Below are 112,002 nucleotides of genomic sequence, written 5' to 3'. Positions count from 1 at the left end.
GGTCGTAGAGCACGCCGATGCACAGGAACATGGCGGCCGAGACGAAGCCGTGGGCAATCATCTGGATGATGGCACCGGAGACGCCGAGGTCGCTGAAGATGAAGAAACCCAGGGTGACGAAGCCCATGTGCGCCACCGAGGAGTACGCCACGAGCTTCTTCATGTCCTGCTGAACCAGGGCCACGAGGCCGACGTAGATCACCGCGACGAGAGACAGCGTGATCATCAGCCAGGCCCACTGGTGGGAGGCGTCGGGCACGATGGGCAGCGAGAAGCGCAGGAAGCCGTAGGCACCCAGCTTGAGCATGATGGCCGCCAGCACGGCGGAGCCGCCGGTGGGGGCCTCGACGTGCACGTCGGGCAGCCAGGTGTGCACCGGCCACATCGGCACCTTCACGGCGAAGGCGGCGAAGAAGGCGAAGAAGAGCAGCGTCTGCGCGGTGCCGCTCAACGGCAGCTTGTACCAGTCGGCCAGCGCGAAGCTGCCTCCGGACTGGGTGTAGAGGTAGATCAGCGCCACCAGCATGAGCAGCGAGCCCATGAGCGTGTACAGAAAGAACTTGAACGCAGCGTAGATCTTGTTCGGCCCGCCCCAGATGCCGATGATGAGGTACATCGGGATCAGCGTGGCTTCGAAGAACACGTAGAACAGCATCGCGTCCTGAGCGGAGAAGACACCGATCATCAGGCCGGAGAGGATCAGGAACGCGCCCATGTACTGGTTGACGCGCGAGGTGATGGACTCCCAGCTTGCCACGACCACCACCACGTTGGTGAACGCGGTCAGCAGCACCAGCCAGAGCGAGATGCCGTCCACGCCGAGGTGGTAGTAGACGTTGAAGGTGTCGATCCAGGCGCCGCGCTCGACGAACTGCATGGCCGCCGTGCCCAGCTCGAAGCCGGTGTAGAGCGGCACCGTCACGGCCAGTCCGGCCAGCGCGCCCACCAGGGCGATCCAGCGCACCATGGGCGCGTGTTCGTCGCGGCCCAGGGCGAGCAGCACGACACCGAAGAAGATCGGCGTCCAGATTGCAAGGCTCAGCAAACCCATCTTGTTGTTCCTCTTATTTGGCGAGCCACACGAAGTACGTCATGAACAGCAGCACGCCCACGATCATCATGAGCGCGTAGTGGTAGAGGTAGCCGGTCTGCGCGCGGCGCACCACCGAGGACACCGCGCCCACGATCTTCCAGCTCGCGTTGACGACGCCCGCCTCGATCACGCCGCGGTCGCCACCTTTCCAGAAACCGATGCCCAGGCCACGGGCAGCGCGCGCGAGCACGTTCTCGTTGAACCAGTCCAGGTAGTACTTGTTCTCCAGCACCACCACGATCGGGCGCAGAGCGCGGCCAATGGCGGCCGGCACCGCCGGATTGATCAGGTACATGTACCAGGCGGTCACGGCGCCCGCCAGCGCCAGGTAGAACGGCGCCGTGGAGAAGGCGTGCAGCGCCATGGCCAGCGGGCCGTGGAACATCTCGGCGAACTTGGCCAGCGCCGGGTGGGCGGCGCTGTCGATGAAGATGGCGTCCTTGAGGAAGTCGCCGAACAGCATGGGCTGGATCGTCATGTAGCCGATGACCACCGACGGGATGGCCAGCAGCAGCAGCGGCACGGTGACGACCCAGGGAGTTTCGTGCGGCTTGCCGTCGCCATGATGGCCATGGTCGTCGTGGTGGTCGTCGCCGTGGTGGTGCGCGTCCGGGTTCTGGTCGTAGCGCTCCTTGCCGTGGAACACCAGGAAGTAGAGGCGGAACGAATAGAAGGACGTGACGAACACACCGGCGAGGACGGCGAAGTGCGCGAAACCGGCGGCCGGCAGGTGGCTGAAGTGCACCGCTTCGATGATGCTGTCCTTGGAGTAGAAGCCCGAGAACAGCGGGGTGCCGATGAGTGCCAGCGTGCCCAGCAGCGAGGTGATCCAGGTGATGGGCATGTACTTGCGCACGCCGCCCATCCAGCGGATGTCCTGGTTGTGGTGCAGGCCCATGATGACCGAGCCCGCCGCGAGGAACAGCAGCGCCTTGAAGAAGGCGTGCGTCATGAGGTGGAACACGGCGACGGAGTAGGCCGAGGCGCCGAGCGCAACGGTCATGTAGCCGAGCTGGGAGAGCGTGGAGTAGGCCACCACGCGCTTGATGTCGTTCTGGATGATGCCCAGGAAGCCCATGAACAGCGCGGTGATGGCACCGATGACCATGATGAAGTTGAGCGCCGTGTCCGAGAGTTCGAACAGCGGCGACATGCGCGCGACCATGAAGATGCCGGCCGTGACCATGGTAGCCGCATGGATCAGCGCGGAGATGGGTGTCGGGCCTTCCATCGAGTCGGGTAGCCAGACGTGCAGGGGGAACTGCGCGCTCTTGCCCATGGCGCCGATGAAGAGACAGATGCAGATCACGGTGATGAGCATCCAGTCGGTGCCCGGGAAGCCCAGCTTGCCGAGTTCGCCCGACTTGGCGAACACCTCGGTGTAGTTCATGGTGCCGGCATAGGCGACGATGAGGCCGATGCCGAGGATGAAGCCGAAGTCGCCCACACGGTTGACCAGGAAGGCCTTCATGTTGGCGAAGATCGCCGTGGGTTTCTTGAACCAGAAACCGATCAGCAGGTAGGACACCAGACCCACGGCCTCCCAGCCGAAGAAGAGCTGCAGCAGGTTGTTGCTCATGACCAGCATGAGCATGGAGAAGGTGAACAGCGAGATGTAGGCGAAGAAGCGGTTGTAGCCTTCGTCTTCTTCCATGTAGCCGATGGTGTAGAGGTGCACCATGAGCGAGACGAAGGTGACGACCACCATCATCATGGCCGTCAGGCCGTCGACCAGGAAGCCGACCTCCATCTTGAGACCACCCACCACCATCCAGGTGTAGATGGTTTCGTTGAAGCGGGCGCCGTCCAGCGCCACGCTCTTGAGTGTGGACGCGGACAGGATGAAGGCGACCAGCACGCCCAGGATGGTGAGGGTGTGCGAGGCACGGCGGCCGATGAGGTTGCCGCCGAAGGTGGTGCCCAGGATGCCGGCCAGCGCGGACCCGACCAGCGGGGCCAGCGGTACGGCGAGCAGGGTGCTTGCGGAGAGGGTGGTGCTCATGGGTTCGTTCTTGCCTGAGTTCGCTTGTGGTGGGCCCTGGCCTCGGTCAACCCTTGAGGGCGTTGAGGTCCTCGACACTGATCGAGGAGCGGTTGCGGAACAACAGCACGAGGATGGCCAGGCCAATGGCCGACTCGGCGGCGGCCACGGTCAGGATGAAGAAGACGAACACCTGGCCATGCATGTCGCCCAGGTAGTGCGAGAAGGCCACGAAGTTCATGTTCACCGCCAGCAGCATGAGCTCGATGGCCATGAGCAGAACGATGAGGTTCTTGCGGTTGAGGAAGATGCCGACCACCGAGAGCGCGAACAGGATCGCGCCGACGGAGAGGAAGTGACCCAGTGAGAGACTCATCATGCCTTGCCCTCCTCGGCGGCGTTGGCCGCGGCAGCGGCGGGGGGAGCCTTCTGCGTGGCGGCCATGGGCACCACCACCAGGCGGTCCTTGGCACGCACGTGGACCTGCAGGCCGGGGTTGATGGCCTTGCTGTCCTTGCGCTGGCGCAGCGTCAGCGCGATGGCGGCGATCATCGCCACCAGCAGGATCACGGCGGCGATTTCGATCGGGTAGAGGTATTCGGTGTAAAGCAGGACGCCCAGCTCGTGCGTGTTGGAGCGCGATGCCGTGTCGGCGGCAGCGACCGCGCCGCCGGAGATCGCGGGAAAGCCCACCCACAGCACGGCGATCAGTTCGGCGGCGACCAGTCCGCCCAGCACGGCGGCCAGGGGAAAGTGGCGCCAGAAGCCCTTGCGCACCGAGTCGATGTTGATGTCGAGCATCATCACCACGAACAGGAACAGCACCATCACCGCGCCCAGGTAGACCAGCACCAGGGTGATGCCCAGGAACTCGGCCTTGAGCAGCAGCCACAGCGCGGCCGCCTGCGAGAACGCCAGCATGAGATGGAGCACCGCGTGCACCGGGTTGCGCGCGGTGACCACGCGGTAGGCCGCGTACAGCAGCACCGCCGCGAACAGGTAGAAGAAGCCGGTCTGGTAGTCCATGTCTTGGTTCGGCGTTGAGCGTTGAACGTTGAGCGGGAAGAAGTGGGGTCACGATGAACGCCGAACGCTCAACGCCAGACCTCCATCAGCGGTAGGGGGCGTCGGCCGCGCGCGCGGCTGCGATCTCGGGTTCGTAGCGGTCGCCCACGGCCAGCAGCATTTCCTTGGTGAAGTACAGATCCCCACGTTTCTCGCCGTGGTACTCGAAGATGTGCGTCTCGACGATGGAGTCCACCGGGCAGCTTTCTTCGCAGAAGCCGCAGAAGATGCACTTGGTCAGGTCGATGTCGTAGCGCGTGGTGCGGCGGGTGCCGTCGTCGCGCACATCGGATTCGATGGTGATGGCCATGGCCGGGCAGACGGCCTCGCAGAGCTTGCAGGCGATGCAGCGCTCTTCGCCGTTTTCGTAGCGGCGCAGCGCATGCAGACCACGGAAGCGCGGCGACAGCGGTGTCTTTTCCTCGGGGAACTGCACAGTGACCTTGCGCTTGAACGCGTAGCGGCCGGTCAGGGCCATGCCCTTGAGCAGTTCGACCAGCAGGAAACTGTTGAGGAAGTCGCGGAACGAGAACGGCGCGACGACGGAGGGGTTGGCCGTGGTGGATGACATGGTCGTTCGCCCTGCTTATTTCCAGAGGTTCCACGAGGTCTGCATCAGAGCGCCGACGAGCAGCAGCCAGATGAGCGTCACGGGAATGAAGATCTTCCAGCCCAGACGCATGATCTGGTCGTAGCGGAAGCGCGGGAAGGTGGCGCGGATCCAGATGAACATGGACACCACGACGCAGGTCTTGATGCCCAGCCAGATCCAGCCGGGGATGAAGTCCAGCGCGGCGATGGGTGAGAGCCAGCCGCCGAGGAACATCAGCGCGGCCAGCGCGGACACCAGCCACATGCTGGCGTACTCGGCCAGGAAGAAGATGGCGAAGCCCATGCCGGAGTACTCGACCATGTGGCCGGCCACGATTTCGGCCTCGCCTTCCACGACGTCGAACGGATGCCGGTTGGTCTCGGCGACGCCGGAGATCAGGTAGACCACGAAGATGGGCAGCAGGGGCAGCCAGTTCCAGGACAGGAAGCCCAGACCCATGTCGGCCCCCATGCCCCGCGCCTGGGAGGCAACGATTTCACCCAGGTGCAGGCTGCCGGCGGTCATGACGACCACCAGGAAGCAGAAGCCGATGGCGATCTCGTAGCTCACCATCTGGGCCGACGCCCGCAGGGCACCGAGGAAGGCGTACTTGGAGTTCGAAGCCCAGCCGGCAATGATGACGCCGTACACCTCGATGGAGGTGATCGCCAGGATGACCAGCAGCCCGGCGTTGACGTTGGCGATGATGGCTTCCGGACCGAAGGGAATGGCCACCCAGGCGGCCAGAGCCGGCATGATGGCCATGACCGGGCCGAGGCGGAACAGGCCGTTGCTCGCTGCGCTGGGGCGGATCAGTTCCTTGGTCAGCAGCTTGAGCGCATCGGCGATCGGCTGCAGCAGGCCAAAGGGGCCCACGCGGTTGGGGCCATGGCGCACCTGCATCCAGCCCAGCAGCTTGCGCTCCCAGAGCGTGAGGTAGGCCACGGCGCCCATCAGCGGAGCGAGCACGGCCACGATCTTGATCAGGGCCCAGATCACGGGCCAGGCGGCGCCGGTCCACCAGGGGGCGGCGATCAGGCCGAGGCCGCCGTTGTACATCGCATCGATCATGCGGTGGCTCCTTCCGCGGCGCTGGCGTTGCTGCGCGCATCGGCGGTCAATTGCAGCGAGGTGGCGCGACGCACCAGGCCGTCCAGCTGGTAGATGCTGGCCACGCAGGGGGTTGCACCGGTGGCGGGGGCCAGATCGATGGCGGCCGTGCTGGCGTTGTTCAGGCGCGCGGCATCGACCAGCGCGCCGGAGGCCACACCTGGCAGCGCGGCGGCGAGCACGGCCTGCGAGGAGTCGGCGTCGAAGCCCGGCAGTTCCAGCAGGTTGCCCAGCACGCGCAGCACCTTCCAGGCCGGTCGCGTCTCGCCCAGGGGGCGAACCACGGCGTGGAAGCTCTGCAGGCGGCCTTCAGCGTTGACGAAGGAGCCGGAGGTTTCGGTGAACGGCGCCACGGGCAGCAGCACGTCGCTCACGTCCAGGTTGGCCTTGAAGGCGCTGAGCGTGACGACCATGCCGGCCTTGTCCAGGCCGGCAGCGCCCGCAGCGGAGTCCTGCGCGGGCTCGGTGTGCAGCAGGATCGCGGCCTTGAGGGCGCCACCCAGCATGCGACCGGCGTCGAGCCCGCCCGGCCCTGGCAGCGCGCCAACGAGTTGCGCGCCCACGGTGTTGGCGGCCTCACCGAGGTAGCCAACGCTGGCACCGGTCTGCTCCGCGATCCAGTTGGCCAGTGCGAGCAGGCTGGACGCCTTGGCGTGGTGGGCCGCGGCATTGCCCAGCAGGATGGCCTTCTGCTCACCACCCAGCAGCGACTTGGCCACCGCGCGGTGAGCGTCGCTGACTTCAGCATTCGCGGGTGCGGCAACGCCCTTCTCGGCCGCCACGGCGGCGGCGATGCCGGCCAGCGCGGACACCCAGACGGCACTGTCGGCCAGCACGACGTTCTTCAGCGGCATGGCCCAGTCCTGCGCCACGGCGTTGAGCACATGGACCTGCGCGCCCTTGCGCTGCGCCTGGCGGATGCGCTGCGCGAACAGCGGATGGTCCTTGCGCAGGTTGGAGCCCACCACCAGCACGCGCTGCAGCGTGGAGAGCGCGGCGACAGGCAGGCCGAGCCAGCGCGCCGAGCCGGCGGGCGCGGTGTTGGCGAAGTCGGCCTGGCGCAGACGGGCATCGATGTTCTGGCTGCCCAGTCCGCGCACCAGGGCGCCGGCCAGGGCCAGTTCTTCCAGCGTGCTGTGCGGGCTGGCCAGCACGCCAATGGCGTTGGCGCCATGTTCGGCCTTGACCTGGCGCAGGCCATTGGCCACGTACTCCAGTGCGGTCTGCCAGTCCACGGTCTTCCATTCACCGCCCTGCTTCAGCATGGGCGCAGTGAGGCGGTCGTCACTGGACAGGGCTTCGTAGGAGAAGCGGTCGCGGTCGGCGATCCAGCATTCGTTGACGGCCTCGTTCTCCAGCGGCAGCACGCGCATGACGCTGTTGTTCTTGACCTGCACGATCAGGTTGGCGCCGGTGGAGTCGTGCGGGCTCACGCTCTTGCGGCGCGAGAGTTCCCAGGTGCGCGCGCTGTAGCGGAAGGGCTTGCTGGTGAGCGCGCCGACCGGGCAGATGTCGATCATGTTGCCCGAGAGTTCGGAGTCCACGGTGTCACCGACGACGGTGGTGATTTCCGAATGCTCACCACGGTGGATCATGCCCAGTTCCATCACGCCGGCCACTTCCTGGCCGAAGCGCACGCAACGGGTGCAGTGGATGCAGCGGCTCATTTCCTCCATGGAGATGAGCGGGCCGACGTTCTTGTGGAAGACGACGCGCTTCTCTTCTTCATAGCGCGAGCCGGAACCACCGTAGCCCACGGCCAGATCCTGCAACTGGCACTCGCCGCCCTGGTCGCAGATCGGGCAGTCCAGCGGGTGGTTGATCAGCAGGAACTCCATGACCGACTTCTGGGCCTTGACGGCCTTGTCGCTCTGGGTGCGCACGATCATGCCCTGCGTGACTGGCGTGGCACAGGCCGGCATGGGCTTGGGCGCCTTCTCCACGTCAACCAGGCACATGCGGCAATTGGCCGCGATGGAGAGCTTCTTGTGGTAGCAGAAATGCGGGATGTAGGTGCCCGCCTTCTCGGCCGCATGCATGACCATGCTGCCCGGGGGCACTTCCACCTTCTTGCCGTCGAGTTCGATTTCAACCATGGTGTTGCTGCTGCTTCTTGTGTTCAGGCTGCCTTGGCCGTCGAGCTGGCGGCGGCGATCTTGGCCTCGAACTCGTGGCGGAAGTGCTTGATCATGGCGCGCACCGGCATGGCGGCGGCGTCGCCCAGGGCGCAGATGGTGCGACCCATGATGTTCTCGGCCACGTTGTCGAGCAACGCCATGTCGCTGGCCTTGCCCTGGCCGTTGTCGATGCGGTCCACCATGCGCCAGAGCCAGCCCGTGCCTTCACGGCAGGGCGTGCACTGGCCGCAGGACTCGTGCATGTAGAAATAGGAGAGGCGCTTGAGCGACTCCACCATGTCGCGCGAATCGTCCATCACGATGACGGCGCCCGAGCCCAGCATGGAGCCGGCCTTGGCGATGGAGTCGTAGTCCATCGTGCACTCCATCATGATGTGCGCGGGCAGCACCGGCGCCGACGAGCCGCCGGGAATCACCGCCTTGAGCGTGCGGCCCTTGCGCACGCCGCCCGCGAGTTCCAGCAGTTTGGAGAAGGGCGTGCCCAGCGGAATCTCGTAGTTGCCAGGCAACTCGACGTCGCCGCTGACCGAGAAGATCTTGGTGCCGCCGTTGTTGGGCTTGCCGCACTCCAGGTAGGCCTGGCCGCCGTTGCGGATGATCCAAGGCACCGCCGCGAAAGTCTCGGTGTTGTTGATGGTGGTGGGCTTGCCGTAGAGGCCGAAGCTGGCCGGGAACGGTGGCTTGAAGCGCGGCTGGCCCTTCTTGCCTTCCAGCGATTCGAGCAGCGCGGTTTCCTCGCCGCAGATGTAGGCACCAAAACCGTGGTGGCCGTGGAGCTGGAAGGAGAAATCCGAACCCAGGATGCGGTCGCCCAGGTAACCGGCCGCCCTCGCCTCTTCCAGCGCGGCCTCGAAGCGCTCATAGACCTCGAAGATCTCGCCGTGGATGTAGTTGTACCCCACCGTGATGCCCATGGCGTACGCCGCGATCGCCATGCCTTCGATGACGATGTGCGGGTTGAACATGAGGATGTCGCGGTCCTTGCAGGTGCCCGGCTCGCCTTCGTCCGAATTGCAGACCAGGTACTTCTGACCCGGGAACTGACGGGGCATGAAGCTCCACTTCAGGCCGCTGGGAAAACCCGCGCCGCCGCGCCCGCGCAGCGCGGACTCCTTGACGGTGGCGATCACCTGGTCCTGCGTCAGCCCTTCCGCGCCATCGCCGGTCTTGCCGAGGATCTTGCGCAGCGCCTGGTAGCCGCCGCGCGCTTCGTAGTCCTTGATCGACCAGTTGCGGCCGTCCAGGCCGGCGTAGATCTGGGGATCGATGTGCCTGCCATGGAAGCAGGTCTGCACGCCGGTGGCGGCGAACTGGCTGATGATCTGCTGGGCGTTCATGCCTGACCCTCCGCGGCACGCAGGCCGTCGACGAGCTGATCGAGCTTTTCGTTGCTCATGAAGCTGCACATGTGGCGGTCGTTCACCAGCATCACCGGCGAATCGGCGCAGGCACCCAGGCATTCGCTCTGCTGCAGGGTGAACAGGCCATCGGCCGTGGTCTCGCCCATGCCGATGCCCAGCTTCTTCTCCAGGTGGTGCAGTGCCTTCTGCCCGTCCCGCAACTGGCAAGGCAGGTTGGTGCACACGTTGAGCTTGTACTTGCCCACCGGCTGCTGGTTGTACATGTTGTAGAACGTGGTGACCTCGTGCACCGCGATCGGCTCCATGCGCAGGTACTCGGCCAGCGCGGCTTCCGCGGCCGTGCTCACATGGCCCTGCTCCTGCTGGATGATCGACAGGCAGGCCATCACGGCCGACTGGCGCTGCTCGTCGGGGTACTTGGCGACCTCGCGGTCGAACCGGCGGATGGTGGCTTCGGAAAAGCTCACGGGCGTGGCGGTGGTGCTCATCGATCGATCTCCCCGAAAACGATGTCCATGGTGCCGATGATGGCCACCGCGTCGGCCAGCATGTGGCCTCGCGCCATCTCGTCCATGGTGGCGAGGTGAGCAAATCCCGGGGCGCGGATCTTCAGGCGGTACGGCTTGTTCGCACCGTCACTCACCAGGTAGATGCCGAACTCGCCCTTGGGGTGTTCGACGGCCGCGTAGGCCTCGCCCTCGGGCACGTGGAAACCTTCGGTGAAGAGCTTGAAGTGGTGGATCAGCTCTTCCATGTTGGCCTTCATGGCCTCACGCGCGGGTGGCGCGACCTTGTGGTTCTCGGTGATGACCGGACCAGGGTTGGCACGCAGCCACTGCACGCACTGGGCAATGATGCGGTTGGACTGCTTCATCTCTTCCATGCGAACGAGATAGCGGTCGTAGCAGTCGCCCGTCTTGCCAACGGGGATGTCGAAGTCCATCTGGCTGTAGACGTCGTAGGGCTGCTTCTTGCGCAGGTCCCAGGCGATGCCGGAGCCGCGCAGCATCGGGCCGGTCAACCCCAGGTTGAGCGCACGCTCGGGCGTGACCACGCCAATGCCCACGGTGCGCTGCTTCCAGATGCGGTTGTCAGTCAACAGCGTATGGTATTCGTCGAGATAAACCGGGAAGCGCTGGGTGAAGTCCTCGATGAAATCCAGCAGCGAGCCCTGGCGGTTCTCGTTGAGCTGCGCCACGCCGCGCGCGTTGCGCACCTTGCTCGCACGGTACTGCGGCATGCTGGCCGGCAGGTCGCGGTACACGCCCCCCGGGCGGAAGTAGGCGGCGTGCATGCGGGCACCAGACACCGCCTCGTACATGTCGAACAGGTCCTCGCGCTCGCGGAACGCGTAGATCAAGATGGTGGAGCTGCCACAGTCGTTGCCGTGCGAGCCCAGCCACATGAGGTGGTTGAGCAGGCGGGTGATCTCCGAGAACATCACACGGATGTACTGCGCACGCACCGGCACATCGATGCCCAGCAGCTTCTCGATGGCCAGGCAGTAGGCGTGCTCGTTGCACATCATGGAGACGTAGTCCAGGCGGTCCATGTAGGGCAGCGACTGGATGAACGTCTTGTGCTCGGCCAGTTTTTCTGTGGCGCGGTGCAGCAGGCCGATGTGCGGGTCCGCGCGCTGCACGACCTCACCATCGAGCTCCAGCACCAGACGCAGCACGCCATGCGCGGCAGGGTGCTGCGGACCGAAGTTCAGGGTGTAGTTCTTGATTTCAGCCATATCAGTGTTCCACGGCACGGAGGCCAAGCCGCATGCCACGGTCCGGCACAGGGATGCCTACGGAGCGGCTTTGCCGGAAGGCTGGCATCGCCCCCTTGAGGGAGTGGCGCGAAGCGCTGCGAGGGTGGTTCATTTCAGCCCGCCGTAGTTGTCTTCGCGGATGATGCGCGGGGTGATCTCGCGCGGCTCGATGGTCACCGGCTCGTAGATCACGCGCTGGCGCTCGGCGTCGTAGCGCATTTCCACGTGCCCCGAGAGCGGGAAGTCCTTGCGGAACGGGTGACCGATGAAGCCGTAGTCGGTCAGGATGCGGCGCAGGTCATCGTGGCCATCGAAGACGATGCCGTACAGATCGAAGGCTTCGCGCTCGTACCAGTTGGCAGAGGCCCAGAGCGGTGTGACGGAGTCGAGCACCGGGAAATCGTCCTCGGGGCAGAACGCGCGCACGCGCAGGCGGTGGTTGTGGGTGACCGACAGCAGGTGCACCACGGCGGCAAAGCGCGCGCCTTCCCAACGGCCATCGCCATAGGCCTGGTAGTCCATGCCACAGAGGTCGATGAGCTGTTCGAAACGCGACTGCGGCGCATCGCGCAGCGTCTGCATGACGGCGTAGTAGTCGGCCGCACGCACGGTGAGCGTGACCTCGCCGCGCACGACGGTGATGGACTGGGCGCGCTCGCCCAACAGCGCGGCGAGCGTGCTCTGCAGCGCGTCCGGCTCGACGGCGTGGGGAGTCTGGGCGGTGTCGGTCATGAGCGTTCTTTCAGGGCCGTTGACGTGCAGCGGGTGCTGGTGGCCAAGGCGCTCAGGCCCGGGCAATGGTGTGGGTGCGGCGGATCTTCTGCTGCAGCTGGATGATCCCGTACAGCAGGGCCTCGGCGGTGGGCGGGCAGCCGGGCACGTACACGTCCACCGGCACGATGCGGTCGCACCCCCGCACCACGGAGTAGCTGTAGTGGTAGTAGCCGCCGCCATTGGCGCACGAGCCCATGGACAGCACCCAGCGCGGCTCGGCCATCTGGTCGTAGACCTTGCGCAAGGCCGGCGCCATCTTGTTGCACAGCGTGCCGGCCACGATCATCAGGTCGGACTGGCGGGGGCTGGCGCGGAACACCTCGGAACCGAAGCGGCCGATGTCGTAGCGCGCCGCGGCCGCGTGCATCATTTCCACGGCGCAACACGCCAGGCCGAAGGTCATGGGCCACAGCGAGCCCGTTTTGGCCCAGTTCACCACCGAGTCGTAGCTGGTGGTGACGAAACCTTCCTTGAATACGCCTTCAATCATGAACCGCTCCAGTGCGTTCTGCCGCTTGCTGCCTGACCTGCGTCGACAAACTCATTCCCAGTCCAACGCGCCCTTTTTCCACTCGTAGGCGAAGCCCACCGTGAGGATGGCGAGGAAGACCACGCCCGCGATGAAGCCGGTGGCGCCGATATCGGAGAAGGCCACGGCCCAGGGAATGAGGAAAGCGATTTCAAGGTCGAAGAGGATGAAGAGAATGGCCACGAGGTAGTAGCGCACATCGAACTTCATGCGGGCGTCTTCAAAGGCCTCGAAGCCGCATTCGTAAGGGGAGTTCTTTTCGGCGTCGGGCAGGTTCGGGCCGAGGATGTAGCCGAGCACCTGCGGGATGATCCCGACCGCAATGCCGACCAGGATGAAGAGGAATACTGGAAGGTATTGGTCGAGGCTCATCTTGGTCGATTCCGCTGACACGGCGTGGGACCGTGTTCCAAATATTGGTGCCGACGGCGAGACTCGAACTCGCACAGCTTTCGCCACTACCCCCTCAAGATAGCGTGTCTACCAATTTCACCACGTCGGCTTGGGTCTGCATTGCCGGGCCCGCGAGGAAAGGTGCGAGCCTTGCTGACAACCCATAGAGTTTACCCTGAAACAAGAGCGCTTTCTGCAGCGCAGCAGGGGATTTTCGGCATCGCGTGTCACCTGCGGTGAGCACGCGCATGCTCAGGCATCGCTCACTTGCCCGGGATCTGCGCCGCGCCTTCGGCGGCCGGCTGCGCGGCCGCACCAGAGGCGGGCGCCTGGCCTGGCGTGGTGCCGGGAATCTGCTGCGCGGGGGCGGCGGGCAGGCCTTCGAGCACGCTGCCCGAACTGGGTGCGGTGCGCAGGTTGCCGAAATAGGCCAGACCCAGCGTGCAGGCCAGGAAGACCGCCGCCAGCACCGCGGTGGTACGGGAGAGGAAGTTGGCGCCACCGGTGGCACCGAAGAGGCTGGCCGAGCCCGCACCGCCGCCGCCGAAGGCCGCGCCCGCGTCGGCGCCTTTGCCATGCTGCATGAGGATGAGACCGATCATGGCCAGTGCCGAGAGGATCTGGATCACAAGCAGAAGGTTCAGGAAGATGTTCATGTTGGCTCCGGGGAAATCTGTGACTGACGCGCCGCTGGGCGCGCGCGGAATGTTCAGCGTGCCGCGCTCACGATCTGCAGGAAATCGGCCGCCTTCAGGGAGGCACCGCCGATGAGCCCGCCGTCGATGTCGGGTTGCGCCAGCAGGCTTGCGGCATTGGCCGCATTCATGCTGCCGCCATATAGGATGTGCACACGCTCGGGGTGCTGCGTGGCGGCAGCGATCTGCGCGCGCAGCACCGCATGCACCTGCTGCGCCTGCTCGGGCGTGGCGGTCTTGCCGGTGCCGATGGCCCAGACCGGCTCGTAGGCCACCACGATCTCGCTGGTGCAGTGGGCCACGGCATGGATCACCGCGGCGAGCTGACGCTTGACGACCAGTTCGGTCTGGCCAGCTTCGCGTTCGGCCAGGGTTTCGCCCACGCAGACGATGGGCGTGATGCCCAGCGCCAGCGCGCGCTGGGCCTTGGTGGCCACGAGCTCGTCGCTTTCGCCGTGGTACTGGCGGCGCTCGGAGTGACCGACGATCACGTAGCGGCAACCGAAGTCGCGCAACATGGCGGCGGACACCTCGCCGGTGTAGGCCCCCTGCTCGTGGCTGGACACGTCCTGCGCTCCCCAGGCGATGGGCGAGCCTTGCAACAGGGCCTGCAACTGCGGCAGGTAGGGCGCGCTCGCGCACAGCGCCACGTCGGCGGCCGGCGCGGTGGCGCCCAGGCCCTCGAGCATGGCCTTAACCAATGCCTCGTTGCCGGCGAGCGAGCCGTTCATCTTCCAGTTGCCTGCGATCAGTTTTTTCATGCCGAGTCGTCTCTCCGTGCTCTGTGTGTTCAGGACCAGGTCAGCACCAGCTTGCCAATGTGCTGATTCGATTCCATCAGGGTGTGCGCGGCGGCGGCATCACCGGCATTGAACACCTGGTGGATCACCGGCTGGATCCGGCCCTGGGCCAGCAGCGGCCATACGTGCTGATGCAAGGACCGCGCGATCGCCGCCTTGAAAGCCACCGGGCGTGGCCGCAGCGTGGACCCCGTCACCGTGAGGCGCCGGCGCAGCACCAGGCCGGCATTGAACTCGGCCTTGACGCCGCCCTGCACCGCGATGATCACGAGCCGGCCGTCTTCGGCCAGCGACTCGACCTCGCGGCTCACATAGGCGCCAGCCACCATGTCCAGAATGACGTCCACGCCCTTGCGCTCCGTCAGGCGCGCCACTTCGGCGGCGAAGTCGTGCGTGCGGTAGTTGATGGCATGGTCTGCCCCCAGGCGCAGGCAGGCGGCGCATTTGTCGTCGCTGCCGGCCGTGGCGATCACCTGTGCGCCCAAGGCCTTGGCCATCTGGATCGCGGTCACGCCGATGCCACTGGTGCCGCCCTGCACCAGCAGGGTCTCGCCCGGCTGCAGGCGACCACGGTCGAACACATTGCTCCAGACCGTGAAGAAGGTTTCAGGCAGGGCCGCCGCCGCCACATCGTCCAGGCCTTGCGGCACCGGCAGGCACTGACCCACGGGCGCCACGCACCACTGCGCGTAGCCGCCACCGGCCACCAGGGCACAGACGCGGTCACCCACCCGCAGGCCCGCCTCGGCCAGAGCGGCGGCGTCACCGGACTCGATGACGCCAGCGACCTCCAGACCGGGGATGTCCGAGGCACCCGGCGGGACCGGGTAATTGCCGGTGCGCTGCAGCACGTCGGGACGGTTCACGCCCGACGCACTGACGCGGATCAGCAGCTCACCCGCGCCCGCGACCGGCACCGGCCGTTCGGCCAGGCGCAGGACCTCGGGTGCACCATAGGCGCTGATCTCAACGGCTTGCATGCCCGGCATCCCAGCGGTCTCAGGCTTGCGGCTGCTGCGACGGCTCGGGGCGCTCGGCCAGGGCCTTCATGGACAGCTTCACGCGACCTTTTTCGTCGGTTTCGAGCACCTTGACGCGCACCACCTGGCCTTCGCTCAGGTAATCGGAGACCTTTTCCACGCGCTCGTGCGCGATCTGGCTGATGTGCAGCAGGCCATCCTTGCCGGGCAGCAGGTTCACCAGGGCGCCGAAGTCCAGGATCTTGGTGACCGGGCCTTCATAGACCTTGCCCACTTCCACTTCGGCGGTGATCTGCTCGATGCGGCGCTTGGCCTCGTCGGCCTTGGCCGAGTCGGTGGATGCGATGGTGATGGTGCCGTCTTCGTCGATGTTGATCTGCGTGCCGGTCTCTTCGGTCAGCGCGCGAATGACCGCGCCACCCTTGCCGATCACGTCACGGATCTTCTCGGGGTTGATCTTCATGGTGAAGAGCTTGGGCGCGAAGTTGGAGACCTCGGTGCGGGCCTCGCCCATCGCGTCCTGCATCTTGCCCAGGATGTGCATGCGCGCTTCCTTGGCCTGCGCCAGAGCGACCTGCATGATTTCCTTGGTGATGCCCTGGATCTTGATGTCCATCTGCAGCGCGGTCACGCCGTTGGTGGTGCCGGCCACCTTGAAGTCCATGTCGCCCAGGTGGTCCTCGTCGCCCAGGATGTCGGTCAGCACCGCGAAGCGGTTGCCTTCCTTGATCAATCCCATGGCGATACCGGCCACATGGGCCTTCATCGGCACGCCGGCGTCCATCAGCGCCAGGCAGCCACCGCAGACGGAGGCCATGGACGAGGAACCGTTGGACTCGGTGATCTCGGACACCACGCGAATGGTGTAGGGGAAGTCTTCCTTGCTCGGCAGCGCGGCCACCAGGGCACGCTTGGCCAGGCGGCCATGACCGATCTCGCGGCGCTTGGGACTGCCCACGCGGCCGGTTTCACCGGTGGCGAAGGGCGGCATGTTGTAGTGGAGCATGAAGCGGTCGTCGTACTCGCCGGCCAGCGCGTCGATCTTCTGCGCGTCGCGGTCGGTGCCCAGCGTGGCCACCACCAACGCCTGCGTTTCGCCGCGGGTGAACAGGGCAGAGCCGTGGGTGCGCGGCAGCACGCTGTTGCGGATCTCGATGGGGCGCACGGTGCGGGTGTCGCGGCCGTCGATGCGAGGTTCGCCGGCCAGGATCTGGCCGCGCACGATGGCGGCCTCGATGTTGAACAGCAGGCCTTCCACCGCCACGCCGTCGAACGCCACGCCTTCGGCCTTCAGGCCGTCCATCACGGCGGCATAGGCCTCGCGGCAGGCCTGGGTGCGGGCCTGCTTGTTGCGGATCTGGTAGGCGGCTTCGAGCTTGGCCTTGCCCAGGGCTTCGACCTTGGCGATCAGCGGCTCGTCCTTGGCCGGCGGCTGCCAGTCCCACTCGGGCTTGCCGGCTTCACGCACGAGGTCGTTGATGGCGGCGATGGCGATGGCACCCTGTTCGTGGCCGAACACCACGGCACCCAGCATGACGTCTTCGGACAACTGCTCGGCTTCGGACTCCACCATCAGCACGGCCGATTGCGTGCCGGCGACGACGAGGTCCATCTGGCTGTTCTTGCGGTCGGTCTGGCCCGGGTTGAGCACGTACTGGCCGTTGATGTAGCCCACGCGCGCGGCGCCGATGGGGCCGTTGAACGGGATGCCCGAGACCGACAGCGCGGCCGAGGTAGCGATCAAGGCGGCGATGTCGGCGTCCACTTCGGGGTTGAGCGACACGGTGTGGATGACCACCTGCACTTCGTTGAAGAAGCCGTCCGGGAACAGCGGGCGGATCGGGCGGTCGATCAGGCGGCTGGTGAGGGTCTCGTACTCGCTGGGGCGGCCTTCGCGCTTGAAGAAGCTGCCGGGGATCTTGCCGGCGGCGTAGGTCTTCTCGAGGTAATCGACGGTCAGGGGGAAGAAGTCCTGGCCGGCCTTGGCTTCCTTGCGGGCCACGACGGTGGCCAGCACCACGGTGCCGTCCATGTCGAGCAGCACGGCGCCGCTGGACTGGCGGGCGATCTCGCCGGTTTCCATGGTGACCGTGTGGGAGCCCCACTGGAAGGTCTTGGTGACTTTGTTGAACATGCTCATGGTTTTTCTCCTTTAAGAGCGTCCGCCTCCTGGCGGATTCAGGGGCGTGCAGGTCTCTCTGCACAGAATCCGGAGAAACAACCCAGAACACGATGCCATTCCAGCAGGACTGGGCGTTGGCCGCTTTTCGGCGCACAGCCCGGTTGGAATGACACAGCTTCGCTCTGTGATCGAGGCTCCGGTATCAAAAAAACGAACCCACGGGACCTGCAAGCAAAAAACGCCCGAGCCAGCGAACCAACTCAGGCGTCTTGCATGCCGGTTCCAGGCCGTTTACTTGCGCAGGCCCAGCTTCTGGATCAGGGCAAGGTAGCGGTCGGCGTCCTTGGACTTGAGGTAGTCGAGCAGCTTGCGACGGCGGCTCACCATGCGCAGAAGGCCACGGCGGCCGTGGTGGTCCTTGGCATGGGTCTTGAAATGGGGGGTCAGCTCGTTGATGCGGGCGGTCAGCAGCGCGACCTGCACTTCGGGGCTGCCGGTGTCGTTGGCGGCACGGGCGTTGGCCGCGACGACCTCGGCCTTGACGGATTGGGCGATCATGATGGTTCCTTGGTTGGACAGGCGTCCCGCCGCAGTCAACAGGCCACCGGATGTCTCCGGACCCCGAGCCGCAGCGGGCGTGAAAGCCGGCCTTTCGGACGGCAACCGGGGATTATAGACCAGCCAGCCAGTGGCGCAGCCGGTCCACGCCCTGCGCCAGCCGGTCGCGGTCGCGGCTGGCAAAACACCAGCGCAGCCAGCCCGCCGCCTCGGGGCCGAAGGCGCTGCCCGGGGCCAGGCCCAGGCCGGCCTCGCGCACCAGGCGCTTGGCGGTATCCAGGCAGTCGCCCTGCCCGGCCAGGCGGAAAAAAGCGTACATGCCACCCTGCGGCTCGGCCAGCGTCACGCCGGGCAGTGCCCGCAGCAGCGGCACCAGGGTGTCGCGGCAGGCCTTGAGGTGCGCCACCAGCGCGGGCGTCACTTCGGCGCCGCGCCGCAGCGCCTGCACCGCCGCGCGCTGCACGAACACCGGGGCGCACGAGGTGTTGTATTCGATCAGCTTGCCCACGGCAGGCGTCAGTGCGGGCGGCAGCACCAGCCAGCCCAGGCGCCAGCCGGTCATGAGGAAGCTCTTGGAGAAACTGTGGGCGACGATGAGGCGGTCGTCCGGCTCGGCGACGTCCAGGAAGCTGCTGGCCGCACCGTTGGCCGTGTCGCCAGCGAAGTACAGCCGCTCGTAGACCTCGTCGGCCAGGATCCAGGTGCCGGTGCGCCGGCAGTGCGCCAGGATGGCGCGCTGCTCGGCCGCGCTCAAGGTCCAGCCGGTCGGGTTGTTCGGGGCGTTGACGATCAGCACGCGCGTGGCCGGGGTGACGGCGGCCAGCAACGCGTCCATGTCCAGCGCCCAGGCCCCGGCGCGCGGGCCGTCTTCGAGCACACGCAGTGGCAGCGGGCGGATGCGGGCGCCCAGTATCTGCGGCTGCGCCACCAGGTTGGGCCAGGCCGGCGTGACCACCACCACCTCGTCGCCCGCCTCCACCAGGGTCTGGGACGCCAGCATGAGCCCATTGACCCCGCCCGAGGTGACCGCCAGGCGGCCCTGCCAGTGCGCGGTGCCCCGCCCCGGGTGCAGGCCATCGGTGTAGATGGCCAGGGCCTCGCGCAATTCGGGCAGGCCCAGGTTGTGGGCGTAGAAGGTTTCGCCGGCCTGCAGCGAGGCGATCGCCGCCTCGCGGATGAAGGCCGGCGTGGTCTCGTCGCTCTCGCCGAACCAGAAAGCCAGCACATCGTCGCGGCCGATGCCCTCGTTGGCCACCTCGCGGATGCGCGAGGCCTCCAGGTTGGCGACGGCGGGGCGGATCGGCAGGGGCGAGGAGAAAGATGTCATCCGGGTCTGACCATGTTGCAACGGTGGGGCTGTTCGGCCTGCTGCGCGGTGAGGTTGCGGATCACGCGGAAGCCGTAGCCCGATCCCTCGACGTCGAATTTGACGCCGGGGGAGCCTTGTCTGTCCATCACCGCGACGGCCAGCCGCTGCTGGAACTGGTGGTCGGCCGCGCGCATGCGCGCGGTCTGCCCCGCCAGCGTGACCTCGGCCTTCTCCAGCTGGGCCGCGATGCTGGCCGCGTTGACCTCTGCGGCGCGCTCGATCGCCTGCGCCAGGGCCTCGATCATGAGCTGCATGCGCATGTGCACGTAGTCGTCGGCCGGGTTGGGGTAGCGCTGGCGGAAGGCCTGGTAGAAGGCCTCGGACTCGGGTGTCGGCACGTTGGGGAACCAGTCGGCCACCGCGATCACCTTGCCGATGCCGGCGTCGCCCATGGCGGCAGGCGCGCCCAGCGCGTTGCCGTAGAAGGTGTAGAAGCTGCCCTCGAAGCCCACCTCGCGCGCGGCCTTCACCAGCAGCGTGAGGTCGTTGCCCCAGTTACCGGTGAGCACGGCCTGCGCGCCGCTGGCCTTGATCTTGGAGGCGTAGGGCAGGAAGTCCTTCACGCGCGCCATGGGGTGCAATTCGTCGCCGACGATCTTCACGTCCGGCCGCTGCGCGGCGAGCTGGTTGCGCGCCTCGCGCAGCACCGCCTGGCCAAAGCTGTAGTCCTGTCCGATCAGGTAGACGCTCTTGAGCTGGCGGTCTTCGCGCAGCACGCTCATGAGTGCGCTCATGCGCATGTCGGCGTGGGCGTCGAAGCGGAAATGCCAGAAGCTGCATTTCTCGTTGGTGAGCGCCGGGTCCACCGCCGAATAGTTCAGGAACAGCATCTGGCGCGCGGCATCGCGCTCGTTGTGCTTGCCAATGGCCTCGATCAGCGCGCTGGCCGCCGCCGACGAATTGCCCTGCGTGACGATGGAGATGCCCCGGTCGGTGGCCGCGCGCAGCGCCGACAGCGCCTCCTCGGCCTGGCCCTTGCTGTCGAAGCGCTCGATCAGCAGCGGCCGGTTGCCGCCGGGCAGTTTCACGCCGCCGCGCGCGTTGACACGCTCGGTGGCCCAGACGAGGTTGCGAAACACCGCCTCGCCGGTGTTGGCGATCGGGCCGCTGAGGCCTTCGATCAGGGCGATGCGGATCGGGGCGCCGGTGGCCGGCGCAGGGGTCTGGGCCTGGGCGCCCGTGCCCAGGGCACCGATGCACAGCGCGGCGGCAAGAACGGCGCGACGGCCGCGTAGGGATGTCAATGTCATGAGAGCTGCTCTCCGTGTGTTGGAACTGCTGATCGGCGTGACCCCGGATCGGAGTCGCCTTGGTGACAGCAGCACGGAGTCTAATTCATAATTACAGAAGCTTCCCCGCCCCGGTATCCGAACGGTCCACAGCCATGGACGAACCCGCCGCCAGCTCGGCCAGGGGCCAGCGGGGCTTGACGTCGAAGTGGTACGCCGAGGGAACGTCGGTGAGCAGCCCGGCCTGCACGCGCATGCCGGCCGCCAGCGCGATCATGGCGCCGTTGTCGGTGCACAGGTGCAATTCGGGGTAGTGCACGCGCACGCCGGCGCGCTCGCAGGCGGTACCGAGCTGCGCGCGCAGCCACGCGTTGGCGCCTACGCCACCGGCCACCACCAGGCGCCGCAGGCCGGTCTGTTGCACCGCGGCCATGGATTTCTTCACCAGCACCTCGACGATGGCCGCCTGCACGCTGGCGGCCACATCGGCCTTCTGCTTCTCGCTCAAGGTGTCCGCCAGATGCGAAGTGGCCGGTCCCTCCAGGCGGGCATTCGCCAGGCGCTTGACCTGGGTCAGCACGGCCGTCTTGAGGCCGGCAAAGGAGAAGTCGAGGTCACCGCTGTGCAGCAGCGGCCTGGGAAAGCGGTAGGCCTGCGGGTCGCCCTGCTGCGCCAGGCGCGAGAGCGCGGGCCCGCCAGGGTAGCCCAGGCCCAGCAGCTTGGCCGACTTGTCGAAGGCTTCGCCGGCCGCGTCGTCGATGGTTTCGCCCAGCAGCGCGTAGCGGCCCACGCCGTCCACCCGCATGAGCTGGCTGTGCCCGCCGGAGACCAGCAGCGCCACGAAAGGGAATACCGGCGGATCGGCACTGAGAAAAGGCGACAGCAGGTGGCCTTCCAGGTGGTGCACGCCGATCACCGGTTTGCCCAGCGCGAAGCCCAGCGCGCAGGCCACGCCGGAGCCAACCAGCAGCGCGCCCGCCAGCCCCGGCCCGCGCGTGTGGGCCACCAGATCCACCGCCGGCAGCGACAGGCCGGCCTGGGCCAGCGCCGCATCGGTGAGCGGCAGCACGCGGCGGATGTGGTCGCGGCTGGCCAGTTCGGGCACCACGCCACCGTAGGCCTGGTGCATGTCGATCTGGCTGTGCAAGGCGTGGCCCAGCAGGCGCGGCGTGCCACTGCCGCTGGCGTCGACCAGGGCGACGCCGGTTTCGTCGCAGGACGACTCGATTCCCAGAATGATCATCGGAGAAGTGTACGGGCACGCTTGTTGCTGGGGTTCCCGCGTGACCCGTCTGCCCCCCCTCCCCACGTCCATGAAATCGGGCCTGACCTTTCTTGTCGCGGCCAAGCGCTGCGAGATCGCCGAACTGCGCCAGCTCGCACTGACCAGCGCGCTGGTGAATGTGACCGGCCGCCTGGTCCATGGCCTGCAGCGCGAGCGCGGGCTCTCCAATCTGTACCTGGGCTCCCAGGGCACGCAGTTCGCCGACATGCTGGCGCAGCAGGTGCGGACCTGCCAACAGACCGAGGCCGAACTGCGCGCCTGTTTCGACAGCCTGGACACCGACACCGTCCGCCAGGGCCAGGGCGCGCGCCTGTTCAGCCGCATCGCTTACGTGCTGCAGGGTCTGGACGCACTGGGCGGCCTGCGCGAGCGCATCGCTGCGCTGGCCTGGTCCACCGGCCAGGCGACGGACGCTTACGTGCGCCTGATCGCGGGGCTGCTGGCGGTGGTGTTCGAGGCGGCGGACAGCGCCAGCGACCCGGAGATCTCACGCCTGCTGGTGGCGCTGTTCAATTTCATGCAGGGCAAGGAGTTCGCCGGTCAGGAGCGCGCCCTGGGCTCCGCGCTGTTCGCCTCGGGCCGCGCCGATGCGGCCGGGCAGCAACGCCTGCTGCACCTGATCGATTCGCAGGAGCGTTGCCTGCAGGTGTTCAGCGAGTTCGGCCACCCGCCGGTGGCCGAACTCTGGGCCGCCAGCCAGGCCGGCGCCACCCTGGCCGAACTGGAGCGGCTGCGGCGCGTGCTGTGCACCGCCGCCCATGGCTCGCCGCTCAACGCCCAACTCAGCCAGACCTGGTTCGACTGCTGCAGCCGCCGCATGGACCGCATGAAGGGCGTGGAAGACCGGCTGGCGCTGGACCTGCTGCGCGCCTGCGAGGACAAGATCGCCGCCGCCACCCGGGAGCTGGAGAGCTTCCACGCGCTGGCTCCGAGACCGGGCCGCGACGCGGACGCCCTCTCCTTCTTCAACGCCACAGGCGCACCGGACACCCCCGCGCAGGGCTATGGCCATCAGTTGGAGCGCTCCATCCTGGAGCTGGTGCAGGAACAGGCGCGCCGGCTGCAGACCATGGGCGAAGAACTGGACACGGTGCGCGCCAGCCTCAACGAGCGCAAGGTGATCGAACGCGCCAAGGGCCTGCTGATGGCGCACCGCCAGCTCTCCGAAGAAGCGGCGCACAAGACCATGCGCCAGATGGCCATGAACCAGAACCGCCGCCTGATCGAGGTGGCCGAAGCGGTGCTGGCCATGGCCGACGTGCTGCCACACAGCCCGCCCTGACCGCCGGCATCGCGCACGGATTTCGTGCCACGGTTCCGCGCCGCACCATTTTGAGGCCGGCCGCGCCATCGATGCCTTGCGTGGGCATCGGCCATGGCGGCCGTTTCTGCAGGGAAATCAAGGACTTCCTGTTCTTACAGGGAAAACCCGAACACCTGGCACGTTAACTGCTTTGATGCTGGCAACGAAGAAGGCGGCCAACGGCGGCTGGTTTCTTCCCCGTCTTCCCAGACACGGACAACGGCGTCCATTGCGCTCCCGGCCTTGCGGCCAGGACCGCAATGGGCGCCGTTTTCGTTTTGGGGTTCCGAAGTGCCTCGTCCCTCTCATCGCCGCTTTTCAAGGAGTTGATCATGCAGAACCCGTCGAACGCCACGCCCCTGTCGCGCCGCGCCGTCATCCAGAAAGCCACCGCACTGGGCGGGGCCGCGTTGGCCGGCAGCCTGTTGAGCACCCGCGCCCGCGCGTCGGGCGCACTGGAGACCAAGGCCGCCAAGCTGGGGTTCATTGCGCTGACCGATGCCGCGCCGCTGTTCGTCGCCGACGAGAAGGGTTTCTTCAAGAAGCACGGCATGACCGAGGTGGAAGTGCTCAAGCAATCGTCCTGGGGCACCACGCGCGACAACCTCGTGCTGGGCTCGGGCAAGGGCGGCATCGACGGTGCGCACATCCTCACGCCCATGCCCTACCTCATCAGCACGGGCGCGGTCACCGCCAACAACGTGCCGGTGCCGATCCAGATCCTGGCGCGCCTGAACCTGGGCGGGCAATGCATCTCGGTGGGTGACGAGTACAAGGACCTCAAGGTCGGCCTGGACACCAAGGAGTTCGCCAAGGCACTGCTCGCCAAGCGCGTGAAGACCGGCAAACCGGTGAATGCGGCGATGACCTTCCCCGGTGGCACGCACGACATGTGGATCCGCTACTGGATGGCCGCCGGTGGCGTGGACCCCAACAAAGACATCACCACCATCGTGGTGCCTCCCGCGCAGATGGTCGCCAACATGAAGGTGGGCAGCATGGACACCTTCTGCGTGTGCGAGCCCTGGAACCGCCAGTTGATCAACCAGAAGATCGGCTACACGGCCCTCACCACCAGCGAGCTCTGGATGAACCACCCGGAGAAAGCCTTCGCCATGCGCGCCGACTACGTGAGCGCCAACCCCAATGCCACCAAGGCCCTGCTGAAAGCGGTCATGGAAGCGCAGATGTGGTGCGAAGACCCGGCCAACCGCGCCGAGGTGGCCGAGATCTGCTCTCGCCGACGCTGGATCAACGCGCCGGTGGCCGACGTGATCGACCGCGTCAAGGGCGACTTCGACTACGGCACCGGCCGGGTGGAGATGAACAGCAAGTTCCAGATGCGCTTCTGGAAAGACCATGCCAGCTACCCCTTCCAGAGCCACGACCTGTGGTTCCTCACGGAGAACATCCGCTGGGGCTATCTGCCGGCCAATCTGGACACGAAGGCGCTGATCGCCAAGGTCAACCGCGAGGACCTCTGGCGCGAAGCCGCCAAGGAACTGGGCGTGGCCGCCAAGGACATCCCGACCTCCACCTCGCGCGGCGTGGAGAAGTTCTTCGATGGCAAGGTGTTCGATCCGGCCAACCCGAAGAAGTACCTCGACAGCCTGAGCCTCAAGACCATCAAGAGCGCCTGAGGCGTCTTCCCCGCACGCCCCTTACCGGAGCCGCCCCATGAGCACCACCGACACCGTTGAACCCATCCGCCTGGCCGCGCCCGCCGCACCGGCGGCCTTGCCCGCCTGGCTCAGGTCAGCAGGCCGCGTTTTCATGAACCATGTGCTGCCGCCGCTGCTGGTCATCGGCCTGCTGGTGGTGCTGTGGGAGATGCTGGGCACGCGCCCCGGCGCGGCGCTGCCACCACCCAGCAAGGTGGTGGAAGACACCTGGGAGCTGATCGTGCATCCGTTCTACGACAACGGCGGCAACGACGTCGGCATTGCCTGGCAGTTGCTGGCCAGCCTCAAGCGCGTGGCCTATGGCTACTCGCTGGCTGTGCTGGCCGGTGTGAGCCTGGGTGTTCTGGTGGGCCAGTCCACCTGGGCGCTGCGCGGCCTGGACCCGCTGTTCCAGGTGCTGCGCACCGTGCCGCCCCTGGCCTGGCTGCCGATCTCGCTGGCCGGCTTTCGCGACGGCCATCCGTCGGCCATCTTCGTGATCTTCATCACCTCGATCTGGCCCATCATCATCAACACCTCGATCGGCATCCGCAACATCCCGGAGGACTACCGCAACGTCGCGCGCGTGATCCGGCTCAATGGCATCGAGTACTTCATCAAGATCATGCTGCCGGCGGCCGCGCCCTTCATCTTCTCCGGGCTGCGGATCGGCGTGGGCCTGTCCTGGCTGGCCATCATCGCGGCGGAGATGCTCATCGGCGGCGTGGGCATCGGCTTCTTCATCTGGGATGCGTGGAACTCCTCTCGCATCAGCGACATCATCCTCGCGCTCGTCTACGTCGGCCTGATCGGCTTCCTGCTGGACCGCATCGTCGCCTGGATTGGGCGCGCCGTCACACGCGGCACATCGGCTGCCTGACCCCACCCAACGGAAGCACGCACATGAGCAACGCATACCTCAGCATCTCCCAGGTCGACATGACCTTCCGCGGCAACGGCGGCGCGGTCAACCCGGTGCTCAAGGGCATCAACCTGGACGTTCGGCGCGGTGAGTTCATCTCGCTCATCGGTCACTCGGGCTGCGGCAAGTCCACCGTGCTCAACATCGTGGCAGGCCTGCTCAAGGCCACGAACGGGGGCGTGATCGTGGACGGCCGCGAAGTCAACGCGCCCGGCCCGGACCGTGCCGTGGTGTTCCAGAACCACTCCCTGCTGCCCTGGCTCACGGTCTACCAGAACGTCGAGATCGCGGTGGACAAGATCTTTCGCGACAGCAAGTCCGCGGCCGAGCGCAAGGCCTGGATCCTGCACAACCTGGACATGGTCAACATGTCGCACGCGCTGAACCGGCTGCCTTCCGAAATTTCCGGCGGCATGAAGCAGCGCGTGGGCATTGCGCGCGCGCTGGCCATGGAACCCAAGGTGCTGCTGCTGGACGAACCCTTCGGCGCGCTGGATGCGCTCACGCGTGCCCACCTGCAGGACGAGGTGATCCGCATCCAGGGCGAACTGGGCAACACGGTGATGATGATCACCCACGACGTGGACGAGGCGGTGCTGCTGTCGGACCGCGTGGTGATGATGACCAACGGCCCCGCCGCGACCGTCGGCCAGATCCTGGAGGTGCCCCTGGAGCGCCCGCGCAACCGCATCGCGCTGGCCGAGAACCCGGCCTACAACCACTGCCGGCAGGAGATCCTGACCTTCCTGTACGAGAAACAGCGCAAGGTCGAACCCATCGCCACCGCGCGCCAGGGAGCGGCGGGCGCTGCCGCTGCGATGAAAGCCTGACATGGACATGAGCCAACCGCCGCGTCCGCGGCAGAAACTGGTGATGGTGGGCAACGGCATGGCCGGGGTGCGCGCGCTGGAGGAACTCATCCGGCTGGCGCCGGACCTCTACGAGGTCACGGTGTTCGGCGCCGAGCCGCATCCCAACTACAACCGCATCCTGCTCTCGCCGGTGCTGGCCGGCGAGCAGACGCTGGAGGAGATCGTCCTCAACGACTGGGCCTGGTACCGCGACAACGGCATCACCCTGCATGCGGGCTGCACCGTGCACACCGTGGACCGCGTTCGCCGGGTGGTGCATGGCACCACCACCGCGGGCGACGCGGTGAGCGTGCCCTACGACCGGCTGATCCTGGCCACCGGCTCCCACCCCTTCATCCTGCCCATCCCGGGCAAGGACCTGCAGGGCGTGCTGGCCTACCGCGACATCGCCGACACGCAGGCCATGATCGACGCGGCCACGCAGTACCGCCATGCCGTGGTGATCGGCGGCGGCCTGCTGGGCCTGGAGGCCGCCAATGGCCTGATGAAGCGCGGCATGCAGGTCAGCGTGGTGCACGTGGGCCCATGGCTGATGGAGCGCCAGCTCGACGACGTGGCCGGCCAGTTGCTGCGCCAGTCCCTGGAGGCGCGCGGCATGCGCTTTCTCATGAACGCGCAGACGCAGGAACTGCTGGCCAGCGAAGACGGCCGCGTGCGCGCCGTTCGCTTCAAGGACGGCAGCGAAGTGCCCGCCGATCTGGTGGTGATGGCGGTGGGGATTCGCCCCAACACGGCACTGGCCGAGTCCATGCGCCTGCACGTGAACCGCGGCATCGTGGTCAGCGACACGCTGCAGACCACCACCGACCCACGCATCTACGCGGTGGGCGAATGCGCCGCGCACCGCGGCACCGCGTACGGCCTGGTGGCACCGCTGTTCGAGCAGGGCAAGGTGCTGGCCACGCACCTGGCGGAGTTCGGCATCGGCCGCTACGTGGGTTCACTGACCTCCACCAAGCTCAAGGTCACGGGCATCGACCTGTTCTCCGCCGGCCGCTTCATGGGCGGCGAAGGCACCGAGGAGATCGTGATGAGCGATCCCTCGGGCGGCATCTACAAGAAGCTGGTGATCCAGGACGACAAGCTGGTGGGCGCCTGCCTGTATGGCGACACGGTGGACGGAAGCTGGTACTTCAAGCTGCTGCGCGAAGGTCGCAGCGTGGCCGACATCCGCGACCGACTGATGTTCGGTGAGTCCAACATCGGCGACGTGGGCCACGAAGGACACAGCAAGGCGGCCGCCATGGCCGACACGGACGAGGTGTGCGGCTGCAATGGCGTCACCAAGGGCAGCATCTGCAAGGCCATCAAGGACAAGGGGCTGTTCACACTGGAGGAGGTGCGCAAGCACACCAAGGCCAGCGCCTCCTGCGGCTCCTGCACCGGGCTGGTGGAGCAGATCCTGATGTTCACCGCCGGCGGCGACTACTCGGCCACACCCAAGCTCAAGGCCATGTGCGGCTGCACCGAACACGGCCACCAGGCGGTGCGGGACGCGATCCGGACGCAGAAGTACCTCAGCATCGCCGAGGTGTTCTCGGGCATGGGCTGGCGCACGCCCAATGGCTGCGCGACCTGCCGGCCGGCCGTCAACTACTACCTCATCAGCACCTGGCCCAAGGAAGCCAGGGACGACCCGCAGAGCCGCTTCATCAACGAACGCGCCCACGCCAACATCCAGAAAGACGGCACCTACAGTGTGATTCCGCGCATGTGGGGTGGCGAGACCACGGCGGCCGAGCTGCGCCGCATCGCCGATGTGGTGGACAAGTACCGGATCCCCACGGTCAAGGTCACCGGCGGCCAGCGCATCGACCTGCTGGGCGTGAAGAAGGAGGACCTGCAGGCCGTGTGGAACGACATTGGCATGCCCAGCGGACACGCCTATGCCAAGGCCCTGCGCACGGTAAAGACCTGCGTGGGCAGCGAGTGGTGCCGCATGGGCACGCAGGACAGCACCCAGATGGGCAAGGACCTGGAGCGCGCGATGTGGCGCATGTACGCGCCGCACAAGGTCAAGTTCGCGGTGAGCGGCTGCCCGCGCAACTGCGCCGAAGCCGGCATCAAGGACGTGGGCATCATCGGCGTGGACTCGGGCTGGGAAATGGTCATCGCCGGCAATGGCGGCATCAAGACCGAGGTCGCGCACTTCTTCACCAAGCTCAAGACGGCCGAAGAGGTGCTGGAGTACACCGGCGCCTTCATGCAGCTCTACCGGCTGGAAGGCTGGTACCTGGAGCGCACGGTGCATTACGTCAACCGCGTCGGGCTGGACTACGTCAAGAAGCGCATCCTGGAAGATGCCGAGGGCCGCAAGGCGCTGTGGGCGCAGTTGCAGTTCGCGCTGGACGGCGAGCCCGACCCCTGGTTCGAGCACCAGAAGGCCGCGGTCGATACCCGTCAGTTCATCCCCATCCACGCGGCCTCCGTCGCGACCGAAGGGAGTCCCGCATGAACGGGTGGATTCCCATCGTCCGGGTGGACGAGATTCCGGTGCTGGGCTCGCGCTGCGTGCGGCGGGAGCGTGGCCTGGACGTGGCGGTGTTCCGCAACGACCGTGACGAGGTTTTCGCCCTGCTCGACCGCTGCCCGCACAAGGGCGGCCCGCTGAGCCAGGGCATCGTCTTCGGCACGCAGGTGGCCTGTCCGCTGCACAACTGGACCATAGGACTGGACAGCGGCTGCGCCCGCGAGCCCGACGAGGGTTGCACGCCGCGCTTCGCGGTCAAGGTCGAGGATGGCGTGGTGCATCTGGATGCGGCCGAGCTGGCCACGCACGCCACCGAGCCGACACGCCCCGTGGCGGGCCCGGCGCGCAGAACCGCCACGGCATGACACCCACCACCACCCGCTCGACCTGCCCCTACTGCGGTGTGGGCTGCGGGGTGCTGATCGAGAGCCAGGGCAGTCAGATCACCGGCGTGCGCGGCGACCCCCAGCACCCGGCGAACTTCGGCCGCCTGTGCACCAAGGGGCAGACGCTGCACCTCACGGCATTGCCCGCCGTCGCGCGGCAAACCCGGCTGCTGCAACCGCAGCAACGCCCGCAGCGAGGCGCCGAACCCCAGCCTCTGGCGTGGGACATGGCGCTGGACCTGGCGGCGGACCGCTTCGCCGACGTCATCGACCGCCACGGCCCCGATGCGGTCGGCTTCTATGTCAGCGGCCAGTTGCTGACGGAGGACTACTACGCCTTCAACAAGCTGGCCAAGGGCCTCGTCGGCACCAACAACATCGACACCAATTCGCGCCTGTGCATGAGCAGCGCCGTGGCTGGCTACAAGCTCACCCTGGGCGCGGACGCACCGCCGGCCTGCTACGACGACGTGAACCATGCCAGTTGCCTGTTCATCGTCGGCAGCAACACCGCCTTCGCGCACCCGGTGCTGTTCCGCCGCATCGAGGACGCGAAACAGAAGAACCCGGCCATGAAGGTGATCGTGGCCGACCCGCGCCGCACCGACACCGCCAGCCTGGCCGACCTGTTCCTGCCGCTGCAGCCCGGCACCGACGTGATGCTGTTCCATGGCCTGCTGCACATCATGCTGTGGGAGGGCTGGACCGATGCCGTCTACATCGCGGCGCACACCAGCGGTTTCGACGAACTGCGCGCGCTGGTGCGCGAGTGCACGCCGGCCCAGGTGGCTCAGGTCTGCGGCCTGCCAAAGGAAGACCTGTACACCGCCGCGCGCTGGTTCGCGCAGTCGCCCGCCACGCTCAGCCTGTATTGCCAGGGACTGAACCAGAGCAGCAGCGGCACGGCGAAGAATGCCACGCTGATCAACCTGCACTTGGCCACGGGCCAGATCGGCAAACCCGGCGCCGGACCGTTCAGCCTGACCGGCCAGCCCAACGCCATGGGTGGGCGCGAAGTGGGCGGCCTGGCCAACCTGCTGTCGGCCCACCGCGACATGGCCAACCCGGAGCACCGCGCCGAAGTGGCCGCCCTGTGGGGCGTGCCGTCGGTACCGGCGCATCCCGGCAAAACGGCGGTGGAGATGTTCCAGGCCGCGGCCGACGGCGAGATCCGCGCCCTCTGGATCGCCTGCACCAACCCGGCCCAGTCCCTGCCCGATCAGGCCACGGTGCGCCGCGCGCTGCAGCGTGCCGAGTTCGTGGTGGTGCAGGAGGCCTACGCGGGCGCCGCCACCTGCGATTACGCCGACCTGCTGCTGCCCGCCACCACCTGGGGAGAGAAAGACGGCACCGTCACCAACAGCGAGCGGCGCATCAGCCGCGTGCGCGCGGCGGTGCCCGCGCCCGGCCAGGCGCGGCACGACTGGCGCATCGCGGTGGACTTCGCGCAGCGGCTGGAGGCACGGCTGCGGCCCGGCCTGCCCACGCTGTTTCCCTACCCGGACGCCGAGAGCCTCTGGCTTGAGCACCGCGAGTCCACGCGCGGCCGCGACCTGGACATCACCGGCCTGTCCTACGCCATGCTGCAGCAGCAGGGCCCTCAGCAATGGCCGCTGCGCGCCGGGGACAGCCAGGGCCGGGCGCGCCTGTACGAGGATGGTGTGTTTCCCACACCGGATGGCAGGGCGCGCTTTGCCGCCCTGCCCTATGCGCCGCTGGCCGAACCGCGCGAGGCGCGCTACCCCTTCTCGCTGATCACCGGCCGCCTGCGCGACCAGTGGCATGGCATGACCCGCACGGGCACGCTGGGGCGCCTCTTCGGCCACGTGCCCGAACCCGTGGTGGCACTGCACCCTCAGGACATGGCTCGCCAGGGCATCCGTTCGGGCGATCTGGTGTACGTGACGAGCCGGCGTGGCGCCATCCTGGTGCCGGCGCAGCCCAGCGATGAACTCGGCCCGTCCCAGGCCTTCATCGCCATGCATTGGGGCGGCGAGTACCTGGGCGGCCAGGCCAGCAATGGCGAGGTGCTGGCCGGCGTCAACGCGCTCACCAGCCCCGCTTTTTGCCCGACCTCGCGCCAGCCCGAGCTCAAGCACACGGCGGTGAAGGTGCTCAAGGCCGACCTGCCGTGGACCCTGCTGGGCCTGGCCTGGTTGCCGGACGCACAGGCCCTGGGCGCGCACGCGGCCCTGCGTGCGCTGATGGCCCGCTTTCCGTTCGCGGCCTGTGTCCCGTTTGCCAACGGTGTGCCGCTGGCGCAGGCCGACACCTTGGGCCGCACCGGCGTGCTGTTCCGCGCCGCCGGGCATGTGGCTCCGGCGCCAGAGGTGCTGGAGCAGATCGAGGCCTTGCTGGGGCTGGATACGCGCGATGCCCTGCGCTACGCCGACCAGCAGCGCGGCCAGCGGCGCACCGTCAGGCGGGTTCAAGAAGGCGGTCACACGCGCCTGGAAGGTGTCCTGCTGGCGGGCGATACGCAGGCCGAAGCCTGGATCCGGCCCGTGCTGCAGGAGGAACTGCCGGCCGAGACCTATGGCCGTTCGCTGCTCATGCCCGGGGCCAGGGCGCCGGTGAACGTGGGCCCGCGCGCACGGACGGTCTGCACCTGCTTCCAGGTGACCGACGCGGCCATCGCAGACGAGCTGGCGCGTTGCGAGGGCGACGCCAGCCAGCGCCTGGCGGCCCTGCAGAACCGGCTTCAGTGCGGCACGCAATGTGGCTCCTGCGTGCCCGAGCTGCGCCGGCTGGTGCAGGCCCACCCGGCGCGCACGGCGTCTCTGGCGGCCTGAAGCAGCCGGCCAGAGGCCATGTCTGCATATAACGACAAGTCATCAAACTTGCCGGACAATCCGCCGCACACCATGGGCATCAGCCAATACATCAAGGAAATCGGCCGCGGCAAGGACGGCGCGCGTGCGCTCGACCGAGCGCAGGCCGCCGACCTGCTGGGCCAGGTACTGGACGGCACGGTAAGCGACCTGGAGGTTGGCGGCTTCTGCCTGGCCATGCGCATCAAGGGCGAGACCCCCGAAGAGATGGCCGGCTTCCTGGACGCCACACACGCACGTTTGCAGCGCCTGCCGGACGCAGGCCACCCCACCGTGGTGCTGCCCAGCTACAACGGCGCGCGCAAGCTGCCGGTGCTCACGCCGCTGCTGGCCTTGCTGCTGGCGCGCCGGGGCGCGGCGGTGCTGCTGCACGGCACGCCCACCGAAGACCGGCGCGTGACCTCCGCCGACGTGCTGGCTGCGCTGGACGTGGCGCCACGGGAACCCGGGCGGGCGCCCGCCCCCGGTGAACTGGCCTTCGTACCGACCGAGCGGCTGCTGCCAAGCCTCAAGCGCCTGCTCGACGTGCGCCGCGCGGTGGGCCTGCGCAATCCCGCGCACAGCCTGGTCAAGCTCATGAATCCCTGCCGGGGTGCGGCCTTCATCGTCGGCAGCTACACCCACCCCGAATACGCCGGCGCCATGGCCGCCACCTGGACGCTGACCGGCGCGCACGCCCTGCTGCTGCGCGGCACCGAGGGCGAGCCCGTGGCCGATGCACGCCGCACACCGCGCATGGAAGTGTTCCGCGACGGCCTGCGCACAGAAGTGCAGGCCGCACAGGACGGGCCGCTGGCGCAACTGCCCTCGCTGCCTGCGGTGGACGCGGCTGCAACGGCTGCTTACATCCGTGCCGTGCTTGCCGGCGAACAACCAGTACCCACCCCCATCGCCTCGCAGGTGGAACACATCTTGCGAGAGCTGTCCCACCATGAACCCGCAGCCCGCCATGCCCACGCCCTCTGAATTCCTGCCCGGTACCGTGGCCCTGGTCGGGGCCGGCCCGGGAGACCCGGAACTGCTCACGCTCAAGGCGGTCAAGGCCATCGCCTCGGCCACGGTGCTGCTGGTCGACGACCTGGTGAGCGATGGCGTGCTGGCCCATGCGCGTCCTGGCGCGCGCATCGTGCACGTGGGCAAGCGCGGTGGCTGCAAGAGCACGCCGCAGGCCTTCATCGAGAAGCTCATGGTCATGGCCGCGCGCGAAGGCGAGATGGTGGTTCGCCTCAAGGGCGGCGACCCGTTCATCTTCGGGCGCGGCGGCGAAGAGGTGGAACACCTGCGCGCCGCTGGCATCGAGGTGCAGGTGGTCAACGGCATCACCGCCGGCCTGGCCGGGCTCACGACCCTGGGCGTGCCGCTGACGCACCGCGAGCATGCGCACGGCGTGGTCTTCGTCACCGGCCATGCCAAGCCCGGGGACAGCGGCACCGACTGGCAGGCCCTGGCGCGCACCGCGCACCAGGCACGGCTCACGCTGGTGATCTACATGGGCGTCTCCAGCGCCGCGCAGATCCAGCGGGACCTGCTTACAGGCCTGCCGGCGCACACGCCCCTGGCCATCGTGCAGAACGCCACGTTGCCGTCGCAGCGCCACGCGGTGTCCACGCTCGGCGAGTTGCGCGCCACGCTGGACCATGAAGGCCTGGGCAGCCCGGCGGTCATCGTGGTGGGCGACGTGGTCGGTGGCCTGGCCGCGCTGCAGGCACCCGACGCGCTGGCGCGCACGGCCTGAGCCACACGCCCCGCCGCCACCGCTACACTGCCCACAGGAAACGCGCCCTTCGGCGCGTGGGAGGAGCAGACACATGCTCAAGCAACTGCGTGCATTCATCGGCAGCGACGGCGCCCTGCGCCCCGGCAGGGGCCTGGTTTCCGGCGTCATCGCCTTCACACTGGCCATCCTGTGCTTCCTGGGCGTGATGGCCTTTCACTTCCCCGAGTACCTGACCACGCCCGAACTGCGCCGCCAGTACGACGTGGCGCTGATGCGCCAGATCCTGTTCGGTGCCCTGGTGGTGGCCGGCGCGCTCAGCCTGGTCAACGTGCTGTTCAACCGCGCGCGCTGGCTCTCGGCAGCCGCCTTCGCCGTGGTCACGCTCAGCACGCTGCTGGGCGGCCACAAGGTGGAGGTGGACCCGAACTTCCCCGACGGCACGCCCTACATCGGCCTGGACTGGTTCATCCTGGACCTGCTGGGCTCCGCGCTGATCTTCATCTTCATTGAAAAACTGTTCGCGCTGCGCAAGGACCAGCCCATCTTCCGGCCGGAATGGCAGACCGAACTGAACCACTTCATCGTCAACCACATGGTCATCGGCTTCATGCTGCTGGCCACCAACCTGCTGGTGCACAACATCTTCGGCTGGGTGCCGACCGAAGGGGTGCGCGGCTGGATCGCGCAACTGCCGTTCTGGGCCGCGCTGCCGCTCATCATCCTGGTGGCCGACCTCATGCAGTACTGGACCCACCGCGCCTACCACGAGGTGCCGCTGCTCTGGCGCCTGCACGCGGTGCACCACAGCACCGAGCACATGGACTGGATGGCCGGCTCGCGCCAGCACATCCTGGAGACGCTGATCACCCGCACACTGGTGCTCGGCCCCATCTTCCTGCTGGGCTTTTCCAAGGAAGTGATCGATGCCTACATCATCGTTGTCGGCTTCCAGGCGGTGTTCAACCACGCCAACGTCAGCGTGCGCCTGGGCCCACTGCGCTACCTGATCGTCACGCCCAACTTCCACCACTGGCACCACAGCCAAGACCAGGAAGCCCTGGACAAGAACTACGCGGCGCACTACGCCTTCCTGGACCACCTGTTCGGCACCGCCGTCAACAGCCCCCGGGTCTGGCCCGAGCGCTACGGCGTGCTCGGCGGCTACGTGCCCAAGGGCTTTCTCCGGCAACTGGCCTTTCCCTTCACCTGGAAAGGCTGAGCGGGTTCAAACCAGCTTCGCGATCGGCCGGCGCCGCCAGATGCGGTGGTAGTAGCCGGCCTGGAGCAGCAGGGCGCAGGCGTAGGTCAGTGGGTAGGCCAGCCAGACAAAGGGCAGTCCGAACGCCCCTCCCAGCAGCCGGCCCAACGGGTACAGCAGCAGCGCCAGACAGCCCAGCGAAATAGCGGTGGGCACACGCACCGTGCCTGCCGCGCGCATGACACCACTGAATACGCTTGCCAGGCCGAAGAGGATGGAACCCCAGACGCTCAGGCGCAGGACCTGCGCGGCCAGGTCGATGACGGCAGCGTCTTTCACGAAGAGCGACACCACGAAAGGTGCCAGCAGGGCCACGAGCAGTGCCAGGCTGCCCGTCAGTGCCAGGTTCATCAGCAGCCCCACGCGGGCCACGCGCCCCACGTCTTCCCGCCGTCCCGCGCCGATGGCCTGCGCCGCGAACACGGAGGCCGCGATGGCGATGGACATGGCGGGAAACAGCACGTAGGCAATGACCTGGTTCACCGCGCCCCAGGCGGCGGTGGCGTGCACCCCGTGGCGATTCACCAGCGACAGCAAGGCCATGTCCGCCAGAGAGCCGGTGACGAAGAACAGGCCGGTCGGGATGCCCAGGCGGACCACATTGCGCAGCACCGGCGCATGCGGCCGCAGGTGGGCCCTGAGAAGGTGCAGGGCCAGCCCGTGCCCACTGCGCCGCAGATGCCAGGTCAGCCAGGCCAGGGCCAACAGAGTGGCCGCCAGCTGGGCCCAGGCCGCGCTGGACACACCCAGCTTGGGCAAGCCCAGCCATCCCCGTATCAGCGCGGGCGTCAGGGCCGCCGACACCAGGCAGGACACCACCAGCATGCGCAGGGGCGTCACCGTGTCGCCCATGCCACGCAGCACTGCAGCCGCCAGCATGCTGGTAAAGAAGATGGGGAGTCCCGCCATCAGGACGCTCGCGTAGCGCACCGCGTCGCCCTCGATCTCGGCTGGCGTGCCCAGCCAGCGCACCAGCCACGCCGCCGTCACCCCACCGATGGCGGCCACGGCGATGCCCAGCAGCAGGCCACCCCAGATCACCGCACCCGCCACCTGCCTGGCCTTGTCCAGGTCCCCCGCGCCACGCGCCTGGCCCACCAGGATCGAGGCCCCCGTGCCCAGGCCGATGACGAAAGCAAGCAGGAACATGTGGACGGGGAAGAAACTCACCGCCGCGGCCATGGCCCGCGCACCCAGCATCTGCCCGAGGTAGACGTTGTTCAAGGTGCCGCCCAGGGCCTGCAGGACATTGCTCAGGATCAGAGGCCCCAGAAACCACAGAAAGCGCATCGGCAGGGGGCGATCGGCGGGTGTCGTCACGGAGAGTCCCATGGTCCTCGAAGCGGCCGGCAAAAGTGAGCCGCTCCACTGGGATTGCATTCTGCGGCATGCCTGCCGGCGCTTCCCGCCTGCAGGACCGCGCATACACTGCGCGCCATGCATGAATTCGATGCCGTGGTGATCGGCGCCGGCGCTGCCGGACTTTTCTGTGCCGGCATCGCCGGCCAGCGCGGGCTGCGCGTGCTGGTGCTGGACCACAGCGAGAAGGTGGCGGAGAAGGTCCGCATTTCCGGCGGCGGGCGCGCCAATTTCACCAACCGCGACCTGGACGCCCAGTCACCGCACAAGCACTTCCTGAGCGCCAACCCGCACTTCTGCCGTTCCGCGCTCTCGCGCTACACACCGGCCGATTTCATCGCCCTGGTGCAGCGGCACGGCATCGCCTTCCATGAAAAACACAAGGGCCAGCTCTTCTGCGACCGCTCGGCCGAAGACCTGATCCAGATGCTGCTGCGCGAGTGCGAAGCCGGCGGCGTGCAGCGCTGGCAGCCCTGCGGGGTGCAGGCCGTGCGCCAGGGCGGCGACGGTGCCTACGAGGTGGACACCCACCAGGGCACGGTACGCGGCCGCGCACTGGTGGTGGCCACCGGCGGCCTTTCCATTCCCAAGATAGGCGCGAGCGACTTCGGCTACCGCATCGCCACCCAATTCGGCTTGCGCCTGGTGGAGACGCGTCCCGGCCTGGTGCCCCTGACTTTCGACGGCGAAGGCTGGGCACCGTATGCCGGGCTGGCAGGGCTCGCACTGCCCGTGCACATCGAGACCGGAGACAAGAAAACCCGCATGGGTTTCCTCGAAGACCTGCTGTTCACCCACCGGGGCCTCTCGGGGCCTGCGGTGCTGCAGATATCGAGCTACTGGCGCGACCACGCACCGATCCGGCTGAACCTGGCGCCCGACATCCGGCTGCCCGAGGCCCTGTCGCAGGCCAAGGCCCGCTCGCGCAAGCTGCTGGTCAACGAACTCGCCCACCTGGTGCCCGGCCGGCTGGCCGAAGCCTGGGTGCAACAGGACAGCGACTGGCAGCGCCCCGTGGCCGAGGTGGCGGACAAGGCGCTGGCGCGGCTGGCCGAGCGGCTTTCACGCTGGGAGCTCACGCCCACCGGCACCGAGGGCTACCGCAAGGCCGAGGTGACGCTGGGCGGGGTGGACACGCGCGACCTGTCGTCCCAGACCCTGGAGTCCCGGCAGCCCGGGCTGTACTTCATCGGCGAGGTGGTGGACGTCACCGGCTGGCTGGGCGGCTACAACTTCCAGTGGGCCTGGTCCAGCGCACACGCCTGCGCACAGGCCCTGCCCACGCCCTGAAGGCCCCTGGCTTGCCTGACCCCGCGAAGTGGCTATAATTGCGGGCTTTGCTGGCATATCCCGTCGGCCAATACTAGTTAATGACGGGACACTTTGCAGCGACGTCGCCCGGGCCCGATCTTCCCGTTCGACCTCTCTCTGCGCAATCTGGATACCTATCGCCAATGACGACCATCCGTGTGAAAGACAACGAGCCCTTCGACGTGGCTCTGCGCCGCTTCAAGCGCACCATCGAAAAGCTCGGCCTGCTGACCGACCTGCGCGCCCGCGAGTTCTACGAAAAGCCCACCGCCGAGCGCAAGCGCAAGAAGGCCGCTGCCGTGAAGCGCCACTACAAGCGCGTGCGTTCGATGCAACTGCCCAAAAAGCTGTACTGATCGCATCGAGAGCCGCCGGCCACGCCGGTTGCGCCCGAAAGCCCGCTGGAGGACGCTCAGGCGGGCTTTTTTCATGGCCCCCTGCCCCGCCACCCCCCGTTTGACGGTCTCCCTCCCTCCTTTTCCCCCTTGCATTCCGGAGCCCCCATGAGCCTCAAAGACCAGATCACCGAAGACATGAAAGCCGCCATGCGTGCCAAGGACAGCGAACGCCTGGGCACCATCCGCCTGCTCACCGCGGCCATGAAGCAGAAGGAAGTGGACGAGCGCGTGGAGCTGGACGACGCCATGGTGGTGGCCATCGTGGACAAGCTGGTGAAGCAGCGCAAGGACAGCATTGAGGCCTTCACCAAAGCCAGCCGCCAGGACCTGGTGGACAAGGAAACCGCGGAAATGGCCGTCTTGCAGACCTACCTGCCAGCGCGCCTGTCGGCCGATGAGATCGCCGCCGAAGTCCGCGCCATCGTTGCCGAACTCGGCGCCAAAGGCCCTGGGGACATGGGAAAGGTCATGGGTGCCGTGAAGAGCCGGCTGGCCGGCAAGGCCGACATGGGCCAGGTCTCGGCCGCCGTGAAGGCCGCTCTCGCGGGCTGACGCCCGGCCTCGGCGGGGCGCCCCGCTACCGCAGCAGGATGAACGCGGTGCCGGTCACCGCCAGCGCGGCCCCGAGCCAGGCCCCTGCCGCCGGCCGGCGGCGGTAGACCAGCCAGAGCACCGGCAGGATAAGGATGGGCGTCACCGAGGACAGCACCGCGACCAGGCCGGCCTGACCGTGTTTCATGGCCTGGAGGATCAGCGTCATGCCCAGCGCCATGGCCACCGCCGCACTGCCGAAGATGAGCCCGGCATCGCGCAGGCGCATCGGCGCCAGCGGCCGCGCCCCTCTCCAGCCCGTGGACAGCAGCAGGCCGTGTGCCAGCAGGGCCATGCTCATGCGCAGGGCCGAGCCCGCCACCGCATCGATGCCAGAGGCCATGAGCGGCTTGAGCATCAGCGTGGCGACCGACTGGCACAGCGCCGCCAGAAGCCCCAGCGCCACGCCCACCGCGAGACGGCCACGGGTCTGCTCCCAACCGTGCTGTTCGTCGCCCCTGCGGCCCCAGACGATGGCCAGCATCACGCCCGCGACCAGCAGGCCGCTGCCCACCAGCGCCCAGCCCCAGAGACGCTCGCCCAGGAAAAACCAGGCGAACACCGCGGAGAACAGCGCATGGGTGGCGAACAACACACCTGAGCGCCGGGGCCCCAGGCGGTTCATGCAGGCAAACAGCGCGGTATCCCCAATGAAGATGCCTATCACGCCCGAGAGCGCGAGCAGGCCAAAGGCCGAAGCGTCCAGGCTGCGCCAACCGCCGCTGGCCAGCGCGATCCCCCAGAGGATGAGACTGGCGAACAGCATGCGCCAGCGGCTGAAGGCAATGGCCCCCAGGCGTTGCGAAGCCGGCGCCGAAAACAGCGCCGCCACCGCCCAGCAGGCCGCAGCAAGCAAGGCCAGCGCTTCAGGCCGCATGCCCCGCTCCTGGCCAGCCACACAGCACAAGCGCCACCACCCTCGGGAGGCAGCGACACAGCGTGAGGGCCACCGACCCCGCCGCCGAGCCGCCCCAAGGCGGGGTCAGCCCCCTTGGGGGGCAGCGACCCGCGTAGCGGCGGAGCGTGGGGGCCACATCAGCTACCAGCGACCTTCATGCGGTTGACCAGGATCGAACCCGTGGTCTTGGCGCCGTAGTTGTAGGCGTCGGCGCCCACCGCTTCGATGCCCTGGAACATGTCCTTGAGGTTGCCGGCGATGGTGATTTCGTGCACCGGGTAGGCGATCTCGCCGTTCTCCACCCAGTAACCCGAAGCACCGCGCGAGTAATCGCCCGTCACGTAGTTGACGCCCTGGCCCATGAGCTCGGTGACAAACAGACCGCGCCCGAGCTTGCGGAACATCTCGCGCAAATCGTCACCGGGCTGGGTCAGGCGGCTGGTCAATGTGAGGTTGTGCGAGCCGCCGGCATTACCGGTGGTGCGCATGCCCAGCTTGCGGGCGGAATAGGTCGAGAGGAAATAGCCTTGCACGCGCCCGGCGCTCACCACCTTGCGCCGGGCGGTGCGCACGCCTTCGTCGTCGAACGGCGAGCTGCCCTTGCCGTTGCGCACGTGCGGGTCTTCCAGGATGTCGATGTGGCGGGCCAGCACGCGCTTGCCCAGGCTGTCGGGCAGAAAGGTGGTGTTGCGGTAGAGCGCGCCACCGCTGGTGGCCTGCACGTAGCTGCCCAGCAGGCCGGCAGCCAGCGGCGACTCGAACAGCACCGGGCATTCGGTGGTGGCGATCTTGCGGCCGTTCAGGCGCGCCAGCGTGCGTTCGGCGGCGTAGCGGCCCACGGCCTCTGGCGAAGCCAGGTCCTGCGGCGCGCGGGTGGAGCTGTACCAGTAGTCGCGCTGCATGTTGGCGCCCTTGCCGGCGATGGGCGCCACGGACAGGCTGTGGCGCGAGCTGGCGTAGCCACCGCTGAAGATGCCAGGGCGACCACGCTCGCCGCCCCGCAGGTGGGCGGCAAAGAAATGCGACTGCTGCGCGGACACGCCCGCGCCTTCGCTGTTGCTGATGCGCCGGCTGGTGGCGAAGGCCGCAGCCTCGCAGGCCAGCGCGATGCGCGCGGCTTCCTCGGACGTGAGCGCCCAGGGATGGAACAGGTCCAGGTCGAGATGGTGGTCGGCCACGTCGGCCTCATCCGGCAACCCCGCCACCGGGTCTTCGGCGGTGAAGCGCGCAATGTCATAGGCCGCCTGCACCGTCTGGCGGATGGCGGATGGCGAGAAATCGGAGGTGGACGCATTGCCTCGCTGCTTGCCCAGGTAGACCGTGACGCCGAGCGACTTGTCGCGGTTGCGCTCCACATTCTCCAGTTCGCCCTTGCGCACCGACACGCTCAGGCCGGCGCCTTCGGACACCTCGGCGGCGGCGTCGGCGGCGCCAAGATGTTTCGCGTGCGAGAGCGCCAGATCGACCAGTTCCTCGAACTGGGCGCGGGCGTACTGGAATCCGGGGAGTGGCTGGCGGGCGTCATCGGTGGCCGCGGCACGGTTCTGGGGGGCTTGGTTCATGGCGGCAGCTATGATACTTGCCGCCCTCCCTGGCCGCCGTCGAGCGCGCCGATGCCCACACCGCCACCGCATGTCCCGCAAACCCACCAAAGGTTATTTCGTCCGCGGCCAATTCGTCGCCCATGGCAGCGAACTGGACCTGGAGCTCCGGCGCGAGCTCAAAGGCTCCGTGGACATGAGCAAGACCGACCTGAAGAAAGAAAGCGACCGCCTGCAGGCCCTGGGCGAGCAGTTGCTGACGCTGCGCGCCGACCTGATGAGCCGACTGGACCTGCCGGAGAAGCTGCAGGACGCGCTGGCCGAGGCGCGGCGCATCACCAACTTTGAGGGCCGGCGCCGGCAGATGCAGTTCATCGGCAAGCTCATGCGCGCACTCGATGCGGAAACGGTGAGCGCCGTGGAGACCGTGATAGAGGAACAGCACACGGGCTCCGCCCGCGAGACGCTGAGCCTGCACCAGGCCGAACAATGGCGCGACCGCCTGATCACCGAAGACGACGCGCTGACGCAATGGCTGCAGCTCGACGCCGATGCCGACGTGCAGCATCTGCGCGCACTGATCCGCCAGGCCCGCAAGGATGCCCAGGCCGCCCATCAGGCGCAAGCCCACGCGGGCGCGCCCCTTCGCCACGGCAAGGCCTACCGGGACATCTTCCAGATCGTCAAGGCGACGCTGGGGCGCGGCAGCGACAGCGATAGCGACGACACCGGGACCGGCGCCGACACGGAAGAACCCGCATGAGCACCGCCGACACCACCGCCACCCCGGATGCCGTGCGCATCGGCATCGTTTCCATCAGCGACCGCGCCAGCAGCGGTGTCTACGAGGACAAAGGTCTGCCGGCGCTGCAGGACTGGCTCTCACGCGCCCTGAAGAACCCGTTGCACTTCGAGCCACGCCTCATCCCCGATGAGGCCGAGCGCATCAGCGCGACCCTGATCGAACTGGCGGACACGGCCGGCTGCTCGCTGGTGCTCACCACCGGTGGCACCGGCCCGGCGCCGCGCGATGTGACGCCCGAGGCCACGCTGGCCGTGGCGCACAAGGAGATGCCCGGCTTTGGCGAACAGATGCGCCAGATCAGCCTGGCCTTCGTACCCACGGCCATTCTTTCGCGCCAGGTGGCGGTGGTACGCGGCCGTTGCCTGATCATCAACCTACCCGGCCAGCCCAAGGCCATTGCCGAGACGCTGGAAGGTCTCAAGGGACCCGACGGCGTGCAGAAAGTCCATGGCATCTTCGCCGCCGTGCCGTACTGCATCGACCTGATCGGCGGCCCCTACCTCGAAACGCACGACGGTGTCTGCCAGGCTTTCCGCCCCAAGTCCGCCGTGCGCCCCTCCCGCTGAACGAAAGACCGCTCCATGAAGATCACCAAGGACACCGTCGTCACCCTCACCTTCCGCGCCACCGACGCCAAGGGCAAGGTGCTGGAAGACGGCAAGACCCCACGCGCCTACCTGCACGGCGGGTATGGCAACACGCTGCCCGGCATCGAGATGGCCCTGGAAGGCCAGGAGCCCGGCTTCGAAACCACCATCACCCTGCAACCCTCGCTGGCGTTCGGCGAGCGCGACGAAAGCCTGGTGACCACCATCCCCAAGAAGGAATTCCCCCCCGGCGTGAAGGTGGGCGGACAGCTCGAAGGCAGCGACGACAAGGGACAGCGCCACCTCTTCACCGTCACCAAGATCAAGGGCGACACCGTCCACCTCGACGGCAACCACCCCCTGGCCGGCGAGGACCTCACCTTCGCCCTCAAGGTGGTCGATGTGAAAGCCGCCTCAGCCGAAGAGATCGCCCACGGCCACGCCCACGGCGCACACGGGCATCATCACTGATCCGTCCCCCCCCGCGCCGCGCCTGCGGCGCGTCACCCCCCCAGGGGGGCGATGCCTGTGGCCCGGCAAAGCCGGTTCCACGGCATCCCCGGATGAAAGACCCATCGCGCCGGAGAGGTGGCGCTTCCCAACCCAGGGCATCGCGGAACCGGCTTTGCCGGGCCGCAGATGCCGCCCCCCTGGGGGGGGTGACGCGCCGCAGGCGCGGCGCGGGGGGGAGAAATCACTTCCCCACGAGTTGGTTGAGCTTCTCGGCTTCGAAGCATTCCTTGCGCGCAGCGTCTTCGGGGACGCAGTCGCGTTCGCGGGTCTCGGCGAGTTTTTCGATCGCCTGCCACAACAGCGCGATCTGATGTTCCTGGCTGGCGGTGGTGTCGATCAGGCCGCGCATGGCCTGGGACAGCGGGTCGTCTTCCTGGGTGATGCCGTAGGCCTGGAACTTGGGCGCTGCCTCGGTCACGTCGGCGCTTTCCCCGGACTTGCTCGGGATGATGCGGGCGGGAATGCCCACCGCCGTGGCGCCTGCGGGCACCGGCTTGATGACCACGGCATTGCTGCCGATCTTGGCGCCATCGCCGACCACGAAGCCTCCCAGCACCTTGGCGCCCGCGCTGACGACGACGTTCTTGCCCAGCGTGGGATGCCGCTTGGTGCCCTTGTAGAGCGATGTTCCTCCCAGGGTCACGCCCTGGTAGATGGTGCAGCCATCGCCGATTTCGGCGGTCTCGCCCACCACGACGCCCATGGCGTGATCGAAGAACACGCGTTCACCCAGCTTGGCGCCAGGGTGGATCTCGATGCCGGTGAACCACCGGGAGATGTGCGAGATGAAGCGCCCTGCCCATTTCAGGCCGTGGTTCCAGCACCAGTGCGCGGGCCGATGCAACCAGACGGCGTGCAGCCCGGGGTAGCAGGTGACGACTTCCCAGGTGCTGCGCGCGGCGGGGTCGCGCTCAAGGATGCACTGGATGTCGGAGCGGATACGGTCGAACATGGGCCGCAGTCTAGCCTTTGGCGCGCGCGGCGGTTTGCAGCATGGCCTTGGCGACACCTCGGAGAATGTGGATTTCTTCCTCGCTGGGTGCGGCGCGGTTGAACATCTGCTGCAGCCGGGGCATGAGTTTCTTGGGTGCCTGGGGATCGAGGAAATCCACGGCCACCAGGGCCCGCTCCAGGTGCTCGAGCATGCCGGACACGGCTCGCGCGTCGGCGGGAATGTGAACGGGCGCTGCCGCCACCGGCGCGCCGAATCCCCCCAGCGCCTGGCGCCATTCGTAGGCGATGAGTTGCACGGCGGCCGCCAGGTTGAGAGAGCCGAAGCCCGGCGCGGTCGGGATGCTCAGCGCCACATGGCAGCGGTAGACGTCTTCGTTGCGCATGCCGAAGCGCTCGCTGCCGAACAGAAAAGCCACGCCGGTGGGGAGATCGGCCTGCGGGGCGAACAGCCCCTGGAAATGCTCACGCGGCGCCCGGGTCGGCGGACCGAAGTCGCGCGGCGTCATGGCCGTGGCGCACAAGTGGCTGATGCCCTCCAGAGCCTCGTCCAGGGTATCGACGATGCGCGCCCTGGCCAGCACGTCGTTGGCGCCACTGGCGCGCTGGATGGTTTCCTCGCGGCGCAGCACATTCGCCCAGCGCGGCTGCACCAGCACCAGGTCGTCAAACCCCATGACCTTCATGGCGCGTGCGGCCCCACCGACATTGCCGGCGTGGCTGGTCTGGATGAGGACAAATCGGGTGCGCATGAAGGGCCGGGCCGGCAAAGGTAAAATCCCGCCTATTGTCGCCGCTCGCATCGCCAGCACGCGCACGCCCCGCTCATCCCCTGCCGCGCCCTCTTCCAGGGCACCGAGGAACACAATTCATGTCGTCCACACTCCACCCCATGCTCAACGTGGCCATCAAGGCCGCCCGTACCGCCGGCAACCTGATCAACCGCGCGGCGCTGGATGTGGAGGCGGTCCGCGTCTCGGTCAAGCAGACCAACGACTTCGTGACCGAGGTCGACCAGGCCGCCGAAGCGGCCATCATCGAGACCCTGCTCACCGCCTACCCCGACCACGCCATCTGGGCCGAGGAGTCGGGCCGCCGCCCTGGCAAGCACGGCGGCGCGGACCATGTCTGGATCATCGATCCGCTGGACGGCACCACCAATTTCATCCACGGCTTTCCGGTCTACTGCGTGAGCATCGCGCTCATGGTGGGCAACCGGCTGGAACAGGCCGTGATCTACGACCCCACCCGCAACGACCTTTTCTGCGCCACGCGGGGGCGCGGCGCTTTTCTCAATGACCGGCGCATCCGCGTGGCCAAGCGCACCGTGCTGCGCGACTGCCTGCTCTCCACCGGTTTTCCGTTCCGCCCAGGCGACTCGTTTCAGACCTACCTGCAGATGTTCGGCGACGTGATGCCGCGCGTGGCGGGCGTGCGCCGCCCCGGCTCGGCCGCGCTGGATCTGGCCTACGTGGCCGCGGGCTTCACGGACGGCTTCTTCGAAATGGGCCTCTCCCCCTGGGATGTGGCCGCCGGGGCATTGCTGGTCACCGAGGCCGGCGGCCTCATCGGCAACTTCACGGGCGAGTCGGATTTCCTGGAGCAGAAGGAATGCCTGGCCGCCAACCCCAAGATCTACGGGCAGTTGGTGGGGCTGACCGGCAAGTACAGCAAGTTCGCCAGCGCGGGCGACAAGGCCGCGGTGCGCCAGGCGCGCCGCAAGCCGGCACCAGAGGCGGAGCCCGGCGACGACGCCGATGAGGGTCAGGCCTGAGGCAGCTGGAAGTAGAACGCCGCGCCCGCACCTGGCGCTGACTCGGCCCACACGCGGCCGCCATGGCGCTCGATGATGCGCGCCACGATGGCCAGCCCCACGCCCATGCCCGGCACGTTCGAGCCGGGGTGCAAACGCTGAAAAAGCCCGAACAGCTTGGCGGCGTGGGCCATGTCGAAACCCATGCCGTTGTCGCGCACGTAGTAGGCGCGGCGCGCCTGCTCGAAGCCCACCAGCACCTCGGGCTCGGCCTGGTGGCGCGAGTACTTGAGGGCGTTGTCCATCAGGTTGGAGAACACCTGGCGCAACAGCGTGGCGTCGCCCAGCGCATGGGGCAGGCGCGCCACGCCAATGCGGGCATGCTCCATCTGCGGCGCTACCGTCTCGGCCACCGAGTGGGCCAGCTCGTGCATGTCCACCGGGACCGGGGCCAGATCCACCCGCACCACGCGCAGCACCTCCAGCATGTCGGTGAGCATCTGGCCCATGTGGCGCGATGAGCGCACGATGCGCTCGAACATGTCCCGCCCCACGGGGCTGAGGCGATCGGCCTCTTCCTCCAGCACGATGGCGGCGAAGCCATTGACCGAGCGCAGAGGGGCGCGCAGGTCGTGCGCGATCGAATAGGAAATAGCCTCCATGTCGCGCATGGAGCGTTCGAGCTCGGCGGTGCGTGCACTCACCCGCTGCTCCAGGCTGGCATTGAGCGCGCGCACCTGTTCCTGCGCCGCCACGCGCTCGCTGATGTCCATGTGCGTACCGGACATGAAGAGCGCGCGGTCCTGGTCGTCGCGCTGGTGCACGCGTCCGCGGGTGTTGATCCACACCCAGTGGCCGTCCTTGTGCCGCATGCGGATGTCGCATTCGTAGTACGGCGCACGCCCTTCCAGATGGTCGTCGCGGATCTTGTCGGCGCGCCGCAAGTCCTCGGGGTGAACCAAGGCCTCCCAGGTCTCGTACCGGATCGGCTGCAGTTCGCCCAGCGTGTAGCCCAGCATGCTGGCCCAGCGTTCGTTGACGGTCAGCGTGTGCGACTCCAGGTTGGTCTCCCAGATGCCCGGCCGGGTGGCTTCGAGCACCCAGGCCAGGCGCTGGCGCTGCTCGCGCAATGCCTCTTGCGCTTCGATGTAGGACGTGACATCGGTGAAGGTGCGCACCAGGCCACCATCGGGCAAGCGCCGGGACCGCACGTCCAGCGTGCGGCCGTCGCGCGTCCTGCGCCAGTAGCTGGGAGGGGTTGCCGTGTCCCCGTCCTGGCTGATGTAGTCCCGCGCATCGGGCTCCACCAACCCCAGGTCTTCGCCGAAATCGCCGCGCTCACGCTGGAACCTCACGATTTCCGCGTTGGTCGGCTGGCCACGCAGCACCGCCTCAGGCAGGTCCAGCAGCTCCAGCACGCGCTGGTTGTAGATCTGGATGCGGCCCTGCGCATCGATCTTGGTCAAACCCTGGCTGATGCTGTCGAGCGTGGCTTGCAGCAGCGCGCTCTTCTCGGCAAGGAGCTGGCTGGTGACTTCCAGGTCATGGCGGGTGCGGCGGCGCTCCGCATGGCCGCGCCACGCCAGAACCAGTTGCCGCACGGCGCCCAGCAGGGGCTGAAGAAACTCCACGTCTTCGCCGCCGTAGCCGCCAGGCTGGTTGGCCAGGCCCACCATGGCCACCAGCCGCCCCCCCACCGCGAGCGGCACACCCAGGAAGGCCGACAGCGCCGGGTGTCCCTCGGGCATCCCGCCCGAACGCAGGTCAGCGGCCGGGTCGTTGGCGATCACTGGCTCGCCGGTCCGCAGGGCATGCCCGAAAAGGGTATCCAGGTTGCGGAACGCCATGCCCTCGCTGGACTGGGCCTCGTACATCTGCCGCGATGCGGCGTCCCAGGCGATGTTGGTGATGGCGTGGGTGCGCAGGTAAGGCTGCTCGCGCTCGTCGTACAGCACCTCGCCGACGAAGCCGTAGGTGCTGCCGGTCACGCTCAAGAACGCGGCCAGCAGTCCTTCAAAGGCGCGGCGCTTGTCGTCGGCTTCGATGTAGACCGCCTGCGCCAGGCGCACAGCCTCCAGCATGCGGTGCTGGCGTTCCAGCTTCTGCGCTGCCAGGCGGCTCTGTGTCACCTCGGTGGTGAAGCCATGCCAGATGACCGTGCCGTCCGGCTCGCACTGAGGAACCGCCTCCACGCTGTACCAGTGGATGCCGCCGCGCGGCAGGCAAACGCGGTAGGTCTGGCGCCACGAAGTGAGGTGCCGGGCCGATACCGCCAGCGACTGGATCACCGCCGACCGGTCCTCCGGGTGCACGCGGTCGAACAGGATGCGCGCATCGCGCTGCAAGTCCTGCGGCTCGACCTCCAGCATCTCGCGCGCCGCGTCGTTGACGTAGGAAATCACGCTGCGCCCGTCGGGCAGCAGGCGGGCCTGGTACATCATGCCGGGCACGCGCGCGGTGATGTTCTGCAGCAGCTTGAGCTGCTCGGCCAGGCGTGCCTGCGCCTCGACTTCACCCGTGATGTCCTGCACCACGCCGAAATCGGTCTGCGGCTGCCCGGCCACCGTGGTCTGGCTGATGCGCGTGCGAAACCAGCGCTGCTGGCCATCGGGACGCTGCCAGCGGAACCTCACCTCACGGCCATCGAGCGCGGCGCGTGCGGCCAGCCAGGCCGGCCGATCATCGGGATGGATGCCGCCACGCCCCTCGCTGCGGCCGATGCGCTCCTGCGGTTGCAGCCCGGCGATCTCGTACAGGCCCAGCGACCAGGCCACCTCGTCTTCGTTCTCGACGTTGGTCCAGTGCCCCACCTGGGCCAGCTTCTCGATGGCCGCGTGCAAGGCCACCTGCTGCTGCAGCTCCGCATTGGCCGAGCGCAGCGCGTTCACGGCCTCGAACTCGCGCGTGGCCTCGGTCAGGTAGACCAGCATCAGCGGCTCCGGCCCTGCATCCAGCACACGGGTGTGCAGGCGCACCCGGTGGGCCACGCCATCACGCAGGCACAGGTACTGCAGGTCGTCGCCGGCCCCGTTTTCCAGGCGGGCCAGGAAACGCTTGCGTTCATCGTGGTCCTTCCAGTGGCCGAGTTCGACCGTGGTCCGGCCCAAGGCCGCCTCGCGGCCCAGCCCTGTCAGCGCCAGCCAGGCGTCGTTGACGGCCAGCAGCATGCCGTCGCTCACGCGCGAAATGCTGGCCGCCAAGGGCGACGCCATGAAGAACATCTCGAACGGCAGGCCTGTCGTCGCGTCGAAGGCGGGCGGACGGCCCGGGTCGGGGGCGGAGGAATGGGAAGTGGCGGCGGCCATGCGTGCGGTGGTTGGGGGCCCGGGAAGAACACCGGATCACGCACAAATTGTGCCGGATGATCGGCACCCCACCTGTCTCCGGCGCCCGGCGGCAAACGGATGCGGCGGTCAGCCCAGGCGCAGCGCCATCACGCCAGCGACGACGACCCCGGTGCCGATGGCCCTTTGCAGGCCGAACTTCTCTTTCAGCAGCACCGTGCCCAATATGGCGGCAAACAGCACCGAGGTCTCGCGCAGGGCCGCCACGCTGGCCACCGGCGCGCGGGTCATGGCCCACAGCGCAATGGCATACGAACCCAGGGAGGCTGCGCCGCCCAGCAGCGCCCAAGGCCAGCGGCCGCGCGCATAGGCCATCGCCTGCACCCGGCCGGCCGGCCCGCGCTGCCACCACAGGAGCGCAGGGTAGGCCAGGCTGTTGGCGACGAACAGCGCCAGCACATAGCGCAAGGCGTGGCCTCCGGCGCTGGCCTCGGTACGCACTCCCAGGCCGTCAACCACGGTATAGGCCGCGATGATGACGGCATTGGCGACCGCATACAGCAAGGCCTTGCGGTGGTGCAGCGCCTCCCCGGGCCGGGCCAGCCCGACCAGGGCAACGCCACAGGTGATGCCAACCACGCCGATCCAGGCCATCGCGCTGGGCGACTCACCGATCAGGCTGCCGCTGCCCAGGGCCACCAGCAGCGGCGCGAGGCCGCGCATGATGGGATACGTCAGGCCCAGTTCGCCATGCTGGTAGGCGCCCACCAGCGCGATGTAGTAGCCCACATGGATGAGTGCCGAGGCGGCGATGAAGGGCAGGCTGGCCGCACCGGGCAGGCCCACCACCGCGAGCAGCGGCAAGGCCACCACGGCGCCCAGCAAGTGCAGCAGCGCGGTGTCCAGAGCCTTGTCGCCACCGCTCTTGATGAGCGCGTTCCAGCCCGCGTGCATCAGGGCACCGGCCAGCACGGCGGCCACGACGGGCCAGGTCAGCGACATCATCGGGAGAGGTCAGGGCGTCAAGGGGAAAGAGGCCTATTGTGTGGCACGTCGGCCTGGCCAGCCGGCAGCCATCCCATAAGATGTCGGGCTGCGCTGGCGCCCCCCGCCCGCCGCCGCCTCCGCGAACGCCGCCCCGATGAGCCCACACGCCTCCGAACTCTCCAAGCACACGCCGATGATGCAGCAGTACCTCAGCCTCAAGGCAGGGTACCCGGACACGCTGCTGTTCTACCGCATGGGCGATTTCTACGAGCTGTTCTATGCCGATGCGGAAAAGGCCGCGCGGCTGCTGGACATCACACTCACGCAGCGCGGCCAGTCGGCGGGCGTGCCGGTGGTCATGGCCGGCGTGCCTTTCCACTCGGTCGATACCTACCTTGCCCGGCTGATCAAGCTGGGCGAATCGGTGGCGATCTGCGAGCAGGTCGGCGATGTGTCGACCGCCAAGGGACCGGTCGAACGCAAGGTGGTGCGTGTGGTCACGCCCGGTACCCTGACCGACAGCGAACTCCTCTCCGACAAGGCCGAGGCGCTGCTGATGGCGGTGCACCCTGGCGCGCGCACCGGCTGTGGCCTGGCCTGGATGTCGGTCACGCAGGGCATCGTGTTCCTGGCCCAGTGCGCCAGCGACGAACTCGGCGACTGGGTGGCGCGCGTGGCACCGGGCGAACTGCTCTACAGCGCCGACGCCACCCCCGCATTCGAAAAAAGCGTGCTGTCGCTGTCCGGCCAGAGCGGTGCGCAAGGCAACCGGCTGGTCGCCGTGGTGCGCCCGGCGTGGGCTTTCGACGCCGGGCTGGGCCAGCGCAAGCTGCTGGAGCAGCTGGAGGCCGCGAGCCTGGCCGCCTGGGACGCCCAGGACCTGCCCGACGCGCACGCTGCCGCCGCCGCGCTGCTGCAGTACGCCGAGCACACCCAGGGCCGGGCGCTCACCCATGTGCGCAGCCTGCAGGTGGCGCGCAGCGACGAGCGCATCGACCTGCCGGCCAACACGCGCCGCAACCTGGAGCTCACCCAGACCCTGCGTGGCGAACCCAGCCCCACGCTGTTCTCGCTGCTGGACACCTGCTGCACCGGCATGGGCAGCCGCATGCTGCGCCACTGGCTGCTCGAACCCCGGCGAGATCGCAGCGAAGCACGCGCACGGCTCGCCGCCATCGCCAGCTTGCGCGGCGGACTGTGGCAGACCCTGCGGCAGTCGCTCAAGGGCGCCAGCGACGTGGAGCGCATCACCGCCCGCACGGCGCTGCGCCAGGTCAAGCCGCGCGAACTGGTGGGCCTGGGTCAGACGCTGGAACGCGCCCGCCACCTGGCGCGCCAGTTGGGTCCGCAGGATGCCGGCGGCCTGTTGCAGGACATCGCTGGCCGGTTGACGCCACCGGACGGCTGCGCCGAGCTGCTGCGAGCGGCGCTGCTGCCCGAGCCCGCCGCCCTGGTGCGCGACGGTGGTGTGATCGCCGATGGCTTCGATGCCGAACTCGATGAACTGCGCGGCATCCAGAACAATTGCGATGGTTTCCTGGTGGACCTGGAGCAGCGCGAGCGCGCGCGCACCGGCATTGCCAATCTGCGCGTGCAGTTCAACAAGGTGCACGGCTTCTACATCGAGGTCACGCAAGGCCAGGCCGCCAAGGTGCCCGACGACTACCGCCGCCGCCAGACGCTGAAGAATGCGGAGCGTTTCATCACCCCCGAACTCAAGGCGTTCGAGGACAAGGCCCTGTCCGCGCAGGACCGCGCCCTGGCGCGCGAAAAATGGCTCTACGACCAGTTGCTGGACCAGTTGCAGGACCAGGTGCCCGCGCTGACCAGGCTGGCCCGAGCGATGGCGGCGCTGGACGCGCTCTGCGCCCTGACCGAGCGCGCGCTCACCCTGAACTGGTGCGAGCCTCAGTTCGTGCCCGAGCCGTGCATCGACATACGCGGCGGACGCCACCCGGTGGTGGAGGCTCGCCTGAATGAAACCAGCGGCGGCAGCTTCATCGCCAACGACACCGTGCTGGGTCCCAGGCAGCGCATGCAGGTGATCACCGGCCCCAACATGGGCGGCAAGAGCACCTACATGCGGCAGGTCGCGGTCATCGTGCTGCTGGCCAGCATGGGCAGTTGCGTGCCCGCGCGCAGTTGCCGCCTGGGGCCGATCGATGCGATCCACACCCGCATTGGCGCGGCCGACGATCTGGCCAACGCGCAGTCCACCTTCATGGTGGAGATGACGGAGGCCGCGCAGATCCTGCACGCGGCCACCCCCGAGAGCCTGGTGCTCATGGACGAAATCGGCCGAGGCACCTCCACCTTCGACGGCCTGGCCCTGGCCGGCGGCATTGCCACCCACCTGCACGACAAATCACGCGCTTTCACGCTGTTCGCCACGCACTACTTCGAACTCACCGAATTCCCCGCCGGCCACCACGCAGCGGTGAACGTGCACGTGAGCGCCACGGAGGCCGGCGGCAAGTCCGGGGGCATCGTGTTCCTGCACCAGATCGAACCGGGACCGGCCAGCCGCAGCTATGGCATCCAGGTTGCACGGCTGGCCGGCGTGCCCGGCGGCGTGGTGCAGCATGCGCGCCACGCGCTGGCGGCCCTCGAAGCGCAAAGCGAGGAAAGCCGCAGCCAGGTCGACCTGTTCGCGCCACCGCCTGCCACACTGGAACCTGAAGTACATCCGCTGGAGACGGCGCTGGCCGCGATAGACCCCGACACCCTGAGTCCACGCGAAGCGCTGGAACAGCTCTACACCCTCAAGAAACTCGCCACTTCATCATGACTTACTGCGTCGCCGTCAAACTCAACGCGGGCATGGTCTTCCTTTCGGACTCGCGCACCAACGCGGGCCTGGACCAGATCAGCACCTTCCGCAAGATGATCGTCTATGAAAAACCGGGCGATCGCTTCATGTGCCTGCTCTCGGCGGGCAACCTGAGCATCTCGCAATCGGTGCGCGAAATTCTGCAGATCGAACAGATAGAGGATGCCGATGGCGGCGAGCCCATCACCATCTGGAATGCCAAAAGCATGTTCGATGCCGCACGCGTGCTGGGCTCGGCGGTGCGGCACGTGTACGAACGCGACGGCGAGGCCTTGCAGCGCGCCGGCGTGGAGTTCAACGTCTCCATGATCTTCGGCGGCCAGGTCCACGGCGAGGGCATGCGCCTGTTCCAGGTCTATTCGGCGGGCAACTTCATCGAAGCCACGTCCGAAACCCCTTTCTTCCAGATCGGCGAATCCAAGTACGGCAAACCTGTGCTGGACCGCGTCATCACGCCCGAGACGCCGCTGGACGAAGCCGCCAAGTGTGTGCTGGTCTCCATGGACTCCACGCTCAAATCCAACCTCTCCGTGGGCCTGCCGCTGGATCTGGCGGTGTACGAAGTGAACCGCCTGCAGTCGGACAAGATCACCTGCATCGACGACAACAACCCCTATTTCCGCATGGTGCACAACACCTGGGGACAGAAGCTGCGCGAGGTGTTTGACAGCATCGAGCACCCGACCTGGGACGGTGCGCACACCGAGGTGCCTCTGCTGTGCAGCGGCCCACGCAGCAAGCCCCTCAAGAAGATCACCAACCCGAAAGAAAAACTCATCTGAGGTTCGGCGTTGAGCGTTCGGCGTTGAGTGAAGCGGAGTCCCCGCCCAACGCCCAACGCCCAACGCTCAACGCTCAACACCCATGTCCCTCATCATCTTCTCGCACGCCAACAGCTTTCCGGCCAGCACCTACGCGGTGCTGTTCAAGTCGCTGCGCGGGCGCGGCCATGCGGTGCGTGCGGTGGATCGCTTCGGCCATGATCCGCGCTACCCCGTCACCAGCAACTGGCCACATCTGGTCCAACAACTGGCCGACTTCGCGGCTCCGGAGATTCAGCGCCATGGGCGCGGTGCCTGGCTGGTCGGGCATTCGCTGGGCGGCTTCCTCAGCCTCATGTGCGCGGCGCGCCATCCCCGGCTCGGCGGCCATGCCGTGCGCGGCGTGGTGCTGATCGACTCCCCCGTGCTGGGAGGCTGGCGCGCTCGCACGCTGGAGCTCATCAAGCGCACACAGCTCGTGGGCTCGGTCTCGCCCGGCAAGATCAGCCGGCGGCGCCGGCACCAATGGCCCGACACCGAGGCGGTGCGCGCGCACTTTGCCTCCAAGAAGGCCTTCGCGGCCTGGGACCCGCAGGTGCTGCACGACTATGTGGAACACGGCACGCTGGCGCACATCGATGCACAGGGCCGGCCTCAGCGCGTGCTCGCCTTCGAGCGGGATGTCGAGACGGCCATCTACAACACCTTGCCCCACAACCTGGACCGCCTGTTGCGCCGCCATCCGCTGCAGTGCCCCGTAGGCTTCATCGGCGGCACCCGCTCGCTGGAGATGAAACAGGTGGGCATGGGCATGACGCACAGGCTCGTGGGTCGACAGCACCCAGAGCGCCTCGTCATGGTGGAGGGGAGCCACCTCTTTCCGATGGAAAGGCCGCAAGAAACCGCCACCGCCATCGACACCCTGCTCCAGAAGCTCGCACGATCCCGAGGCGATCCGGTATAACGCGGTCAGCGTCCAGCCACCGCCCACCCCAGCCGCACCACCCCCTCTCTTCCCGCCGATGACCACCACCACGCCACAGGGGACGTCCCGGACCCAGCGGCTCTGGCAGAAACTGGCAGAGTGGGACCCCGAGCGGCAAAACCAGTGGAAACGTTATGCGTTGGCCCTGGCGGTCACGCTGCTGGCGGCGTGGCTGCGCACCGTGCTGGCGCCCGCGGAAGCGGGTGGGCGGTTCATTTCGCTTTCGCTGGCCGCGGCCATCGCCGCGCTCTACGGCGGTTTTCGCGCCGGCATGTTCAGCACCCTGGTGGGCATGGTGCTGGTCAACTTCCTCATGGTGCGGCCGTACTTCAGCTTTTCCTTCGAGGACCCGACGGACGCCTTCTGGCTCAACCTCTGGCACCTGGTCACGCAGTTCGTGGTGGTGGGCTCGATCTCTTTCATGCAGAGACAGAACCGCGCCCTGCGCGAGACCTCGGCGCTGCTCAAGGAAAGCCACCGCAAGCTTTCCGACACCTTCGAACAAGGCGCCACCGGCATGGCGCACAGCCACATCGACGGCCGCTGGATACGGTTCAACCAGACCTACTGCGACATCGTGGGCTACACCAAGGAGGAGATGGCGCGCCTGCATTTCCGCGACTTCACCCACCCGCAGGATCTGGCGCTGGACATGCACCAGCTCCAGCGCACGCTCGATGGCGAAATCACGCACTACAGCTTCGAGAAACGCTACATCCACAAGCAAGGCCACACGATCTGGGTGAACCTGACCCTCTCCCTGGTGCGCACCGAGTCCGGCGAGCCGGACTACCTGATCGCGGTGGTGCAGGACATCACGGCGCGCAAGATGACGGAAGAGGCGCTGCGCACCAACGAACAGCTGCTGCGCCAGGCCCACCGCATGGCCGGCCTGTCGAGCTGGCAGGCCGACGTCGCAACGCGCCGCTTCACCACGCTGGCCGGCTCGCACGAGATGCTGAACCTGCCCAACGCCGAGTTCAGCGACGAGGAACTGCTGGCGATGACACACCCCGACGACCGCGCCATGGTCATGCAGCGCTGGGCACAGGCGGTCAAGGGAGAACGCAAGTACGACATCATCTACCGGCTGCTGTTTGGCGGCGAGGAGCGCTGGTTCTGGGTGCAGGCCGAGTTCGAGCGCAATGCCAAGGGGCGCGCGGTGCGTGCGCTGGGCGTGACGCAGGACGTGACCCACCGCAAACGCCATGAGATGGAGATCCAGCGGCTCAATGCCACGCTGGAGCAGCGCATAGGCCAGCGCACGCAAGCCCTGGCCGACGCCTACGAAGAGCTGGAGAGCTACTCCTATGCGGTGGCGCACGACCTGCGATCGCCGCTGCGCATCATCAACGGCTTCGCCCAGGCGCTGCGCGAAGACAACCCGGCCATGGACACACAGAGCCAGTCCCACCTGGACCGCATCATGGGTGCGAGCAAGAAGATGGGCGAACTGATCGACGGGCTGCTCTCGCTTTCGCAGTTCGCGCGCGGAGAACTGCGGCGCGAACCGCTGGACCTCAGCGCCATCGCCACCCGGCTGCTGGAAGAGTTCGCCGCCACCGAGCCGCAACGCCAGGTGCAATGGCAAGTGGAGCCTGGCCTGCTGGCGTCGGGCGACCCGCCGCTGGTGGAAGCGCTGTTGCAGAACCTGCTGCACAACGCCTGGAAGTACACCGCGCAGACACCGCAGGCCCTGGTGCGCGTTTACCGCGAACAGCGCGGAGCTTCCGGGTACTTCTGCGTCAGCGACAACGGCGCGGGTTTCGACATGGCGCGCGCGGCCAAACTGTTCCAGCCTTTCCAGCGCCTGCACATGCCGCACGAGTTCAGTGGGCTGGGCATCGGTCTGGCCACGGCCCGCCGCATCGTGCAGCGCCACGGAGGCGACATGCAGGCCGAAGCGGCGCCAGGCCAGGGCGCGACCTTCCGCTTCACGCTGGGCTGACACCCGCCACGAGGTGTCAGCCCTCGCTCACTCGTGCCGCAAGGCCTGGATGGGCAGCAGCATCGATGCGCGCCGGGCGGGGTAGAAGCCGAAGAACACCCCCACGAAAGCGGAGAAGCCCGCGGCCAGCACGATGGAGTTCAGCGTCATGCTCACCTGCCAGCCGGCGAACTGTCCGACCGCCCAGGTGGCCACGGCCCCCAGCACCACGCCGATGGCGCCACCCAACAGGCTGAGCGTGACCGCCTCGATCAGGAACTGCGTGAGGATGTCGCGCGCTCTGGCGCCGACCGCCATGCGCAGGCCGATCTCGCGCGTGCGCTCGGTCACGCTCACCAGCATGATGTTCATGATGCCGATGCCGCCCACCACCAGGCTCACGCCCGCCACCGCCGACAGCAGCAACGTCATCACCTGGCTGGACGCCTCCTGCGCCTGCAGGATCTCGGTGAGGTTGCGCACGGTGAAGGGATCGTCCGCACCGGGTTGCACGCGCTTGCGCTGGCGCAGCAGTTCCTTGATGGCGTCCTCGGCCACCTGCATGCTCTGGCCTTCGTACACCTTGACGTTGATGGAGCCCACGCGCTTGAGGCGTCCGCCGCCACTGCCCTGTATGCGGTTGCGGTAGGTCGCGATGGGCACCACGATGACGTCGTCCTGGTCCTGGCCCATCGAGTTCTGGCCCTTGCGCTCCAGCAAGCCGATCACGGTGACCGGCACCCCTTTGATGCGAATCACCTGGTCGATGGGATCCTGGTCACCAAAGAGCTCACGGGCCACGGTCTGGCCGACGATGGCCACCTTGGCGGCACCCTGCATCTCGGCCGCCTCGAACAGCCGGCCATTGGCCAGCGGCCAGTCGCGCGCCTCCAGGTAGTCGTTGGTGGTGCCGAACACCGATGTCGCCCAGTTGGTGTTGCCTGCCACCACCTGGGCACTGGTGCGCGAGCTCGGCGCGGCCACCTGCACCTCTGGCACTTCCAGGGCAATCGCCTGCGCATCGTCCTCGGTGAGGCTCTGGCTGGTCTGCGCGCCCAGGCGCACGCCGCCGGAGGTCACGCCTCCCGGGATGACCAGCATGATGTTCGAACCCAGGCCCTTCATCTGCTCCTGCACGCGGGCCGTGGCACCGGCACCGACCGCGATCATGGTGATCACCGCCGCCACGCCGATGATGATGCCCAGCATGGTGAGGATGGAGCGCAGCGCGTTGGAGGCCAGCGCGCGCCAGGCACTGCGCAGGGCGGCAAGAAAGTTCATGGCGCGGCCTCCTCGGTGGCATGGCGCACCGGGGTCTGCGCCACATCCTCGACGATGCGACCGTCGCGGAACACCAGGCGGCGGCGCGCCCAGGCAGCGATGTCGGGTTCGTGCGTCACCAGCACCACCGTGATGCCCTGGTCGTTGAGGTCGGCCAGCAGCCGCATGATGTCTTCGCTGGTGCGCGTGTCCAGCGCGCCGGTGGGTTCGTCGGCCAGGATGAGCTGTGGCTCGTTGACCAGGGCGCGCGCGATCGCCACGCGCTGCTGCTGGCCTCCGGAGAGTTCGGCCGGCGTGTGGCCGGCTCGCGCGCCCAGGCCCACGCGGTCCAGCGCCAGCAGGGCACGCCGGTGACGCTCGGCCGTGGACACCCCGGCGTAGACCATGGGCAGTTCCACGTTCTCCTGGGCGCTGGTGCGCGGCAGCAGGTTGAACTGCTGGAACACGAAGCCGATGCGCCGGTTGCGCACCCGGGCCAGAGCGTCGCCGTCGAGCGATTCCACCGCTTCACCGGCCAGGCTGTAGTGGCCACTGGTGGGGCGGTCCAGGCAACCCAGGATGTTCATCAGCGTGGACTTGCCCGATCCCGACGCACCCATGATGGCCACGAAGCCACCTTTCTCGATCTGCAGGGAAACGCCGTCCAGGGCATGCACTTCCTGGTCGCCCATGGCATAGGTCTTGACGAGGTCCCGCGCATCGATGAGAGGGGCGCTGCTGCTGTTCATGGCCATCCTCAGAACGGCATGCGAGGACCGGTCGCTCCCCGGGCGGGTGTGCTGCCGCTGGCACTGGCCGCGCCGCCGATGACGCCAGTAACCACCGTGGCACCTTCGACCAGCGACGCGGCATCCGGCGAATCAGGAGACACCAGCAATTCGGTGCTGGTGCCGTCGCTCACGCCCAGGCGCACGTCGTAGGCCACGGGCTTGCCATCGGCCTCCAGCAGGAAAAGGCGCCCGCGCGAGCTGGCCCCGCGTCCGAAGCCGCCACCAGCGGCCGTGGCGCGCTGCGGCGCACCACTGCCCGCCCGGGCCGGCGCGCCACCGTTCGCGTTGCCGCCTGGCGCCGACGCGGCCGCCTGCGGCGCATCCGCCGGACCTGCGGGCGCCGCCCGCGTGGCGGGCTCCACACCAGGCAAGCGCACGCGCAGGGCGGCGTTGGGCACCTTGAGCACGCTCTCGCGCGAGGCGGTGACCACGCGCACATTCGCCGTCATGCCCGGCAGCAGCCGGCCACTGTGGTTGGCAAAACTCACCACGGCGACATACGTCACCACGTTGGACACGTTGGTGGCCGCCTTGCGGACCTGGCTCACCTCGCCCTCGAAGTGCTGACCGGGAAACGCGTCCACCGTGAAACTGGCTTTCTGCCCCGGTCGGATGCGCCCGACATCCGCCTCGTCGATGCTGGCATCGACCTGCATGTCGGAGAGGTTCTGGGCAATCACGAACAGCTCCGGCGCCTGCAGGCTGGCGGCCACGGTCTGCCCCTGCTCTACCGTGCGCTTGATGACGATGCCATCGACCGGCGAGGTGATGCGGGTGCGCGAGAGGTCCACCCGCGCCTGCGCCAGCGCCGCTTCGCGCTGCGCCACGTTGGCCTGCGCACTCTGGATCTGCGCCTGGCTCACGCCCAGCAGGGCCTGCGAGGCCTTGAGCGCCTCCTGCGCCGAGTTGAGCGCCGCGCGGGTGCGGTCGGCCTCGCTCTGCGCGATGAAGCCCTGCGCCACCAGGCTGACATTGCGTTCGTGCGCACGCCGCGCCTCGGCCAGGTCGGTCTCCGCACGCGACACATTGGCCCGGCTGGAAGCGGTATTGGCCATCGCGATCTGCACCGCCGCACGCGCCGCGTCAACATCGGCCTGGGCGGAGCGAACCCGGTACTCGAAAGTCTGGGGATCGATTTCAGCGATGAGCTGGCCGGCCTTGACCTCGGTGTTGAAGTCCACGTGCACCGCGCGAATCTGGCCCGAAACCTGGGTGCCCACCGACACCTGCGTGACCGGGTTGACCGTGCCGCTGGCCGACACCGACGCTTGCAAAGGCCCCTTCTCGATCACGGCCGTGCGGTACTGCACGGCCGGCTGCGCATGGCGCTGAGCCCACCACCAGCCACCACCCGCGAGCAGCGCCAGCACCACGAGGCTCGATATCCAGGTCTTCGTTTTCTTCATGGTTCCCATTGTAGGAACCGCCCCGCGCCCCACGTCTCCAGCGGGTTTCCAGAGGGTATCGCTTGTGTAAAGCCGCACGCCGTCGCCTGCATTTCACGCCCGCCGGCGGCATCTGGCGCCACGACTCCGCGCCTCCGTCGCATGCCGCTGGCGGGCGGTCCGGGTGCCGGTCACAGTGCGGACCCAGCCCCTCACGGAGACCCGAGCGATGACCCTCACACCCCTTGTTGCCGTCCACATGACCGCCGCCCTGGCGGCCCTGGCCATCGGCCCGGTCGCCCTCTGGGCACGGCGCCAGGCGTCCGGGCCGCGCCCGAGGCTGCACCGGGCCGCCGGCTACGCCTGGGCCACGCTGATGCTGGTCACCGCCATCTCGGCCATTTTCATCCGCGACTTCTCGCTGCCAAACATCGCCGGCTACACCCCCATCCACCTGCTGGTGCCGGTGTCCCTGGGCGGGCTGTTCCTGGCCTTCAGGTACCTGCTGCGCGGCAACATCCGCGGCCACCGTGCCGCCATGATCGGGCTCTACCTCGGGGCGTGTGTCGTGGCGGGAGCCTTCACCCTGCTGCCCAACCGCTACCTCGGCCAACTGGTGTGGGGCCAGTGGCTGGGCCTGCTCTGACCCCCTTTTCCATCCAACCACGGAGATCACCATGCGCCACGCCATCACACACCTGTCCGATGAGGAACTTGAACGCCACGCCCGCCGCCGGGCTGGTGCCCGCATGGGCTGGTACATCCACGCCCTGGTGTTCCTGGTCGTCAACGCCATGCTCGCCGCACTCTCCTTCAGCAGCGGCCGCCAATGGGCGATCTACCCGGCGCTGGGCTGGGGCCTGGGCCTGCTGCTGCATGGCGTGGGCGTGTGGTTCGCCTTGGGCGGTGGTGGTCTGCAGGAACGGCTGGTGGCCGAGGAACGCGAACGCCTGCAGCGCCAGCGCCAGGGCGGTCGCTGACCGCAGCACCGACATGCGGGATACTGGAACCATGCCGCCCATCTCCCGTGCCACCGTTGTTCGCCACGCGCTGCGCGCCGCGGTGTTCAACACCGTCATCGCGCTGGCGATCACCGCCGTGCTCGGAGACCGATTCGCCTACAACCTCCTGTACGCCCAGTGCATTGGCCTGTCGATCTGGCTGCTGATCGACGGTGGGCGCTACCTCCTCCACCCCAGCGGCTGGCCCGGCGTCGTCCCCATGGCGATGCTGGTGTTCGGCGCGGTGCTGGTCGCCTACCCGGCGGGCGCCATCGTCGCCAACCTGCTGCTGCAACGCGACTGGATGCACGGGCTGAACAACTTCCCGCGCGCCACCGTGGGCCTGCTTCTGATGTCGCTGAGCGCAGCCGCCTTCGGCGCCTACTACTTCACCAGCCGGGCCATGCTGGCCGGCGCACGCCTGGCCCAGGAAGAGGCCCAGCGCCAGGCAAGCGAAGCCCGGCTGCGCCTGCTGGAGAGCCAGCTCGAACCCCACATGCTGTTCAACACCCTGGCCAACCTGAGGGCCTTGATCGGCACCGATCCCGCGCGCGCCACGGCGATGCTGGACCGCCTCAACGACTTCCTGCGCGCCACGCTGACCGCCTCGCGCAGCGAAGCCACCGCTGGCCGCCACACCCTGGCCAACGAGTTCGCCCGACTGCGGGACTATCTGGAACTCATGGCCGTGCGCATGGGCCCGCGCCTGCGCTACCAACTGGACCTGCCCGAGGAACTGGCTGGCCTGCCCATGCCACCCCTGCTGCTGCAGCCGCTGGTGGAGAACTGCATACGCCACGGTCTGGAGCCCAGCCGGACCGGCGGCGAAGTGCATGTGGGTGCGCGGCGCGAGGGTGGCGGATTGGTACTGGAGGTCAGCGACACCGGCGTCGGCTGCGAAGCGTCACCGGCTCCCGGCTTTGGCCATGCGCAGGTGCGCGAACGTCTCGCCAATGCCTACGGCGGCCGCGCGAACCTTGCCTGGCACAGTGGTCCGGGCGCAGGCACCCGGGCCGTGCTGACACTGCCCTGGCCCAACGACAACCCGCTTACCGCTGCCCCATGAACGCCACCGCCCTGATCGCCGAAGACGAGCCCTTGCTGGCGCAAGCCCTTCAGGCCGAACTGGCCCGCGCGTGGCCGGCGCTGCAGGTCGTGGCCATGGTGGGCGATGGAAGCAGCGCCGTGGCGCAGGCCCTGTCCCTGCAGCCCGACGTGCTGTTCCTGGACATTCGCATGCCAGGCCAGAGCGGCCTGCAGGCCGCCGCCGACCTGGCCGACGAATGGCCGTCACAGGGAGGTCGCCCGTTTCCCGCGCTGGTGTTCGTCACCGCCTACGACGACTACGCGGTACAGGCCTTCGAGACCCAGGCGGTGGACTACGTGCTCAAACCGGTGCAATCACAGCGGCTGGAACGCACCGTGCGGCGTGTGCAGCAGGTGCTGGCCCAGCGGCGCTCGTCCCCGGTCGACGCGCTGCTGGACGAGCGCACGCTGTCGCGCCTGCGCACCCTGCTGGCCGCAGGCGACGCCGCCACGGCAGCGCCTGCGGTGGTCGCCGCGCCGCGCCTGCAGATGATCGCGGCCAGCGTCGGGCAAAGCATCCGCATGGTGCCGCTCGCCGACGTGCTGGTCTTCGAGGCAGCCGACAAGTACGTTCGCGTACTCACAGCGGGTGGCGAGGTGCTGATCCGCACGCCGCTCAAGGAATTGCTGCCACAGCTGGACCCGGCCGAGTTCTGGCAGATCCACCGTGGCACCGTGGTGCGCGCCGACGCCATCGACAGCGTGACACGCAACGAAGCGGGACGCCTGAGCCTGCGCGTGCGCGGCAGGCCCGAGGCACTGGCCGTGAGCCGGCTCTATGCCGAGCGCTTCAAGGCGATGTGATCAACCCACCGCCCGCGCGCTGCTCAGCGGTGGCCATGGCGATGGCGGTGACCACGGCGGTCATCCCAGCGCGGCCCGTAACCCCAGCCGGGGCCGTACACGGGACGCGGCGCCACCACCACCGGGCGCGGCGCGTAGTACACCGGCGGCGGTGCGTAGTAGACCGGTGGCGGCGCGTAATAGACGGGACGGGGTGCGACATACACCGGACGCGGCGCCACATACACGGGTGGCGGCGCATAGTAGACCGGCGGTGCGTTGGACACGCCCACGGCCACGCCCGGAGAGTTCACGCCGATGGACCAGTACACGTCGCTGCGGGCATGGGCCTGGGAGCCCACGGTGGACAAGGCCCAGGCACCAGCGGCCAGCGCCGCGATGCTCAAGCCACGGGCCCAGGCGGACGTCCGGCTCCAGGGGGTTTGGAAGGTCTGGGTGTTCATGAGGGGACTCCTTGGTCAGGGCGGCTGGGCGCCCCGTGGGTGTATTACAGGCAATCCCGCGTTAACCTGTTCCATATGCACAGTCAAAGTCGTTGCCAGACGTAACTCGCCCTCTTGAACTTGGGAGCCCAATGACGAACACCCACCCTTCTGACCCGACCGGCGCCCAGGCCGTGCTGGACTTCTGGCTGGGTGATGGCCTGCGGCGCGGCTGGTGCTCCGACCAGCGCGACGATCTCTGGTTCGGCGGCGGGGCCGAACTCGACGCCCGCATCCGCGAGCGCTTCGGCGACCTGGTGGCACAGGCCGTCGACGGCGGCCTGCGAGGTTGGGAAGCCCGTATAGACACCCGCCTGGCGCTGGTGCTGCTGCTGGACCAGTTCACCCGCAACGCCTTCCGAGGCCAGGCCCGCGCGTTTGCCGGCGACCCCCGGGCGCAGGCGCTGGTGCGCCAGGCCCTGGCAGAAGGACAGGACGAGCACCTGGCTACCGTGGGGCGCGTATTTCTCTACATGCCGCTGGTGCATGCCGAAGACCTGGCCCTGCAAGACCAGAGCGTGGGCCACTTCGCCCGCCTGTGCGAGACCTGCGCGCCCGAGTTGCGCGAGACGCTGCAACGCCATCTGCACTTCGCGCGGCTGCACCGGGACATCGTGCTGCGGTTCGGCCGATTTCCGCACCGCAACGCGGCGCTGGGCCGGCACAGCACCGCCGAGGAAATCGCCTTTCTCAAGGACGGGCCGCGCTTCGGCCAGTAGCGCCCCAGCGTCATCGGAACGACCTGCACGGGTCACGACAACGTCACATCGGGCTCATACAACCGGGGGTTTCCATTCTCCCCCGACCGTCGAACCCCATGAGACCACCCATCCGACTGCGCCTGTTCTCCGCCTCCCTTGTCATGCTTGCCGTGCTCGCCGCCTGCGGCGGTGGCAGCGACAGCGCGCCCACACCCACCCCCGACCCCACCACGCCGGCCCCGACCCCGGAGGCCACGCCCGTTGGCCTCACGCTGGAAAAGATCGGCGGCTTCAGCACCGGCCAGTTCGGCGTGAGCGCGGCTGAAATCCCCGCCTACGACGCCGCGAGCAAGCGGCTCTTCGTGGTGAATGCCCAACTGGGCGCGGTCGACGTGCTCGACCTCTCCAACCCCGCCCACCCGGTGAAGGTCAGCGTGCTCGATGCCACCGCGGTGCTCGCCGGCGCGGAGATCAACAGCGTGGCGGTGCACGATGGCATCGTGGCCGTGGCCATCCAGGCACCGGTCAAGACCGATCCGGGGCGCATGGCGCTGTACCGCGCCAGCGACCTGTCCTTCATCAGCGCCGTGACCGTCGGCGCGCTGCCCGACATGGTGACCTTCACGCCTGACGGCAAGACGGTGCTGGTGGCCAACGAGGGAGAACCCAGCGACGACTACCAGATCGACCCCGAGGGCAGCGTGAGCGTGATCGACGTGCGCAACCTCGCCGCGCCGGTGGTGCGCACCGCCGGCTTTGCCGCATTCAATGGGCAGGCGGCTGCCTTGCGCGCCGCAGGCGTGCGCATCTATGGCCCCGGCGCCAGCGTGGCGCAAGACCTTGAACCCGAATACATCACCGTCTCCGCCGACGGCGCCACCGCCTGGGTGACCCTGCAGGAGAACAACGCACTCGCCAAGGTCGATATCGCCAGCGCCACGGTCACCGACATCCTGCCGCTGGGCACCAAGGACCATGGCGTGGCGGGCAACGAACTCGACGCCTCGGACACCGATGGCAAGACCATCAACATCCGGACCTGGCCTGGCGTGCGGGGCATGTACCAGCCCGATGCCATGGCCTCCTACACCGTGGGCGGCCAGACCTACCTGGTCACGGCCAACGAAGGCGACGCCCGTGCCTGGGGCGAAGACAACGCGGCCTACTGGGGCGGCGATGCCACCAAGGGTTTCGTGGAAGAGTTCCGCGTCAAGCACCTGGTCAACAAGAACGGCTGGGCCTCCCGTGCGGGCGACGATCTGCCACCCCAGCTCAATGCCATGGCCGCCGGTGGCCTGCTCGATCCGGCCACCTTCGGCTACTGCGGCGCCATCGCCGGCGACCCCGCGGGATGCCGCGCCGACGCCGCGCTGGGCCGCCTGAACATCAGCTGGACCATGGGCTACCGCACCAACCCCGACGGCTCACCCATGATGTTCAATGCCGCCGGTGCGCAGGATCCCGCCGGCAACCGGCTCATGTACGACCAGCTCTACGCCTACGGCGCGCGCTCCTTCAGCATCTGGAATGCCAGCGGTGCGCTGGTGTGGGACTCGGGAGCCGCTATCGAGAAGTTCCTGGCCAGCGCGGACTGCAAGCTGGGCCGGGACCGCAGCATTCCCTGCGCCGACTTCTTCAACTCCGGACACGACGAGGGCAACGCCAAGGACAGCCGCAGCGACGCCAAAGGCCCCGAACCCGAAGGCCTGGCACTCGGCAAGATCGGAGACAAGACCTTTGCCTTCATCGGCCTGGAGCGCATGGGCGGCGTGCTGGTGTACGACATCAGCAACCCCGCGTCACCCGTGTTCATGGACTACCTGAACACCCGCGACGAGTGGCTGACCAACCCGCCCGACCTGGCCACCGCGGGTGATCTCGGCCCCGAGGGCCTGGTGTTCATCCCGGCCAAGGATTCGCCCAACGGCAAGCCCCTGCTGGTCGTGGGCAACGAGGTCAGCGGCACCACGGCGGTGCTGCAACTGAACCTGCGGTACTGAACCCACCGTTCGCCCTGGTCCGTTCGCCCCGGTCCGTTCGCCCCGGTCCGTTCGCCCTGGTCCGTTCGCCCTGGTCCGTTCGCCCTGGTCCGTTCGCCCTGGTCCGTTCGCCCTGGTCCGTTCGCCCTGGTCCGTTCGCCCTGAGCCTGTCGAAGGGCCCGCCAATGCGCGGGCAAGGCTTCGACAGGCTCAGCCCGAACGGAAGTTAGCTCTGCCCAAACGGAAGCTGGCTCTGCCCGGGCGGAAGTTAGCTCTGCCCAAACGGAAGCTGGCTATGCCCAAACGGAAGCTCGCTCAGCCCGATGCGAGAGGTTTGAGCGCGGCGGGCAGCCAGTTCACGAGCCGGGCGTGGATGGCCGTTTCGTTGCGCTGCCACCAGATGCCCAGCGCCACCACGCCCAGGCCCAGCAGGCTCAGCGCGAAGGGAAACAGCAGACTGTCTTCGAACACGCGGTAGGCCAGGTACCCCAAGTAGCCGGCCACGCCCAGGGCGCCGAGCACGGTGAAGATGCGCCGGCCTATGGCCGCGCCGAGGAAGACCAGGCCCACGTTGAGCAAGGCGTAGAGCAACTTGTTGAGTTCGGAGTTGCTGTTGCTCAGGCTCAGCCCTCCCCAGAACATGATGGCGCCGAAGATGTAGAGCCAGAAGGCAAAGTCCTGCCGGTCCTCGGCCTCGGTGGCGCGGCGGGTGCGCAGATCCACCCACATCGCCACGGCGCAGGTGGCCAGGCCGAACACCAGCGATACCTTGCGGGTGAAAGGCCAGTCGTAGCCGTCCTTCTGCATCAGCATGTGCGCCAGGTCCATGTTCAGGTACCACAGCGTGACCGCGACCGGCATCACCATGAAGGGCAGCTTGTAGCGCCACAGCATCACGACGGCCGCGGCCAGGGTGGCCAGTTCGAGGGTGAGCCAGCGCCAATCGATGTAGCGGTGGTAGTCGCGGTAGTTGTCCGGGCCGCCTTCGGGCCACAGGCCGATGCCCGACTGGAAAGCCCACACGGCCAGCGGCACCAGGCAGACCGCCAGCGTGGCCAGAATGCCGGCGGGCGTGCGCAGGTCGCGCCGCAGCAGATGGCCCGCCACCGACAGCGCCCCCACGAGGTAGCCAAGGGCCAGGGCGAACACGCCCCAGGCACCGAACAGTTCCCAGCCCAGGTTCATGAACAGCGTCATGGCACCGATGGCCAGCATGCCGCCGAAGTAGTACAGCGTGTTGGTGAACGAGAACACCGGTCCGACATGCCGCGCCTGAGAAGCGGGCGCCACCGGGACCGCCAAAGCAGTCTCCAGAGGCTGGGGTTCGGTGTCCAGGCCCATGGTGGGAGCCGATACACGCAGAGGGCTGCCGGGCGAGGCCCAGGAGGCCCACAGCGCATGCGCTTCCGAGGGCAGAATGGCCCCGCGCTCCACGGCCGCCTGCACGTCCATCCAGCCCAGTTGCACCCGCACCGAGGGCAGGAACACGTCCTCCGTCTGCGTGATTTCCCAGCGCGTGGGTTCTTCGCTGGGCATGGTGTCCGGGTTGTCGCTGCTGCTCATCGCTTGGGGTCCTTCCTGCCTCCACGGCCTGGGCACGCCACGATAGCCGAAACCCTGCAGGGGGCCAAACCACGGGAACCCGATGCGGCGCGGGATCAATAGAATGGCGCATGACCTCCAGCAATCCAGGCCACAAGACGCCGCACAACGCCTCCGCCGAAGAAGGCGAACCCAAAGTCAGCAACTTCCTGCGCCAGATCATCGAAAACGACCTGTCCGAGGGCACCTACGCCAGCCGGCGCTGGGCGGGCAGCCCCGGCGACGCCGCGCACCAGGCCAGCGGCCAGCCCGATCCGGCGAAAATCCGCACCCGCTTCCCGCCCGAGCCCAATGGCTACCTCCATGTGGGCCATGCCAAGAGCATCTGCCTGAACTTCGGGCTGGCACGCGACTATGGCGGCATCTGCCACCTGCGCTTCGACGACACCAACCCGGAGAAGGAAAGCACCGAGTTCGTCAACAGCATCATCGACGCGGTCAAGTGGCTGGGGTTTTCCTGGGAGGCCGGCGGCATCAGCCACCTCTACCAGGCCAGCGACTATTTCGACTTCATGTACCGCGCCGCCGAAGCGCTTGTCGAACGTGGCCATGCCTACGTGGACGAGCAGAGCGCCGAGGACATGCGCGCCAACCGGGGTGACTTCAACACGCCGGGCAAGGACAGCCCTTTTCGCAGCCGCACGCCGGCGGAAAACCTCGCGCGGCTGCGAGAGATGCGCGACGGCCGGCTGCCCGACGGCGCGGCCGTGCTGCGCGCGAAGATCGACATGGCGTCGCCCAACATCAACCTGCGCGACCCAGCCATCTACCGCATCCGCCGCGCCACGCACCACCACACCGGCGACCGGTGGTGCATCTACCCCATGTACACCTACGCGCATCCGATCGAGGACGCGCTGGAGCAGATCACGCACAGCATCTGCACGCTGGAGTTCGAGGACCAGCGCCCGTTCTACGACTGGTTGCTGGAACGCCTGGCCGAAGCCGGCCTGCTCCAGGCGCCGCCACCGCGCCAGTACGAGTTCGCGCGGTTGAACCTGACCTACGTCATCACCAGCAAGCGCAAGCTCGCGCAGCTCGTCAACGAACAGCGCGTGTCCGGCTGGGACGATCCGCGCATGCCCACCATCGTCGGGCTGCGCCGCCGCGGCTACACGCCCGAAGCCATTCAGCTCTTTGCGGAGCGCATCGGCGTGACCAAGAGCGATTCGTGGATCGACTACAGCGTGCTCGAAGGCTGCCTGCGCGAAGACCTGGAGCACAAGGCCCACCGCGCCATGGCCGTGCTCGACCCGGTCAAGCTGGTCCTCACCAACTGGGCCGAGGTCTTCGGCAGCGACAGCTACACCGAAGACTGCACCCAGCCCGCCCTGCCCCACTCGGCCATCGCCGAAGGCCAGGCCGCTGTGCCGGATCGCGTGTTCAAGATCGGCAGGGAGGTGTGGATCGAGCGCGAAGACTTCGAGGAAACGCCGCCCAAAGGCTACAAGCGCCTGTTTCCCGGCAACGTGGTGCGCCTCAAGGGCGGCTACGTCATCGAATGCACCGGCGTTGGCGCGAAGGATGCCGACGGCCGCGTGACGGAGGTGCACGCCAGGGTCATTCCCGGCACCAAGAGCGGGACCCCCGGCGCCGACAGTGTGAAGGCCAAGGCCGCCATCACCTGGGTGGCCGTGGCCGACGGCATCGCGGCCGAAGTGCGCCTGTACGACCGGCTGTTCAGCGACCCGCACCCCGACGCGGGCGGCAAGGACTTCCTGGCCGCGCTGAACCCGCACAGCCTGCGCGTGGCGACGGCGTTCGTGGAGCCCTCCCTGGCCACGGCCCGCGCGGACCAGAAGTTCCAGTTCGAACGGCACGGCTACTTCGTGGCCGACCGGGTGGACCATGGGGTCGGCGGCAAGGCCGTGTTCAACCGGGTAACCGGCTTGAAGGACTCCTGGGGAAAGTAGTGTGAACAGGCCCCGGCCAAGGAAACCACCGCATGCTCGCCAACCTCACCCCCTTCCTCCTCCACTGGGCCCTCACCGCCTTCGCGCTCTGGGTAGCCAGCCATGTCTTCAAAGGCATGCACTTCAGCAGTACGGGGTCGCTCGCGGTCTCGGCGCTGCTGCTGGGCCTGGCGAATGCGATCGTGCGGCCGCTGCTGGTGCTGCTGACGCTGCCGCTCACCCTGGTCACCTTCGGACTGTTCCTGCTGGTGATCAACGCCTTGATGCTGCTGCTGGTGGCCAGGCTGGTCGATGGCTTCAAGCTCGACGGCTTCTGGACCGCGTTCTGGGCCAGCCTGTTCATGGCGCTGCTCAGCCTGGTGCTGGGGGCTTTCGTGCTCGGCGGCACGCCGGAGTTCACCATCGACACCGGGCCGGCACCGGGGCGTGTCTGGCTCTGAGCCTGCCGGCCTGGCACAGGCGCCTCCCCCAGGTGATCCATGCCCCGCCCGCACCACAACGTCTACGTGATCGAGCTGCACCCGGATGTGCTCGGGGAGCGCAGGTTCCGTGCGTGCAATCCGGCGTACCTGGACGGCAGGCCCTGCGTGTACGTGGGCATGACGGGGCTGGACCCGGACCTGCGCTTTGACCGCCACAAGGCTGGCATACAGGCCAACGCCTACGTGATGAAGTACGGCCTGCGGCTGCTGCCGGACCTGTACGAGGGGTTCAACCCCATGCGCTACGAGGAGGCGGTGGACAAGGAGATCGAGGTGGCGATCGATCTGCGCTCGGCCGGTTTCGGCGTCTGGCAGGCCTGAGGACGTCCTCAGTGCGTGGCGCCCGCCGCGAGCGCGTCGTCTTTCTGCACCTTGAGCGCGCAACGCACGGCCAGCCTCAGGCCACGCGCAATGTCGTCCAGCGCCATGCTGGGCGAACCCTGTTCGGGCAACCAGGGCACGTGCACGAAACCGCCCCGGGTGTGCCGCAGCGCGCGCTGCGTGTGCAAGGCATGCATGAGGCCAAAGAACAGGTGGTTGCAGACGAAGGTGCCGGCGGTCTGCGAGACCTCCGCCGGCACGCCGGCCTTTTGCAGCGCGCTGAGCATGGCCTTGATGGGCAGGCCGGTGAAATAGGCCGCGGGCGCACCGTGCAACACGGGGGTATCGACAGGCCGCGCTCCCGCGTTGTCGGCGATGGGGGCGTCGTCCACGTTGATGGCCACGCGCTCCAGCGAGATCGCGCGGCGCCCGCCCGCCTGGCCCACGCAGATGACCAGCGCGGGCCGGTGCGTCTCAAGCGCCGCGTTGAGCCCCTGCAGCGCCGCGCCGAAGACGGTGGGCAGTTGCACCGCCGTCACGGTATGGCCCAGCACGCGCCACCCGTCCAACGCCTGCACCGCGAGCCAGCTCGGGTTGACGGACTGTCCTCCGAAGGCATCGAAGCCGGTGAGCAGAACCATGGGGCGTGGGGCGGTCGGCATCGCGACAATCTACCTCATGCAGGGACTCAACGACGGGCCACACGGGCACGGATCTCGACCAGCTTGGCCTGCAGGCGACGCTGGTTGTCCGGCCCGACCCGCAGCAGGATCTTCTGACCGGCCGAGCGCGCCTCCAGCGACGGATCGGCGAACTCGTAGCGCACCCACGGCCGCGCCGAAGGCACGGGGCCCTTGACCTCGACCAGCGTCACGGCGGGTGGCGCATCGGGCACCGGTGTGGCGATCAGGTGATCCAGCACCTGGACCAGGCGGTCGTTGAAGTACCGCCCTGGGAAACCCAGGTCTTCATAGGCCTGCTGGAGCAGCGGGTAGAGGCGGCGGTACAAGGCGACAGCCCGGTCGCTGTCCACGGATTCGACCATGCGCACCCAGGGCTGGTAGCGCGCACCGTTGTCCGGATGGATGGTTTCCGCTGCGGAGCCGCCCTCGGCCTTGCGCGTAGCAAAACGGCCAGGCGTGGGGTTGAAGGGCCAGGCCATCACCGGCGCGTGCGAGCGTGCCAGGTTGTCCACCGTGGCCACGGCGCGGCGCACGAAACCATCCACCTGCAGGAAACCCAGAACGTTCTGGCGCCCGATCAGTTCGATGAGACGCTCACGCACATACGGGTCGGCATCGGCCAGCGCGGGCAGGGGCGTGGAACCGCCACCCTCCTGCGCCAGCGGCTCTTCCACCGGGTGCTCGATGGCCGGCGGCGATGCGGGGGGCGCGGAAGCGGCAGGCTCGGTGGGTGCTGCCGCCACCGGCGCGTCGGGCATCGGAGGCACCGGTGGTGTCTGGCGCGAAGCCTGGTGGTGCTGCCAACCGAAGTAGCCGGCCACGGCCAGGATCCCCACCGCCACCAAGGCGGCAATGGGCATGAGGGACTTCGGTGGAGGTGGAGATGGGGGACGTTCGTTCATGGCCTCTTCAACGGTGGCGGGTTGGGAGGCCACCCATCCTACGCCCCTGAGGTTTCGCTGCAACCCGCAGCAAGAGAACGCACAGCTTGTGCGCGTCAGGCCAGCGGCTTGTCGCTGATCGGCAGTCCGGAGGCTTGCAGCAGGTCCAGTTGGCCGCGCGCGATCTCCAGAAAGGACTTACCCAGGCGAGAGAGCGGGCGGTGCCGGTTGCGCACGCCAAAGATCGGAAAACTCGGCGCCCCCTCGATGGCGGCATACACCAGGCCTTCGGGCCGGTGCGCACGCGCCGACAGATCGTCCACGAACGCCATGGCCACGCCAGTGGCCGCGACGGAACACGCGGCCAGCCCGGAGCGCACCTCCGCGGCCACGTTGCGCGCCACCCCGTGCGACTGGATCCAATGCTCGATCACCGCGCTCTGCGGCGCCTCCGGGCTGTAGACCACCAGGCGGCCTGTCAGTGCAGAGGCCAGCGAGGGCCTGCGCTGCCTGAGCAGCGCATGTCCGGCGGGCAGCGCGCACAGCAACTGCCAGCGGCCGATCTCCTCGATCTCCAGTGCCGGGTGGTCCAGCGGTGCGCTGGAGAGGGCGACGTCCGCCTCCTCGGACACGAGCAGCTTGACAATCTCGCGCGTGGGCAGCGACTCGAACAGCACACGCGCAGCCGGAAACTGCCCGACGAGCGCGGCGATGCTGCGCGGCACCAGTTGCAGCGCCGTGTTGGCACTGGAGAGCACGCGCAGGGTGGTGTGGGTACCGAAGCGCAGGTGCGCCGCGACATCGCGCACATGCTGCACCCCCCGGTACACCTTTTCGATCTCGGCCTGCAACTCTCGCGCCTCGGCCGTGGGCACCAACCGCCCGCTGCGGCGCTCGAACAGGGACACGCCGAGCTGCAGCTCCAGATGACGCACCAGCCGGCTGATGCCTGGCTGGGAGACATGCAGCAGGCGGGCCGCCTCCGTGGTGGACCCGGTGGTCATGACCGCGCGGAACACCTCGATCTGGCGCAGATTCATGGCAACGGGCTCCTGTTTTGCATAACTTGATGTTATTCCTGAGTGGTTGAATGGTATTGGATGGAATGGCCTGTGCCTCCTAGGATTCCGGGCTCACAGGACTGCTGGAGTCCGCATTGAAGGAGACAACCATGTTCCCCATCACCCGCCGCACCCTGGTGCACACCCTCTTCGCGGCCACGCTGTGCGCAGGCGCCACGCTGACCGCGCACGCCCAGGCGCCCGCCTGGCCCGCCAAGCCCGTGAGCCTCGTGGTGGGTTTCGCGCCGGGCGGTTCGGCCGACATCCTGGCGCGCGCCATCGGCCAGAAGCTGGCCACCAGCCTGGGGCAGCCGGTGGTGATCGAGAACAAGCCCGGCGCTGGCGCCACCATCGCCACCGCCGCTGTAGCCGCGGCCGCTCCGGACGGCCACACCCTGCTCTTCGTCACCAGCGGCCATGCCGGCAGCGGTGCGCTCTACAGCTCGCTGCGTTACGACCCGGTCAAGGCGTTCGAGCCGGTGATCAAGGTGGCGGCCACCCCGGTGGTGGTGGTTACCCCAGCGAGCCAGCCCTGGAAGACCCTGCAGGAACTGCTGGCCGGTGCGCGCAAGGCGCCTGGCAGCCTCAACTACGCCGCCGGTGGCGGCGGCGCCACCACCACGGCGCTGGCGGCCGAGTTCCTGAAAAAGGACGCCGGCATCGACATGATGCAGATCCCCTACAAGGGCTCGGGGCCGGCCTTGACCGCCTTGCTCGCGGGGGAGGTCCAGGTGGGCTTCGAGATTCCCTCCAGCGCGCTGCCACACATCCAGGCCGGACGCCTGCGCGCGCTCGCGGTGACCTCACGCACACGCAGCTCGGCACTGCCGGACGTGCCCACCGCCATCGAGCAGGGCATTCCCAACTTCGACGTGGTCGGCTGGTTCGGCGTGCTGGCGCCCGCCGGCACACCGCAGGCTGTAGTGGCCCGCCTGAACCGGGAGATCAACACCATCCTGCAGGCACCCGACGTGCGCGAACGGCTCTCCAGCCTCGGCCTCGAACTGGGCGGTGGTTCGCCGCAAGAGTTCCAGAAACTCATCGAGTCGGACACGCAGCGCTACGGCGAGGCCATCCGCCGCCTGGGCATCAAGGTCGACTGAGCGGCATGGCAGCGGTGCAAGGCGGCTGGACAACGGATGTGGCCATCGTCGGCGGTGGCCTGGGCGGCGTATCGGCCGCGCTGTCGGCCTTGCGTCTGGGGCGCCGCGTGGTGCTGGTCGAGGAACTCGGGTGGCTCGGCGGCCAGCTCACCGCGCAAGGCGTGCCGCCGGATGAGTACCCCTGGATCGAGTCCCTGCATGCATCGCAGAGCTACGCCCACCTGCGCCACCGCATCCGCGCCTACTACCGCCGCCACCTGCCACTGACCGCCGAAGCCGCGCGCGCCTGGCTGCTCAATCCCGGCCAGGGCAACGTCAGCACGCTCTGCCACGAACCCTGGGTCGCCGCCCGCGTCATCGACGAACTGCTGGCCCCCTGGGAAGCCAGCGGCACCCTGATGCTGCTGCGGCGCCACCGCGTGGTGCAGGCGGACCTGCAGAGCGACCGCGTACGGGCGCTGCGACTGCGGTCCACCGAGAGTGGCCACGAGGGCTTGCTGGAAGCGGCCATCTTCATCGACGCCACCGAGACCGGGCACCTGCTGCCGCTGGCAGGCGCGGAGCACGTCTTTGGCGCCGAAGCCCAGTCGGCCACGCAAGAGCCCCACGCGCTGCCGCAGGCCGATCCCTGGGACCAGCAGGCCGTGACATGGTGCTTTGCCATGGAATACCACCCCGGCGAGAACCACGTCATCGACAAGCCCGAAGGGTACGACCGCTTTCGCACACTGCAATTGCCCTGCTGGCCCAACGCGCAGTACAGCTGGACCCTGTCGGACTTCGTCACCCACCAGCCCCGCACGCGGCCCCTGTTCGCGGGACCCACGGACCAGAGCGGCCTCTACGACCTCTGGCACGCACGGCGCATTGCCTGGCGCGGTCACTTCCGCCCCGGCGCCTACGCCAGCGACATCACGCTGGCCAACTGGCCGCAGATGGACTACTGGGAGAAGCCCCTCATCGGCGTGGCGCCGGAGGAAGAGCAGCAGGCGCTGCGCGAAGCACGTCTCTTCAGCCTGGGTTTCTTCTACTGGATGCAGACCGAAGCCCCTCGGCACGACGGTGGCCAGGGCTACGCGGGCCTGCGGCTGCGTGGCGACGTGCTGGGCTCCGCCGATGGCATGGCGCAACAGGTCTATTGGCGCGAGGGACGCCGCATACAGGCCGAATTCACCGTGCTCGAACAGCACATCGGCGTTGCCGCGCGCGCAGGGCACGGCAGCGCCGAAACCTTCCACGACAGCGTGGGCATCGGCGCCTACCGCATCGATCTGCACCCCAGCACGCGTGGGCGCAATACCGTCGACATCGACGCCTACCCATTCCAGATTCCGCTGGGCGCCCTGCTGCCACAACGCCTGGACAACCTGCTGCCCGCCTGCAAGAACATCGGTACCACGCGCATCACCAACGGCGCCTTCCGCGAACACGCCACGGAGTGGAGCATCGGCGAAGCCGCAGGCAGCCTCGCGGCCTTCGCGCTGAACCACGGCGCGCCTGCGCGCGCCGTGCGCAGCAGTCCCCGCCTGCTCGCCGATTTCCAGCACCAGTTGCGCCAACAGGGCGTGCTGCTGGAGTGGCCACGCTACGGCGCACTCACGCCACTCATGCGCACGGGCTACCAGAACGCAGCCGCGGCACCGGCGCTGGCCAAGGCCGCCTGACCTGCAGAGCGCCCGCTCAGGCCTTTGGCCTACAGCCGCGCAGCACATCAGAACCAAGTGCTTAATGGTTCTTACGGCCAGCCGGCCAATCGTCCTTTTCGTCGGGACGTGAGCGGCAAGTGCACGGTGCCGGCGCATGATCGCCGCTCCTTCACACCTCAGTCATCCGTTTTCACTGCATGAGCCACCCGACGCCACGGCGCCGGCGTTCCACCCGACGCCGTCGCAGCCAGACCTTGCTGGACAACGCATTGGGGGCGATGGTGGGTGGCACCGGCCTGTGGCTGCTGTCCATCGTGATGAGTGTCAAGGAAGACCTCCGCATGGCCGCGCGTGCCCTGCTCGCCCCGGCCTGGATGGCGCTGGCCCTGGGGGTCGGCCTGCTGGTGCTGCATGTCTGGCGCAAGCGGCGAACGCAGGTGGAGGCCCATATGCTGCTGCGCCAGCATTCCACCTTTCTGGAGCCCATGCCCAAGCTGCGGCCCCGCAGCCGTCATGGCGAGGACCGCAGCAGCCGGCAGCGCGCCTCCCACCGGGTGCAAGCCGAAGGGCTGATGAGCCGGCACTGAAAGCGGTTCCGGCCTTGTGCCGGTCCGGGACCTGTTCGGCCAATGAGCCGGTCCTTTCGAGGTCTTTTCCACGGGACAGCGGCGCGTTGTCTGCGCGACCATGGATACCTCGCGCAAGCGTGCAATAGGTCCGCTTGAGCCATCGATACCCAACCCATAATTCGCCCATGTCGTTTCCCGAGGTCGCGATCTGGTCAGCCATGCTGGGTGGCGTGCTGACGCTGGCCGCCCTGGCACTGGCCGATGTGCTGGACAGCCGATCCAAAAGCTCGGTGCGCAATCTCCTGTTCGTGTTCATCACAGGCGCGAGCTGCGTGGTCATCACCGGCCTGCCGGAACAGCTCGTGCCCGGACTGCCGCCGCGCGTGCTGATGGTCCTCAAGGCCGGCATGGGGCCTGCCGCGGGTGCGATGGCGCTGTACTACCTGGGCAGTTGGCTCGGTGGCGTGCGGGAGGATGCGATGGTGCACCGCCTCACCGCATGGGCCGCGGTCGTTCTGGGCCTGGCCGCGCTGGGCCTGGCCGCAGCGGCCACGCAGGTTCACGCCGAGCAGTTCCGCGAGCTGATGCTGTTTTCCGCCGTGGTCAACCTGGTGCCGGTGCTGCTCGCCTTCGTGGCCGTGATGCGCGCCGCTCGCCTGGGGGACCCGCTTGCGCCACGCATGCTGCTGGCCCTGGTGTGTCTGGCGGTAATGACTTGTGGCCTCTACCTGCGCGGCCTCGACGTGCAGGGCCTGGGCCTGGGCGCCTGGCTGCTCACCGCCACGGCCACCGTGCTGTACTTCCTCATGGCCACGGTGCTGGGCCTGCTGCGCAACCGGCACAACCGCGAACTCATCCGGTTGTCTCGCCTGCAACAGGGTTCGGATCCCGCCACCGGCCTGCCCACGGGTGCCGCCCTGCTCGCCCAGGTGGAGCATTTCTTCTGGCGCACCGCCCAGAACGATGGGGAATGCACGGTGATCTGCCTGTACGTGAGCAACCTGTACGAACTGGCGGACTCGGCGGGCGCGGGCGTGGAGTCGCAGATTCTCGTCACCATGGCCGCCCGCATCCGCCGCGCCGCCGGCTTCAGGGGTGTGGTGGGTCTCTACCATCCGCGTTGTTTCGTGGTGGTGCTCACGGCGGACCGCCACGCGCCGCCGATCACCGAGACGGTGGCCAAGTTGCGCCATGCCGTCTCCCACCCGATGACGGTGATGAACGACCGCAAGGAACGCCAGATCTTCAGGCCGCGCCTGGGCATGGGTACGGTCTCGCTCGATCCGCATGGTGCCCATCCGATGGATGTGCTCAACGACGCCGAGCGCCAGGCGCTGGCGCGGGTGCTGCTGCATGGGCGTATCGCGCAAAGCGAACTCGAGACCGAGCCCATGCCGCTGACCTGAGGCATCGCGCCAGTCGGCAGTGCACGCGGCGCGGGAACCTCGGCTTCCCGCGCGAACTCACAGTGCCTTTGCACGACGGATCCAGCCATGCTGAGAAACCTCAAAGACCTGTTCGACAACCTCGCCACCCGGCTGCAGTCGCCAGCAGGGGCATTGCCTGCTGCCGAGCAGGAGCACACCTTGCAGTTGGCCACCGCGGTGCTGCTGGTGGAGGTGATGCGCGCCGAGCCCACGCTGAGCGACGCCGAACGCGATGCGGTCATCCACGCGCTGCGCGGCAAGTTTGCGCTGACCCCGGACGAACTGCAGCGCCTGCTGGACCTGGCTCACGAGACCGCCCGCACCGCCTACGATTTCCAGCGCTTCACACGCAGCCTCAACGACCATTTCTCGCAGACGCAAAAAATACGCGTGGTGGACGCGATGTGGGAAGTGGCGTACGCCGACCAGCATCTGGACGCACACGAGAACCACGTCATCAGCAAGGTGGCCGGCCTGTTGCACGTGACCCATGGCGAATACATCGCCGCCAAGCTGCATGCCCAGCAGACCATGAAAATGCGCGGGGGACCGGCATAAGCTGGCGCCCTGGCCCAGGAAATGGGTGTGAACAGGCCCTACAGTCGGCTACGCAGCTTTGCGTTGCGCCAACGAGGGGTTCACGCAAGCGATACATGCCGGACAGACCATGAGGCCTCCTCTTCCAACCCACAGGAGACTGCCATGAAAGCCCGCACCTTTGTCGTCCTCGCCGTCGCTGTCGCCACCCTGGGCACGGGATCGCTGTCTTTCGCGCAGGGCTACGGCCCCGGCCCGCGCCACGACGACCGCCGCGACCAGCGGTACGACCACCGCCATGGCCCACGCCACGACCACCGCATCGAACGCCGGGACTATCGACCGGTGCCGCCGCGCCATGTCTACTACCCCGGCGCACGCGGCCCGGAGTTCCAGCGCGGACGCTACATCCCACGCGAATACCGCAGGCCGCAGTATGTGGTGACGAACTACCGCACGCACCACCTGTACGCGCCGCCGCGTGGCTACCACTGGGTGCAGGTCGGCGGTGATTACGTGCTGGTGGCCATTGCCACCGGCCTGATCGCAAGCCTGATCCTCAGCCGCTGAGCCCACGGGGCCATGGCTTCTCTGCGATGATCCGGGCCAGCACAACTTTTTCGATTGCCCGCCATGCAACGCCGTCAAGCCACCCTCGCCCTGATCGCTTCCGCCGCCACGCTCGCCCTGGCCGCCTGTTCCCGGCAGGACAACACGGCGGCGCCCTCGGCCGCCGCCGACGGCCCGCCCATTCCGCCCGCACAGGCCTACGACACGCTGGCCCAGGAGGGCAAGGGTTTTACCGTCGGTGCGCTCATGGCCGCCAACACGGTGTACGTGCTGTTCGACCCGCAGTGCCCGCACTGCGGCCACCTGTGGCAGTCGTCCATCCCGTTGCAGAGCCGGGTCAAGTTCACCTGGCTGCCCGTGGCCATTCTCAATGCCAAGAGCCTGCCGCAGGGTGCGGCCATCGTGGCCGCGAGCAACCCGCAGGAAGCGATGAATGCCCACGAGCGCAGCCTGCTCGACGGCCAGGGAGGCACCTCCGCTTCCGCCAGCATCCCGCCGGAGGTCGAGGCCTCCATCAAGCAGAACACCGCGCTGCTCAACCGCCTGGGCGCCACCTCGGTGCCCTACATCGTGGCCAAGCACCAGGGCAGCGGCCAGGTGGTCAGCGTGGCCGGCGCCATGGGCACCGAGGCGCTGGCCCAGTTCCTGGGCATGGGGCAGTAAACCGGCGGCCTTCTCGCTTACCATCGCGCGGTCGGGCCGCGCGTCGCGGCAGTTTATGGAGGCCCCATGGGCAAGGAACAGCGCAACGAGAAGATGAGCAAGAAGCCCAAGAAGGACAGCACCATCCCCAAGGGACCGGTGAACTCGGACCGCCCGGTGGCACCGGTCACGTCCGTCATTCCGCGCGGCAAGGAAAAGAACAAGTAAGCCACGCCGGCGGGGTGCCGCCGGGCGTTCAACCGCCCTTGCGGCCCAGGCGCCGCAGGCGCGCCAACCAGAGGGCGACACCCCCATCGCCCAGTTGCTCCACCGAGCCCACCAGCGTTTCGTGAATGGGCCCGAAACCGACAAACCCGAGGATGTTGCGCTCCAGTGCCTTGAGGCTGTGCGCGCGGAAATACCAGCGGTAGACCAACGCCGGCATGCCCATGGTCACCACCACGCGTGCCGAGCGGCCGCTCAGCGGTTTGCGTCCAAACTCCTTCGGGCCTTCGCGCCCGATGGCGAACCCGGGGCGAGCCACCTGCTCCAGGTACGCCTTGAGCAGGGCTGGCATCTCGCCCAGCCACAAGGGAAAGAAGAACACCACATGCTGCGCCCAGAGGATGTCGGCCTGCGACGCCTTGAGCGCTGGCGGTACCTCGCCCTGATGCCAGTCGCTGACGCGGCGCAGGACCGGGAAGTCCAGGTCCGCCACGGCGATGCGGCGCACCTCGTGCCCGGCGTCGCTGGCACCCTGCGCGTAGGCATCGGCGAGGGCCTGGTTGAGGTGTGGCGTCTGCTTGTCTGGATGGCCTTCGATGACCAGGATGCGACGGGTGGTGGAAGGGGCTGTGTTCATGGCGGGCACTCCGGTGGCTGGCCTTGCAGGACCAGCGCCATGCTCCCACCGGGCGCCTCCCCCGGCCTTGACCAGGATCAAGTCCTGCGGCGTGCGGCGCGTTCTTCCTTGCGCCGTGCCTGGCGCTCTGCATCGGCCTTGCGGCCGGCCGCGAGCCAGACACCGAAGTCCTCGGGTGTCTCCAGCGTGATGCGCCCGAGCGCGCCACTGCGGAAGTCCGCGATCACCAGCTCGGCCGCCTTCTGCAGGTTCACCACGCCGCCAGCGGCCAGCGCGCCACGTTTGCGTCCGATGGCACCCAGCAGTTCCTCCTCGTGCGCCTGCGAGATCGCCTGTGCATCCAGGCCCAGCCGGTAACGCTCCTCCAGCAGTTGCGGGTAGTCCGCCTTCAGGCGCCCAAGCAGATCGAGCGCCACCTCCTGGTCATCGTAGGCGTTGCGACCCACGGCGCCGCTGGCCGCGAGGTTGGCCCCGCTCTCCGGCACGATGATGCGCGGCCAGAGCACGCCTGGCGTGTCGTAGAGATAGAAGTCGTCGGCCAGCACGATGCGCTGCTCGGTGCGCGTGATGCCGGCCTCGTCGCCGGTCTTGGCTGCGCGTTTGCCCTTCAGGGTGTTGATGAGCGTGGACTTGCCCACGTTGGGAATGCCGCAGATCAGCACCCGCATGGGCTTGACCATGCCACCACGCTCGGGAGCCAGTTCATGGCAGGCCGCGATGATGGCGCGTGCCGGCGTGCCCATGCCTGCGTCCAGCGCGATGGCCCGCGTGGCCCGCTGTGCGTTGTAGTGCGCCAGCCAGTTCGCGGTGCGCTCGGCGTCGGCCAGGTCCTGCTTGTTCAGCACCTTCAGCGTCGGTTTGCCGTGGGTGAGGTCGGCCAGCAGCGGGTTGGCACTGGAGCCGGGCAACCGGGCGTCGAGCATCTCGACCACGACGTCGATGCCTTTCACGCGCTCCTCGATCGCCTTGCGCGTGAGGTGCATGTGTCCGGGAAACCACTGGATGCTCATGGCGGTGTTGTCAGGTCAGGTTGGCGGCGAGAGCAGGGATTGTGCCTTGGTAGAACCCCCGGGGCAGCCCGACGGGCGCGCTACCTACAATGGGTTTCAACGCAACCACCCCAAGGCAGGCGCCCCATGGCCATCACCGTCAAGATCGATCTGGGCTACGAATTCGACGTCAAGGCCAAGGCGGCCGATGTGTTCGCCGTGCTCTCGGACGTGCCCGAATCGGTCAGCCACTTTCCCAAGGTCGAGAAACTCACCGACATGGGCGGCGGTGTCTACCAGTGGGAGATGGAGAAGGTCGGCACCGCGCAGGTGAACATCCAGACGGTGTATGCCAGCAAGTACGTGAGCGACAAGGCGCGCGGCACGGTGAAATGGACACCGGTCAAGGGCGTGGGCAATGCCCAGGTGGGCGGCAGTTGGAAGATCGTGGACAACAAGAAGTCCACCGGACTGACCCTGGCGATCCAGGGCGAGATTGAGGTGCCTCTGCCTGGCCTCATGAAGATGGTGGTGGCGCCGGTGGTGGAAGGCGAGTTCGAGAAACTGGTCGAAAAGTACATCGCCAACCTCATCAAACGCTTCGGCGGCGAAGCCTGAGCGAGCGCGTGCCTCAGGCGCGCAGGTGCTCGCGCAAGAACGCCAGCGTGCGGTCCCAGGACAGGCGCGCGGCCGCGGCGTCGTAACGCGGCGTGGTGTCGTTGTTGAAGCCGTGCTGCGTGCCTGGGTACTGGTGTGCGGTGTAGCGCACGCCCGCGGCCTTGAGGGCGGCTTCGTAGGCGGGCCATGCGGCGTTGATGCGCTCGTCCACCGCCGCAAAGTGGATCAACAGCGGCGCCCTCACGCGCGCAGCCTCCTGTGCCGGGGGAAAGTTGCCGTAGTACGGCACGGCGGCGGCCAGATCCGGCCGCTGCGTCGCCAGAAAATGGGCCATGCCCCCGCCATAGCAGAACCCGACCACGCCGATACGGCCGATGCCGTCCTGTCGCGCCTGCAGCGCGGCGGCCGCTGCCAGGAAATCCTGCCGCGTCTTCGCCTGGTCGAGTTGCGGGAACAGTGCGCGTGCCTTGTCCTCGTCCGCCGGATAGCCGCCCAAGGGCGTGAGCGCGTCGGGTGCGAAGGCGGTGTAGCCCTCCAGCGCAAGACGGCGCGCGATGTCTTCTATGTGTGGATTCAGGCCCCGGTTTTCATGCACCACCAGCACTCCCGGCATGCGCCCACCCAGCGGGGGATTCACCGGCTGCGCCAGGTAGGCCTTGACCGTGCCGTAGCCCTGCGGTGAGGGGACGCTGACCACCTCGGTGCGCAGGCGGGTGTCGTTGGCGGCCACGACCTGGGCGCTGGCGAAATCGGGACTCAGCGCGGCCAGCAGCCCGGCGGCGGTTGCACCGCCGACAGCGAATTTCGACGCCTTCTCCAGGAAACCCCGCCGATCGAGATCGCCATGCACATAGGCATCGAAGAGGATCAGCAGTTCCTGGTCGAAATCGGCAGCGGTGAGTCGGGGCATGGTGACAGACCTCTTCACATGACCGGCCGGCGGTCGTGGTTTCGCCGCTCAGGCGGTGATCGGCGAAGCCGCCGCTTCGCTGCGCGGACGGCCCAGGCGCGCAGCGGACACGTATTCCTGCCGGTAGATCTCGAACGGCATGGTGTCGGCGGCCTCGATGGCGCGCTGGTCCTCGATCGAACGGGCCGCCATGGCCTCGTAGCGAGCCTGCTGCTTGGCGCTCCAGGGCTGGGCCAGCAGATGCTGGTGCGTCGCCTGGGACTGCGCGCGGGCGAAGGCCACGAAGGAATCGCCGTGGTACTGGTGCATGGCCTGCAATACGCGCGCCGAGGGCAGGGTCTGCGGGTCCCGCAGAGCGGCACGCGCCAGCGCCACCGCCTGGCTGTGGTCCAGGCTGTTCTGCGCGCCGTCGAGCGCGTCGGCAATCGGCACCAACTGATCGATGATCTCCAACCCCCATTGCACCAGCGACACCGGTTGACCGGCACGCATGAGCTGCAGGCCCGGCTCGCGGCCGCGCGCCGCGGTGAGGTGCTGGTTGTGCGCGAGCTCCTGGATCTCGGTGGGCGTGTCCGGCGGACTGTCGCTGAGCAGGCAGTGCAGCAGGAAGACGTCCAGGAAGCGCAGCGTGGCTGCACTGATGCCGAGGGGCTCGAAAGGATTCAGGTCCATCAGCCGGACCTCTATGTACTCCACGCCGCGTTCGCGCAAGGCGTGCAGCGGCCGCTCGCCCGGGTAGATCACACGCTTGGGGCGGATGGTGCCGTAGAACTCGTTCTCGATCTGCAGCAGCGTGGTGGCGAGCTGGTTGTAGTCGCCACCGGGGTTGCGGATGCCCACCGCTTCGTAGGCGGGCCAGGGCCGCGTGAGCGCGTCGTGCAGCGACGCCGCATAGCCTTCCAGGCCGTTGTAGCTCACCGCCAGCGTGGCCTGCGCCTCACTCTGGTAGCCCAGGCGCCCCATGCGCAGCGAGGTGCCATGCGGCATGTAGAGGGTGCCTCCGGCCCCCAGCTTCTGCAACTCATGCTGGCGACCTTCGACGAAAGTGGAGCACACGGCCGGCGAGGCGCCGAACAGTGTGAGCAGCAAAAAGGCGTGGCGCCGGAAGTTGCGGATGAGCGCGAAGTAGCCGTCGTTGTCCACGTCCGGCAGCGACCAGTTGTAGTGGATGCCGGAGATGGTCTGCATGCGCCGGCCATAGCGGTGCGCCAGCCCCATGCGGTAGACACTCTTGGCGCGCCCCACATTGGAGGAACCGTAGCGGCCGATCGGAATGGTCTCGTCCGGCGGCAGGCCGCAGGGCATGCTGGACGCCCAGAGCATCTCGTCGCCCACCGCGCGCAGACTGCGAACGGTGTACTGGTGCACCTCGTTGAGTTCGGCCAGGCACGAGGCCACGCTGTCGTGCACCCCGGTGATGAGTTCGAGCTGCGACTCGCTGTAGTCGGTGGTGATGTGCGGATGGGTGAGCGCGCTGCCCAGTGCCACCGGATGCGGCGTGAGCGCCAGCCGGCCATCGGGCAACGCGCGCAGGCTTTCCTTCTCGAGCCCGCGACGCATGCCGCGCAGGCGTTCCCCGGTGAGGGCATCCAGCCGATGTGGGATTGAGGTCATACAGGCGTCGTGGAGATTCGGGTCCGGGGGCCGGAAGTTACCACGGCTGGCCCATTTCTGCAGGCAGCGCCCGGATGGGCTCTGTGGTAGGCGCCGTGCCGCCCGCGCCGCGCAGCAGCCAGGCGTCAACGACCGCCGGGTCGTTGACCAGACGCAACTCATCGAACGCGGCCTGGGCCTCTGGGTACCGCCGGCGCAACAGGTTGAGCCATTGCTTGAGCCGGCCGGCACGGTGGCGCCGCTCCACGCGCGCACTCACGCGCTCCCAGAACACCGTGAGCAAGGGTTCGATGGATGTCCAGGGCACGCCGCCCCGCCCCCGGATGGCCAGCGCCAGGCCGGGGTCGCTGACCATGCCACGGCCGACCATGAGCGAGGTGCAGCCACTCTCCGCCTGGCAGCGCACGGCATCCGCCACGCTCCATATCTCGCCATTGGCGATCACCGGCAGCGTGGCCGGCAGCAGCGCGCGCAGGTCGGCAATGCGCTCCCAGTACGCCGGCGGGCGGTACCCATCGGCCTTGGTGCGCGCATGCACCACCAGTTCGTCCGCGCCGCCCTCGGCGATCGCCTGCGCGCAAGCCTCTGCCACGGAGCCGTCGCGGTAGCCCAGCCGCATCTTGGCGGAGACCGGCACATGGGCCGGCACGGCGCGGCGCACCGCCGCCACGATACGACCCACGAGTTCGGGCTCGTCCAGCAGCACGGCGCCTCCCCGGCTCTGGTTCACCGTCTTGGCTGGGCAACCGAAGTTGAGATCAATCCCCGGAGGGTTCAGGCCGGCCAGCCGGGCCGCGTTCTCCGCCAGGCAGACCGGGTCCGAGCCCAACAGTTGGGGACGCACCGGCACGCCCGCGCGGGTGCACCCCCCGTTCAACAACTCGGGCACCACACGCACGAAGGCGCGCTCGGGCAGCAGGGTGTGGGTTACGCGGATGAACTCGCTGACGCAGCGATCGATGCCGCCCGTGCGCGTGAGCACGTCGCGCAGGGTCGCGTCCAGCAGGCCTTCCATGGGGGCGAGCAACAGCATGGTGGTATTTCACCACGCTGCACGCCACAGCCCAGGAACGGCACGCTACCATCCGCAAGCCATGTCATCCCATGAACCCCGCCTGTCACAGGCACTGCGTGAACTGTTGACCCGCCAGCGCGTCGGCGCACTGGGGACCCTGGGCATGGACGGTGCTCCCTGGGTCTCGCTGGTGCCCTTTGCCGTCGACACGGCCCTGCGCGTGCTGGTGCTGCACGTCAGTGCCCTGGCCCAGCACACCGCCAACCTGCGCCGTGACGCACGCGCCTCCCTGCTTGTGTCGCAGGCCGAAGTGGCCGGCGAACCGGTGCACGCCCTGCCCCGGGCCATGCTGGTGACACAGGCGCAGACGCTGGAATCCGGCAGCGAGGCCGAACTCAGCGCACGCAACGCCTACCTGCAGCGTTTCCCGGAAGCCGCGCACATGACCGCGCTGGGGGACTTCAGCTTTGTCGCGCTCACCCCGTTGGGCGCCCGCCAGGTGGCGGGTTTCGGCGCGGCACGCAGCCTGGAGGCCGACGAGGTGGTGCGCGCGCTCCGGCTTGCGCCGTGAGCCTGCGTGTCGTGCACGCGGACGAAGCCCTGCTCGTCCTGGACAAGCCCGCCGGCTTGCTGGCCGTGCCCGGGCGCGGCCCGGACAAGCAGGACTGCCTGAGCGCGCGCGCCCAGGCGCGCTGGCCCGACGCCCGTGTCGTGCACAGACTGGACATGGCCACTTCGGGCCTGGTCGCCATGGCGCTGGGGCCTCATCACCAGCGCACCCTCTCCAGCGCCTTCGAGACCCGCCGCGTGCACAAGCGGTACACCGCCGTGGTGGCGGGAACGCTGACCAACCCGACGCCGGACAACGGCTGGAACACCATCGATCTGCCACTGACGATCGACTGGCCCAACCGGCCGCGCAGCATCGTGAGCCACACACTGGGCAAGCCCAGTCTCACGCGCTGGCGGCTGGACGCGGCCCCTGCGCCCATCGCCCAAGCCACGCGGCTGGAACTCGAACCCGTGACCGGGCGCACCCACCAGTTGCGCGTGCACCTGCAAGCCATCGGCCACCCCATCGCCGGCGACGCGCTGTACGCCGACGCCGCGCAGCAAGCCCTGGCCGGGCGCTTGCTGCTGCACGCACACTGGCTGCAACTCCCTCACCCGCTCGATGGGCGCACCATCGAATTCCACAGCCCCTGCCCGTTCTGACCCCATGAACACCGACGCACGACAAGATCTCACCATCCTCACCGGCGCTTCACGCGGCATGGGCCTGGCCATGGCCCGCCAACTGCTGGCGCCCGGCCGGCGCCTGCTCTGCATCTCCCGCCGTGCCAACGACGAACTGGCCGCCCAGGCCGAACGCCTGGGTGCACCGCTCATTCAGTGGCAGCAGGACCTGGCCGACACCACCTCTGCGGCCGCCCGCCTGCACGACTGGCTGAAGCAGCAGGATGCCAGCACCCTGGCCAGCGCCACGCTGATCAACAACGCCGGCGTGATCCCGCGCATAGGCCCACTGGACGACTGCCCGCCCGATGAACTGGCTCGTGCCCTGCGCGTCGGGCTGGAAGCACCGATGCAACTGACCGCTGCGTTCCTGCGCGCCAGCGGCGCCTGGGTCGACGCCGGCTGGCGCGGTCCGCGCAAGGTGCTCAACATCTCCTCCGGCCTGGGCCGCAATGCCATGGCAGCCCAGGCCCCGTACTGCGCGGCCAAGGCCGGCATGGACCACTTCACCCGCTGCAGCGCGCTGGACGAAGCGCAGCGCGAACAGGGTGCGCGCCTGGTGTCCCTGGCGCCTGGCGTGATCGACACCGACATGCAGGCCCAGTTGCGCGCCGGCGATCCCTCGGCCTTTCCCGATCTGGGCCGCTTCGTGGAACTCCAGCGCCAGGGCCAGCTCACATCGCCAGACGCCGCTGCCGCGCGGGTGCTGGCCTGGCTGGACCGTGCCGACTTTGGCGAGCGCCCCGTCGCCGACGTGCGCGATTAGCGGAGGTTCTTCCATGCCCCAAGCGCTCCTCACCCGCCGCCGGTTCACGGCCGGCACCGCGCTGGCGCTCGCTGGCCACCGGGCGCACGCCCAGGGCAGCGGCTCCGGTTTCTGGACCCTGCTGCGCGAGGGCGGCTGTGTGCTGCTGATGCGCCACGCGCAGACCGAACCCGGTGTGGGCGACCCGCCCAACTTCCGGCTGGGCGACTGCGGCACCCAGCGCAACCTCAGCGAAGCCGGCCGCCAGCAGGCCCGGCGCGTGGCGGCCGCGCTGGTGCGCGAACGGGTCAGGATCGACCAGGTGCGCAGCAGCGCCTGGTGCCGCTGTGTGGACACCGCCATGCTGGCGTTCGGGCAGAGCACGGCATGGCCGCCCATCAACTCCTTCTTTGGCAGCGATGGCCGTGAACGGCAGACGCGCGAGGTGCAAGCCGCCCTGTCAGGCTGGATGGCGCCGCGCAACCTGGCACTGGTCACCCACCAGGTCAACATCACCGCCCTCACCGGCGAGACCCCCGCCATGGGCGAGATCTTCCTCGTGCGGCCAGGCCCCACCAACCGCCTGCGGGTGCTGGCCCGCGAGGCCTTCTGACGCCGGTCAAGACCGGGCTCTGCGCCTGGGGGTACGATTCTGGGTGAACCGATTCACCACCAGGAGTATCTTCATGAGCAGAGAAGTCGTCGTCGTCAGCGCCGTGCGCACCGCCATCGGCACCTTTGGCGGCAGCCTCAAGGACCAGCCACCCACCCAGCTCGGCGCCCTCGTCGTGCGCGAATCCCTCGCACGCGCCGGCGTGGATGGCAAGGAAGTGGGCCACGTCGTGTTCGGCCACGTGGTCAACACCGAACCCAAGGACATGTACCTCTCCCGCGTGGCCGCCATCCACGGCGGCTGCGCCGAGGGCACGCCCGCCTTCAACGTCAACCGCCTCTGTGGCTCCGGCCTGCAGGCCATCGTCTCGGCCTCGCAGAGCATCCTGCTGGGCGACACCGACATCGCCATTGGCGCCGGTGCGGAGAGCATGAGCCGCGCGCCCTATGCCAGCCTGAACACGCGCTGGGGAGCCCGCATGGGCGACACCCAGATGGTGGACATGATGGTCGGCGCTCTGCACGACCCGTTCCACGCCATCCACATGGGCGTGACGGCCGAGAACATCGCCGCCAAATGGGGCATCACGCGCGAAGACCAGGACCGCCTGGCCGTGGAAAGCCACAACCGCGCGCAGAAGGCCACCGAAGCCGGCTACTTCAAGGACCAGATCGTGCCCGTGATGCTCAAGAGCAAGAAGGGCGAGGTGGCCTATGCCACCGACGAACACTTCCGCCCCAACGCCACGCTGGAGGACATGGGCAAGCTCAAGCCCGTGTTCCTGAAGGAGAACGGCACCGTCACCGCCGGCAACGCCTCCGGCCTCAACGACGCCGCCGCCGCCGTGGTGCTGATGGAAGCCGGCGTGGCCAAGGCACGCGGCGCCCGCCCGCTGGCCCGTCTGGTGGCCTATGCCCACGCCGGCGTGGACCCCAAGTACATGGGCATCGGACCGGTGCCCGCCACCCAACTGGCCCTGCAGAAGGCCGGCCTGAGCGTGAAGGACCTGGACGTGATCGAGGCCAACGAAGCCTTCGCAGCCCAGGCCTGCGCCGTCACGCGCGACCTTGGCCTGGATCCGGCCAAGGTCAACCCCAATGGCTCGGGCATCTCGCTGGGCCACCCCATCGGCGCCACCGGCGCGCTGATCACCGTCAAGGCCCTGCATGAACTGCAGCGCATCCAGGGCCGCTATGCGCTGGTCACCATGTGCATCGGCGGCGGCCAGGGCATCGCGGCGATCTTCGAGAGGGTATGACACCCCATGCCGGCCCCCGTGGCCGGCAGCGCCGGGCAACCTTCAACCGCCCTGGAAACCGCCCCTTCGGTAGGTCAGCACCAGGGTGTCGCGCCAGCCGAGCGTGCCTGGCTCCAGCGGCTGGATCGGCGTGCTTTCGTGGATCACGCGGGCATCGTCGAGCAACAGCAGGGACCAGGGCTCGCGCAGCGTGAAGCGTTGGCCCGCCGGGCCATTGGCGTCGAACACGCGGCTCTCGCCGCCCTTGATGCCATGGCGCTCGACCATGAACACGGCCACCAGGTCCACCCCGTCGCGGTGCGCGCCTTCGGGCGTGGGGCGTCCGATGCCGTCGGTGGTGTCGATGCGGAAGGGATGCGCTTCGACGTACCAGGGCTGCTCGCCATGCAGGAGCGAGGCGGCCTCCCCCAGGCGCGCCAGCAGGCGGCTCCACACCGGCAGTGCGACGGTGGCGGCCGCCATGGGCTCGAACCAGCGCTGCATGCCTCCGTGCAGGGCGTTGTATTCCAGCGGTTGCCAATGCGCGCGGTGGGGCACCTGCTGCACCTCGCGGCCCTCGACCACGAAACAGCTGTGGCGCCGGCTGCGGTAGCGTCCGCCATCCTTGAGATAGGCGTCCGCAGGCAGATCGTTCCAGGCGTGGTGCAGAGCCTGAAGCTCCTCGAAGGCGGCAGGCAGCCAGTCGGCCACACCGGCCGCGCTGATCAGGGCGTAACCCTGGCTGCGGAGCAGTCCGTCGAGTCGGGCGGGCGGTGCATAAGGCGGCTGGAATTCGCTGGTGGTCATGGCGAGGCAGTGTAGTGCCGCGCACCAATCCCCAGCGACGGGCCAGCCACAGTCCATGAGCGATTCGCGGCTTTTCTGCGCTGGATCAAACCGCGCCGCACGCCGGCCTGCGAAGCTGAAGGCAAAGGACACCCCCGAGATGATGAGTACCGCGAAATGGAGTCCCGCCCTGCTGCTGGGCTACGCTCCCATGGACGACGAGCACCGCGCCTTCGCGGTGCTGCTGGCGCGCGCGCAGGACGCCAGCGACCAAGACCTGCCGCAGGCCTGGGCCAACATGGTGGCGCACACCGAGCAGCATTTCGGCTCGGAGGACGACGGCATGCTGAGCACCGGTTACCCTTCTTCTTCGCAGCACATGCTGGAGCACCGGGTGGTGCTCAACCTGATGCGCGAAGGCCTGGAGCAGGCTGGGCAAGGGCAACTGGCGCCGGTGAGGCAGATGGCCAGGGAACTGTGGTCCTGGTTCCTGAGGCACACACAGTCGCAGGACGCGGCGCTGGCGCTGCACCTGCGACGCACCCGGCATGGCGAGCCCACCACGACGATGTGAACGCGGACAAGACAATGACAACGAGGAGACAGACATGGCAGACGAACCGCAGGAGACGGGCACCGGCGCGCCCCCTTTGAAGCCCGCGGACGGACCACCTTCGTCCGTGTTCAACCTTCCACTGGCCGACTTGCGGGCGGGCGATCCGCTGCGCTGGCTGCGGCTGGGCTGGACCGACTTCCTGCGCTGTCCCGGCATCGGCCTGTTCTACGGCTTGTGCTTTTTCCTCATGGGCCATGCGCTGCTGGCGGTTTTCCGCGCCGCGCCGGCCTACGTGCTGGCGCTCAGCGCAGGCTTCCTCCTGATGGGCCCCTTTCTCTGCCTGGGCCTCTACCACGCGAGCCGCGCGCTGCAGGCAGGCAGCCGGCCCACACTGGGGGCATCCCTCATGGCCTGGAAACCCACGCTGGGCACGATGGCGATCTTCGCTGGCGTGCTGTTGATCCTGGAGATGCTATGGGGCCGAGCCTCGCTGGTGGTGTTCGCGGTCACGTTCAACACCATGCCTTCCACCGAAAACCTGCTGGCGCAGTTGCTCAGCCTGGAGAACATCGAGTTCCTGATCACCTACACCGTGGTGGGCGGCATTTTTGCCGGACTGATCTTCGTCACCAGCGCCATCTCCATTCCCATGATCCTCGACCGCCAGGTGGACGCCATCTCAGCCGGCCTGACCAGCATCCGCGCCTGCCTGCAGAACCCGGGCGTGATGCTCTGGTGGGGCGCACTCATCACGGTGCTGATCGTGCTGGCGATGCTGCCGTGGTTTCTGGGTCTGTTCGTGGTGGGGCCTGTGGTGGGACATGCCACCTGGCATGCGTACCGGCAACTGGTGAGCGAGGGGCAGTGAGTGAGATGCGCGTCAGGGCTGGGTGAACAGGCCTCTCAGCGGTTCACATCCACCACCACCCGACCCCGCACCTTGCCCGCCAGAATCTCCCCGGCCACCGCCATGGCATCGGCCAGACCGATCTCGCGCGTCATGGACGCCAGGCGGCGGCGGTCCAGCGTGCGCGCGAGAGTCTCCCAGGCCGACAGCCGGCGTGGCATGGGCGCCATGACGCTGTCGATGCCGTAGAGCGTGACCCCGCGCAGGATGAAGGGCGCCACGCTGGCGGGCAGGTCCATGCCCTGGGCCAGACCGCAGGCCGCCACGGCACCGCCGTAGCGGGTGCTGGCGCAGGCGTTGGCGAGCGTGTGGCTGCCCACCGCGTCGACCACGCCAAGCCAGCGTTCGCGCTGCAGCGGCTTGCCGGGTGCGCTCAAGGTCTGGCGGTCGATGACGCTGGCCGCGCCCAGCGCGGTGAGGTAGGGCGCCTCCTCCGGCCGGCCCGTGGACGCCACCACGGTATGGCCCAGGCCGGCCAGCAGGGATACCGCCACGCTGCCCACACCGCCACTGGCGCCGGTGACCAGCACCTCCCCACTGCCCGGCAGCACGCCGGCCTCGGCCCAATGCCGCTGCAGGGCCTGCACGCACAGCATGGCGGTGTAGCCAGCCGTGCCGATCGCCATCGCCTCGCGTTCGCTCAGGGTGTCGGGCAGCGGCACCAGCCAGTCGCCCTTGACGCGCGCCATCTGGGCCAGGCCGCCCCAGTGTGTCTCGCCCACCCCGTACCCATTGAGCAGCACGCGGTCGCCGGCCTTCCAGCGCGGATGGTCGCTCTGCACCACGCTGCCGGCGAAGTCGATGCCTGGGACCATGGGGAAGCTGCGCACCACCGGCGAACGGCCGGTGATGGCCAGGCCATCCTTGTAGTTGAGGGTCGAGCAGGCCACACGCACCGTCACGTCGCCCAGCGCGGGCAACTGCTTGTCCTCAAGGCGCGCAAGCTCGCAGCGGTAACCGGTATCGGGCTGGGTGATCAACAAGGCCTGGAACATGGAAGCCTCCTACCTGAGCGGTGAATCGGGTTGCGCGTCCGCGGGCGGCGGTGCGGTGCGCCACAGGCGCACGGTCAACCACCAGGCCAGCGCCGAGTCGGACAGTGCCATGAGGCCGAGCAGCAGCCGCAGGCTGTCGGGCGGCTCACGGAGCTGTATGTAGAGCACGATGAGTCCTGAGAGCAATTGCAGGACAACCACCATCCAGAACAGCGGGTTGCGCGGCTGCCACAGGCGGCGCAGGGACGAGGGTGCGGAAGACATGCGTCTATTGTGCCGAGGCCTCCCGGGCGTTCTCCTGCTCCTGCAGCAGGCGCCACATCACCTTGCCGCTGCCGCTCTTGGGCAAGGAGGCCACGAACTCCACGGTGCGCGGGCACTTGTAGATCGCCATGTGCTCGCGGCACCAGTCCACGATGTCCTGTTCGCTCGTACTGCCCCGCGCGGACTCGCGCAACACCACCACGGCCTTCACGCTTTCGCCGCGGTAGGCATCCCGGGTGGCGATCACGCAGGCCTCGGCGATCGCGGGGTGGCGAAACATCAGGGCCTCGACCTCGGCAGGCCAGACCTTGAAGCCGCTGGCGTTGATCATGCGCTTGAGGCGGTCGGTGATGAAGAAATAGCCGTCCTCGTCCACGCGGCCGAGGTCGCCCGAACGAAAGAAGCGCTTGCCCTCGAAGGTGACAAACGCCGCCTCGGTGGCCTCCGGCCGTTTCCAGTAGCCGTCGAACACCTCGGGCCCATGGATGATGATTTCGCCGGTCTCGCCCTGCGGCATCTCCTGCAGCGTGACCGGGTCGACCACGCGCGCTTCGGTGCTCAGAAAAGGAATGCCCAGGCACTGCTGCTTGGGGTGGTCGGGCGGGTTGTTGTGCGAAGGCGCGGCGGTCTCCGTCAGCCCGTAGCCCTCCGAATAACGCAGGCCGTACTGCTCCAGCAGCCTTTGCGCCACCGCCTGCGGCATGGCCGCGCCGCCGCCGCCGATCAGCACCAGGCTGGAGAGGTCGTACTGGTCAAAGCGGGGACTGGCCAGCAGGTCGATCACCATGGTGGGGATGTTGGTCCAGTGGGTGACGCGCCAGCGCGAAATCAGCTGGCCGGCGAGGTCGCGGTCCCACCGCGGCATGAGCACCATGGTGGCACCGATGTAGATGGCCGCGTGCATGCCCGCCACCATGCCGGTGATGTGGAACAGCGGCACCACCAGCAGGCCGATGTTCTGCGCGGTGCTTTGCGTCCACAGCCCGACCGCCACCGCGTTGTGCATGAGGGTGCGGTGCGGGTGCATGCAGCCTTTGGGCAAGCCGGTGGTGCCGCTGGTGTAGGGCAGCACGGCAAGGTCGTCGGGACCACGGTCGTGCTCGGGCAGCGCGCCCTCGCAGGCCAGGGCATCCAGCCATCCCACGGCGGTACCGCCCTGCGGTTCGGGCAGCGCGTGGCGTGCGCCCAGCCAGTCCACCCACATCGGAGGAACTTCAGCCTGGGAGCCGAAACCATCGCTGTAGTGGGTGACGACCAGATGCCGCAACCGTTGGGCCTCGGGCAGACCATCGCTGGCCCGCAGCAGTTCACCGGCCAAGTCGGCGGCGCAGATGGCCACGCTCACGTCCGGATCGGTGATGCAGTGGCGCAGCTCTTCGGCGCGGTTCATCGGGTTCACCGGCACCACCACCGCGTTGGCGCGCAGGATGGCGAAATGCGCCACCACCCACTGCGGGCAGTTCTGCATCATGAGGATGACCCGGTCTCCTGCGCGCACACCCTGCGCGTGCAGGTGAGCCGCCAGTCGCTCGGCCTGCCACAGCAACTCGCGGTAGCTGAAAGTGCGATCGAAGAAGACCAGCGCCGGTTTGTCAGGGTAGCGCAGCGCGCTGATGGCCAGGTTGTGCCACAACGAAGTGGCCGGCGGCGTGATGCGGTGCGGCAAACGCGCCGGCCAGAAGCGGTGGTGCGGTCGGGATGCGGGCGCGGGCGCGCCGTCGCCAGCGGGCATGCTGCTGCTCATCGCCTGTCTCCTGTTTTTTTGGGGCGCGGATGGCGGGCAAGCATACGGTCGGCAGGCCCGGCCCGTGAAGGCCGAACTGTCGCTCCTGAGACCGCGCGCAACGGGACAGGTGGCACAGAACCTGCGAGCACCTGGCGCTCGACCGCCGACCTGCGGGCTTTGCACCATGGTGCCATGACGATTTTGCATGACGTTCCCACGTAAACCCCGATCCCCTGCTCAAAAGCGCGGGGCTACATTGAGGCGCGGTCGGAGCCCGCACCCAATCGGTGCGGGCTCGACCCGGCAGATCCTTTTCCAACCACAAACGGAGTAGACCGATGAAAAAGACCACCCTGAAACTGACGGCCCTGGGCCTGGCCGCGACAGCAGCCACCCTGCTCAGCCTGCCCGCCCACGCCGGCAAGGACCTCGACGCGATCAAGAAGCGCGGCGAACTGATCTGCGGCGTGAACACCGGCCTCGCGGGCTTCTCCGCGGCCGACAGCCAGGGCAAATGGAGCGGCATGGACGTGGACGTCTGCCGCGCCGTGGCTGCCGCCATCCTCTCCAACCCGGACAAGGTGCGCTTCGTGCCCCTGACGGCCCAGCAGCGCTTCACCGCCCTGCAGTCCGGCGAGATCGACATGCTGGCCCGAAACACCACCTGGACGCTCACCCGCGACGCCTCGCTGGGCCTGTACTTCGCCGGCGTCAACTTCTACGACGGCCAGGGCTTCATGGTGCCCAAGAAGCTCAATGTCAAGAGCGCCAAGCAACTCAAGGGCGCCACGGTGTGCGTGCAATCCGGCACCACCACCGAACTGAACCTGACCGACTTCTCGCGCGCCAACAACCTCAACCTCAAGCCGGTGGTGTTCGAGAAAGTGGAAGCCGCCACCGCCGCCTACGTGGCCGGCCGCTGCCAGGCCTACACCACCGACGCCTCGGGTCTGGCCTCCATCCGCGCCAAGGAAACGCCCAAGCCTGAAGACCACATGATCCTGCCCGAACTCATCTCCAAGGAACCCCTGGGCCCCGCGGTGCGCCGTGGCGACGACGAGTTCTTCAGCATCGTGAAGTGGGTGGGTTATGCGCTGATCGAGGCGGAGGAATACGGCATCACGCAGGCCAACGCCGACTCCATGAAGAGCAGCACCAACCCCAACGTGATGCGCCTGGTGGGTGCCGGCAACGAAGACACCGGCAAGCTGCTCGGCCTGGACAAGGAATGGGCGCTGCGCGCCATCAAGGCCGTGGGCAACTACGGCGAACAGTTCGAGCGCCACGTGGGCCCCAAGACCTCCATTGGCCTGCCGCGCGGCGCCAACAACCTCTGGACCCAGGGCGGCCTGATGTACGCCCCGCCGGTCCGCTGACCGCCTCCTTCAGCCTGCACAGCGCGCCCCTGCCGGGCCGCTGGCGCTGAACATGCCGTGCCGCCATGCCTGGAGCCCGCGCCCCAGGTGTGGCGGTGACCATCGATATCCTCATTCACGGATGGCGAGGCAGTCTTGAAACCTCAACTCCCCCCTCCCAAGCGCAGAAACTGGTCGCTCAACAGCCGGGCCACGCGCGGGCTCATCTTCCAGGCGATCGCGCTGGTGCTCATCGCCGCCGGTGTCTGGTTCCTCGCGCACAACACGCAGGAAAACATGCGCATCCGCGGCATCCAGAGCGGCTTCGACTTCCTGGGCGCCAGCGCCGGCTTCGACATCGGCGAAACCCTCATTCCCTACGACCCGAGCGAGAGCTACGGCAAGGCCATCTGGGTGGGCGTGCTCAACACGCTCAAGGTGGCGGTGATCGGCATCATCCTCACCACCATCGTCGGCGTGGCGGTCGGTGTGGGGCGCTTCTCGCGCAATGCCCTGGTGCGTGGCCTGTGCTACGGCTATGTCGAGACTTTCCGCAACGTGCCAATCCTGCTGCAGTTGCTGATGTGGTACCTGGTCTTCATCGAAATCCTGCCACCCTCCAACGAGGCCTGGAACGTGGCCGGCCTCTTTTACCTGAGCAAGGGCGGCTTCTCCTTTCCCTTTCCTGCGGTCGGCGTACCGCACGTCCTGGCGGGCATGGGCGTGGGCCTGATCGCCGGCTGGCTGTGGCGCCAGCGCGCACAAAAGCGCTTTGAACTCACCGGGCAGGACGGCGACCGCATCTGGGCGCCCATCGCCTTCATCGTGGTCTTCGGCCTGGTGGGCTGGGTGGTGGCCGGCATGCCGACGCAGTGGAAAGTGCCCGAACAACTGGCCTTCATGGTGGATGGCGGCGTGGCCGCGACGCCGGAGTTCATGGCCATCCTGATCGGCCTGACGGTCTACACCGCGGCCTTCGTCGCCGAGGTGGTGCGGGGCGGCATCCAGTCGGTCAGCCGCGGGCAGGACGAGGCGGCCGCAGCACTGGGCCTCAACCCCGGGCAGAAGATGAAACTGGTCGTGCTGCCGCAGGCCATGCGCGTGATCATCCCGCCGCTGACCAACCAATACCTCAACCTCACCAAGAACTCGTCGCTGGCGGTGGCAGTGGGCTACCCGGACGTGGTCTCCATCGCCAACACCACCATCAACCAGAGCGGGCGCGCCGTAGAGTGCATCGCCATCATCATGCTGGTGTACCTGAGTACCTCGCTCACCACCTCTCTGCTCATGAACTGGTACAACCAGCGCATGGCCATCAAGGAGCGATGACCATGGCCAACGCCACTTTCACCCCCATCGCCCCCCGGCCCTCGCCGGTCAGGACCACCGGCTTCGTGCCCTGGGTCCGCACAAACCTCTTCGCCGACTGGCGCAGCTCGCTGGCCACGCTGTTCATCCTGGCCATCATCGTCTACGCACTGCCCGGCCTGTCCAACTGGCTGGTTTTCAAATCCATCGTGCGAGCCGACGCGGACGCCTGCCAGGCCGCGCGCGGCATCGGTGCCTGCTGGGGCGTGGTCACCGAGAAGTACCGCGTGCTGCTGTTCGGTCGCTACCCGTACGACGAGCAGTGGCGACCCCTGGTCGCCACTGCGCTCATGGTGGGCGGCCTGGTACTCAGTTGTATCCGCTTCTTCTGGAAGCCGTGGCTGGCGCTCATGTGGATCGGTGTGCTGGCGGTGTTCTTCCTGCTCATGGGCGGCGGCGCACTGGGCCTGAGCAAGGTGCGCACCGATCTCTGGGGCGGCCTGCCGCTGACCGTGATGCTGGCCACGCTGTCCATCTTCCTGGCCTTTCCGCTGGCGGTGGTGGTGGCCCTGGGCCGGCGCAGCCGGCTGCCGGCCATCCGCTCGGCCTGCATCGTCTACATCGAGCTCATCCGCGGCGTGCCGCTGATCTCCGTGCTCTTCATGGCGTCTTTCATGTTCCCGCTGTTCATGCCCCACGGCGTTTCGCTGGACGTCCTGGTGCGGGTCATCGCGGGCATCACGCTGTTCGCGGCTGCCTACATGGCCGAGATCATCCGCGGCGGCCTGCAAGCCATCCCCAAGGGCCAGCTGGAGGCCGCGGACACGCTGGGCCTGTCGTACTGGCAGACGCAGCGCAAGATCGTGCTGCCGCAGGCGCTGGCCATGGTGGTGCCGAGCATGATGAACAACTTCATCTCCATCTTCAAGGACACCTCGCTGGTCACCATCGTCTCGCTCTACGAGCTCACCGGCGCGCTCGCGCTGGCGTTGAACTCGGACGTCAACTGGCGCCCGTTCAAGCTTGAGGCCTACCTCTTCATCACCCTCCTGTACTTCACGTTCTGCTTCGCCATGTCGCGCTACAGCCTGTGGGTCGAAAAGCAACTCAGCGCCAGCAAGGCGCGTTGAAGGAAACCAGCATGTCCGAACCCATCATCCAATTCGACAAGGTCAACAAGTGGTATGGCAACGACTTTCACGTCCTGCGTGACATCGACCTGGACGTCGCCAAGGGCGAGCGCATCGTGGTCTGCGGCCCGTCGGGCTCCGGCAAGTCCACGCTGATCCGCTGCATCAACCGGCTGGAGGAACACCAGCAGGGCCGGCTCATCGTCGACGGCACCGAGCTCACCGACGACATCAAGGCCATCGACCGCGTCCGCAAGGAAGTGGGCATGGTGTTCCAGCAGTTCAACCTCTTCCCCCACCTGACGGTGCTGGAGAACCTCACCCTCTCGCCCATGTGGGTGGGCAAGATGCCGCGCAAGGAAGCCGAGAAAAAGGCCATGCAGCAATTGCAGCGCGTGCGCATCGCCGAGCAGGCGAAGAAGTACCCGCTGCAACTCTCGGGTGGCCAGCAGCAGCGCGTGGCGATTGCGCGTGCGCTCTGCCTCACGCCCAAGATCATGCTGTTCGATGAGCCGACGTCCGCGCTCGATCCCGAGATGATCAAGGAGGTGCTGGACGTGATGATCGAGCTGGCCAACCAGGGCATCACCATGATCTGCGTGACGCACGAGATGGGCTTTGCCAAGGCCGTGGCCGACCGTGTGATCTTCATGGACCAGGGCCAGATCGTGGAGCAGAACACACCCGAAGAGTTCTTCAACCACCCGCAGAACGAGCGCTCCAAGGACTTCCTCTCCAAGATCCTCGGCCACTGAAATCGCTGTCTTGCATCGGTCATGGTGCGCTGTCACACTGCGCACCATGAACCGACCAGACCCCGCCCTCTCCGTGCAGCGCCTGACCTGGCTGCGCTGGAGTTGCACCACTGCCGTAGGTCTGTCGCTCTGGTGCGCCAGCGCGGCTCTGGCCTTCGACCTGCAAGGTCATCGCGGCGCGCGTGGCCTGGCGCCCGAGAACACCATCGCCGGTTTCGAACGCGCCCTGGCCATCGGCGTCAGCACCCTGGAACTCGACGTGGTGCTCAGTGCCGAGGGCGTGCCGCTGATCTCGCACGACACCACACCCAACCCCGACATCACGCGCGATGCCAGCGGCCGCTGGTTGCAGGCGCGGGGTCCGTCCTTCAACCGCCTCGCGCTGGCCGACATCGCAGCCTGGGACGTGGGCCGCATCAATCCCGCCACGCGCTACGCGCGCGATTTCGGCCAGCAGGTGGCACGCGATGGCCAGGGCATTCCCACCCTGGCTGCGCTGTTCGAACGGGTGCATCAACTCGGCGCGCAACACGTGCGCTTCAACATCGAGCTCAAGATCCATCCCGGCCGTCCCGACGAATCGCCGACGCCCGAAACCTTCGTGCGGGCGGTGCTGGACGTGATCGCATCCCACGACATGGCCCGCCGTGTCGGCATTCAGAGCTTTGACTGGCGCATCCAGAAAGCCGTGCGCCAGTTGGCGCCCGAGATGCCGGTGTTCCACCTCTCGGCGCAATTGCCGCGCTACAACACGCTGGTCAGCGGCGAATGGACCGATGGCCTGCGCCTGGCCGACTTCCCCGACGCCCCCGCCATGGTGGTCGCCGCCGGCGGCAAGGTCTGGTCGCCCCACTTCGGCGACCTGGACCAGAAGCTGATCGAACGCGCGCGCTCACTCGAATTGCGCGTGATCCCCTGGACGGTCAACGAGATGACGGACATGGCACGCCTGATCGACTGGGGCGTGGACGGCCTGATCACCGACTACCCGGACCGCCTGCGCACCGTGATGCAGCGGCGCGGCATGGCGCTGCCCCCGCAGGTCATCGTGCCCGAGGCAAAGGCCAAGGTGTCGGCGGTGCGCGCCACCACCACGTCTTCGCCCGCGCGCTTCGGCGTCGCGCCCGAACTGCCCTGACCAGACCGGAGGAACTTCCTCCCGCGCGGCGTATCATTTTCCGCGTGCGCCATCTCCTGCTCGCCCTCATGATCGCCCTGCTGCCCGTGCGCGGCTGGATGGGCGATGCCATGGCCCTCGCCATGCTGGCGCCACCGGCCCATGCCGGCGGGCAGGCACAACACACCAGTGCGCCGCCCTGCCCCGATCACGCCGCCAGCGTGCCCGGCGACGCCGGTGACAACCCAGGCAGCCACACCCATGCGCACTGCGACATCTGCAACGGCCCGGCCATCGCCGGGCGCGTGGCCGATGCGCAGGCCAAGCCCCACCCCCAGGGCATCCGCGTGTCTGGCAGCGAGCGCTTTGCCAGCCTGGACCCGCCGCAGGTGATCAAACCACCCATTTCCTGAGCGCACACACCCGAGGTGCGTCCGCGACACCCCCTCAGAGGGTCGCTCGCGGGCGCTGGTTCGTGCCTTCAGGAGATTTCCATGACCCCTTTCCGGCGAATGTCGCCGCGCAGGCCTGCCATCGGGCGGGCCGCTCTTTCACTCTGCCTGGCCGCCGCGACCTGGCTGCCTGCGGCGGCGCAGGACGCCGATGCCGCGCTCCGCGCCGCCGATCCCGACAGCCCCGTGACCGGCGCAAGCCCTCTGGTCTTGCCGCCGATCCGCACGGCGGAACTGCCCGCGCCGCCAGCGGACATGGATACCGCGCGCGCGGTCTGGCGCGACGCTCATGCACGCGTGGCGGAGTTCCCGCGCGGCCATGCCGACCTGCTGCGCTGGGAGTCCCGTCAGCCGCCGACCCACGAGGCCAGTGCGACCACCACCGCGGTCTCGCAAGACCGGCTGGGCCTGGACGAAGCGGTCGCCCGTTCGCTGCGCTGGCGCCCTGAGCTGTTCATCCACGCGGACATGAATGCCCTGGCCCGCGCACGCGTGCGCGCCGCCTACGCGGGGCATGTGCGGGAGGTACAGCAGGCCTGGATCGAGGCGGTCGCCGCGCAGCAGTCCTGGCACCTGCAGAACGGCATGCGCGACGCCGCCCGCACCGGCACCGAACTGGGTGAGCGCATGTGGGCCACCGGCAACTGGAGCCAGGCGCGGCAAGCCGCCGAGCGTCTGGCCGAGGCCCAGGCCTGGCAAGCCAGCGTGAAGGCGCAGGCCCGCGCCCTGGTCGCGCAGGAGCGGCTGGCCCGGCTGTTGGGTGTGTGGACGGCCGAGGCCGTGCGCCAGATGGCCGCCAGTCTGCCCGAGACACTGCCCGGACTGCCGCCCCTGGAGCCCGGCGATGCCCGCGGGCTGGAAGCCCAGGCCCTGCACGCCCTGCCCGGGCTGGCGCAGGATCGGCAGCAACTGCAACGGCTGCAGGCGGGCTCGGCTGCCCCGCGCCAGCGGAACTGGGACGCAGCGGTGGAGGCCGCCATCGGCGCCCGGCCCGATGCCCTTCAGACAGCGAATCCGCCACAGATCAACGACCTGCAACTGCTGCGGGATGCCGCGCTCGCCCAGACCATCCAGGCCCGGGCCGGTGTGCTGCGCCAGGCGGTGGAGCGCCGCTCCCGGGTGCGTGAAGCTTGGCTGCGCGTGCAGGCCACGCATGCGCTGGCCAGCCACGCACAGGACGTGGTGGCACGGCTGCAGGCCGGCCTGGAGCAGGAAACCCTGCTCCGCTACAACGGCATGCTGCAGAGCACCTGGGACCTGTTGGCAAGCGCACGCGAACGCATGCGCGCGCTCGACGATGCCACCCAGGCACGCGCCGAGGCCTGGCAGGCCCGCGCCGATCTGCAGGCCTTGCTGGCCGGCGCCGAATGACATGGACACCACCCACGGCCCGATGGGGCCGCTGGAAACCCCTTTCCGGAACACCGACATGAACCCTTCTTTCAACCGAAGACACTTTCTGGCCGGCAGCGCCGCCACGGCGGTGGCCGCATCGAGCGTGAATGCGGCCGGCCTGGCCGCCCTGCCCGACATGGCCCAGCGCGACAGCGCAGACACCGCCGGCCCATGGACACCCCCCGGCGTGACCGGCGCCGGCCGCCCCTACAACCCGGTGGTCACGCTCAACGGCTGGACCGCTCCCTGGCGCATGAAAGACGGCGCCAAGGAGTTCCATCTGGTGGCCGAACCGGTGGTGCGCGAAATGGCACCCGGCTTCCTGGTCAACATGTGGGGCTACAACGGCCAGAGCCCCGGCCCGACCATCGAGGTGGTGGAAGGCGACCGCGTGCGCATCTTCGTCACCAACCGGCTGCCCGAACACACCACCATCCACTGGCATGGCCAGCGCCTGCCCAACGGCATGGATGGCGTCGGCGGCCTGAACCAGCCCCAGATTGCACCGGGCAAGACCTTCGTCTACGAGTTCGTGGCGCGGCGCCCCGGGACCTTCATGTACCACCCGCACGCCGACGAAATGGTGCAGATGGCCATGGGCATGATGGGCCTGTGGATCACGCACCCCCGGCAGAAGCACCCCCTGATCGAGGACGTGCAGCGCGACTACGCCTTTCTGCTCAATGCCTTCGACGTCGAGCCCGGCAGCCGCACGCCCCGCATCAACACCATGCTGGACTTCAACATCTGGGGTTTCAACAGCCGCGTGTTTCCGGCCATCTCACCGCTGGTGGCGCGGCTGGGGGAGCGCGTGCGCGTGCGCGTGGGCAACCTCACCATGACCAACCACCCGGTGCACATTCACGGCATCGAGTTCGAGGTCACCGGCACCGACGGCGGTCCCACCCCCAAAGGGGCCCGCTGGCCCGAGGTGACCACCGACATCGCCGTGGGCCAGATGCGCCAGATCGAGTTCATCGCCGACGAACCGGGCGACTGGGCCCTGCACTGCCACAAGAGCCACCACACCATGGGCGCCATGGGCCACGGCGTTCCGACCATGATCGGCGTCGACCACCGGGGCCTGGTGGGCGGCCTGCAGCGCGCCGCGCCCGACTACATGGTGATGGGCGAACGCGGCATGGCGGACATGGGCGACATGGAGATGGAACTGCCGGCCAACACCTTCCCCATGATGACCGGCCGTGGTCCGTATGGCCCGATCGAGATGGGCGGCATGTTCACCCTGCTCAAGGTCCGCGCCGACCAGAAGGCCGGCGACTACGGCGACCCAGGCTGGTACGCGCAGCCACCCGGCAGCCAGGCCCGCGAGGTGCAGGGGCCGCCCGATCCGGCGCCGTCATCGCCCACCCCACCGTCCAGCGCCACCACCTCCCAGCCCGCCGCCAGCGCCCGCAAACCTGCGGCGCAACGGCACGCTCACTGACACCCCACCTTCACAGGAGAACACCATGCAAAGACGATCGTTGCTTCTGGCCGCCCTCACCGGGCTGCCGATGCTGGCCAAGGCCCAGGACCAGTCACCGCGGCCCGCCACACTGCAGGTATGGAAAGACCCGCAATGCGGCTGCTGCACCGACTGGGTCGAGCACCTGCGCCAGAACGGCTTCAAGGTCGAGGTCTTCGAGAGCGGCAACGTGGCCGTGCGCAAGCGCCTGGGCATGCCCGAGCGCTACGGTTCGTGCCACACCGGATGGATCGACGGCTACGTGGTCGAAGGCCATGTGCCGGCGCGCGAGATCAGGCGGCTGATGGCCGAGCGGCCGCGGGCACTTGGCCTGGCCGTACCGGGCATGCCGGTGGGCAGCCCCGGCATGGACGGCCCGGTGTACGGCGCACGGCGTGACGCCTACGGGGTCCTGCTGGTGCAGCAAGATGGTCGTTCGAGCGTGTACCAGCACTACGCGGGCAGCTCGGCCGGCGGACTCAAGCCCACGTCGGGCGACGCCGCCGCACAGACCATGAGCGAAGGCGAGGTCCGCCGGGTGGACATCCGCACGGGCAAGCTCACGCTGCGCCATGGCGAGATCAAGAACCTGGACATGCCACCGATGACCATGGTGTTCCAGGTCAGCGATCCGGCCATGCTGTCGGCCGTGAAGGTGGGCGACAAGGTGCGGTTTCGCGCGGAGAAGATCGATGGCGTCTACACCGTGACCCGGATCGAACCGGCCCCCTGAAGATCCCTGGAACCCCTCGGCCATGGCGCGCGGTACTTGAATGGCGAACTTGATCCAGGTCAAACGCCGAAGCGAAATAAAAACCCGGTTCAGGCCTTGATATCCCCCTCTTGCGCGCCGGCCTGCTGTCGATACTGAAGGTGTCCGGTTCGGCGTCCGTCGGCAGACGGCGCCACCGCCCCTTCAGCACGACACCGCGAGAGCCCCATGCGCAGCAACCTGCCCGTTTCACAGCAAGAGTTCGTCATCCCTGATGGCGTCACCCTGGTCTCCACGACCGACCTGCAAAGCCGCATCACCTACTGCAATCCGGCGTTCGTCGCCGTCAGCGGTTTCTCACGCGAGGAGCTGATCGGCCAACCCCACAACCTGGTGCGACACCCCGACATGCCGGCCGAGGCCTTCCGCGACATGTGGGCCACGCTGGCCAGCGGTTCGCCCTGGTCGGCACTGGTGAAGAACCGGCGCAAGAACGGCGACCACTACTGGGTGGTGGCCAACGCCACCCCCGTGGTCGAAGGTGGCCAGACCGTGGGCTACATGTCGGTGCGCACCAAGCCGACGCGCGAGCAAGTCCAGCAGGCGGAGGCCTTGTATGCGTGCATGCGCGGCGAGCAGGAGCAGGGTCGCCTGCGCACCGTGCTGCACCGTGGACAGGTGGAGCGCGCGGGCCTGGCCGGCCGGTTGCGCCGCATGGCTCAGCTCAACCTGGCCGGCCGCATCGGCCTGGCCTCCACGGCCGTGGCCATTGCCGGGCTCGCGGTGGGCGAGTGGGCCGCGCCGCGGGGCCTCTCCATCCACGTCGCCGCTGCGGTGGCTGTACTCGCCTTCGCGGCCGCCGGCGCGTGGTGGCTGCGCACCCAGGTGCTGGGCTCACTGGGCCGTGCCGTGGGGTTCGCCAACCGCATGGCGGCCGGCGACCTGTGCGCGCGCTACGAAGGCGCTGCGGGCGGCGAGTTCGGCGAACTGGCCCGCGCGCTCAACCAGCTCAACGTGAACCTGCAGGCGGTGGTGTCCGACGTGCGCCATGAGGTGGAAGGCGTGCAGGTGGCCTCCAGCGAGATCGCCAGCGGCAACCAGGACCTCTCTGCCCGCACCGAATCACAGGCCAGCAGCCTGCAGGAGACAGCGGCTTCGATGGAGGAACTCAGCAGCACGGTGCAGCAAAGTGCCAACTCCTCGCGCGAAGCCTCGCGCCTGTCCGAGCGCTCCGCCGCGATCGCGCGCCAGGGCAACCGGGCCATGGGTGAGGTGATCGCCACCATGGACGGCATCAGCCAATCGTCCGGCCGCATCGGCGAGATCATCGGCGTCATCGACGGCATTGCGTTCCAGACCAACATCCTCGCGCTCAACGCGGCCGTGGAGGCGGCGCGCGCGGGTGAGCAAGGCCGAGGCTTCGCGGTGGTGGCCGGCGAGGTGCGCAGCCTGGCGCAGCGCACCTTGACCGCGGCGCGCGAGATCAAGCAGCTCATCGACGAGTCGGCCGGCCAGGTGGCCGCCGGCAGTGAGCTGGTGCACAGCGCGGGCAAGACCATGTCCGAGGTGGTGGGGGCGGTCGAACAGGTCAACGGCTTGATCGCCGAGATCACCGGCGCCACGCAGGAACAGGCCATGGGCCTGGCCCAGATCAACCAGGCGGTCGGCCAGCTCGATTCGGTCACGCAGCAGAACTCCGCGATGGTCGAAGAGCTGGCCGCGGCAGCGGCCTCGTTGCAGGCCCAGGCCAAGGTCATGAATGAGGCGGTGCGCATCTTCCGCCTGGAGCGCCGGGGCTCCCTGGCCATGGCCTGAGCGCCCACACCCGGATACACCCTGGACCGTAGGGCATGCTAATGTCGCGCCCATGCCCAAGACCCTGCGCTACACCCTGCTGTCCCTGCGCGAGATGCTGCTGTCGGCCGGCCCGTTCGCCCTGCTGACCATTGCCCTGCTGGCGCTGACCTACTGGTGGCTCAACCCCAACCCACCCAAGCGCGTGGTGCTGGCCACGGGCCCCGAGCAAAGCGCCTACGAGACCTTCGGCAAGCGCTATGCCGAAGCCCTGGCACGCTACGGGATCGAGGTGGAGCTGCTGACCACCCAGGGCTCTTCCGACAACCTGGACAAGCTGCGCAACCGGCAAGCCGACCTGGGCTTCGTGCAGGGCGGCACCGCCGACATCGGGTACGACGAGGAGGACACGCTGACCTCGCTGGGCAGCCTGTTCGTCGAGCCGCTGTGGCTGTTCTACCGCGAAGACGCCGCGCGGCGGCTGCGCAAGTCCCCCGTGATCGGCAGCCTGGCCGAACTGCAGGGCTGGCGCGTCAACGTCGGCACGCCGGGCAGCGGCGTGCCGCGCCTCTTCAATACGCTGCTGGACGTGAACCGCATCGCGCCCTCGCAACTCAAGCTGAGCCAGCTCGAACAGACCCCGGCCACCGTGGCCTTTCTCAACGGCGAACTGGATGCGGTGGTGTTCGCCTCGGCACCCGAATCGCTCATGGTGCAGATGCTGTTGCAGACACCGGGCGTGAAGCTGCTGGACTTCGCCCAGAGTGAAGCCTACTCGCGCCGCTTCGGCTACCTCACGCCGGTGGTGATGCCGCAAGGCGTGGTCGACCTGGCCAAGAACATTCCGGCGCGCAATGTGCGCCTGGTGGCGTCCACCACCAGCCTGCTCGCGCACGTCGACACCCATCCCGCCATCCTGCAGCTGTTCGCACAGACCGCCACCAGCCTGCACGGCGGCGCGAGCTGGTTCAGCCGGGCGCGCGAGTACCCCAGCCTGGAGCACAGCGAAGTCCCCATCTCGCCCGAGGCACAACGCGCCATCCGGGGCGGCCTGCCCTTCCTGCAGCGCTACCTGCCCTTCTGGCTGGCCAACCTCGTTGAACGCATGTGGCTGGCCATGGGCCTGATCATCGCGCTGGCGCTGCCGCTCTCTCGCATCGTGCCGCCGCTCTACGCCTTCCGCATCCGCTCACGCGTGTTCCGCTGGTACGCGGAACTGCGCGACATCGAGCAGCACCACGAGCAAGGGGGTGAGAACCCGCAGGAGCTGCAGGCCCGGCTGGAAGCCCTGGAGGACAAGGTGGAAAAGATCGTGGTGCCCCTGTCCTACACCGACGAGCTCTACGCGCTGCGCAACAACATCCACCTGGTGCGCAAGAAACTGCGGCGGGTGGAAGAACCCGCCTAAGACTTGGTCTTGGCGCTGTTGAGCCAGGCCTGGCGAGCCACTTCGTCCAGTGCCTCGTCCACCACGCCGTGGTCGGCCACCACACGCAGGCGGTTCTGTTCCATCAGGCGCTCCAGGCCGCGCTTGGTCATGGACAGCGAACGGCCGTCATCGCCCGTGAACAGGAACAGCGTGCCATGGGGGCTGGCCCAGGTGATCTGCCAACGGATGGCCTGGCCGTCCTGGTAGATGTCGACCCAGGTGCCCACGGCCAGCGCGGCGCCGCGCTGGCCCGCCATTTCCGCCTTGAGGTCCGCCCAGTCGCGTTGCATGGGCATGGTTTCCTGGAACGCCGGCTGCGTCGAGGTCAGCGGCGGAGAATCCACGAAGGCGTCTTCCATCAGGCAGGAATCACGCGCCTCGGTGCGGGGAATCCAGGGGTCGTCGTCCTGCTCCGGCTGCACGCTGGGCGGGTCGTCGCCAGGCGCCGAGCCACGTGGTGGTTCGCTGCGCTGTGTCTTGTAGGCCGCCTCGTGCAGGCCCATGAGCGCCTGGAAGAAAGCCTCCGTCTGCTCACGCGGGTACTCGATCGAGTCCAAACCTTCGCGCAGGGTACGCAGCACGCTGGGGATCACCTTGACCAAGCGTGGGCGGTTCAGGCTGGCCAGCGCCAGTTGGCTGGACCACAGCAGGTCCGGCAGGATGTCGCCATAGCGCGACGCGGGAGACTCCCCTGGCTTGAGCGGTGGCTTGTCCGCCTCTTCCAGCCGGGCCTGGGCAATGACCTGCGACCAGGCGCTGGTCAGGAAACGGCGGACCACGCCCGGTGCTTTCTCGTAGTCGTTGCGGCCGCGGATTTCGCCGGCCACGCGCTCGGCCAGCAGGTGGCGCTGCTCCACGCGCACCAGCGTCTGCACCGCCAGGCCGCGCGCCTGCGCCTGGGCCGGCGCCACGGCCTCCTCCTGGGAGCGGTTCAGTTCCGCCAGCAGGCCTTCCAGGCGGTCGGAGATGTCCGGCCCGGGCTTCTGGACCGCCTGCAGGATCTTGCGCACCTGCGCGGCGAACGGGCCGTAGCCCCGGTCCTGCTCGGTGGTGAACGCCAGACTGCGCTCGGTGATGGCGTCGAGCATGCGCCGGGCGGGGTTCTGCCGGTCGGCAAAAAAGCGGGGCTCCGAACGCGCCAGTTGCAACAAGGCAGGCTTCATGTCCTGCAGCATGTCGCGCACCGCGGGCAACAGGCGCTCGTCCGCGGCGATGCGTTTGAGCATGAGCGAGACCACCTCGCTGGCCAGCGTGCGCACCATGGCATTGCCCGACCCGGAAGCGCCCTGGTCACTCGGTGCGTCGCTGCCCGCCTGGTCGAGATTGCCCACCAGCAACTGGTGCAGGTGGTCGAGCGTGAGCACCACATCACCGTCGTTCGTTTCCTCGCCAGCGGCGCCCGCGGGACGCTCGTTGGCAGGCGCCGCCATGGGCGCCTGGCGGCTCTCGGGCGCCTGGATCACCGCGTAGCCGGCCGGTTCTATGCCCATCTGGTCGAGCAACAGGCTCAGGTGCACGTAGACGTCGCGCAGCTCGTTGCCCAGCGACAGCGCACCGGCCTGCAGCCAGCGCGCGCGCACCGCGGGCTCAACCTTCAGGCCCTTGAGGGTGTTCATCAGCGCCGCGACGATGATCTCGGCCCGCAAGGGGTTGGCGTCCTGGTTGATGACCTCGAACCCCCGAGCGGTGGACAACAGCGCCGTCAACGCGAGCTGCTCCTCGTCCACCGACATCTGCACCACCTGCTGCACACGCGCCAGCTCCACCGTTTCCTGGACCTGGTCGTCGCCCATGAGCTCCAGTTCGTCAAAACTGACCGACTGCGGGCGGCGGCCCGTGGCGCTGCCGCCGCGCGGCAAAGAGCGTTCCACCGACTCGGCCATCGCCGCCAGGAATCCCGTGGCAATGCGCTCGCGCTGGCCCTCCAGGGCCCGCCGGGCTTCTATCAACAACTGTTTTTCATGCATCTGGCTGGCCGACGACTCACGGTCACGCAGCGCAGACTGCAAGTGCGAGAGCCAGCGCGGCATCCACTCGCGCGTCTGCGCGAGCGCCTCCTTGAGGCAGGCGTCATAGGCCTGGGAATTACGGTCGTCCATGCAGACGGGCTCTTTCGGTCGGGGTCAGGCAAAAACAGGTGGGCGTAAGGGTATCCACAACCCATTGTGGCGAGAGCGTAACCGCACAAACCCGGAAAAGAAACCTGTAAAACCTGACAGTTCAGGGCTTAGCCCAGAGCGCCGCCCAGCCGGCGGGCCCCAGCTCGCGCAGGGTGCGCATATTGCGCTCGACGATGGCGTCGGCATCGCCCCCGTCGGTGGCCACCGCGCGCTCCACGCTGTCCTCACGCAACAGGTGCAGGGTGGGAAACGGCGAACGGTTGCTGCAGTTGGTCACATCGTCGGGTTCGGTGCCCTCGAACTGGAAGCCGGGATGAAAAGGCGCCACCTGGATGACCCCCTCCAGCCCATGCTCCTCGACCACACCGTCCACCACCCCGAGAAAGTCATTGAACAGCTCAAAATCCGGGAACAGCGCCGGATGCACCAGCAGCGTGGTGTCGATCTCCTCGGCCGGCGTGTCCGCCAGCAGGTCCAGCTCCCGGTCCAGATCGTCGAGAAACCCATCGACATGCCGAGCCCGGCTCACCACGATCCGCACCTGGTTCTTCACGTACACCGACCGCGCGAACGGGCACAGGTTCAACCCGATCACCGCCTTCTCGATCCAGAGGCGGGTAGCGGCAATCACGTCGTCGTCGGTCATGGCAGAGGCGGCACGCTGAAGGGATGGACCTTACTTCAAGGCCTTGTAGCGCACGCGCTTGGGCTTCGCACCCTCCTCGCCCAGGCGCTTCTTCTTGTCCGCTTCGTATTCCTGGTAGTTGCCGTCGAAGAAGTACCACTGGCTGTCGCCTTCGGCGGCCAGGATGTGGGTACAGATGCGGTCGAGGAACCAGCGGTCGTGGCTGACCACCAGCGCGCTGCCGGCGAACTCCAGCAAAGCCTCTTCCAGCGCGCGCAGGGTTTCCACGTCGAGGTCGTTCGAGGGTTCGTCCAGCAGCAGCACATTGCCGCCCTCGGCCAGCATCTTGGCCAGGTGCAGGCGGCCGCGCTCGCCACCCGAGAGGTTCTTGACCTGCTTCTGCTGGTCGCCACCCGAGAAATTGAAACGCCCGCAGTAGGCGCGGCTGGGCATCTGGAACTTGCCCACAGTGATCATGTCCAGGCCGCCCGAGATGTCTTCCCACACGGTCTTGTCACCCGCCAGGCCGTCGCGGCTCTGGTCCACCGCGGCGATCTTCACGGTCTTGCCGATCTTGACCTCGCCGCTGTCCGGCTGCTCCTTGCCCGTGATGAGCTTGAACAGCGTGGACTTGCCCGCGCCGTTGGGGCCGATGATGCCCACGATGGCACCGGCCGGCACCTTGAAGCTCAGGTTGTCGATCAGCAGGCGGTCGCCGAACGACTTGGAGACACCGTTGAACTCGATCACCTCGTTGCCCAGACGCTCGGCCACGGGAATGAAGATCTCGTTGGTCTCGTTGCGCTTCTGGTAGTCGACGTCGCTCAGTTCCTCGAAGCGGGCCAGGCGCGCCTTGCTCTTGGCCTGGCGGCCCTTGGCGTTGGAGCGCACCCACTTGAGTTCCTCCTTCATCGCCTTCATGCGCGCGTCCTCGGTGCGCTGCTCCTGCTCCAGGCGGGCTTCCTTCTGCTCCAGCCAGCTCGAATAATTGCCCTTGTACGGGATGCCATGCCCACGGTCGAGTTCCAGAATCCACTCCGCCGCGTTGTCCAGGAAGTAGCGGTCGTGGGTGATGGCCACCACGGTGCCCGGGAAGCGCTGCAGGAAATGCTCCAGCCACTCGACCGACTCGGCGTCCAGGTGGTTGGTGGGTTCGTCGAGCAGCAGCATGTCCGGCTTGGAAAGCAGCATGCAGCACAGCGCCACGCGGCGCTTCTCACCACCGGAAAGCAGGCCGATCTTCGCGTCCCAGGGCGGCAGGCGCAGCGCGTCGGCCGCGATCTCGAGCTGGTGTTCGCTGTCGGTGCCGGCGGTGGCGATGACGGCTTCAAGCTGGGCCTGCTCGGCCGCCAGCGCGTCGAAATCCGCATCCTCCTCCGCATAGGCCGCATAGACCTCTTCCAGCCGCTTCTGCGCCGCACGCACCTCACCCATGCTGTCTTCCACCGCTTCACGCACGGTCTGCTCGGCATTGAGCTGAGGCTCCTGCGGCAGGTAGCCGATGCGGATGCCCGGCATGGGAATCGCCTCGCCCTCGATCTCCGTGTCGATGCCGGCCATGATCTTGAGCAGCGTCGACTTGCCCGAACCATTGAGACCCAGCACA

105 protein-coding genes and 1 tRNA gene (1 of these 106 only partly in view) are annotated in these 112,002 nt (G+C 67.9%); 57 read left to right on the top strand and 49 right to left on the bottom strand.

Annotation, left to right across the window (positions count from 1 at the left end; genetic code table 11):
• From KIT53_RS07450 to tsaD, 22 genes are all read right to left on the bottom strand, one after another.
• Positions 1 to 1,051, bottom strand: partial view of an NADH-quinone oxidoreductase subunit M gene (locus KIT53_RS07450; RefSeq protein WP_297749940.1) — the 5' portion only. 425 nt of this gene lie to the left of the window's left edge; only the first 1,051 of its 1,476 coding nucleotides appear in the window; its start codon is at positions 1,049 to 1,051; its stop codon lies off the left edge, out of view.
• Positions 1,052 to 1,064: 13 nt separating this feature from the next.
• Entirely contained in the window at positions 1,065 to 3,095 is a 2,031-nt protein-coding gene (nuoL, locus tag KIT53_RS07445) for an NADH-quinone oxidoreductase subunit L (protein ID WP_297749938.1), read from the bottom strand.
• 46 nt (positions 3,096 to 3,141) lie between these two features.
• A complete protein-coding gene (nuoK, locus tag KIT53_RS07440) occupies positions 3,142 to 3,450 on the bottom strand; it encodes an NADH-quinone oxidoreductase subunit NuoK (RefSeq protein WP_297750274.1) in 309 nt (102 codons plus the stop codon).
• Complete coding sequence (locus KIT53_RS07435) at positions 3,450 to 4,100, bottom strand: NADH-quinone oxidoreductase subunit J (protein WP_297749930.1); 651 nt, start codon at positions 4,098 to 4,100, stop codon at positions 3,450 to 3,452. The genes nuoK and KIT53_RS07435 overlap by 1 nt, the downstream gene beginning before the upstream one ends.
• Positions 4,101 to 4,185: 85 nt before the next feature.
• Positions 4,186 to 4,710: an NADH-quinone oxidoreductase subunit NuoI gene (nuoI, locus tag KIT53_RS07430; protein ID WP_297749927.1), complete on the bottom strand. Its 525-nt coding sequence runs from the start codon at positions 4,708 to 4,710 to the stop codon at positions 4,186 to 4,188.
• Positions 4,711 to 4,725: 15 nt separating this feature from the next.
• Complete coding sequence (nuoH, locus tag KIT53_RS07425) at positions 4,726 to 5,802, bottom strand: NADH-quinone oxidoreductase subunit NuoH (RefSeq protein WP_297749924.1); 1,077 nt, start codon at positions 5,800 to 5,802, stop codon at positions 4,726 to 4,728.
• Positions 5,799 to 7,937: an NADH-quinone oxidoreductase subunit NuoG gene (nuoG, locus tag KIT53_RS07420; protein ID WP_297749921.1), complete on the bottom strand. Its 2,139-nt coding sequence runs from the start codon at positions 7,935 to 7,937 to the stop codon at positions 5,799 to 5,801. Before nuoG ends, nuoH begins: the two co-directional genes overlap by 4 nt.
• A gap of 23 nt (positions 7,938 to 7,960) precedes the next feature.
• Positions 7,961 to 9,316 (bottom strand): NADH-quinone oxidoreductase subunit NuoF, encoded by a 1,356-nt coding sequence (gene nuoF, locus KIT53_RS07415; protein WP_297749919.1) that lies wholly within the window; start codon positions 9,314 to 9,316, stop codon positions 7,961 to 7,963.
• Complete coding sequence (nuoE, locus tag KIT53_RS07410; protein WP_297749917.1) at positions 9,313 to 9,828, bottom strand: NADH-quinone oxidoreductase subunit NuoE; 516 nt, start codon at positions 9,826 to 9,828, stop codon at positions 9,313 to 9,315. The genes nuoF and nuoE overlap by 4 nt, the downstream gene beginning before the upstream one ends.
• Positions 9,825 to 11,078 carry an NADH-quinone oxidoreductase subunit D gene (locus KIT53_RS07405; RefSeq protein ID WP_297749915.1) on the bottom strand — a complete coding sequence of 418 codons (1,254 nt, stop codon included), beginning with the start codon at positions 11,076 to 11,078 and terminating at the stop codon, positions 9,825 to 9,827. Before KIT53_RS07405 ends, nuoE begins: the two co-directional genes overlap by 4 nt.
• Before the next feature lie 129 nt (positions 11,079 to 11,207).
• Positions 11,208 to 11,831 (bottom strand): NADH-quinone oxidoreductase subunit C, encoded by a 624-nt coding sequence (locus KIT53_RS07400; protein WP_297749913.1) that lies wholly within the window; start codon positions 11,829 to 11,831, stop codon positions 11,208 to 11,210.
• Positions 11,832 to 11,883: 52 nt separating this feature from the next.
• On the bottom strand, positions 11,884 to 12,363 hold the full coding sequence (locus KIT53_RS07395; RefSeq protein WP_066270388.1) for an NADH-quinone oxidoreductase subunit B: 480 nt from the start codon (positions 12,361 to 12,363) through the stop codon (positions 11,884 to 11,886).
• 51 nt (positions 12,364 to 12,414) lie between these two features.
• Entirely contained in the window at positions 12,415 to 12,774 is a 360-nt protein-coding gene (locus KIT53_RS07390) for an NADH-quinone oxidoreductase subunit A (RefSeq protein WP_297749911.1), read from the bottom strand.
• 45 nt (positions 12,775 to 12,819) lie between these two features.
• Positions 12,820 to 12,904 (bottom strand) — tRNA-Leu (locus KIT53_RS07385).
• A gap of 154 nt (positions 12,905 to 13,058) precedes the next feature.
• Complete coding sequence (secG, locus tag KIT53_RS07380; protein ID WP_297749909.1) at positions 13,059 to 13,451, bottom strand: preprotein translocase subunit SecG; 393 nt, start codon at positions 13,449 to 13,451, stop codon at positions 13,059 to 13,061.
• Positions 13,452 to 13,504: 53 nt separating this feature from the next.
• Positions 13,505 to 14,251 (bottom strand): triose-phosphate isomerase, encoded by a 747-nt coding sequence (tpiA, locus tag KIT53_RS07375; protein WP_297749907.1) that lies wholly within the window; start codon positions 14,249 to 14,251, stop codon positions 13,505 to 13,507.
• 29 nt (positions 14,252 to 14,280) lie between these two features.
• The gene (locus KIT53_RS07370) at positions 14,281 to 15,270 is read right to left on the bottom strand and encodes an NAD(P)H-quinone oxidoreductase (RefSeq protein WP_297749905.1); all 990 of its coding nucleotides are present in this window, start codon (positions 15,268 to 15,270) and stop codon (positions 14,281 to 14,283) included.
• 19 nt (positions 15,271 to 15,289) lie between these two features.
• Positions 15,290 to 17,410, bottom strand: coding sequence for a polyribonucleotide nucleotidyltransferase (pnp, locus tag KIT53_RS07365; protein ID WP_297749903.1), 2,121 nt, complete (start codon positions 17,408 to 17,410; stop codon positions 15,290 to 15,292).
• A gap of 273 nt (positions 17,411 to 17,683) precedes the next feature.
• Complete coding sequence (rpsO, locus tag KIT53_RS07360) at positions 17,684 to 17,950, bottom strand: 30S ribosomal protein S15 (RefSeq protein WP_297749901.1); 267 nt, start codon at positions 17,948 to 17,950, stop codon at positions 17,684 to 17,686.
• A gap of 112 nt (positions 17,951 to 18,062) precedes the next feature.
• Entirely contained in the window at positions 18,063 to 19,277 is a 1,215-nt protein-coding gene (locus tag KIT53_RS07355; RefSeq protein ID WP_297749898.1) for a pyridoxal phosphate-dependent aminotransferase, read from the bottom strand.
• Positions 19,274 to 20,569, bottom strand: coding sequence for a branched-chain amino acid ABC transporter substrate-binding protein (locus tag KIT53_RS07350; RefSeq protein ID WP_297749895.1), 1,296 nt, complete (start codon positions 20,567 to 20,569; stop codon positions 19,274 to 19,276). The genes KIT53_RS07355 and KIT53_RS07350 overlap by 4 nt, the downstream gene beginning before the upstream one ends.
• 91 nt (positions 20,570 to 20,660) lie before the next feature.
• Positions 20,661 to 21,791, bottom strand: coding sequence for a tRNA (adenosine(37)-N6)-threonylcarbamoyltransferase complex transferase subunit TsaD (gene tsaD, locus KIT53_RS07345; RefSeq protein WP_297749891.1), 1,131 nt, complete (start codon positions 21,789 to 21,791; stop codon positions 20,661 to 20,663).
• Positions 21,792 to 21,861: 70 nt separating this feature from the next.
• Between tsaD and KIT53_RS07340 the strand changes: the two genes are divergently transcribed.
• The 10 genes from KIT53_RS07340 to KIT53_RS07295 all read left to right on the top strand — a co-directional run bounded on the left by KIT53_RS07340 (position 21,862) and on the right by KIT53_RS07295 (position 35,214).
• Complete coding sequence (locus KIT53_RS07340; RefSeq protein ID WP_297749888.1) at positions 21,862 to 23,115, top strand: nitrate regulatory protein; 1,254 nt, start codon at positions 21,862 to 21,864, stop codon at positions 23,113 to 23,115.
• 353 nt (positions 23,116 to 23,468) lie between these two features.
• A complete protein-coding gene (locus tag KIT53_RS07335) occupies positions 23,469 to 24,776 on the top strand; it encodes a CmpA/NrtA family ABC transporter substrate-binding protein (RefSeq protein WP_297749885.1) in 1,308 nt (435 codons plus the stop codon).
• A gap of 37 nt (positions 24,777 to 24,813) precedes the next feature.
• Entirely contained in the window at positions 24,814 to 25,677 is an 864-nt protein-coding gene (gene ntrB, locus KIT53_RS07330; RefSeq protein ID WP_297749881.1) for a nitrate ABC transporter permease, read from the top strand.
• A 59-nt stretch (positions 25,678 to 25,736) separates the two neighbouring features.
• Entirely contained in the window at positions 25,737 to 26,549 is an 813-nt protein-coding gene (locus KIT53_RS07325; protein WP_297750271.1) for an ABC transporter ATP-binding protein, read from the top strand.
• Between the two features lie 7 nt (positions 26,550 to 26,556).
• Positions 26,557 to 29,046, top strand: coding sequence for a nitrite reductase large subunit NirB (gene nirB / locus KIT53_RS07320; protein ID WP_297749878.1), 2,490 nt, complete (start codon positions 26,557 to 26,559; stop codon positions 29,044 to 29,046).
• Entirely contained in the window at positions 29,043 to 29,426 is a 384-nt protein-coding gene (nirD, locus tag KIT53_RS07315) for a nitrite reductase small subunit NirD (protein WP_297749875.1), read from the top strand. Before nirB ends, nirD begins: the two co-directional genes overlap by 4 nt.
• Positions 29,423 to 32,239, top strand: coding sequence for a nitrate reductase (locus KIT53_RS07310; RefSeq protein ID WP_297749872.1), 2,817 nt, complete (start codon positions 29,423 to 29,425; stop codon positions 32,237 to 32,239). The genes nirD and KIT53_RS07310 overlap by 4 nt, the downstream gene beginning before the upstream one ends.
• A 72-nt stretch (positions 32,240 to 32,311) precedes the next feature.
• Entirely contained in the window at positions 32,312 to 33,244 is a 933-nt protein-coding gene (gene ybiB, locus KIT53_RS07305; protein WP_297749870.1) for a DNA-binding protein YbiB, read from the top strand.
• Complete coding sequence (cobA, locus tag KIT53_RS07300) at positions 33,228 to 34,013, top strand: uroporphyrinogen-III C-methyltransferase (protein WP_297750269.1); 786 nt, start codon at positions 33,228 to 33,230, stop codon at positions 34,011 to 34,013. The genes ybiB and cobA overlap by 17 nt, the downstream gene beginning before the upstream one ends.
• A gap of 73 nt (positions 34,014 to 34,086) precedes the next feature.
• Complete coding sequence (locus KIT53_RS07295; RefSeq protein WP_297749867.1) at positions 34,087 to 35,214, top strand: sterol desaturase family protein; 1,128 nt, start codon at positions 34,087 to 34,089, stop codon at positions 35,212 to 35,214.
• A 6-nt stretch (positions 35,215 to 35,220) separates the two neighbouring features.
• Here KIT53_RS07295 and KIT53_RS07290 read toward each other — a convergent pair whose 3' ends face one another.
• The gene (locus KIT53_RS07290; RefSeq protein WP_297749863.1) at positions 35,221 to 36,573 is read right to left on the bottom strand and encodes an MATE family efflux transporter; all 1,353 of its coding nucleotides are present in this window, start codon (positions 36,571 to 36,573) and stop codon (positions 35,221 to 35,223) included.
• A 117-nt stretch (positions 36,574 to 36,690) separates the two neighbouring features.
• On the opposite strand from KIT53_RS07290, the gene KIT53_RS07285 reads away from it, so the two are divergent.
• The 3 genes from KIT53_RS07285 (at position 36,691) to KIT53_RS07275 (ending at position 38,873) form a co-directional block, all read left to right on the top strand.
• Positions 36,691 to 37,902, top strand: a complete 1,212-nt coding sequence (locus tag KIT53_RS07285; protein WP_297749860.1) for an NAD(P)/FAD-dependent oxidoreductase — start codon at positions 36,691 to 36,693, stop codon at positions 37,900 to 37,902.
• Positions 37,903 to 38,066: 164 nt separating this feature from the next.
• Positions 38,067 to 38,279 (top strand): 30S ribosomal protein S21, encoded by a 213-nt coding sequence (gene rpsU, locus KIT53_RS07280; protein ID WP_056273869.1) that lies wholly within the window; start codon positions 38,067 to 38,069, stop codon positions 38,277 to 38,279.
• A gap of 147 nt (positions 38,280 to 38,426) precedes the next feature.
• Positions 38,427 to 38,873 (top strand): GatB/YqeY domain-containing protein, encoded by a 447-nt coding sequence (locus KIT53_RS07275; RefSeq protein ID WP_297749857.1) that lies wholly within the window; start codon positions 38,427 to 38,429, stop codon positions 38,871 to 38,873.
• Between the two features lie 25 nt (positions 38,874 to 38,898).
• On the opposite strand, the gene KIT53_RS07270 is transcribed toward KIT53_RS07275, so the two are convergent.
• Positions 38,899 to 39,789, bottom strand: a complete 891-nt coding sequence (locus KIT53_RS07270) for a DMT family transporter (RefSeq protein ID WP_297749854.1) — start codon at positions 39,787 to 39,789, stop codon at positions 38,899 to 38,901.
• Between the two features lie 158 nt (positions 39,790 to 39,947).
• Positions 39,948 to 41,372 (bottom strand): metalloprotease PmbA, encoded by a 1,425-nt coding sequence (pmbA, locus tag KIT53_RS07265; protein WP_297749851.1) that lies wholly within the window; start codon positions 41,370 to 41,372, stop codon positions 39,948 to 39,950.
• Positions 41,373 to 41,442: 70 nt separating this feature from the next.
• Here pmbA and yjgA point away from each other — a divergent pair, with 70 nt between their 5' ends.
• Genes yjgA through KIT53_RS07250 form a run of 3 tightly spaced genes read left to right on the top strand, consistent with a single transcriptional unit; the run spans position 41,443 to position 43,214 of the window.
• Positions 41,443 to 42,114 carry a ribosome biogenesis factor YjgA gene (gene yjgA / locus KIT53_RS07260; protein ID WP_297749848.1) on the top strand — a complete coding sequence of 224 codons (672 nt, stop codon included), beginning with the start codon at positions 41,443 to 41,445 and terminating at the stop codon, positions 42,112 to 42,114.
• Entirely contained in the window at positions 42,111 to 42,722 is a 612-nt protein-coding gene (gene mog / locus KIT53_RS07255) for a molybdopterin adenylyltransferase (protein WP_297749844.1), read from the top strand. Before yjgA ends, mog begins: the two co-directional genes overlap by 4 nt.
• A 15-nt stretch (positions 42,723 to 42,737) precedes the next feature.
• Positions 42,738 to 43,214 (top strand): peptidylprolyl isomerase, encoded by a 477-nt coding sequence (locus KIT53_RS07250; RefSeq protein WP_297749841.1) that lies wholly within the window; start codon positions 42,738 to 42,740, stop codon positions 43,212 to 43,214.
• Between the two features lie 223 nt (positions 43,215 to 43,437).
• Here the strand turns inward: KIT53_RS07250 and cysE are convergent, their stop codons facing one another.
• Entirely contained in the window at positions 43,438 to 44,208 is a 771-nt protein-coding gene (cysE, locus tag KIT53_RS07245) for a serine O-acetyltransferase (RefSeq protein WP_297749838.1), read from the bottom strand.
• Positions 44,209 to 44,218: 10 nt separating this feature from the next.
• Positions 44,219 to 44,959 (bottom strand): RNA methyltransferase, encoded by a 741-nt coding sequence (locus KIT53_RS07240; RefSeq protein WP_297749835.1) that lies wholly within the window; start codon positions 44,957 to 44,959, stop codon positions 44,219 to 44,221.
• Between the two features lie 119 nt (positions 44,960 to 45,078).
• On the opposite strand from KIT53_RS07240, the gene KIT53_RS07235 reads away from it, so the two are divergent.
• Positions 45,079 to 45,981, top strand: coding sequence for an inositol monophosphatase family protein (locus KIT53_RS07235; RefSeq protein WP_297749832.1), 903 nt, complete (start codon positions 45,079 to 45,081; stop codon positions 45,979 to 45,981).
• Here the strand turns inward: KIT53_RS07235 and KIT53_RS07230 are convergent.
• Both KIT53_RS07230 and KIT53_RS07225 read right to left on the bottom strand, forming a co-directional pair.
• Positions 45,972 to 49,265, bottom strand: coding sequence for a PAS domain-containing protein (locus KIT53_RS07230; protein WP_297749829.1), 3,294 nt, complete (start codon positions 49,263 to 49,265; stop codon positions 45,972 to 45,974). The two genes, KIT53_RS07235 and KIT53_RS07230, sit on opposite strands and share 10 nt — an antisense overlap.
• 108 nt (positions 49,266 to 49,373) lie before the next feature.
• On the bottom strand, positions 49,374 to 50,249 hold the full coding sequence (locus KIT53_RS07225; protein ID WP_297749826.1) for an EamA family transporter: 876 nt from the start codon (positions 50,247 to 50,249) through the stop codon (positions 49,374 to 49,376).
• 136 nt (positions 50,250 to 50,385) lie between these two features.
• On the opposite strand from KIT53_RS07225, the gene mutS reads away from it, so the two are divergent.
• From mutS to KIT53_RS07205, 4 genes are all read left to right on the top strand, one after another.
• Entirely contained in the window at positions 50,386 to 53,019 is a 2,634-nt protein-coding gene (mutS, locus tag KIT53_RS07220) for a DNA mismatch repair protein MutS (protein WP_297749823.1), read from the top strand.
• Complete coding sequence (locus tag KIT53_RS07215) at positions 53,016 to 53,843, top strand: proteasome-type protease (protein WP_297749820.1); 828 nt, start codon at positions 53,016 to 53,018, stop codon at positions 53,841 to 53,843. The genes mutS and KIT53_RS07215 overlap by 4 nt, the downstream gene beginning before the upstream one ends.
• Before the next feature lie 82 nt (positions 53,844 to 53,925).
• A complete protein-coding gene (locus tag KIT53_RS07210) occupies positions 53,926 to 54,786 on the top strand; it encodes an alpha/beta hydrolase (protein ID WP_297749817.1) in 861 nt (286 codons plus the stop codon).
• 58 nt (positions 54,787 to 54,844) lie between these two features.
• The gene (locus KIT53_RS07205; RefSeq protein WP_297749814.1) at positions 54,845 to 56,755 is read left to right on the top strand and encodes a PAS domain S-box protein; all 1,911 of its coding nucleotides are present in this window, start codon (positions 54,845 to 54,847) and stop codon (positions 56,753 to 56,755) included.
• A gap of 27 nt (positions 56,756 to 56,782) precedes the next feature.
• On the opposite strand, the gene KIT53_RS07200 is transcribed toward KIT53_RS07205, so the two are convergent.
• The 3 genes from KIT53_RS07200 to KIT53_RS07190 are packed head-to-tail and all read right to left on the bottom strand — an operon-like array spanning position 56,783 to position 60,191.
• Complete coding sequence (locus KIT53_RS07200; RefSeq protein ID WP_297749810.1) at positions 56,783 to 58,015, bottom strand: ABC transporter permease; 1,233 nt, start codon at positions 58,013 to 58,015, stop codon at positions 56,783 to 56,785.
• Entirely contained in the window at positions 58,012 to 58,749 is a 738-nt protein-coding gene (locus tag KIT53_RS07195; RefSeq protein WP_297749807.1) for an ABC transporter ATP-binding protein, read from the bottom strand. The genes KIT53_RS07200 and KIT53_RS07195 overlap by 4 nt, the downstream gene beginning before the upstream one ends.
• A gap of 2 nt (positions 58,750 to 58,751) precedes the next feature.
• Positions 58,752 to 60,191 carry an efflux RND transporter periplasmic adaptor subunit gene (locus KIT53_RS07190; protein ID WP_297749805.1) on the bottom strand — a complete coding sequence of 480 codons (1,440 nt, stop codon included), beginning with the start codon at positions 60,189 to 60,191 and terminating at the stop codon, positions 58,752 to 58,754.
• A 208-nt stretch (positions 60,192 to 60,399) separates the two neighbouring features.
• Between KIT53_RS07190 and KIT53_RS07185 the strand changes: the two genes are divergently transcribed.
• From KIT53_RS07185 to KIT53_RS07170, 4 genes are read left to right on the top strand one after another with little or no spacing between them, the layout of a single operon-like run.
• Positions 60,400 to 60,816 carry a DUF2306 domain-containing protein gene (locus tag KIT53_RS07185; RefSeq protein ID WP_297749802.1) on the top strand — a complete coding sequence of 139 codons (417 nt, stop codon included), beginning with the start codon at positions 60,400 to 60,402 and terminating at the stop codon, positions 60,814 to 60,816.
• Between the two features lie 31 nt (positions 60,817 to 60,847).
• Positions 60,848 to 61,150: a 2TM domain-containing protein gene (locus tag KIT53_RS07180; protein WP_297749799.1), complete on the top strand. Its 303-nt coding sequence runs from the start codon at positions 60,848 to 60,850 to the stop codon at positions 61,148 to 61,150.
• A gap of 31 nt (positions 61,151 to 61,181) precedes the next feature.
• Positions 61,182 to 62,237 carry a histidine kinase gene (locus tag KIT53_RS07175; protein ID WP_297749797.1) on the top strand — a complete coding sequence of 352 codons (1,056 nt, stop codon included), beginning with the start codon at positions 61,182 to 61,184 and terminating at the stop codon, positions 62,235 to 62,237.
• On the top strand, positions 62,234 to 63,061 hold the full coding sequence (locus tag KIT53_RS07170) for a LytTR family DNA-binding domain-containing protein (protein WP_297749795.1): 828 nt from the start codon (positions 62,234 to 62,236) through the stop codon (positions 63,059 to 63,061). Before KIT53_RS07175 ends, KIT53_RS07170 begins: the two co-directional genes overlap by 4 nt.
• 23 nt (positions 63,062 to 63,084) lie before the next feature.
• On the opposite strand, the gene KIT53_RS07165 is transcribed toward KIT53_RS07170, so the two are convergent.
• Entirely contained in the window at positions 63,085 to 63,504 is a 420-nt protein-coding gene (locus KIT53_RS07165) for a hypothetical protein (protein ID WP_297749792.1), read from the bottom strand.
• A 131-nt stretch (positions 63,505 to 63,635) separates the two neighbouring features.
• Between KIT53_RS07165 and KIT53_RS07160 the strand changes: the two genes are divergently transcribed.
• Together KIT53_RS07160 and KIT53_RS07155 are read left to right on the top strand one after the other, a co-directional pair.
• Positions 63,636 to 64,262: a DUF924 family protein gene (locus tag KIT53_RS07160; protein WP_297749789.1), complete on the top strand. Its 627-nt coding sequence runs from the start codon at positions 63,636 to 63,638 to the stop codon at positions 64,260 to 64,262.
• 98 nt (positions 64,263 to 64,360) lie between these two features.
• A complete protein-coding gene (locus KIT53_RS07155) occupies positions 64,361 to 66,244 on the top strand; it encodes a choice-of-anchor I family protein (protein ID WP_297749786.1) in 1,884 nt (627 codons plus the stop codon).
• Positions 66,245 to 66,538: 294 nt separating this feature from the next.
• Here KIT53_RS07155 and KIT53_RS07150 read toward each other — a convergent pair whose 3' ends face one another.
• The gene (locus KIT53_RS07150; RefSeq protein ID WP_297749783.1) at positions 66,539 to 67,786 is read right to left on the bottom strand and encodes a DUF2157 domain-containing protein; all 1,248 of its coding nucleotides are present in this window, start codon (positions 67,784 to 67,786) and stop codon (positions 66,539 to 66,541) included.
• Between the two features lie 110 nt (positions 67,787 to 67,896).
• Here KIT53_RS07150 and KIT53_RS07145 point away from each other — a divergent pair, with 110 nt between their 5' ends.
• Genes KIT53_RS07145 through KIT53_RS07135 form a run of 3 tightly spaced genes read left to right on the top strand, consistent with a single transcriptional unit; the run spans position 67,897 to position 70,541 of the window.
• Positions 67,897 to 69,738, top strand: coding sequence for a glutamine--tRNA ligase/YqeY domain fusion protein (locus KIT53_RS07145; protein WP_297749780.1), 1,842 nt, complete (start codon positions 67,897 to 67,899; stop codon positions 69,736 to 69,738).
• 32 nt (positions 69,739 to 69,770) lie between these two features.
• Positions 69,771 to 70,178 carry a phage holin family protein gene (locus KIT53_RS07140; RefSeq protein ID WP_297749777.1) on the top strand — a complete coding sequence of 136 codons (408 nt, stop codon included), beginning with the start codon at positions 69,771 to 69,773 and terminating at the stop codon, positions 70,176 to 70,178.
• 39 nt (positions 70,179 to 70,217) lie between these two features.
• The gene (locus KIT53_RS07135) at positions 70,218 to 70,541 is read left to right on the top strand and encodes a hypothetical protein (protein ID WP_297749775.1); all 324 of its coding nucleotides are present in this window, start codon (positions 70,218 to 70,220) and stop codon (positions 70,539 to 70,541) included.
• 8 nt (positions 70,542 to 70,549) lie between these two features.
• Here KIT53_RS07135 and pcp read toward each other — a convergent pair whose 3' ends face one another.
• From pcp to KIT53_RS07120, 3 genes are all read right to left on the bottom strand, one after another.
• Positions 70,550 to 71,203 (bottom strand): pyroglutamyl-peptidase I, encoded by a 654-nt coding sequence (pcp, locus tag KIT53_RS07130; RefSeq protein WP_297749772.1) that lies wholly within the window; start codon positions 71,201 to 71,203, stop codon positions 70,550 to 70,552.
• 26 nt (positions 71,204 to 71,229) lie between these two features.
• A complete protein-coding gene (locus KIT53_RS07125) occupies positions 71,230 to 72,126 on the bottom strand; it encodes a DUF3014 domain-containing protein (RefSeq protein WP_297749769.1) in 897 nt (298 codons plus the stop codon).
• 95 nt (positions 72,127 to 72,221) lie between these two features.
• Positions 72,222 to 73,145, bottom strand: coding sequence for a LysR family transcriptional regulator (locus tag KIT53_RS07120; protein ID WP_297749766.1), 924 nt, complete (start codon positions 73,143 to 73,145; stop codon positions 72,222 to 72,224).
• Between the two features lie 131 nt (positions 73,146 to 73,276).
• Here KIT53_RS07120 and KIT53_RS07115 point away from each other — a divergent pair, with 131 nt between their 5' ends.
• From KIT53_RS07115 to KIT53_RS07080, 8 genes are all read left to right on the top strand, one after another.
• Entirely contained in the window at positions 73,277 to 74,269 is a 993-nt protein-coding gene (locus KIT53_RS07115) for a tripartite tricarboxylate transporter substrate binding protein (RefSeq protein ID WP_297749763.1), read from the top strand.
• Positions 74,270 to 74,274: 5 nt separating this feature from the next.
• Complete coding sequence (locus KIT53_RS07110; RefSeq protein ID WP_297749760.1) at positions 74,275 to 75,933, top strand: FAD-dependent oxidoreductase; 1,659 nt, start codon at positions 74,275 to 74,277, stop codon at positions 75,931 to 75,933.
• 179 nt (positions 75,934 to 76,112) lie between these two features.
• Positions 76,113 to 76,502 (top strand): hypothetical protein, encoded by a 390-nt coding sequence (locus tag KIT53_RS07105; protein ID WP_297749757.1) that lies wholly within the window; start codon positions 76,113 to 76,115, stop codon positions 76,500 to 76,502.
• A gap of 167 nt (positions 76,503 to 76,669) precedes the next feature.
• Positions 76,670 to 77,890 (top strand): diguanylate cyclase, encoded by a 1,221-nt coding sequence (locus tag KIT53_RS07100; protein WP_297749754.1) that lies wholly within the window; start codon positions 76,670 to 76,672, stop codon positions 77,888 to 77,890.
• A gap of 87 nt (positions 77,891 to 77,977) precedes the next feature.
• Entirely contained in the window at positions 77,978 to 78,469 is a 492-nt protein-coding gene (locus tag KIT53_RS07095) for a TerB family tellurite resistance protein (protein WP_297749751.1), read from the top strand.
• 144 nt (positions 78,470 to 78,613) lie between these two features.
• Positions 78,614 to 79,018: an RcnB family protein gene (locus KIT53_RS07090; protein WP_297749748.1), complete on the top strand. Its 405-nt coding sequence runs from the start codon at positions 78,614 to 78,616 to the stop codon at positions 79,016 to 79,018.
• A 63-nt stretch (positions 79,019 to 79,081) separates the two neighbouring features.
• Positions 79,082 to 79,681: a thioredoxin fold domain-containing protein gene (locus tag KIT53_RS07085; RefSeq protein WP_297749745.1), complete on the top strand. Its 600-nt coding sequence runs from the start codon at positions 79,082 to 79,084 to the stop codon at positions 79,679 to 79,681.
• Between the two features lie 66 nt (positions 79,682 to 79,747).
• A complete protein-coding gene (locus tag KIT53_RS07080) occupies positions 79,748 to 79,888 on the top strand; it encodes a hypothetical protein (protein WP_297749742.1) in 141 nt (46 codons plus the stop codon).
• Positions 79,889 to 79,916: 28 nt separating this feature from the next.
• Here the strand turns inward: KIT53_RS07080 and KIT53_RS07075 are convergent, their stop codons facing one another.
• The gene (locus tag KIT53_RS07075; RefSeq protein WP_297749738.1) at positions 79,917 to 80,522 is read right to left on the bottom strand and encodes an NAD(P)H-dependent oxidoreductase; all 606 of its coding nucleotides are present in this window, start codon (positions 80,520 to 80,522) and stop codon (positions 79,917 to 79,919) included.
• 77 nt (positions 80,523 to 80,599) lie between these two features.
• Positions 80,600 to 81,532, bottom strand: coding sequence for a ribosome biogenesis GTPase YlqF (gene ylqF, locus KIT53_RS07070; protein WP_297749736.1), 933 nt, complete (start codon positions 81,530 to 81,532; stop codon positions 80,600 to 80,602).
• 126 nt (positions 81,533 to 81,658) lie between these two features.
• Between ylqF and KIT53_RS07065 the strand changes: the two genes are divergently transcribed.
• Positions 81,659 to 82,129, top strand: a complete 471-nt coding sequence (locus tag KIT53_RS07065) for an SRPBCC family protein (protein ID WP_297749734.1) — start codon at positions 81,659 to 81,661, stop codon at positions 82,127 to 82,129.
• 13 nt (positions 82,130 to 82,142) lie between these two features.
• Here the strand turns inward: KIT53_RS07065 and KIT53_RS07060 are convergent, their stop codons facing one another.
• The 3 genes from KIT53_RS07060 to KIT53_RS07050 are packed head-to-tail and all read right to left on the bottom strand — an operon-like array spanning position 82,143 to position 85,686.
• Positions 82,143 to 83,039, bottom strand: coding sequence for a dienelactone hydrolase family protein (locus KIT53_RS07060; RefSeq protein WP_297749731.1), 897 nt, complete (start codon positions 83,037 to 83,039; stop codon positions 82,143 to 82,145).
• 48 nt (positions 83,040 to 83,087) lie between these two features.
• A complete protein-coding gene (gshA, locus tag KIT53_RS07055) occupies positions 83,088 to 84,653 on the bottom strand; it encodes a glutamate--cysteine ligase (RefSeq protein WP_297749728.1) in 1,566 nt (521 codons plus the stop codon).
• Between the two features lie 37 nt (positions 84,654 to 84,690).
• Positions 84,691 to 85,686: a tRNA-dihydrouridine synthase gene (locus KIT53_RS07050; RefSeq protein WP_297749725.1), complete on the bottom strand. Its 996-nt coding sequence runs from the start codon at positions 85,684 to 85,686 to the stop codon at positions 84,691 to 84,693.
• A 61-nt stretch (positions 85,687 to 85,747) separates the two neighbouring features.
• Between KIT53_RS07050 and KIT53_RS07045 the strand changes: the two genes are divergently transcribed.
• The 5 genes from KIT53_RS07045 (at position 85,748) to bktB (ending at position 89,520) form a co-directional block, all read left to right on the top strand.
• Complete coding sequence (locus tag KIT53_RS07045; protein WP_297749722.1) at positions 85,748 to 86,239, top strand: pyridoxamine 5'-phosphate oxidase family protein; 492 nt, start codon at positions 85,748 to 85,750, stop codon at positions 86,237 to 86,239.
• Positions 86,236 to 86,883, top strand: coding sequence for an RluA family pseudouridine synthase (locus tag KIT53_RS07040; RefSeq protein ID WP_297749719.1), 648 nt, complete (start codon positions 86,236 to 86,238; stop codon positions 86,881 to 86,883). Before KIT53_RS07045 ends, KIT53_RS07040 begins: the two co-directional genes overlap by 4 nt.
• A 4-nt stretch (positions 86,884 to 86,887) precedes the next feature.
• Positions 86,888 to 87,670, top strand: coding sequence for an SDR family NAD(P)-dependent oxidoreductase (locus KIT53_RS07035; protein WP_297749716.1), 783 nt, complete (start codon positions 86,888 to 86,890; stop codon positions 87,668 to 87,670).
• Between the two features lie 13 nt (positions 87,671 to 87,683).
• Positions 87,684 to 88,262 (top strand): histidine phosphatase family protein, encoded by a 579-nt coding sequence (locus tag KIT53_RS07030; protein ID WP_297749713.1) that lies wholly within the window; start codon positions 87,684 to 87,686, stop codon positions 88,260 to 88,262.
• Between the two features lie 73 nt (positions 88,263 to 88,335).
• Entirely contained in the window at positions 88,336 to 89,520 is a 1,185-nt protein-coding gene (bktB, locus tag KIT53_RS07025) for a beta-ketothiolase BktB (protein ID WP_297749710.1), read from the top strand.
• 42 nt (positions 89,521 to 89,562) lie between these two features.
• Here bktB and KIT53_RS07020 read toward each other — a convergent pair whose 3' ends face one another.
• Positions 89,563 to 90,306 (bottom strand): 2OG-Fe dioxygenase family protein, encoded by a 744-nt coding sequence (locus KIT53_RS07020; RefSeq protein WP_297749707.1) that lies wholly within the window; start codon positions 90,304 to 90,306, stop codon positions 89,563 to 89,565.
• Positions 90,307 to 90,445: 139 nt separating this feature from the next.
• Here KIT53_RS07020 and KIT53_RS07015 point away from each other — a divergent pair, with 139 nt between their 5' ends.
• On the top strand, positions 90,446 to 90,859 hold the full coding sequence (locus KIT53_RS07015; protein ID WP_297749704.1) for a hemerythrin domain-containing protein: 414 nt from the start codon (positions 90,446 to 90,448) through the stop codon (positions 90,857 to 90,859).
• A 34-nt stretch (positions 90,860 to 90,893) separates the two neighbouring features.
• A complete protein-coding gene (locus KIT53_RS07010; RefSeq protein WP_297749701.1) occupies positions 90,894 to 91,709 on the top strand; it encodes a DUF2189 domain-containing protein in 816 nt (271 codons plus the stop codon).
• Positions 91,710 to 91,744: 35 nt separating this feature from the next.
• Here the strand turns inward: KIT53_RS07010 and KIT53_RS07005 are convergent, their stop codons facing one another.
• From KIT53_RS07005 to KIT53_RS06995, 3 genes are read right to left on the bottom strand one after another with little or no spacing between them, the layout of a single operon-like run.
• Positions 91,745 to 92,743 carry an MDR family oxidoreductase gene (locus KIT53_RS07005; protein ID WP_297749699.1) on the bottom strand — a complete coding sequence of 333 codons (999 nt, stop codon included), beginning with the start codon at positions 92,741 to 92,743 and terminating at the stop codon, positions 91,745 to 91,747.
• Between the two features lie 9 nt (positions 92,744 to 92,752).
• Positions 92,753 to 93,007: a hypothetical protein gene (locus KIT53_RS07000; protein ID WP_297749696.1), complete on the bottom strand. Its 255-nt coding sequence runs from the start codon at positions 93,005 to 93,007 to the stop codon at positions 92,753 to 92,755.
• 4 nt (positions 93,008 to 93,011) lie between these two features.
• Positions 93,012 to 94,751 carry a long-chain fatty acid--CoA ligase gene (locus tag KIT53_RS06995; protein WP_297749694.1) on the bottom strand — a complete coding sequence of 580 codons (1,740 nt, stop codon included), beginning with the start codon at positions 94,749 to 94,751 and terminating at the stop codon, positions 93,012 to 93,014.
• 320 nt (positions 94,752 to 95,071) lie between these two features.
• On the opposite strand from KIT53_RS06995, the gene KIT53_RS06990 reads away from it, so the two are divergent.
• From KIT53_RS06990 to KIT53_RS06935, 11 genes are all read left to right on the top strand, one after another.
• On the top strand, positions 95,072 to 96,109 hold the full coding sequence (locus KIT53_RS06990) for an amino acid ABC transporter substrate-binding protein (protein ID WP_297749692.1): 1,038 nt from the start codon (positions 95,072 to 95,074) through the stop codon (positions 96,107 to 96,109).
• 135 nt (positions 96,110 to 96,244) lie between these two features.
• Positions 96,245 to 97,420, top strand: coding sequence for an ABC transporter permease subunit (locus tag KIT53_RS06985; protein WP_297749690.1), 1,176 nt, complete (start codon positions 96,245 to 96,247; stop codon positions 97,418 to 97,420).
• Between the two features lie 2 nt (positions 97,421 to 97,422).
• Complete coding sequence (locus KIT53_RS06980) at positions 97,423 to 98,529, top strand: amino acid ABC transporter permease (protein WP_297749686.1); 1,107 nt, start codon at positions 97,423 to 97,425, stop codon at positions 98,527 to 98,529.
• Positions 98,530 to 98,540: 11 nt separating this feature from the next.
• Positions 98,541 to 99,284 carry an amino acid ABC transporter ATP-binding protein gene (locus KIT53_RS06975; RefSeq protein ID WP_297749684.1) on the top strand — a complete coding sequence of 248 codons (744 nt, stop codon included), beginning with the start codon at positions 98,541 to 98,543 and terminating at the stop codon, positions 99,282 to 99,284.
• A 46-nt stretch (positions 99,285 to 99,330) separates the two neighbouring features.
• Positions 99,331 to 100,422 carry a glycerophosphodiester phosphodiesterase gene (locus tag KIT53_RS06970; RefSeq protein WP_297749682.1) on the top strand — a complete coding sequence of 364 codons (1,092 nt, stop codon included), beginning with the start codon at positions 99,331 to 99,333 and terminating at the stop codon, positions 100,420 to 100,422.
• 44 nt (positions 100,423 to 100,466) lie between these two features.
• A complete protein-coding gene (locus tag KIT53_RS06965; protein WP_297749680.1) occupies positions 100,467 to 100,814 on the top strand; it encodes a hypothetical protein in 348 nt (115 codons plus the stop codon).
• An 81-nt stretch (positions 100,815 to 100,895) separates the two neighbouring features.
• Positions 100,896 to 102,224, top strand: coding sequence for a hypothetical protein (locus KIT53_RS06960; protein WP_297749678.1), 1,329 nt, complete (start codon positions 100,896 to 100,898; stop codon positions 102,222 to 102,224).
• Between the two features lie 58 nt (positions 102,225 to 102,282).
• Complete coding sequence (locus tag KIT53_RS06955) at positions 102,283 to 103,695, top strand: copper oxidase (protein WP_297749675.1); 1,413 nt, start codon at positions 102,283 to 102,285, stop codon at positions 103,693 to 103,695.
• A 25-nt stretch (positions 103,696 to 103,720) separates the two neighbouring features.
• Positions 103,721 to 104,449, top strand: coding sequence for a copper-binding protein (locus tag KIT53_RS20265; protein ID WP_366521901.1), 729 nt, complete (start codon positions 103,721 to 103,723; stop codon positions 104,447 to 104,449).
• A gap of 207 nt (positions 104,450 to 104,656) precedes the next feature.
• Positions 104,657 to 106,243: a PAS domain-containing methyl-accepting chemotaxis protein gene (locus tag KIT53_RS06940; RefSeq protein WP_297749673.1), complete on the top strand. Its 1,587-nt coding sequence runs from the start codon at positions 104,657 to 104,659 to the stop codon at positions 106,241 to 106,243.
• 52 nt (positions 106,244 to 106,295) lie between these two features.
• Complete coding sequence (locus tag KIT53_RS06935) at positions 106,296 to 107,630, top strand: TAXI family TRAP transporter solute-binding subunit (protein WP_297749671.1); 1,335 nt, start codon at positions 106,296 to 106,298, stop codon at positions 107,628 to 107,630.
• On the opposite strand, the gene KIT53_RS06930 is transcribed toward KIT53_RS06935, so the two are convergent.
• The 3 genes from KIT53_RS06930 to ettA form a co-directional block, all read right to left on the bottom strand.
• Entirely contained in the window at positions 107,627 to 109,750 is a 2,124-nt protein-coding gene (locus KIT53_RS06930) for a DUF1631 family protein (RefSeq protein ID WP_297749669.1), read from the bottom strand. The two genes, KIT53_RS06935 and KIT53_RS06930, sit on opposite strands and share 4 nt — an antisense overlap.
• Before the next feature lie 121 nt (positions 109,751 to 109,871).
• Complete coding sequence (locus KIT53_RS06925; protein WP_297749667.1) at positions 109,872 to 110,417, bottom strand: DUF1415 domain-containing protein; 546 nt, start codon at positions 110,415 to 110,417, stop codon at positions 109,872 to 109,874.
• Between the two features lie 30 nt (positions 110,418 to 110,447).
• Positions 110,448 to 112,002 (bottom strand): energy-dependent translational throttle protein EttA (gene ettA, locus KIT53_RS06920; protein ID WP_297749663.1); only part of this gene is annotated, 1,555 nt, incomplete at its 5' end.

The organism is Hydrogenophaga sp., assembly GCF_026125785.1.
Lineage (GTDB): Bacteria > Pseudomonadota > Gammaproteobacteria > Burkholderiales > Burkholderiaceae_C > Hydrogenophaga.
Note: the sequence above shows the minus strand (reverse complement) of the source record. Positions and strands in the feature narration are given on the sequence as shown.

Bases quoted from the DNA above. Each gene is read 5' to 3' on its own strand.
- nuoL (WP_297749938.1), bottom strand. From the start codon at position 3,095: ATGAGCACCACCCTCTCCGCAAGCACCCTGCTCGCCGTACCGCTGGCC.
- nuoK (WP_297750274.1), bottom strand. From the start codon at position 3,450: ATGAGTCTCTCACTGGGTCACTTCCTCTCCGTCGGCGCGATCCTGTTC.
- KIT53_RS07435 (WP_297749930.1), bottom strand. From the start codon at position 4,100: ATGGACTACCAGACCGGCTTCTTCTACCTGTTCGCGGCGGTGCTGCTG.
- nuoI (WP_297749927.1), bottom strand. From the start codon at position 4,710: ATGTCATCCACCACGGCCAACCCCTCCGTCGTCGCGCCGTTCTCGTTC.
- nuoH (WP_297749924.1), bottom strand. From the start codon at position 5,802: ATGATCGATGCGATGTACAACGGCGGCCTCGGCCTGATCGCCGCCCCC.
- nuoG (WP_297749921.1), bottom strand. From the start codon at position 7,937: ATGGTTGAAATCGAACTCGACGGCAAGAAGGTGGAAGTGCCCCCGGGC.
- nuoF (WP_297749919.1), bottom strand. From the start codon at position 9,316: ATGAACGCCCAGCAGATCATCAGCCAGTTCGCCGCCACCGGCGTGCAG.
- nuoE (WP_297749917.1), bottom strand. From the start codon at position 9,828: ATGAGCACCACCGCCACGCCCGTGAGCTTTTCCGAAGCCACCATCCGC.
- KIT53_RS07405 (WP_297749915.1), bottom strand. From the start codon at position 11,078: ATGGCTGAAATCAAGAACTACACCCTGAACTTCGGTCCGCAGCACCCT.
- KIT53_RS07400 (WP_297749913.1), bottom strand. From the start codon at position 11,831: ATGACCGACACCGCCCAGACTCCCCACGCCGTCGAGCCGGACGCGCTG.
- KIT53_RS07395 (WP_066270388.1), bottom strand. From the start codon at position 12,363: ATGATTGAAGGCGTATTCAAGGAAGGTTTCGTCACCACCAGCTACGAC.
- KIT53_RS07390 (WP_297749911.1), bottom strand. From the start codon at position 12,774: ATGAGCCTCGACCAATACCTTCCAGTATTCCTCTTCATCCTGGTCGGC.
- secG (WP_297749909.1), bottom strand. From the start codon at position 13,451: ATGAACATCTTCCTGAACCTTCTGCTTGTGATCCAGATCCTCTCGGCA.
- tpiA (WP_297749907.1), bottom strand. From the start codon at position 14,251: ATGAAAAAACTGATCGCAGGCAACTGGAAGATGAACGGCTCGCTCGCC.
- KIT53_RS07370 (WP_297749905.1), bottom strand. From the start codon at position 15,270: ATGCAAGCCGTTGAGATCAGCGCCTATGGTGCACCCGAGGTCCTGCGC.
- pnp (WP_297749903.1), bottom strand. From the start codon at position 17,410: ATGAGCATGTTCAACAAAGTCACCAAGACCTTCCAGTGGGGCTCCCAC.
- rpsO (WP_297749901.1), bottom strand. From the start codon at position 17,950: ATGATCGCCCAATCCGTCAAGGCCGAGGTCGTCGCGGCCAACGCCCGT.
- KIT53_RS07355 (WP_297749898.1), bottom strand. From the start codon at position 19,277: ATGACATCTTTCTCCTCGCCCCTGCCGATCCGCCCCGCCGTCGCCAAC.
- KIT53_RS07350 (WP_297749895.1), bottom strand. From the start codon at position 20,569: ATGACATTGACATCCCTACGCGGCCGTCGCGCCGTTCTTGCCGCCGCG.
- tsaD (WP_297749891.1), bottom strand. From the start codon at position 21,791: ATGATCATTCTGGGAATCGAGTCGTCCTGCGACGAAACCGGCGTCGCC.
- KIT53_RS07340 (WP_297749888.1), top strand. From the start codon at position 21,862: ATGAAATCGGGCCTGACCTTTCTTGTCGCGGCCAAGCGCTGCGAGATC.
- KIT53_RS07335 (WP_297749885.1), top strand. From the start codon at position 23,469: ATGCAGAACCCGTCGAACGCCACGCCCCTGTCGCGCCGCGCCGTCATC.
- ntrB (WP_297749881.1), top strand. From the start codon at position 24,814: ATGAGCACCACCGACACCGTTGAACCCATCCGCCTGGCCGCGCCCGCC.
- KIT53_RS07325 (WP_297750271.1), top strand. From the start codon at position 25,737: ATGACCTTCCGCGGCAACGGCGGCGCGGTCAACCCGGTGCTCAAGGGC.
- nirB (WP_297749878.1), top strand. From the start codon at position 26,557: ATGAGCCAACCGCCGCGTCCGCGGCAGAAACTGGTGATGGTGGGCAAC.
- nirD (WP_297749875.1), top strand. From the start codon at position 29,043: ATGAACGGGTGGATTCCCATCGTCCGGGTGGACGAGATTCCGGTGCTG.
- KIT53_RS07310 (WP_297749872.1), top strand. From the start codon at position 29,423: ATGACACCCACCACCACCCGCTCGACCTGCCCCTACTGCGGTGTGGGC.
- ybiB (WP_297749870.1), top strand. From the start codon at position 32,312: ATGGGCATCAGCCAATACATCAAGGAAATCGGCCGCGGCAAGGACGGC.
- cobA (WP_297750269.1), top strand. From the start codon at position 33,228: ATGCCCACGCCCTCTGAATTCCTGCCCGGTACCGTGGCCCTGGTCGGG.
- KIT53_RS07295 (WP_297749867.1), top strand. From the start codon at position 34,087: ATGCTCAAGCAACTGCGTGCATTCATCGGCAGCGACGGCGCCCTGCGC.
- KIT53_RS07285 (WP_297749860.1), top strand. From the start codon at position 36,691: ATGCATGAATTCGATGCCGTGGTGATCGGCGCCGGCGCTGCCGGACTT.
- rpsU (WP_056273869.1), top strand. From the start codon at position 38,067: ATGACGACCATCCGTGTGAAAGACAACGAGCCCTTCGACGTGGCTCTG.
- KIT53_RS07275 (WP_297749857.1), top strand. From the start codon at position 38,427: ATGAGCCTCAAAGACCAGATCACCGAAGACATGAAAGCCGCCATGCGT.
- KIT53_RS07270 (WP_297749854.1), bottom strand. From the start codon at position 39,789: ATGCGGCCTGAAGCGCTGGCCTTGCTTGCTGCGGCCTGCTGGGCGGTG.
- pmbA (WP_297749851.1), bottom strand. From the start codon at position 41,372: ATGAACCAAGCCCCCCAGAACCGTGCCGCGGCCACCGATGACGCCCGC.
- yjgA (WP_297749848.1), top strand. From the start codon at position 41,443: ATGTCCCGCAAACCCACCAAAGGTTATTTCGTCCGCGGCCAATTCGTC.
- mog (WP_297749844.1), top strand. From the start codon at position 42,111: ATGAGCACCGCCGACACCACCGCCACCCCGGATGCCGTGCGCATCGGC.
- KIT53_RS07250 (WP_297749841.1), top strand. From the start codon at position 42,738: ATGAAGATCACCAAGGACACCGTCGTCACCCTCACCTTCCGCGCCACC.
- cysE (WP_297749838.1), bottom strand. From the start codon at position 44,208: ATGTTCGACCGTATCCGCTCCGACATCCAGTGCATCCTTGAGCGCGAC.
- KIT53_RS07240 (WP_297749835.1), bottom strand. From the start codon at position 44,959: ATGCGCACCCGATTTGTCCTCATCCAGACCAGCCACGCCGGCAATGTC.
- KIT53_RS07235 (WP_297749832.1), top strand. From the start codon at position 45,079: ATGTCGTCCACACTCCACCCCATGCTCAACGTGGCCATCAAGGCCGCC.
- KIT53_RS07230 (WP_297749829.1), bottom strand. From the start codon at position 49,265: ATGGCCGCCGCCACTTCCCATTCCTCCGCCCCCGACCCGGGCCGTCCG.
- KIT53_RS07225 (WP_297749826.1), bottom strand. From the start codon at position 50,249: ATGATGTCGCTGACCTGGCCCGTCGTGGCCGCCGTGCTGGCCGGTGCC.
- mutS (WP_297749823.1), top strand. From the start codon at position 50,386: ATGAGCCCACACGCCTCCGAACTCTCCAAGCACACGCCGATGATGCAG.
- KIT53_RS07215 (WP_297749820.1), top strand. From the start codon at position 53,016: ATGACTTACTGCGTCGCCGTCAAACTCAACGCGGGCATGGTCTTCCTT.
- KIT53_RS07210 (WP_297749817.1), top strand. From the start codon at position 53,926: ATGTCCCTCATCATCTTCTCGCACGCCAACAGCTTTCCGGCCAGCACC.
- KIT53_RS07205 (WP_297749814.1), top strand. From the start codon at position 54,845: ATGACCACCACCACGCCACAGGGGACGTCCCGGACCCAGCGGCTCTGG.
- KIT53_RS07200 (WP_297749810.1), bottom strand. From the start codon at position 58,015: ATGAACTTTCTTGCCGCCCTGCGCAGTGCCTGGCGCGCGCTGGCCTCC.
- KIT53_RS07195 (WP_297749807.1), bottom strand. From the start codon at position 58,749: ATGGCCATGAACAGCAGCAGCGCCCCTCTCATCGATGCGCGGGACCTC.
- KIT53_RS07190 (WP_297749805.1), bottom strand. From the start codon at position 60,191: ATGAAGAAAACGAAGACCTGGATATCGAGCCTCGTGGTGCTGGCGCTG.
- KIT53_RS07185 (WP_297749802.1), top strand. From the start codon at position 60,400: ATGACCCTCACACCCCTTGTTGCCGTCCACATGACCGCCGCCCTGGCG.
- KIT53_RS07180 (WP_297749799.1), top strand. From the start codon at position 60,848: ATGCGCCACGCCATCACACACCTGTCCGATGAGGAACTTGAACGCCAC.
- KIT53_RS07175 (WP_297749797.1), top strand. From the start codon at position 61,182: ATGCCGCCCATCTCCCGTGCCACCGTTGTTCGCCACGCGCTGCGCGCC.
- KIT53_RS07170 (WP_297749795.1), top strand. From the start codon at position 62,234: ATGAACGCCACCGCCCTGATCGCCGAAGACGAGCCCTTGCTGGCGCAA.
- KIT53_RS07165 (WP_297749792.1), bottom strand. From the start codon at position 63,504: ATGAACACCCAGACCTTCCAAACCCCCTGGAGCCGGACGTCCGCCTGG.
- KIT53_RS07160 (WP_297749789.1), top strand. From the start codon at position 63,636: ATGACGAACACCCACCCTTCTGACCCGACCGGCGCCCAGGCCGTGCTG.
- KIT53_RS07155 (WP_297749786.1), top strand. From the start codon at position 64,361: ATGAGACCACCCATCCGACTGCGCCTGTTCTCCGCCTCCCTTGTCATG.
- KIT53_RS07150 (WP_297749783.1), bottom strand. From the start codon at position 67,786: ATGAGCAGCAGCGACAACCCGGACACCATGCCCAGCGAAGAACCCACG.
- KIT53_RS07145 (WP_297749780.1), top strand. From the start codon at position 67,897: ATGACCTCCAGCAATCCAGGCCACAAGACGCCGCACAACGCCTCCGCC.
- KIT53_RS07140 (WP_297749777.1), top strand. From the start codon at position 69,771: ATGCTCGCCAACCTCACCCCCTTCCTCCTCCACTGGGCCCTCACCGCC.
- KIT53_RS07135 (WP_297749775.1), top strand. From the start codon at position 70,218: ATGCCCCGCCCGCACCACAACGTCTACGTGATCGAGCTGCACCCGGAT.
- pcp (WP_297749772.1), bottom strand. From the start codon at position 71,203: ATGCCGACCGCCCCACGCCCCATGGTTCTGCTCACCGGCTTCGATGCC.
- KIT53_RS07125 (WP_297749769.1), bottom strand. From the start codon at position 72,126: ATGAACGAACGTCCCCCATCTCCACCTCCACCGAAGTCCCTCATGCCC.
- KIT53_RS07120 (WP_297749766.1), bottom strand. From the start codon at position 73,145: ATGAATCTGCGCCAGATCGAGGTGTTCCGCGCGGTCATGACCACCGGG.
- KIT53_RS07115 (WP_297749763.1), top strand. From the start codon at position 73,277: ATGTTCCCCATCACCCGCCGCACCCTGGTGCACACCCTCTTCGCGGCC.
- KIT53_RS07110 (WP_297749760.1), top strand. From the start codon at position 74,275: ATGGCAGCGGTGCAAGGCGGCTGGACAACGGATGTGGCCATCGTCGGC.
- KIT53_RS07105 (WP_297749757.1), top strand. From the start codon at position 76,113: ATGAGCCACCCGACGCCACGGCGCCGGCGTTCCACCCGACGCCGTCGC.
- KIT53_RS07100 (WP_297749754.1), top strand. From the start codon at position 76,670: ATGTCGTTTCCCGAGGTCGCGATCTGGTCAGCCATGCTGGGTGGCGTG.
- KIT53_RS07095 (WP_297749751.1), top strand. From the start codon at position 77,978: ATGCTGAGAAACCTCAAAGACCTGTTCGACAACCTCGCCACCCGGCTG.
- KIT53_RS07090 (WP_297749748.1), top strand. From the start codon at position 78,614: ATGAAAGCCCGCACCTTTGTCGTCCTCGCCGTCGCTGTCGCCACCCTG.
- KIT53_RS07085 (WP_297749745.1), top strand. From the start codon at position 79,082: ATGCAACGCCGTCAAGCCACCCTCGCCCTGATCGCTTCCGCCGCCACG.
- KIT53_RS07080 (WP_297749742.1), top strand. From the start codon at position 79,748: ATGGGCAAGGAACAGCGCAACGAGAAGATGAGCAAGAAGCCCAAGAAG.
- KIT53_RS07075 (WP_297749738.1), bottom strand. From the start codon at position 80,522: ATGAACACAGCCCCTTCCACCACCCGTCGCATCCTGGTCATCGAAGGC.
- ylqF (WP_297749736.1), bottom strand. From the start codon at position 81,532: ATGAGCATCCAGTGGTTTCCCGGACACATGCACCTCACGCGCAAGGCG.
- KIT53_RS07065 (WP_297749734.1), top strand. From the start codon at position 81,659: ATGGCCATCACCGTCAAGATCGATCTGGGCTACGAATTCGACGTCAAG.
- KIT53_RS07060 (WP_297749731.1), bottom strand. From the start codon at position 83,039: ATGCCCCGACTCACCGCTGCCGATTTCGACCAGGAACTGCTGATCCTC.
- gshA (WP_297749728.1), bottom strand. From the start codon at position 84,653: ATGACCTCAATCCCACATCGGCTGGATGCCCTCACCGGGGAACGCCTG.
- KIT53_RS07050 (WP_297749725.1), bottom strand. From the start codon at position 85,686: ATGCTGTTGCTCGCCCCCATGGAAGGCCTGCTGGACGCGACCCTGCGC.
- KIT53_RS07045 (WP_297749722.1), top strand. From the start codon at position 85,748: ATGTCATCCCATGAACCCCGCCTGTCACAGGCACTGCGTGAACTGTTG.
- KIT53_RS07035 (WP_297749716.1), top strand. From the start codon at position 86,888: ATGAACACCGACGCACGACAAGATCTCACCATCCTCACCGGCGCTTCA.
- KIT53_RS07030 (WP_297749713.1), top strand. From the start codon at position 87,684: ATGCCCCAAGCGCTCCTCACCCGCCGCCGGTTCACGGCCGGCACCGCG.
- bktB (WP_297749710.1), top strand. From the start codon at position 88,336: ATGAGCAGAGAAGTCGTCGTCGTCAGCGCCGTGCGCACCGCCATCGGC.
- KIT53_RS07020 (WP_297749707.1), bottom strand. From the start codon at position 90,306: ATGACCACCAGCGAATTCCAGCCGCCTTATGCACCGCCCGCCCGACTC.
- KIT53_RS07015 (WP_297749704.1), top strand. From the start codon at position 90,446: ATGATGAGTACCGCGAAATGGAGTCCCGCCCTGCTGCTGGGCTACGCT.
- KIT53_RS07010 (WP_297749701.1), top strand. From the start codon at position 90,894: ATGGCAGACGAACCGCAGGAGACGGGCACCGGCGCGCCCCCTTTGAAG.
- KIT53_RS07005 (WP_297749699.1), bottom strand. From the start codon at position 92,743: ATGTTCCAGGCCTTGTTGATCACCCAGCCCGATACCGGTTACCGCTGC.
- KIT53_RS07000 (WP_297749696.1), bottom strand. From the start codon at position 93,007: ATGTCTTCCGCACCCTCGTCCCTGCGCCGCCTGTGGCAGCCGCGCAAC.
- KIT53_RS06995 (WP_297749694.1), bottom strand. From the start codon at position 94,751: ATGAGCAGCAGCATGCCCGCTGGCGACGGCGCGCCCGCGCCCGCATCC.
- KIT53_RS06990 (WP_297749692.1), top strand. From the start codon at position 95,072: ATGAAAAAGACCACCCTGAAACTGACGGCCCTGGGCCTGGCCGCGACA.
- KIT53_RS06980 (WP_297749686.1), top strand. From the start codon at position 97,423: ATGGCCAACGCCACTTTCACCCCCATCGCCCCCCGGCCCTCGCCGGTC.
- KIT53_RS06975 (WP_297749684.1), top strand. From the start codon at position 98,541: ATGTCCGAACCCATCATCCAATTCGACAAGGTCAACAAGTGGTATGGC.
- KIT53_RS06970 (WP_297749682.1), top strand. From the start codon at position 99,331: ATGAACCGACCAGACCCCGCCCTCTCCGTGCAGCGCCTGACCTGGCTG.
- KIT53_RS06960 (WP_297749678.1), top strand. From the start codon at position 100,896: ATGACCCCTTTCCGGCGAATGTCGCCGCGCAGGCCTGCCATCGGGCGG.
- KIT53_RS06955 (WP_297749675.1), top strand. From the start codon at position 102,283: ATGAACCCTTCTTTCAACCGAAGACACTTTCTGGCCGGCAGCGCCGCC.
- KIT53_RS20265 (WP_366521901.1), top strand. From the start codon at position 103,721: ATGCAAAGACGATCGTTGCTTCTGGCCGCCCTCACCGGGCTGCCGATG.
- KIT53_RS06940 (WP_297749673.1), top strand. From the start codon at position 104,657: ATGCGCAGCAACCTGCCCGTTTCACAGCAAGAGTTCGTCATCCCTGAT.
- KIT53_RS06935 (WP_297749671.1), top strand. From the start codon at position 106,296: ATGCCCAAGACCCTGCGCTACACCCTGCTGTCCCTGCGCGAGATGCTG.
- KIT53_RS06930 (WP_297749669.1), bottom strand. From the start codon at position 109,750: ATGGACGACCGTAATTCCCAGGCCTATGACGCCTGCCTCAAGGAGGCG.
- KIT53_RS06925 (WP_297749667.1), bottom strand. From the start codon at position 110,417: ATGACCGACGACGACGTGATTGCCGCTACCCGCCTCTGGATCGAGAAG.